The sequence below is a fragment of the Stenotrophomonas sp. Ker107b genome, from assembly GCF_053847245.1.
The window spans coordinates 57,003-169,748 of record NZ_JBSPHX010000003.1; the positions used below are offsets into that span (position 1 = coordinate 57,003).

General features: G+C 66.0%; 101 protein-coding genes, 1 pseudogene and 1 riboswitch (2 of these 103 running past the window's edge). Of the genes and pseudogenes, 53 read left to right on the forward strand and 49 right to left on the reverse strand.

Annotation, left to right across the window (positions count from 1 at the left end):
* Positions 1-129, reverse strand: partial view of an acetyl-CoA hydrolase/transferase family protein gene (locus tag ACWV8V_RS15565; protein WP_455900161.1) — the start only. 1,386 nt of this gene lie to the left of the window's left edge; the window shows 129 of its 1,515 coding nt (coding positions 1-129); the start codon lies at positions 127-129; its stop codon lies beyond the left edge, outside the window.
* A 380-nt stretch (positions 130-509) separates the two neighbouring features.
* Here ACWV8V_RS15565 and glnE point away from each other — a divergent pair, with 380 nt between their 5' ends.
* On the forward strand, positions 510-3,350 hold the full coding sequence (gene glnE, locus ACWV8V_RS15570) for a bifunctional [glutamate--ammonia ligase]-adenylyl-L-tyrosine phosphorylase/[glutamate--ammonia-ligase] adenylyltransferase (protein WP_455900162.1): 2,841 nt from the start codon (positions 510-512) through the stop codon (positions 3,348-3,350).
* A 151-nt stretch (positions 3,351-3,501) separates the two neighbouring features.
* Here the strand turns inward: glnE and ACWV8V_RS15575 are convergent, their stop codons facing one another.
* The 5 genes from ACWV8V_RS15575 to ACWV8V_RS15595 all read right to left on the reverse strand — a co-directional run bounded on the left by ACWV8V_RS15575 (position 3,502) and on the right by ACWV8V_RS15595 (position 7,176).
* Entirely contained in the window at positions 3,502-4,056 is a 555-nt protein-coding gene (locus ACWV8V_RS15575; RefSeq protein ID WP_259261656.1) for a queuosine precursor transporter, read from the reverse strand.
* A gap of 76 nt (positions 4,057-4,132) precedes the next feature.
* Complete coding sequence (locus ACWV8V_RS15580; RefSeq protein ID WP_121042318.1) at positions 4,133-4,660, reverse strand: hypothetical protein; 528 nt, start codon at positions 4,658-4,660, stop codon at positions 4,133-4,135.
* A gap of 34 nt (positions 4,661-4,694) precedes the next feature.
* A complete protein-coding gene (locus ACWV8V_RS15585) occupies positions 4,695-5,216 on the reverse strand; it encodes a hypothetical protein (RefSeq protein ID WP_346467199.1) in 522 nt (173 codons plus the stop codon).
* Between the two features lie 67 nt (positions 5,217-5,283).
* On the reverse strand, positions 5,284-6,147 hold the full coding sequence (locus tag ACWV8V_RS15590; protein ID WP_455900163.1) for a DUF2145 domain-containing protein: 864 nt from the start codon (positions 6,145-6,147) through the stop codon (positions 5,284-5,286).
* 57 nt (positions 6,148-6,204) lie between these two features.
* Positions 6,205-7,176: a mitochondrial fission ELM1 family protein gene (locus tag ACWV8V_RS15595; RefSeq protein WP_455900164.1), complete on the reverse strand. Its 972-nt coding sequence runs from the start codon at positions 7,174-7,176 to the stop codon at positions 6,205-6,207.
* Between the two features lie 129 nt (positions 7,177-7,305).
* On the opposite strand from ACWV8V_RS15595, the gene ACWV8V_RS15600 reads away from it, so the two are divergent.
* Together ACWV8V_RS15600 and ACWV8V_RS15605 are read left to right on the forward strand one after the other, a co-directional pair.
* The gene (locus ACWV8V_RS15600; protein ID WP_176990511.1) at positions 7,306-7,896 is read left to right on the forward strand and encodes a malonic semialdehyde reductase; all 591 of its coding nucleotides are present in this window, start codon (positions 7,306-7,308) and stop codon (positions 7,894-7,896) included.
* A gap of 85 nt (positions 7,897-7,981) precedes the next feature.
* Positions 7,982-8,683, forward strand: coding sequence for a YceI family protein (locus tag ACWV8V_RS15605; protein WP_455900165.1), 702 nt, complete (start codon positions 7,982-7,984; stop codon positions 8,681-8,683).
* 97 nt (positions 8,684-8,780) lie between these two features.
* On the opposite strand, the gene ACWV8V_RS15610 is transcribed toward ACWV8V_RS15605, so the two are convergent.
* From ACWV8V_RS15610 to ACWV8V_RS15620, 3 genes are all read right to left on the reverse strand, one after another.
* Complete coding sequence (locus ACWV8V_RS15610; protein WP_455900166.1) at positions 8,781-9,218, reverse strand: hypothetical protein; 438 nt, start codon at positions 9,216-9,218, stop codon at positions 8,781-8,783.
* 57 nt (positions 9,219-9,275) lie between these two features.
* Entirely contained in the window at positions 9,276-10,073 is a 798-nt protein-coding gene (locus ACWV8V_RS15615; protein ID WP_313211645.1) for a siderophore-interacting protein, read from the reverse strand.
* 91 nt (positions 10,074-10,164) lie between these two features.
* Entirely contained in the window at positions 10,165-10,668 is a 504-nt protein-coding gene (locus tag ACWV8V_RS15620) for a PadR family transcriptional regulator (protein ID WP_266085530.1), read from the reverse strand.
* Between the two features lie 469 nt (positions 10,669-11,137).
* Here ACWV8V_RS15620 and aceE point away from each other — a divergent pair, with 469 nt between their 5' ends.
* From aceE to ACWV8V_RS15645, 5 genes and pseudogenes are all read left to right on the forward strand, one after another.
* The gene (gene aceE / locus ACWV8V_RS15625) at positions 11,138-13,825 is read left to right on the forward strand and encodes a pyruvate dehydrogenase (acetyl-transferring), homodimeric type (RefSeq protein ID WP_123731337.1); all 2,688 of its coding nucleotides are present in this window, start codon (positions 11,138-11,140) and stop codon (positions 13,823-13,825) included.
* Positions 13,826-13,876: 51 nt separating this feature from the next.
* Positions 13,877-16,780, forward strand: coding sequence for a sulfite exporter TauE/SafE family protein (locus tag ACWV8V_RS15630; protein ID WP_455900167.1), 2,904 nt, complete (start codon positions 13,877-13,879; stop codon positions 16,778-16,780).
* A 281-nt stretch (positions 16,781-17,061) separates the two neighbouring features.
* Positions 17,062-17,322 (forward strand): hypothetical protein, encoded by a 261-nt coding sequence (locus ACWV8V_RS15635; protein WP_455900168.1) that lies wholly within the window; start codon positions 17,062-17,064, stop codon positions 17,320-17,322.
* A 47-nt stretch (positions 17,323-17,369) separates the two neighbouring features.
* Positions 17,370-18,480 (forward strand): annotated as a pseudogene (locus tag ACWV8V_RS15640) (IS3 family transposase).
* A 279-nt stretch (positions 18,481-18,759) separates the two neighbouring features.
* Positions 18,760-19,176, forward strand: coding sequence for a hypothetical protein (locus ACWV8V_RS15645; protein ID WP_455900169.1), 417 nt, complete (start codon positions 18,760-18,762; stop codon positions 19,174-19,176).
* A gap of 80 nt (positions 19,177-19,256) precedes the next feature.
* Here the strand turns inward: ACWV8V_RS15645 and ACWV8V_RS15650 are convergent, their stop codons facing one another.
* Entirely contained in the window at positions 19,257-20,795 is a 1,539-nt protein-coding gene (locus ACWV8V_RS15650) for a DUF2357 domain-containing protein (RefSeq protein WP_455900170.1), read from the reverse strand.
* A gap of 4 nt (positions 20,796-20,799) precedes the next feature.
* A complete protein-coding gene (locus tag ACWV8V_RS15655) occupies positions 20,800-23,073 on the reverse strand; it encodes an McrB family protein (RefSeq protein WP_455900171.1) in 2,274 nt (757 codons plus the stop codon).
* Between the two features lie 723 nt (positions 23,074-23,796).
* Between ACWV8V_RS15655 and ACWV8V_RS15660 the strand changes: the two genes are divergently transcribed.
* The 4 genes from ACWV8V_RS15660 to ACWV8V_RS15675 all read left to right on the forward strand — a co-directional run bounded on the left by ACWV8V_RS15660 (position 23,797) and on the right by ACWV8V_RS15675 (position 30,406).
* Positions 23,797-26,043 (forward strand): hypothetical protein, encoded by a 2,247-nt coding sequence (locus ACWV8V_RS15660; protein ID WP_455900172.1) that lies wholly within the window; start codon positions 23,797-23,799, stop codon positions 26,041-26,043.
* Between the two features lie 13 nt (positions 26,044-26,056).
* A complete protein-coding gene (locus ACWV8V_RS15665) occupies positions 26,057-27,760 on the forward strand; it encodes a LeoA/HP0731 family dynamin-like GTPase (RefSeq protein ID WP_455900173.1) in 1,704 nt (567 codons plus the stop codon).
* A 362-nt stretch (positions 27,761-28,122) separates the two neighbouring features.
* Complete coding sequence (locus tag ACWV8V_RS15670) at positions 28,123-28,977, forward strand: autotransporter outer membrane beta-barrel domain-containing protein (protein WP_455900174.1); 855 nt, start codon at positions 28,123-28,125, stop codon at positions 28,975-28,977.
* A 289-nt stretch (positions 28,978-29,266) separates the two neighbouring features.
* Positions 29,267-30,406: a YncE family protein gene (locus ACWV8V_RS15675; RefSeq protein ID WP_455900175.1), complete on the forward strand. Its 1,140-nt coding sequence runs from the start codon at positions 29,267-29,269 to the stop codon at positions 30,404-30,406.
* 83 nt (positions 30,407-30,489) lie between these two features.
* Here the strand turns inward: ACWV8V_RS15675 and ACWV8V_RS15680 are convergent, their stop codons facing one another.
* The 4 genes from ACWV8V_RS15680 to ACWV8V_RS15695 form a co-directional block, all read right to left on the reverse strand.
* Entirely contained in the window at positions 30,490-31,248 is a 759-nt protein-coding gene (locus ACWV8V_RS15680) for an HNH endonuclease (protein ID WP_455900176.1), read from the reverse strand.
* A 116-nt stretch (positions 31,249-31,364) separates the two neighbouring features.
* A complete protein-coding gene (locus ACWV8V_RS15685) occupies positions 31,365-32,945 on the reverse strand; it encodes a serine hydrolase domain-containing protein (RefSeq protein ID WP_455900177.1) in 1,581 nt (526 codons plus the stop codon).
* A gap of 157 nt (positions 32,946-33,102) precedes the next feature.
* Entirely contained in the window at positions 33,103-34,659 is a 1,557-nt protein-coding gene (locus tag ACWV8V_RS15690) for a M56 family metallopeptidase (RefSeq protein WP_455900178.1), read from the reverse strand.
* Positions 34,656-35,051: a BlaI/MecI/CopY family transcriptional regulator gene (locus ACWV8V_RS15695; protein WP_152152978.1), complete on the reverse strand. Its 396-nt coding sequence runs from the start codon at positions 35,049-35,051 to the stop codon at positions 34,656-34,658. The genes ACWV8V_RS15690 and ACWV8V_RS15695 overlap by 4 nt, the downstream gene beginning before the upstream one ends.
* 575 nt (positions 35,052-35,626) lie before the next feature.
* Here ACWV8V_RS15695 and ACWV8V_RS15700 point away from each other — a divergent pair.
* Together ACWV8V_RS15700 and ACWV8V_RS15705 are read left to right on the forward strand one after the other, a co-directional pair.
* Positions 35,627-36,439, forward strand: a complete 813-nt coding sequence (locus tag ACWV8V_RS15700; protein WP_346467227.1) for an alpha/beta fold hydrolase — start codon at positions 35,627-35,629, stop codon at positions 36,437-36,439.
* Between the two features lie 114 nt (positions 36,440-36,553).
* Positions 36,554-36,730, forward strand: a complete 177-nt coding sequence (locus ACWV8V_RS15705) for a hypothetical protein (protein WP_183073794.1) — start codon at positions 36,554-36,556, stop codon at positions 36,728-36,730.
* Between the two features lie 963 nt (positions 36,731-37,693).
* Here ACWV8V_RS15705 and ACWV8V_RS15710 read toward each other — a convergent pair.
* Entirely contained in the window at positions 37,694-38,536 is an 843-nt protein-coding gene (locus ACWV8V_RS15710; RefSeq protein WP_121042366.1) for a class I SAM-dependent methyltransferase, read from the reverse strand.
* A gap of 193 nt (positions 38,537-38,729) precedes the next feature.
* Between ACWV8V_RS15710 and ACWV8V_RS15715 the strand changes: the two genes are divergently transcribed.
* The gene (locus ACWV8V_RS15715; RefSeq protein ID WP_455900179.1) at positions 38,730-39,215 is read left to right on the forward strand and encodes an REP-associated tyrosine transposase; all 486 of its coding nucleotides are present in this window, start codon (positions 38,730-38,732) and stop codon (positions 39,213-39,215) included.
* Between the two features lie 146 nt (positions 39,216-39,361).
* Here the strand turns inward: ACWV8V_RS15715 and ACWV8V_RS15720 are convergent, their stop codons facing one another.
* Positions 39,362-39,793, reverse strand: a complete 432-nt coding sequence (locus ACWV8V_RS15720; protein WP_455900180.1) for a hypothetical protein — start codon at positions 39,791-39,793, stop codon at positions 39,362-39,364.
* 113 nt (positions 39,794-39,906) lie between these two features.
* On the opposite strand from ACWV8V_RS15720, the gene ACWV8V_RS15725 reads away from it, so the two are divergent.
* Complete coding sequence (locus ACWV8V_RS15725; protein ID WP_455900181.1) at positions 39,907-40,239, forward strand: hypothetical protein; 333 nt, start codon at positions 39,907-39,909, stop codon at positions 40,237-40,239.
* A 15-nt stretch (positions 40,240-40,254) separates the two neighbouring features.
* Here the strand turns inward: ACWV8V_RS15725 and ACWV8V_RS15730 are convergent, their stop codons facing one another.
* On the reverse strand, positions 40,255-40,626 hold the full coding sequence (locus ACWV8V_RS15730) for a MerC domain-containing protein (RefSeq protein ID WP_282260195.1): 372 nt from the start codon (positions 40,624-40,626) through the stop codon (positions 40,255-40,257).
* A gap of 69 nt (positions 40,627-40,695) precedes the next feature.
* Here ACWV8V_RS15730 and ACWV8V_RS15735 point away from each other — a divergent pair, with 69 nt between their 5' ends.
* A complete protein-coding gene (locus ACWV8V_RS15735; protein WP_455900182.1) occupies positions 40,696-42,027 on the forward strand; it encodes a GTP-binding protein in 1,332 nt (443 codons plus the stop codon).
* 18 nt (positions 42,028-42,045) lie between these two features.
* Here the strand turns inward: ACWV8V_RS15735 and ACWV8V_RS15740 are convergent, their stop codons facing one another.
* The 4 genes from ACWV8V_RS15740 to ACWV8V_RS15755 all read right to left on the reverse strand — a co-directional run bounded on the left by ACWV8V_RS15740 (position 42,046) and on the right by ACWV8V_RS15755 (position 46,498).
* On the reverse strand, positions 42,046-43,416 hold the full coding sequence (locus tag ACWV8V_RS15740) for a HipA domain-containing protein (protein WP_455900183.1): 1,371 nt from the start codon (positions 43,414-43,416) through the stop codon (positions 42,046-42,048).
* Positions 43,413-43,682: a helix-turn-helix domain-containing protein gene (locus ACWV8V_RS15745; RefSeq protein WP_123731323.1), complete on the reverse strand. Its 270-nt coding sequence runs from the start codon at positions 43,680-43,682 to the stop codon at positions 43,413-43,415. The genes ACWV8V_RS15740 and ACWV8V_RS15745 overlap by 4 nt, the downstream gene beginning before the upstream one ends.
* 115 nt (positions 43,683-43,797) lie before the next feature.
* Positions 43,798-45,420 carry an ABC-F family ATP-binding cassette domain-containing protein gene (locus ACWV8V_RS15750; RefSeq protein WP_455900184.1) on the reverse strand — a complete coding sequence of 541 codons (1,623 nt, stop codon included), beginning with the start codon at positions 45,418-45,420 and terminating at the stop codon, positions 43,798-43,800.
* A 175-nt stretch (positions 45,421-45,595) separates the two neighbouring features.
* Entirely contained in the window at positions 45,596-46,498 is a 903-nt protein-coding gene (locus ACWV8V_RS15755) for a LysR family transcriptional regulator (protein ID WP_455900185.1), read from the reverse strand.
* 309 nt (positions 46,499-46,807) lie between these two features.
* Here ACWV8V_RS15755 and ACWV8V_RS15760 point away from each other — a divergent pair, with 309 nt between their 5' ends.
* Together ACWV8V_RS15760 and ACWV8V_RS15765 are read left to right on the forward strand one after the other, a co-directional pair.
* Positions 46,808-48,010, forward strand: coding sequence for an MFS transporter (locus ACWV8V_RS15760; RefSeq protein WP_259261689.1), 1,203 nt, complete (start codon positions 46,808-46,810; stop codon positions 48,008-48,010).
* A gap of 79 nt (positions 48,011-48,089) precedes the next feature.
* A complete protein-coding gene (locus tag ACWV8V_RS15765) occupies positions 48,090-49,064 on the forward strand; it encodes a polysaccharide deacetylase family protein (RefSeq protein ID WP_455900186.1) in 975 nt (324 codons plus the stop codon).
* Between the two features lie 9 nt (positions 49,065-49,073).
* Here the strand turns inward: ACWV8V_RS15765 and ACWV8V_RS15770 are convergent, their stop codons facing one another.
* Positions 49,074-50,678, reverse strand: coding sequence for an EAL domain-containing protein (locus ACWV8V_RS15770; RefSeq protein WP_455900187.1), 1,605 nt, complete (start codon positions 50,676-50,678; stop codon positions 49,074-49,076).
* A gap of 298 nt (positions 50,679-50,976) precedes the next feature.
* On the opposite strand from ACWV8V_RS15770, the gene ACWV8V_RS15775 reads away from it, so the two are divergent.
* Positions 50,977-51,750: a lytic transglycosylase domain-containing protein gene (locus ACWV8V_RS15775; RefSeq protein WP_455900188.1), complete on the forward strand. Its 774-nt coding sequence runs from the start codon at positions 50,977-50,979 to the stop codon at positions 51,748-51,750.
* 155 nt (positions 51,751-51,905) lie between these two features.
* Entirely contained in the window at positions 51,906-53,990 is a 2,085-nt protein-coding gene (locus ACWV8V_RS15780; protein WP_455900189.1) for an SMP-30/gluconolactonase/LRE family protein, read from the forward strand.
* A 6-nt stretch (positions 53,991-53,996) separates the two neighbouring features.
* Here the strand turns inward: ACWV8V_RS15780 and ACWV8V_RS15785 are convergent, their stop codons facing one another.
* Positions 53,997-54,371: a YciI family protein gene (locus ACWV8V_RS15785; protein WP_455900190.1), complete on the reverse strand. Its 375-nt coding sequence runs from the start codon at positions 54,369-54,371 to the stop codon at positions 53,997-53,999.
* A 189-nt stretch (positions 54,372-54,560) separates the two neighbouring features.
* Here ACWV8V_RS15785 and ACWV8V_RS15790 point away from each other — a divergent pair, with 189 nt between their 5' ends.
* From ACWV8V_RS15790 to ACWV8V_RS15840, 11 genes are all read left to right on the forward strand, one after another.
* On the forward strand, positions 54,561-54,980 hold the full coding sequence (locus ACWV8V_RS15790) for a YciI family protein (protein ID WP_259261694.1): 420 nt from the start codon (positions 54,561-54,563) through the stop codon (positions 54,978-54,980).
* Between the two features lie 27 nt (positions 54,981-55,007).
* Positions 55,008-55,430 carry a VOC family protein gene (locus ACWV8V_RS15795; protein ID WP_455900191.1) on the forward strand — a complete coding sequence of 141 codons (423 nt, stop codon included), beginning with the start codon at positions 55,008-55,010 and terminating at the stop codon, positions 55,428-55,430.
* Between the two features lie 71 nt (positions 55,431-55,501).
* Entirely contained in the window at positions 55,502-56,764 is a 1,263-nt protein-coding gene (locus ACWV8V_RS15800; protein WP_346467240.1) for an RNA polymerase sigma factor, read from the forward strand.
* Between the two features lie 133 nt (positions 56,765-56,897).
* A complete protein-coding gene (locus tag ACWV8V_RS15805) occupies positions 56,898-58,055 on the forward strand; it encodes a hypothetical protein (RefSeq protein ID WP_455900305.1) in 1,158 nt (385 codons plus the stop codon).
* Entirely contained in the window at positions 58,046-59,146 is a 1,101-nt protein-coding gene (locus ACWV8V_RS15810; RefSeq protein ID WP_121042405.1) for a hypothetical protein, read from the forward strand. Before ACWV8V_RS15805 ends, ACWV8V_RS15810 begins: the two co-directional genes overlap by 10 nt.
* Before the next feature lie 103 nt (positions 59,147-59,249).
* Positions 59,250-59,918, forward strand: a complete 669-nt coding sequence (locus tag ACWV8V_RS15815; protein WP_259261699.1) for a hypothetical protein — start codon at positions 59,250-59,252, stop codon at positions 59,916-59,918.
* 16 nt (positions 59,919-59,934) lie between these two features.
* Positions 59,935-61,578, forward strand: a complete 1,644-nt coding sequence (locus ACWV8V_RS15820; RefSeq protein ID WP_455900192.1) for a CsgG/HfaB family protein — start codon at positions 59,935-59,937, stop codon at positions 61,576-61,578.
* Between the two features lie 90 nt (positions 61,579-61,668).
* Positions 61,669-63,318, forward strand: coding sequence for a M28 family metallopeptidase (locus ACWV8V_RS15825; protein WP_455900193.1), 1,650 nt, complete (start codon positions 61,669-61,671; stop codon positions 63,316-63,318).
* Positions 63,319-63,564: 246 nt separating this feature from the next.
* Positions 63,565-64,824 carry a histidine kinase gene (locus ACWV8V_RS15830; protein WP_259261701.1) on the forward strand — a complete coding sequence of 420 codons (1,260 nt, stop codon included), beginning with the start codon at positions 63,565-63,567 and terminating at the stop codon, positions 64,822-64,824.
* Positions 64,814-65,587 (forward strand): LytR/AlgR family response regulator transcription factor, encoded by a 774-nt coding sequence (locus tag ACWV8V_RS15835; RefSeq protein WP_121042416.1) that lies wholly within the window; start codon positions 64,814-64,816, stop codon positions 65,585-65,587. The genes ACWV8V_RS15830 and ACWV8V_RS15835 overlap by 11 nt, the downstream gene beginning before the upstream one ends.
* Before the next feature lie 29 nt (positions 65,588-65,616).
* A complete protein-coding gene (locus tag ACWV8V_RS15840) occupies positions 65,617-65,961 on the forward strand; it encodes a hypothetical protein (protein ID WP_259261702.1) in 345 nt (114 codons plus the stop codon).
* A 39-nt stretch (positions 65,962-66,000) separates the two neighbouring features.
* Here the strand turns inward: ACWV8V_RS15840 and ACWV8V_RS15845 are convergent, their stop codons facing one another.
* The gene (locus tag ACWV8V_RS15845) at positions 66,001-66,615 is read right to left on the reverse strand and encodes a hypothetical protein (RefSeq protein WP_026070179.1); all 615 of its coding nucleotides are present in this window, start codon (positions 66,613-66,615) and stop codon (positions 66,001-66,003) included.
* Positions 66,616-66,933: 318 nt separating this feature from the next.
* Here ACWV8V_RS15845 and ACWV8V_RS15850 point away from each other — a divergent pair, with 318 nt between their 5' ends.
* Positions 66,934-67,851 (forward strand): oxygenase MpaB family protein, encoded by a 918-nt coding sequence (locus ACWV8V_RS15850; protein WP_455900194.1) that lies wholly within the window; start codon positions 66,934-66,936, stop codon positions 67,849-67,851.
* Positions 67,852-68,834: 983 nt separating this feature from the next.
* Here the strand turns inward: ACWV8V_RS15850 and ACWV8V_RS15855 are convergent.
* Positions 68,835-70,952, reverse strand: a complete 2,118-nt coding sequence (locus ACWV8V_RS15855; RefSeq protein ID WP_455900195.1) for a M13 family metallopeptidase — start codon at positions 70,950-70,952, stop codon at positions 68,835-68,837.
* Between the two features lie 325 nt (positions 70,953-71,277).
* On the opposite strand from ACWV8V_RS15855, the gene ACWV8V_RS15860 reads away from it, so the two are divergent.
* Complete coding sequence (locus ACWV8V_RS15860) at positions 71,278-74,202, forward strand: bifunctional diguanylate cyclase/phosphodiesterase (RefSeq protein ID WP_455900196.1); 2,925 nt, start codon at positions 71,278-71,280, stop codon at positions 74,200-74,202.
* A 30-nt stretch (positions 74,203-74,232) separates the two neighbouring features.
* On the opposite strand, the gene ACWV8V_RS15865 is transcribed toward ACWV8V_RS15860, so the two are convergent.
* Positions 74,233-75,117 (reverse strand): LysR family transcriptional regulator, encoded by an 885-nt coding sequence (locus ACWV8V_RS15865; protein WP_455900197.1) that lies wholly within the window; start codon positions 75,115-75,117, stop codon positions 74,233-74,235.
* A gap of 99 nt (positions 75,118-75,216) precedes the next feature.
* On the opposite strand from ACWV8V_RS15865, the gene ACWV8V_RS15870 reads away from it, so the two are divergent.
* Entirely contained in the window at positions 75,217-76,026 is an 810-nt protein-coding gene (locus ACWV8V_RS15870) for a dioxygenase family protein (RefSeq protein WP_259261707.1), read from the forward strand.
* Between the two features lie 131 nt (positions 76,027-76,157).
* Entirely contained in the window at positions 76,158-77,801 is a 1,644-nt protein-coding gene (locus ACWV8V_RS15875; protein WP_259261708.1) for a Na+/H+ antiporter, read from the forward strand.
* A 144-nt stretch (positions 77,802-77,945) separates the two neighbouring features.
* Here the strand turns inward: ACWV8V_RS15875 and ACWV8V_RS15880 are convergent, their stop codons facing one another.
* Positions 77,946-78,197: a DUF3297 family protein gene (locus ACWV8V_RS15880; protein ID WP_259261709.1), complete on the reverse strand. Its 252-nt coding sequence runs from the start codon at positions 78,195-78,197 to the stop codon at positions 77,946-77,948.
* Between the two features lie 136 nt (positions 78,198-78,333).
* Here ACWV8V_RS15880 and ACWV8V_RS15885 point away from each other — a divergent pair, with 136 nt between their 5' ends.
* The gene (locus ACWV8V_RS15885; protein ID WP_455900198.1) at positions 78,334-78,876 is read left to right on the forward strand and encodes a DUF6630 family protein; all 543 of its coding nucleotides are present in this window, start codon (positions 78,334-78,336) and stop codon (positions 78,874-78,876) included.
* A gap of 48 nt (positions 78,877-78,924) precedes the next feature.
* On the opposite strand, the gene ACWV8V_RS15890 is transcribed toward ACWV8V_RS15885, so the two are convergent.
* From ACWV8V_RS15890 to msrB (ACWV8V_RS15910), 5 genes are all read right to left on the reverse strand, one after another.
* On the reverse strand, positions 78,925-79,200 hold the full coding sequence (locus tag ACWV8V_RS15890) for a DUF4031 domain-containing protein (protein WP_259261711.1): 276 nt from the start codon (positions 79,198-79,200) through the stop codon (positions 78,925-78,927).
* A gap of 14 nt (positions 79,201-79,214) precedes the next feature.
* Positions 79,215-79,712, reverse strand: coding sequence for a hypothetical protein (locus ACWV8V_RS15895; RefSeq protein ID WP_259261712.1), 498 nt, complete (start codon positions 79,710-79,712; stop codon positions 79,215-79,217).
* Between the two features lie 103 nt (positions 79,713-79,815).
* Positions 79,816-80,760, reverse strand: a complete 945-nt coding sequence (gene motB, locus ACWV8V_RS15900) for a flagellar motor protein MotB (RefSeq protein WP_123731296.1) — start codon at positions 80,758-80,760, stop codon at positions 79,816-79,818.
* Positions 80,761-80,769: 9 nt separating this feature from the next.
* Positions 80,770-81,624: a flagellar motor stator protein MotA gene (gene motA, locus ACWV8V_RS15905; RefSeq protein ID WP_123731295.1), complete on the reverse strand. Its 855-nt coding sequence runs from the start codon at positions 81,622-81,624 to the stop codon at positions 80,770-80,772.
* 91 nt (positions 81,625-81,715) lie between these two features.
* Complete coding sequence (gene msrB / locus ACWV8V_RS15910; protein WP_259261713.1) at positions 81,716-82,183, reverse strand: peptide-methionine (R)-S-oxide reductase MsrB; 468 nt, start codon at positions 82,181-82,183, stop codon at positions 81,716-81,718.
* Positions 82,184-82,311: 128 nt separating this feature from the next.
* Between msrB (ACWV8V_RS15910) and ACWV8V_RS15915 the strand changes: the two genes are divergently transcribed.
* Together ACWV8V_RS15915 and ACWV8V_RS15920 are read left to right on the forward strand one after the other, a co-directional pair.
* The gene (locus ACWV8V_RS15915) at positions 82,312-82,731 is read left to right on the forward strand and encodes a classical arabinogalactan protein 4 (protein ID WP_455900199.1); all 420 of its coding nucleotides are present in this window, start codon (positions 82,312-82,314) and stop codon (positions 82,729-82,731) included.
* A 171-nt stretch (positions 82,732-82,902) separates the two neighbouring features.
* On the forward strand, positions 82,903-83,073 hold the full coding sequence (locus ACWV8V_RS15920; RefSeq protein WP_123731292.1) for a lana protein: 171 nt from the start codon (positions 82,903-82,905) through the stop codon (positions 83,071-83,073).
* An 87-nt stretch (positions 83,074-83,160) separates the two neighbouring features.
* Here ACWV8V_RS15920 and ACWV8V_RS15925 read toward each other — a convergent pair whose 3' ends face one another.
* Positions 83,161-83,640 (reverse strand): Lrp/AsnC ligand binding domain-containing protein, encoded by a 480-nt coding sequence (locus tag ACWV8V_RS15925; protein ID WP_123731291.1) that lies wholly within the window; start codon positions 83,638-83,640, stop codon positions 83,161-83,163.
* A 149-nt stretch (positions 83,641-83,789) separates the two neighbouring features.
* On the opposite strand from ACWV8V_RS15925, the gene ACWV8V_RS15930 reads away from it, so the two are divergent.
* Both ACWV8V_RS15930 and alr read left to right on the forward strand, forming a co-directional pair.
* Positions 83,790-85,100 carry a D-amino acid dehydrogenase gene (locus ACWV8V_RS15930; RefSeq protein WP_455900200.1) on the forward strand — a complete coding sequence of 437 codons (1,311 nt, stop codon included), beginning with the start codon at positions 83,790-83,792 and terminating at the stop codon, positions 85,098-85,100.
* Positions 85,079-86,149 carry an alanine racemase gene (gene alr, locus ACWV8V_RS15935; RefSeq protein ID WP_455900201.1) on the forward strand — a complete coding sequence of 357 codons (1,071 nt, stop codon included), beginning with the start codon at positions 85,079-85,081 and terminating at the stop codon, positions 86,147-86,149. Before ACWV8V_RS15930 ends, alr begins: the two co-directional genes overlap by 22 nt.
* Positions 86,150-86,157: 8 nt before the next feature.
* On the opposite strand, the gene ACWV8V_RS15940 is transcribed toward alr, so the two are convergent.
* Positions 86,158-86,724, reverse strand: a complete 567-nt coding sequence (locus ACWV8V_RS15940) for a DUF3016 domain-containing protein (protein WP_455900202.1) — start codon at positions 86,722-86,724, stop codon at positions 86,158-86,160.
* 222 nt (positions 86,725-86,946) lie between these two features.
* On the opposite strand from ACWV8V_RS15940, the gene ACWV8V_RS15945 reads away from it, so the two are divergent.
* Together ACWV8V_RS15945 and ACWV8V_RS15950 are read left to right on the forward strand one after the other, a co-directional pair.
* Positions 86,947-88,950, forward strand: coding sequence for a PAS domain-containing hybrid sensor histidine kinase/response regulator (locus tag ACWV8V_RS15945; protein ID WP_455900306.1), 2,004 nt, complete (start codon positions 86,947-86,949; stop codon positions 88,948-88,950).
* A gap of 66 nt (positions 88,951-89,016) precedes the next feature.
* Positions 89,017-89,307: a DUF3247 family protein gene (locus tag ACWV8V_RS15950; protein WP_259261719.1), complete on the forward strand. Its 291-nt coding sequence runs from the start codon at positions 89,017-89,019 to the stop codon at positions 89,305-89,307.
* A gap of 30 nt (positions 89,308-89,337) precedes the next feature.
* Here ACWV8V_RS15950 and ACWV8V_RS15955 read toward each other — a convergent pair whose 3' ends face one another.
* The gene (locus ACWV8V_RS15955) at positions 89,338-89,601 is read right to left on the reverse strand and encodes a hypothetical protein (RefSeq protein WP_259261720.1); all 264 of its coding nucleotides are present in this window, start codon (positions 89,599-89,601) and stop codon (positions 89,338-89,340) included.
* 143 nt (positions 89,602-89,744) lie between these two features.
* Here ACWV8V_RS15955 and ACWV8V_RS15960 point away from each other — a divergent pair, with 143 nt between their 5' ends.
* From ACWV8V_RS15960 to ACWV8V_RS15970, 3 genes are read left to right on the forward strand one after another with little or no spacing between them, the layout of a single operon-like run.
* Positions 89,745-90,866 (forward strand): class I SAM-dependent methyltransferase, encoded by a 1,122-nt coding sequence (locus ACWV8V_RS15960; RefSeq protein ID WP_455900203.1) that lies wholly within the window; start codon positions 89,745-89,747, stop codon positions 90,864-90,866.
* A complete protein-coding gene (locus ACWV8V_RS15965) occupies positions 90,863-91,567 on the forward strand; it encodes a pseudouridine synthase (protein WP_123731283.1) in 705 nt (234 codons plus the stop codon). The genes ACWV8V_RS15960 and ACWV8V_RS15965 overlap by 4 nt, the downstream gene beginning before the upstream one ends.
* The gene (locus tag ACWV8V_RS15970) at positions 91,564-92,256 is read left to right on the forward strand and encodes an HAD family hydrolase (protein WP_455900204.1); all 693 of its coding nucleotides are present in this window, start codon (positions 91,564-91,566) and stop codon (positions 92,254-92,256) included. The genes ACWV8V_RS15965 and ACWV8V_RS15970 overlap by 4 nt, the downstream gene beginning before the upstream one ends.
* Positions 92,257-92,354: 98 nt before the next feature.
* Here ACWV8V_RS15970 and fabB read toward each other — a convergent pair whose 3' ends face one another.
* Both fabB and fabA read right to left on the reverse strand, forming a co-directional pair.
* Positions 92,355-93,563, reverse strand: a complete 1,209-nt coding sequence (gene fabB, locus ACWV8V_RS15975; protein ID WP_259261723.1) for a beta-ketoacyl-ACP synthase I — start codon at positions 93,561-93,563, stop codon at positions 92,355-92,357.
* Positions 93,563-94,078, reverse strand: coding sequence for a 3-hydroxyacyl-[acyl-carrier-protein] dehydratase FabA (gene fabA / locus ACWV8V_RS15980; protein ID WP_070471641.1), 516 nt, complete (start codon positions 94,076-94,078; stop codon positions 93,563-93,565). The genes fabB and fabA overlap by 1 nt, the downstream gene beginning before the upstream one ends.
* A gap of 231 nt (positions 94,079-94,309) precedes the next feature.
* Here fabA and dinB point away from each other — a divergent pair, with 231 nt between their 5' ends.
* Complete coding sequence (gene dinB, locus ACWV8V_RS15985) at positions 94,310-95,392, forward strand: DNA polymerase IV (protein ID WP_123731280.1); 1,083 nt, start codon at positions 94,310-94,312, stop codon at positions 95,390-95,392.
* 331 nt (positions 95,393-95,723) lie between these two features.
* On the opposite strand, the gene ACWV8V_RS15990 is transcribed toward dinB, so the two are convergent.
* Positions 95,724-96,647: an MBL fold metallo-hydrolase gene (locus ACWV8V_RS15990; protein ID WP_455900205.1), complete on the reverse strand. Its 924-nt coding sequence runs from the start codon at positions 96,645-96,647 to the stop codon at positions 95,724-95,726.
* A 51-nt stretch (positions 96,648-96,698) separates the two neighbouring features.
* Positions 96,699-97,337: an NAD(P)-dependent oxidoreductase gene (locus ACWV8V_RS15995; RefSeq protein WP_455900206.1), complete on the reverse strand. Its 639-nt coding sequence runs from the start codon at positions 97,335-97,337 to the stop codon at positions 96,699-96,701.
* A 96-nt stretch (positions 97,338-97,433) separates the two neighbouring features.
* Here ACWV8V_RS15995 and ACWV8V_RS16000 point away from each other — a divergent pair, with 96 nt between their 5' ends.
* Positions 97,434-98,336 carry a LysR family transcriptional regulator gene (locus ACWV8V_RS16000; RefSeq protein ID WP_121042474.1) on the forward strand — a complete coding sequence of 301 codons (903 nt, stop codon included), beginning with the start codon at positions 97,434-97,436 and terminating at the stop codon, positions 98,334-98,336.
* An 85-nt stretch (positions 98,337-98,421) separates the two neighbouring features.
* The gene (gene gph, locus ACWV8V_RS16005) at positions 98,422-99,072 is read left to right on the forward strand and encodes a phosphoglycolate phosphatase (protein WP_455900207.1); all 651 of its coding nucleotides are present in this window, start codon (positions 98,422-98,424) and stop codon (positions 99,070-99,072) included.
* A 76-nt stretch (positions 99,073-99,148) separates the two neighbouring features.
* Here gph and btuB read toward each other — a convergent pair whose 3' ends face one another.
* Positions 99,149-100,990 carry a TonB-dependent vitamin B12 receptor gene (gene btuB / locus ACWV8V_RS16010; RefSeq protein ID WP_455900208.1) on the reverse strand — a complete coding sequence of 614 codons (1,842 nt, stop codon included), beginning with the start codon at positions 100,988-100,990 and terminating at the stop codon, positions 99,149-99,151.
* 124 nt (positions 100,991-101,114) lie between these two features.
* A riboswitch (cobalamin riboswitch) is annotated at positions 101,115-101,346 on the reverse strand.
* Positions 101,347-101,498: 152 nt separating this feature from the next.
* Between btuB and ACWV8V_RS16015 the strand changes: the two genes are divergently transcribed.
* Positions 101,499-102,077: a histidine phosphatase family protein gene (locus tag ACWV8V_RS16015; RefSeq protein ID WP_455900209.1), complete on the forward strand. Its 579-nt coding sequence runs from the start codon at positions 101,499-101,501 to the stop codon at positions 102,075-102,077.
* Between the two features lie 37 nt (positions 102,078-102,114).
* On the opposite strand, the gene ACWV8V_RS16020 is transcribed toward ACWV8V_RS16015, so the two are convergent.
* Both ACWV8V_RS16020 and ACWV8V_RS16025 read right to left on the reverse strand, forming a co-directional pair.
* On the reverse strand, positions 102,115-102,486 hold the full coding sequence (locus ACWV8V_RS16020) for a TfoX/Sxy family protein (protein ID WP_259261730.1): 372 nt from the start codon (positions 102,484-102,486) through the stop codon (positions 102,115-102,117).
* Entirely contained in the window at positions 102,483-102,965 is a 483-nt protein-coding gene (locus ACWV8V_RS16025; RefSeq protein ID WP_455900210.1) for a GAF domain-containing protein, read from the reverse strand. The genes ACWV8V_RS16020 and ACWV8V_RS16025 overlap by 4 nt, the downstream gene beginning before the upstream one ends.
* Before the next feature lie 119 nt (positions 102,966-103,084).
* On the opposite strand from ACWV8V_RS16025, the gene bioD reads away from it, so the two are divergent.
* Complete coding sequence (bioD, locus tag ACWV8V_RS16030) at positions 103,085-103,768, forward strand: dethiobiotin synthase (protein ID WP_259261732.1); 684 nt, start codon at positions 103,085-103,087, stop codon at positions 103,766-103,768.
* 3 nt (positions 103,769-103,771) lie between these two features.
* Here bioD and ACWV8V_RS16035 read toward each other — a convergent pair whose 3' ends face one another.
* The 4 genes from ACWV8V_RS16035 to msrB (ACWV8V_RS16050) all read right to left on the reverse strand — a co-directional run bounded on the left by ACWV8V_RS16035 (position 103,772) and on the right by msrB (ACWV8V_RS16050) (position 108,414).
* A complete protein-coding gene (locus tag ACWV8V_RS16035; RefSeq protein ID WP_455900211.1) occupies positions 103,772-105,202 on the reverse strand; it encodes an aminotransferase-like domain-containing protein in 1,431 nt (476 codons plus the stop codon).
* 156 nt (positions 105,203-105,358) lie between these two features.
* A complete protein-coding gene (gene msrA, locus ACWV8V_RS16040) occupies positions 105,359-106,102 on the reverse strand; it encodes a peptide-methionine (S)-S-oxide reductase MsrA (RefSeq protein WP_455900212.1) in 744 nt (247 codons plus the stop codon).
* Positions 106,103-106,113: 11 nt separating this feature from the next.
* The gene (locus ACWV8V_RS16045; RefSeq protein ID WP_455900213.1) at positions 106,114-107,871 is read right to left on the reverse strand and encodes a cytochrome c biogenesis protein DipZ; all 1,758 of its coding nucleotides are present in this window, start codon (positions 107,869-107,871) and stop codon (positions 106,114-106,116) included.
* 36 nt (positions 107,872-107,907) lie between these two features.
* Positions 107,908-108,414: a peptide-methionine (R)-S-oxide reductase MsrB gene (gene msrB / locus ACWV8V_RS16050; protein WP_259261736.1), complete on the reverse strand. Its 507-nt coding sequence runs from the start codon at positions 108,412-108,414 to the stop codon at positions 107,908-107,910.
* Between the two features lie 146 nt (positions 108,415-108,560).
* Here msrB (ACWV8V_RS16050) and ACWV8V_RS16055 point away from each other — a divergent pair, with 146 nt between their 5' ends.
* Positions 108,561-109,283 carry a response regulator transcription factor gene (locus tag ACWV8V_RS16055; RefSeq protein ID WP_346467266.1) on the forward strand — a complete coding sequence of 241 codons (723 nt, stop codon included), beginning with the start codon at positions 108,561-108,563 and terminating at the stop codon, positions 109,281-109,283.
* Entirely contained in the window at positions 109,280-110,746 is a 1,467-nt protein-coding gene (locus ACWV8V_RS16060; protein ID WP_346467267.1) for a sensor histidine kinase, read from the forward strand. The genes ACWV8V_RS16055 and ACWV8V_RS16060 overlap by 4 nt, the downstream gene beginning before the upstream one ends.
* Before the next feature lie 17 nt (positions 110,747-110,763).
* Here ACWV8V_RS16060 and ACWV8V_RS16065 read toward each other — a convergent pair whose 3' ends face one another.
* Positions 110,764-112,209, reverse strand: a complete 1,446-nt coding sequence (locus tag ACWV8V_RS16065) for an ATP-binding protein (RefSeq protein ID WP_121042500.1) — start codon at positions 112,207-112,209, stop codon at positions 110,764-110,766.
* Positions 112,097-112,746, reverse strand: the 3' portion of a protein-coding gene (locus tag ACWV8V_RS16070; RefSeq protein ID WP_455900214.1) for a winged helix-turn-helix domain-containing protein. Its footprint extends 40 nt past the window's final position; the window shows 650 of its 690 coding nt (coding positions 41-690); the start codon falls outside the window, past its right edge — the gene reads right to left on this strand; the stop codon is at positions 112,097-112,099. The genes ACWV8V_RS16065 and ACWV8V_RS16070 overlap by 113 nt, the downstream gene beginning before the upstream one ends.

Genomic DNA, 112,746 nt, shown 5'->3' on the forward strand with positions numbered 1-112,746 from the left:
CTTGGGATAACCTGAACCGGTAAAGCCGCTCATGGCGACGGTTTCACCCGGCTGGATCAGGGCGGCGGCGGCTTCAGCGGAGACAACGCGGTCACGCAGACGCGCGTTTGCAATGCGATCGACAGACATGACGACAACGTTTTTGGGGGGATCGCCATTATCGGCGATCCATGCAGCGGGAGGGGTTCTACCTTGGTGGGATGGCGTTTTCACATCGGCGCCTCCCTGTTCAGGTTTGCCGCCTACTTCTGTACCCGCAAGTATTGTTTTGCAGTGCAGCGTGCAAGTTCGTCGCCGACCCTAGAAGATCGACCTGCATCCCGACGTGGGGGAGGGAGCAGAGCCCGCTGGCAGTTCGCTGCAAGCGGGCTTTTTTATGCTCGCCGTTCGGGCAAAGGCGCGCCGCTCCGCTCCGCCTGATGCCTCGCTACGCGTCCGTGGGTTCCCGCGCGTCACCGGCATGGCGCCTGGCCGGGAAACACCACGCCGCGATGCCACATAATCCCCTCATGCCGATTTCCGACCTCGCCGCGCCCGCGCGCGTCCCCGACGCCCTTGTTCCCCTGGTTGATCGCGCCCTGGCGCGCCTGGCCCTGTCGCTGACCGATGGCGGCCACTGGCCGCCTCCGGCACCCGTACTGGCGACCCTGCGCGCGCTGGCCGTCACCAGCGATTTCGCCATCGACACCCTGTGCCGCCAGCCGGCGCTGTTGTCCCATCTCACCCAGGAGGGCTGCCCACCGCTGCCCCTGCCGGAACTGGATCCACTCCAGCCCAGCGAATGGCAGCAGCGCCTGCGCCGCTACCGCACCGCCGCCTCCACGCGCCTGATCTGGCGCGACCTGACCGGGCAGGATGACGTGCCTGCCACGCTTGCCGGTGCTACCTGCTTGGCGGAGGAGTGCCTGCAGCTCGCGCTCTCCGCGCTGGAGCAGGAGTTCACCGGCCGCCATGGCGTGGTCCGTGCGGCGGACGGCAGCGCGCAGCAGCTGGTCGTGTTCGGGCTGGGCAAGTTGGGCGGTGGTGAACTCAATTTCAGCTCGGACGTGGACCTGGTCTACGCCTACCCGCAGGGCGGCGAATCCGATGGCGCGCGCCCGCTCGCCGCCGAGGAATACTTCGCACGCCTTGGCCAGCGCCTCGCGCGGTTGCTCGATGACACCACCGTGGATGGCTTCAGCCACCGCGTCGATCTGCGCCTGCGCCCGTTCGGCAATGCCGGGCGCGTGGCGCTGTCGTTCGCCGGCATGGACCAGTACTTCCAGCGCGAAGGCCGTGACTGGGAGCGCTATGCCTGGCTGAAGGCGCGCGCCGTCGCCGGTGATATCGCGGCAGGCGAAGCGTGGCTGCAGACCCTGCGCCCGTTCGTCTACCGCCGCTATCTGGATTTCACCGCGCTCGATGGCCTGCGCGAAATGAAGGCCGCGATCACCGCCGAGGTCTCGCGCCGCGAGATGCACGATGACATCAAGCGCGGCCCCGGCGGCATCCGTGAGATCGAGTTCCTCGCGCAGGCCCTGCAGTTGATCCGCGGGGGCCGCGAAGCGCCACTGCGCGAGCGTCGTCTGCTGCACGCGCTGCCGGCGCTGGTCGCCTCCGGCCAGATGGCCGAGCAGGACGGCGCCGACCTGCTGCATGCCTACGGTTTCCTGCGTCGCCTGGAAAACCGCCTGCAGATGCTGCGCGATGCACAGACGCATGCGCTGCCCACCGACACCACCGACCGCCTGCGCATCGCCAGCGGACTCGGTTACGACGACTGGGACGCGCTGGTTGCCGCGCTGGATGTGCAGCGCGAGCGCGTCAGCACCGAGTTCGCCGCGCTGCTCGCACCGCGCCGTGGCCAGGCCGCGCCGGATGCACTGGCCAGCTACTGGCGCGGCCTGCCCGACAACGGCAGCGCCGAGGTGCTGGCCGAAGCCGGCTTCTTCGATGCCGGCAGCGCCGATCAATCGCTGCGCGACTTCGCGCAGAGCTCCGGGGTGAAGTCGTTGTCCGATGCCGCGCGTGCGCGCCTGGACCGCGTGCTGCCGGCGCTGCTGCACGCCGCCACGCGCTCACCGCAGCCGGATGCCGCGCTCAAGCGCGTACTCGGCCTGCTGCAGGCGATCCTGCGCCGGACCAGCTATCTCGCCCTGCTCGACGAACAGCCCAGCGCATTGGCGCGCCTGGTCGACGTGCTTGCACGCAGCGCACTGCTGGCCGAGCGCCTGGCGGCGTATCCGCTGCTGCTCGATGAACTGCTGGACGTGCGCGTCTCCGGCCCGATGCCGGACGCCGCGGGCATGCAGGCCGAGTGCGCTGTCGCGCTGACCATCGATGATCCCGAAGCCGCGCTGCGCCTGCTCAACGAGACCCGGCTGGCGCTGAGCTTCCGCATGGCGATGGCCACGCTGGATGGCCGTCAGCGCGCCGTCGACACCACCCGGCAACTGGCCGAACTCGCGCAGGCGGTGGTCGTCACGGTGCTCGCGCTGGTGCAGGCCGACATGCAGCGCCAGCACGGCGGCATTCCCGGCGGGCGTTTCGCGATCATCGGCTACGGCAGCCTGGGCGGACTGGAGCTGGGCTTCGGCTCGGACCTGGATCTGGTCTTCCTGCACGATCACCCGGCCGATCAGGACAGCAGCGACGGCCCACGCCCGCTGGATCCCGGCCGCTGGTACGCGCGCCTGGCGCAGAAGGTGATGGCGATGCTCGGCGCGGTCACCGCCGCCGGCCGCCTGTACGACATCGACGTGCGGCTGCGCCCGGATGGCGGCAAAGGTGCGCTGGTGTCCTCACTGGCCAGTTACACCGAATACCAGCGCGAACGCGCCTGGACCTGGGAGCACCAGGCACTGGTGCGTGCCCGCGCCATCGCCGGCGATGACTCGCTGTTGGCCGACTTCGAACGGGTGCGCGCGCAGACGCTGGCGCGCCCGCGCGACAACGCCGTGCTCTACACCGACGTGTTGAAGATGCGGGCGCGCATGCGTGCCGAACTGGACCGCAGCGATGCCGCGCGGCTCGATCTCAAGCAGGGCGCAGGTGGCATTGTCGATCTCGAATTCCTGCTGCAGACCGGCGTGCTCGACAGCGCCGTTACGCACCCGCAGGTGGTGCAACCGCGCGATACCCCCAGCCTGATCGACGCGCTGGCCGACATCGCCTGGCTGCCCGGCGGCACCCGCGATGGTCTGCACGAGGCGCACGCAGCGCTGCTGGATGTGGGCCTGGCCTGCACGCTGGACCGCCGCCCGCGCCTGGCGCCACCGACACCTGCATTGGAAGCGGCACGCGCGATGATCACCGCGGCAAGCGATGCGGCGGGGTTGCCGTTCCAACAACGGATCGATGTCGTCAGCTGACGGCGGTTTGCACCGTCATCGACCTCGCACCGCTCTGGCACCGGTAGTGCCGGGCGCTGGCCGGCTCCCATGAACTCTGCGGAGCCGGCCAGCGGCCGGCACTACCGATTACCCGACCGCCAGCGCTACACCGGGCAATCGGCGCCCAATGTCACACCGCGCGCGGTGCCATCTTCCACAGCAACGCGCGGAACGGCGCCAGCAGGAACACGCCGATCGTCAGCTTCACCGCCAGATCGCCCAGCGCCCAGCTCACCCACGGCAGGCTGGAACCGGCGAAGGCGATGCTCCAGAAAATCGTCGTATCCAGCGTCGCGCTGCAGGTCGTTGCCACCATCGGCGCGCGCCACCAGTGCCCGCGGCGCAGCCGGTCGAATACGGTGATGTCCAGCAGCTGCGCAGCGATGAAGGCCAGGCACGAGGCCACCGCGATCCGCGGGGTGGCGATCCAGATCGACAGCAGCACCGCCAACGCGAACCCGGCCCAGGCCACCCGCCGTGCCGCCTCCGGCCCAAAGCGGCGGTTGATCAGGTTGCTGACCAGGAACGCCACCGGGTAGCTGAAGGCACCCCAGGTCAGCCAGTCGTTGATCGGGTACTGCACCAGCACGTTCGAGCCCAGCACCACTGCGCCCATGGCCAGCACCGCCAGCAGCAGCGAGCGCGGGGTCAACGGGGCAAAGGCAATGGCAGGACGCGCGGACATGGCGAGCCGGGGAAGTCGGGGGAAGCGGCGGATTATCCGGGCTTGGCCGGCCCAGGGCCAGCCCGGACCGGTTCAGTCAGAAGCGTTCGCTCATGCTGGTGGCCGCCGCATCCTGGGTCGGCAGGAACGCCAGCGCGGCGCCTTTGGCATCGGCCACCATCCAGCCCGCGCCGGCCGGGGTCGGCGTGAACGCCAGCACATCGCCCACCTTCACCCCTGCCGCCGGGTTGTCGGCACGCGCCGGCCAGGCCACCACGGCCGGTGCATCCGGGGCCTGCGGGTTCTTCAGCGCCACCTGGTAGCTGCCGTCGGGCTGGTGCGCCACGCGCTCCACGGTGAGCGGCGGTAGCGGGCCGGCCTTCTGCCGCTTCGCGGCCCGGGCGGTCAGGTTGTGCGGCATGGAGGCGTCATGCAGTTCGCTGACCCCCAACGCACTGAGCCAGACCGGTGCGGTGATCACCGCCAGGCTCACCACCGAGGTGGTGAGCACGCTGCTGGTGACCGGCGAGGCATTGCTGAGGTTCTGGGCGCTGACCGGCAGGCTGGTCGCGAGCAAGGCCAGCGCCAGCAGTGGCGCAACGGCAGGACGGGATATCCGGTTCATTCAATAGCTCCGCGGGACGGTGGACAGCAAGGGGTTACCAACGTGCACTCGGCTGCGCCGCCGCCGCATCGATGGGCAGGAAGGCCAAGGCCGTGCCCTCGGCGGTGGTCACGGTCCAGCCGGCGCCGCCCTGGGTGGGCGTCAGCGCCAGTACGTCGCCCACCGCCACCGCGGCTGCCGGGTTGTCCTCGCGCGCAGGCCAGGCAATCACGGCCGGCTCGTCCGGTGCCTGCGGGTTCTGCAGGGCCATTTCGATGCCGCCTTCGGGCGTGCGTTCCACCTTCTCCACGGTGAGCGGCGGCAGCGGACCGGCTTTGCCACGTGCGTCCTTGGCCGCGCGGCTGCGTCGGGCCGAAGCATCGCTGGCCTTGCTCAGGCCGGCCGAAACCAGCCACACCGGTGCGGTCACCACCACCACGCTCACCACCGAGGTGACGATGACGCTGCTGGTCACCGGGTGATTGATGCCCACCACCTGCGCGGGCGCGGGCAGGCTGGCCGCGCATACGGCAATGGCCAGCAGCGGTGAAACGACGCTGCGCGAAACTCGTGTCATCGAAGATCCTTCTGATGGCTCAACATAGGTCCGCAGTATGCGCGCTGGCGTGCTGCCCGCCGCTGACTCACGGTTTGGGGGCGGTAATGCCTTTCACCGGTACATGCGGCACGGCCAGCTCCTGCTGCAGGCTGCTGCGCAGTTGCAGGAAATCAAAGATCGACTCCACCGTCACCACCGAGTAATTGCCGGAAATGCGCTCGCTGGCCGGGTGGTCGGTAACGGCGGCATTGGGCACGAAGAAGCGCGCGCCGAGCCGCTTGGCCACGCCGATGTGCAGCGTGCTGGGCGTATACATGTGTCGCTGCAGCCATTGCTGTGCCTGGGTACGGTTGACGATCAGGGTGCGCTCTTCCACCTGCGCCATCGCCGCGCCCAGTACTTCCAGGATCCACTGGTTGGAATTCTGGTACTCGGTGCGGAACGGATACGCCACCACGCTGTAGCGCGCTTCATGCAGCGCCTTGGCCTGGATCGCCGGCTGGGTGAGCATCGCCTTGAGTGCATCGCGCAGCGCAGGCGTCGGCACGCCGATGCGCAGGTCGGTATGGCTGGAGGTCTCGCCGATGAAGGTGGCCACGCCCTCGCGGAACAGGTGCGACTCGGCGGTCTTGCACGGATTGAGCAGGTGCACCGCGCGCCACTGGCCATCGTCTTCGCGCAGCAGGAAGGCCAGATGACTGTGGCGCAGGCCGTACTTGCTCAGGTCCTGACCACCGCGGGCGATCAGCACCACGTCCACGCCATCGAGTGCGTCCAACGCGTCGGTGGTGGCCAGGGCCACATCGAACATGGAAGCCAACGCAGCCGGCGTGGGATAGCGTTCGGTGCACTGCGGTTCGGCCTGCGCGGTCAGCGCGGCGCCCAGCAATACGCCACACAGCAGAACGGGGGGCAGGCGCTTGATCAGTGCAGCGAAGGATACGTCCATGTCACACAGTCTCCGGCGGCACCGGCCGCGGTCGCATCATAACGCTGTGCGATGCCGTCAGGCCTGAATCCCCAACCGCGCGCGTACTTCATCAGCAACGCGCGTGGTCTCGCGCAGCGGCTCGATGCGGCCCTGCGTCTGCCAGTCCAGCCAGCGCGCCTGCAAGCGGCCACGTTCGCGCAGCGCGTGCTGGAAGTGCGCGAGTCGCCCTTGCGCCTGGTCGGCCAGGGCCACGGCGACCGGCATGCGTGTGGCGCACGCTTCAGAGAGCAGGTTCACCGAATCCGGCGAGACCACCACGCGGTTGGCCCACCCGAGCAGCCCGGCATACGGGTTCACGCCGTCGCCGCCATCGCCCCAGATCACATTTGGCACATCGGCAAACGCACTGCGCAGCGCCCCGACCAGGGCCGGCGGGGTACGCCGCGAGGTCGTGGCCAGCAGGCTGCCGCCTTCCTCGCGCAGCTGGGAAGCGAGCTGCTGGAACACCTGCACCATGTCCGGCTCATGCCACGGCGCATGCGGGGTCGGCCCGCCGACCAGCAGCGCGGTGCGTGGGCCGGGCAGGGCGCTGAACGCGGCGAACGCGGCACGGCCGCAGGCCAGCCAGTCATCGTTGACCGGGTTGAGGCTGCCGAGCAGGGTGAGCACGTTGCTGCCGCGCAGCCGGTCGTGTTCGGGCACGACCAGCAGGTCCCAATGGCGCGGGCTGAGGCGAGGGTCGAGGATCTGGACGACCTTGGTGCCACGGCGGCGCAGTTCGCGCAGCGCGCCGGCCGCCTGGCGGCCACAGCCGACGGCCAGCTCAGGGGCGTCGGCGGCCAGGGCTGCGAAGGCGTCACCGTAGCCCTTGGCGGCACCGGGCAACCAGCGCGGGGCCAGCCAACGCCAGGGCGCGCGCGGGGTGAGTACCAGCGGACGATGCGCCCCCAGCTTCAATGCCGTGGCCAGGGCCACCGCCTGCCGCACATTGCCGGCACGGCCGTCAGTGATCGTCCAGGGCGGACTCCATCGTTTCACGTATGGCATTAATTCGTTTCAGTCAGGCTGGGTGTTGCAACTGTCGCGACACTCTACACTGCCAGCCTTCGCCGATCGCGCTGTCGCCCTGCCACGGTAGCCGATGCGCGAACGATTCCCCTTATTTCTGGAGGCTTCATGTCCCACGTCCTTGACGATGCTGCGCTCGATCAGTTGTTCCGTACCGCCCGCACCCAGAACGCCTTCCTTGATAAGCCGGTCGAGGACAGCCAGCTCAAGGCGCTGTACGAGCTGCTGAAGTGGGGCCCGACTGCCGCCAACGGCAGCCCGGCGCGCTTCGTGTTCGTGAAATCCCCGGAAGCCAAGGCCAAGCTCGCCCCGGCCCTGTCCGAAGGCAACCACGACAAGACCCTGGCCGCCCCGGTCACGGTGATCGTCGCCTTCGACGAAGACTTCCACGAGAAGCTGCCGTTCCTGTTCCCGCACACCGATGCCAAGGCGTGGTTCGATGGCCCGCGTGAAGGCCGTACCGAGGGCGCGTTCCGCAATGGCAGCCTGCAGGGCGCCTACCTGATCCTGGCCGCGCGCGCGCTGGGTCTGGATGCCGGCCCGATGTCCGGCTTCGACAACGCCAAGGTCGACGAAGCCTTCTTCAAGGGCACCGCGATCAAGTCGAATTTCCTCGTCAACCTGGGGTACGGTGACGCCTCGGGCCTGTTCCCGCGGCTGCCTCGCCTGTCCTTCGACGAAGCCGCCCGCATCGCATAAGCGTTACCGCCGGATCGTGGCCCGTCCGTGCGGATGGGCTGCGTGACCTTTGCTTTTTTTCCCTTCGATTCGAGAGAGACCTGCCATGACCATGACCCGCAAACTGCTGCTGCCGCTCGCCCTGACCCTGGCCATCGCCGCCTGCTCCAAGCCGGCCGACGAAGCCGCTGCTCCGGCCGCTGACGCGCCGGCCGCCACCGAAACCGCCGCCCCGGCTGCGGACGCCGCCGCTGCCGCCCCGGCCGCCGAGGCCATCCAGATCGCCTCGGGCACCTACAAGCTCGACCCGACCCACACCGACGTGCTGGTCCAGTGGAGCCACTTCGGCTTCTCGCACCCGACCGCGCATTTCGGCAGCGCCGAAGGCACCCTGGTGTATGACGCCGCTGACGTGACCAAGTCCACCGTGGAAGTGAAGCTGCCGCTGACCGGCCTGAACAGCTTCACCGCCAAGTTCGACGAGCACCTGAAGAGCGCCGATTTCTTCGACGCCGCCAAGTTCCCGGCCGCCACCTTCAAGAGCACCAAGGTGGAAGCCAACGGCACCAACAAGCTGACCGTGACCGGCGATCTGACCATCAAGGACATCACCAAGCCGGTGACCCTGGATGTCACCATCAACGGCGGCGGCGAGCACCCGATGGCCAAGGTGCCGGCGGCGGGCTTCGATGCCACCACCACCATCAAGCGCAGCGATTTCGGCGTCGGCGCGTACGCCCCGAACGTCAGCGATGAAGTGAACATCCGCATCACCACCGAGGCTACTGGCGAAAAGCCGGCTGCCTGAGTTTCTCCTCACTCGTCGTGAGAAGGCAGAAAGCCCGCCAATTGGCGGGCTTTCTTTATGGGGCGAGCCGGCCAGCGGCCGGCACTACCGTTCCTGATCAACCCGCAGTCACCTGCGCGCTCACCTTGCCCAGCCACAGCGTGGTGAAATCGGTCGGCGTGCGCCGTGCGGGCGCGGTCAAGCCGCTTTCACGCAGGAACGCATGGGTGGCCTGCGCAAACGCCTGGCGGGCCAGCAGCGCGGCCTGCTTCACCGAGGCCTGCTGCTTGCGCAGCTGCACGATCTGCAGGCTCGGCTTACCGGGCATCGCGTACTTCTGGTAACGGCGCAGCTCATCGGCGACCAGGTCGATATCGATGTTCGCCTGCACCAGCGCGGCCTGCGCACGGGCCAATGGCACCAGGGCGGTGCGCAGCGGAGCGATGTTCCCGCCCACGGAAGGCGCCAGCGCCGCCAGGGCGGCATCCAGCGCGGGATCGGCCCGCTCGGCGCGGTCGATCAGATCGGTCAGTGCCGAAAGAGGAGAGGCTTGCATGAAAGGCACCGGCACAAAACGCGATTGTCGCATTCGCGGCCGGTGCCCGTCGCGGGCTCAGTCGTCGTGGTGCTCGCTGCCGTGCGCCTTCCAGTAGCCGGTGGAGCGGATCCAGTCCTTCGGCACACCCAGATGACCCTCGATGTACTTGCGCATCATCCGGGCCCGGCGCGATTCGGCGGCGATCCAGTAGAAGGTATCGCCGTCCGGTTCCTCGAAATCGGTCAGCACGTCTTCCAGCAGGGTGCTGCTGGCCGCGTCGAAGCCGTTGCGCTCCAGCCACGAGATGCGGATGCGGTCGTCCTCCGGCAGTTCCTGGCGGTCGCCGGATTCGGGGATCTCGATGTAGACATCGGCATTCGCGCCGTCCGGCAGCGTCTCCAGCCAGCGGCCGATCGCCGGCAGCGCGGTTTCATCGCCGATCAGCACGTAGGTATCGAAGTCATCGGCGGTCATGTGCGAGCCACGCGGGCCGCCCACGGCGATCGCATCGCCCGGCTGCGCGTTGGCGGCCCAGGTCGAGGCCAGGCCATCGCCGTGCATGACGAAATCCAGCGCCAGCTCGTGGGTCTCCAGATCCCACCAGCGCGGGGTGTAATCGCGCGAGGGGGAAGGCGTCTGCCCGTCCGGGTAGCGCGGGCCTTCCGGGGTCATCGTCGGGACCACGAACTGGCCCTCGGCGTTGGGGAAGAACAGCTTGACGTGGTCATCCGGCGAGGGCGAATCGAAGCCTTCCAGCGCCTCGCCCCCGACGATCACCCGGCGCATGCACGGGCTGATCTCTTCGGTGCGCAGCACCTGCAGCGGGCGGAACTTCACGGTATGACGAAGCAGTCGGTTTTCATGCAGAGCCATGGGGAATACCTGGATCAGTGCCGCAGCGCGGCGTTGAGAAAGAAGGACCTGGCGGGCGGTGGCTGGCTGGGTCTGAAACGAATAAGGGAGGTCAGCGGCCCTGCGCACGGATCCGCGCGGCGGCCTCGCGCAGCGCCTCGGCGACGGCCGCGGCGTTGTCGTCCTGCCAGCGGCCGTGGCACAGGCCCAGCGCGTGCTTGAGCTCGCGCAGCGCATCGCGCACGGACGGCGGCAGGTTGGCCTTGGTGATCGTGCGCGCGCTGTCGCGTACCCGGTGCACCGCGGCATCGACCTCGTCGCGCTGTGCCTCCAGCTCGGCCTGGCCCAGCGCGCTGAGCGCGTACCGCTTGCGCCCACCGTCCTCGACCGCGCCAACCCAGCCGGCGGCCTCGAACTGCGCCAGCACCGGGTAGATCGAGCCCGCGCTGGGCGTGTAGACCCGCACGAACATGTCACTGATCAGCTGGATCAACTCGTAGCCATGGCGCGGCTGGTCGGCGAGCAGGGACAGCACCAGCAGGCGCAGGTCGCCACGGCTGAGGGGCCGGGCGGTCAGCGGGCGGGCAGGGCGGTCGAGGTCGCGCGGAGAGGTCATTTCGATATATCGAATGCAGTGGCGGAACGATATATCGAAAACTCTGTTTCGACCAGCGCTGGCGCACATATGGCAGGGATGTGTTCAGGTCAATTCCTCCTGTGACGGTGCGTGCTTGTGGTGGAACACTGCACCCGGTTGTCACCTCCCAACGGCACCGATGATCCACGCCGAAGCGCGCTCGAGCGCCGTCGCTTCGCGCACGATCCGCGCCAATCGCCTGCGCCGCAGCGGCTGCGCTGTCCATCGGTGTCCTGCTGACGCGCCGGTGTCATCGCCAGCGGGCAGGCTGAAATGCAGCGTGGAACCTTCCGGCGCGGCCCTCGCGCTGTCGCCTGCTGTCCTTCCGGACACGCCGGGATGGTTCCATACGCAACCGTAGCGAAGTAAGCAAACCCCTTGGTGCGCTACACTTTGCGGCTAGAAATCTAAAACAGTCGCGCGCGTGCGTGCGGTCATGGGAGCGCAAATGAACTGGTTGAACGAGGTGCTGAACAACGACCCGAATCCTGTGGAAACCCAGGAATGGATCGAGTCGCTGAAGGCCGTAATTGATGTCGAGGGCCCCGAGCGCGCGCATCAGCTGTTGGAAGGCATGGTGGAACTGACCCGTCGTTCGGGGGCTTACCTGCCGTTCTCTCCCACCACCGAGTACGTGAACACCATCGCGCCGACCCTGGAGGCCAAGAGCCCGGGCAACGCCGAACTGGAATGGCGCATTCGTTCCATCATCCGCTGGAACGCGATGGCGACCGTCGTGCGCGCCAACCGCAAGCCGGGCGACCTGGGCGGCCACATCGCCTCCTTCGCCTCCGGCGCCACGCTGTATGACGTGGGCTTCAACCACTTCTGGCGCGCCCCGAGCGAAGACCACCCGGGCGACCTGCTCTTCATCCAGGGCCACAGCGCCCCGGGCATCTATGCGCGTTCCTTCCTGGAAGGCCGCATCGACGAAGCCCAGCTGGACAAGTTCCGCATGGAAGTCGATGGCGGTGGCCTCTCCAGCTACCCGCATCCGTGGCTGATGCCCGACTACTGGCAGACCCCGACCGTGTCGATGGGCCTGGGCCCGCTCGCCGCGATCTACCAGGCACAGTTCCTGCGTTACCTGGAAAACCGTGGCCTGATCGAGAAGTCCGACCGCAAGGTGTGGTGCTTCATCGGCGACGGCGAGAGCGATGAGCCGGAAACCCTCGGCGCGATCGCGCTGGCCGGCCGCGAAGGCCTGGACAACCTGATCTTCGTGGTCAACTGCAACCTGCAGCGCCTCGACGGCCCGGTGCGTGGCAACGGCAAGATCATCCAGGAACTGGAAGGCGTCTTCCGTGGCGGCGGCTGGAATGTCATCAAGCTGCTGTGGGGCGGTTACTGGGATGCCCTGCTGGCCAAGGACACCAATGGCGTCCTGCGCAAGCTGATGATGGAAACCGTCGACGGCGAATACCAGAACTGCAAGGCCTTCGGTGGCGCGTACACCCGTGAGCATTTCTTCGGCAAGTACCCGGAAACCGCTGCGATGGTCGCCGGCCTGTCCGACGACGATATCTGGCGCCTCAACCGTGGTGGCCACGATCCGCACAAGGTCTACGCTGCCTACCACCAGGCCGTGAACACCAAGGGCATGCCGACCGTGATCCTGGCCAAGACGGTCAAGGGCTACGGCATGGGCAGCGCGGGTGAAGCACTGAACCCGACGCACCAGACCAAGAAGCTGGACGACGATGCCGTTCGCCACTTCCGCGACCGCTTCAACATCCCGGTGACCGATGCGCAGCTGGCCGATGGCCAGGTGCCGTTCTACCACCCGGGTCCGGATTCGCCGGAAGTGAAGTACCTGCAGGAACGCCGTGCCGCCCTGGGTGGCTACCTGCCGCAGCGCCGCCGCAAGGCGACCAAGAGCTTCAACGCACCGAAGCTGGAAAGCTACGAGCGCCTGCTCAAGAGCAGCGGCGAGCGCAGCTACTCCACCACCATGGCCTTCGTGCAGAGCCTCAACATCACCCTGCGCGACAAGGAACTGGGCCCGCACATCGTGCCGATCGTGGCCGACGAAGCCCGTACCTTCGGTATGGAAGGCCTGTTCCGCCAGATCGGCATCTACGCCCCGTTCGGCCAGAAGTACAAGCCGGTCGATGCGGACCAGCTGATGTTCTACCGCGAAGACCAGAGCGGCCAGGTGCTGCAGCAGGGCATCAGCGAGCCGGGCGCGATCAGCTCCTGGATGGCCGCCGGTACCAGCTACTCGGTCAGCAACGTGCCGATGCTGCCGTTCTACATCTACTACTCGATGTTCGGCTTCCAGCGCGTGGGCGACATCGCCTGGCAGGCCGCGGACATGCGTACCCGTGGCTTCCTGCTCGGTGGCACCGCCGGCCGCACCACGCTGAACGGTGAAGGCCTGCAGCACGAAGATGGCTTCAGCCATATCGTCGCCGGTGGCATTCCGAACGTGCGCAGCTATGACCCGACCTTCGGCTTCGAAGTGACGGTGATCCTGCAGCACGGCACCAAGGCCATGATGGAAGATCAGATTGATGAGTACTACTACATCACCCTGATGAACGAAAACTACACCCACCCGGAAATGCCGGAAGGCGCGGCCGAAGGCATCGTCAAGGGCATGTACCTGCTGACCGACGCCGGCAAGCCGAAGAAGGGTGAGCTGCGCGTGCAGCTGCTGGGTTCGGGCACCATCCTGCGTGAAGCCATTGCTGCGGCCGAGCTGCTGGACAAGGACTTCGGCGTCACCGCCGATATCTGGAGCTGCCCGAGCATCAACGAACTCCGCCGCGATGGTTTCGATGCTGAGCGCTACAACCGCTTCCACCCGGAAGCCGAACCGCGCAAGGCCTACGTGACCGAGCTGCTGGAAGGCCGCCAGGGCCCGGCGATTGCGGCGACCGACTATGTGCGTGCGTACGCGGACCAGATCCGCGCGTTCGTGCCGATGTCGTACACGGTGCTGGGTACGGATGGCTTTGGTCGCTCGGATACCCGTGCGAACCTGCGTCGCTTCTTCGAGGTTGACCGGTACTACATCGCGCATGCCGCGATTGCGGCGCTGGCTAAGGAAGGGAAGATGACCGGGAAGGATGTGGCCAGGGCGATCAAGCAGTACAAGATTGATCCTGAGAAGGCTAATCCTGTCGGGGTTTGATTTAAACAAAGGCCCCGCTCTTGCGGGGCCTTTTTTCTAAGGACGGAAGAGATGAAAGACGCGTTGCCGGAGCAAGCGAAGGTGTACGGCCGCAAGGTCATCGCCGTCGCTACCCAATTCAAGCATCTGGTGCTGACTTTCGCAATTTTCCTTGTCTTGACCAATCTCGGTTTGGCGTTTCAGAGCGAAATCTCGATATTCGTGCAGGGAGCGATTCCGCGCTACTCCGCATTGCTCACGGACCAGCAGATAATCTATTCGCTGTGGATTGCACTCTTGGGAGTGCATGCGGCTGTCGGTGCGGTCGCGCCCCTTCTAGGTTACACATTGTTGGCAACGACGATCACCAGCGCGTCTAGGGTGGCTCCTTCAGGTGCTGTCATCGCCACCGAGATCGGATGGTCGAGGTACCTTCAGCTGTCGCTGACGCTGCTGGCTGGCTCAATCGTGGGCGTCCTGTCAGCGCCTTCGGCCATTGGCCTCGCCCTTGCGGGAATAGCAACTGTTTTCGTTATTGTCCGAACTCTGTGGGTATTCAAAAAGGGTTTTGACCTGATTGCTCGACCAGAGCTTTTCGATAGGGGCGCTAGAAAATACTTGGGGATAGCGATTGGTGGTCTTTCCGGCTCACCTCTGGACGATAGGCTAAAAGGCGACCTCGCAGAATTGAATGCCAATTTGGCTGCCATCACGCGAAACTCAAGGGTGAGCAGACAGGCTGCATCGCTATTGATGGGTGATCCTTTTCAAGCAACACAGCTTCTGCATATCCAAAAGAACTCTGTAGCGATACTAGCCTCGGAGGCAAAGAAGCTTCGACTGGATATTCACTTCGATCGCAATTCTTGTCCGGAGTATCTGTCTCGCGGCGAAAGTGGCTTCTTCCGTGTCTCAGCGCTGGGCCCGGATGTTAGCGTCGGAACTGGCCAAGCGCCCAGCATTTCAGTGGATGGCGATGTTGACAAGGCAAAGGTCGCGCAGCTGCAGAAGCTGGCGAGGCATTTGGTAAAGTATGGATCTGGGGAGTGGATTGAGAACTTCGTACGTGCCCCAATGGTAGTGCACCGCCATGTCGCCACGGTAATTTATGAGGCGATCCCAAATCAGCGGCCGCATGACCTCGAATATGGTCTCGACGTGCTTGGCGACATCATCGATGCAGCGGGGTTGGGTCGCGTTGATCCGTCGCAATCAATCGAAGTAAGCAATTATCAGTGGATATTTGATATCCCTCATTTTGTGCTGGGTCAAATTGAACGATCCCCGGAAGATGGGTTGGGCTATGCGCGAGACCTGGCAGCATTCATCCGTGGCAGGCTGGCAAAGTGGTTTGAACATGCTCAGCTCGATGGTTTTTCGCAGGTGTACGTGGGTATTCTTGTTCGAATTCTAGGCCTAATGGTTCGCAGGAGCCACAAAAGTGGTCAGGTGTTCGCCGGATCCTTAAGAAGTCTCCCTTACCTTGATCGGTCTGAAAGAAGTCAGGTTACGCAGCTAATACTGAGAGAGTTGATTCTTCTATTGGTCGGTAGCCCTGCTGGAAAGCCGTTGTTGCGTGCGGAGAGTCGAATTGTAATAAAGACCGTCACAGATGTTCTTAGATCTTCGCGAGCTCCCGAGGGCGCTGAACTTTACATAGAAAGCTTTATGGGCGCGATAGCGTTGTCGCTCTACTTGGCACGGGGCGATGAGGATGAGGAGGAGGATGAGGTAGAGGTCCAGTTGGTCTCTGATCTGATTGATGCCTTGGCAGACGCGCGAGATTCCGACATATCGATAGTTATGTTGTTGTTATCCGCAACCAATGCGGATGATGTTAGCCAGCGCTGGAAGTGGAGTTGGTGGGAAATCGATCAGCAGGAAAGTGGTGGCGTGCATCTTGTTGAGATTGACGGATTTCTTGCGAGAGCCGCAATTGTAATGATGGCGCCCCGCGCGTGGGAATTCGCGCAAATTCGGGACGAGCAGTTGCCTCCTCAGTATTCGATTGACAACTTGGTACGGCTCATCGATGACGGTGATTGGCTTTCACTACTTCCGATTGAGACCGCTCGCTCAATCAATTCGCTCAAGGATACCCTGGCCAGACTATCAGATAGGCGCGGCATGCTAGTTGCGCAGAAAGTGGCAGCGGCGGATGTTGATGTCGAAAAGGTAAGTGCGTATGTCAACAGTGAACTTGCTTCAGCGAGCGCAGATCTTCGGGGATACTCGGATTGGGTCGTGTCTTCGTGCAGTGTTATAGTTAGTGACGAAATTAATGCGGAAATCCAGTTTGGGATTGCAAGCCTCCTCCCGAAGGATTGCTTTGTCGCAGATGAGATTCTGGACACTTCCGTTATGATTGGGAGCTCAGGGCTCGGTCAGTCAGTCGAGGACTTTGAGCTTCGAGCGCTCGTTGATGCAGTCCGCCTTTCGGGCCTCGAAGACCAGCCGTTCGGTTCGGAAGATGAATCGGGATTTTGGAGTCATGTTGAGAATCTCATTCGTTCCGGAACATCTCATATATGGTTGGTTGGATGGGGTGTAAGTGAGTATGACCTAGGTGACAGACTGGAATCCGCCAAGGCGTCTGCGCGCGATGAGGGTGTTTGTATTCGATTTGACAACGTTGGTGGCATTGAAAAAAGCGAGTCCGGGATCTTCGTCATTGACCCTTCCGATAATATTCAGTTCGTGAGATACGCCGCCGAGCGGCAGGGTGGCTCAATTGCTGAGGGCACGCTCGATCCGTTGATGGGCGGGTTCTACATCTGTATCGCGAAGATATCGGAAGAGATGCAGCACTCTTGGCTTCGCGGCGAAAATGAGGACAGAGCGGAGAGCCTAAGGGAGAAGTACCATCAGAGCGTCCTGCTGCGTGCGGCGTGGAGTTTTACTGTTTCATCTGGTAAAGCTGACGGGCAAAAGTTCTTTGCATGGAGTAGGTCGGTTGAATCTCGGGAGGTTTTATGAGGAAGTCCACCTGCGCAGAGCGCGATATAGCTGAATTTGGGCCGCGATCTGCGCGGTTGAGCTTAGGTCCGCGACGCTCATCGCTAGACTCCGCGTGCCATTGGTATAGAAGCAGATAAAGGGCGCCGGCAAAGGAACGGCACCGGCAACTTTCGGGTGAAATTTATTCTGTGCCACGCGATAAGCGGCGTGGCTCGCGCCATTTTATCCTCGGGTCTTGCATTCCGTGCGCAGGTGCTGCTGAGAAGTAATGCCTATGTTGGGAGGGAACAGGGGGAAGCATGGCTGCTTGGCAGTTTAGGACGCCCAGTCCGAACGAGAACTCGGGTTCGAGTATTTCAGACGACAACTTCTCGATTGAAGAGCGCACCAACGTCGAGATCTTGGTGCGTGAAACGCTACGGAACCCGCTGGATGCGCGAGCATCCTTTGACGAGCAGGTCAAGGTCAACTATCGGATCGTTGAAATGTATTTGGCCCACAGCAACGTCGCGAACGCATTGTTTCCCGGAGCGTGGGTGGGTAATCCCCCCGCAGGTTAGCCGCAGCCAGAAGTGGAATTTCTCGTAATCTAACCCGAGGAGATCCCATGAAGAAATCACGATTCACAGACAGCCAGATCATCGCCGTACTCAAGCAGGCCGAGGCCGGTACGCCTGTCCCGGACCTTTGCCGACAGCATGGCATCAGCTCAGCGACGTTCTACAAGTGGCGCAGCAAGTTCGGCGGCATGGATGCGTCCATGGTGTCCCAGCTAAAAGAACTGCAGGACGAGAACCGGCGGCTGAAGAAGATGTACGCCGATGCGCGGCTCAGTGCCGAGCTGCTGAAGGAAGCGCTCTCAAAAAAATGGTGAGGCCATCTCAGCGTCGCGAGATGGCCAGACGGGCGGTCCAGGCAGGCATCACCAGCATCGTTCATGCGTGCAGGACGTTCGAGGTGAGTCAGACCTGCTACCGCTATCAGGCCAAGGCCCGCCAAGAAAATGCGATCATCGCCGACTGGTTGCTCAGGCTGACCAGCGCCTACCGCGATTGGGGCTTTGGACTGTGCTTCCTGCACCTGCGCAACGTGAAGGGCTTCGCTTGGAACCACAAGCGCGTGTATCGGATCTATCGCGATTTTGAGCTGAATCTGCGCATCAAGCCGCGCAAGCGCATCGTCCGGGAAGTGCCGGAGCCTTTGGCGGTGCCTGAGGCGGTCAACCAGACATGGTCGATGGATTTCATGCACGACCAGCTGGCTGATGGACGCAGCTTCCGGATGCTCAACGTACTGGATGACTTCAACCGCCAGGGACTGGCGATGGAGGTCGACATCTCCTTGCCTGCGGCGCGCGTCATCCGCAGCTTGGAACAGGTCATTCAATGGCGCGGAAAGCCCCGCGCCATACGCTGCGACAACGGGCCCGAGTACATCAGCGGAGCGCTGAAGCATGGGCCGAGCGGCAAGACATTGCGCTGCTCTACATTCAGCCAGGCAATCCTCAGCAGAACGCCTACATCGAGCGCTACAACCGGACCGTGCGTTACGCTTGGCTTGCCAGCAATCTGTTCAATGACATCGAACAGGTCCAGGACATCGCCGCTCGTTGGCTATGGACTTACAACCACGAGCGCCCAGACATGGCGCTCGGCGGCATCACGCCAATGCAGGCTCTCAACAGACGAACGTCTGGTCAGCTTGCACTGGCAGCGTAGTTTCACTTTTGGCGACCGCTAAAAGCGGTGGGATTACCCTTGACCGGCAGGCTCCAACGCCAACGAACGATCGACACCGGCGTAGCGCATCGCCTTGGACGAGATGTTCGACCCCTTCCACCGCACGCCGCACAGATGCCGCCCCTTTGGCGTGCCTCTTTACTGATCTGCTGCCTATCCTGGGAATCGCACCGTCGCTTTTGGGTAAGCTTGCAGGGAAGGTGTGCGTGATAGCACCCGTCAGTGATCTTCGCGACTAAGAGCGGTCTACAGGGGCTTATGAAGAAGAATCGGGTTGTCTCGCAACTGGATAAGTGTGGCTGTGGCGTCGCGTGTGTGGCCTCAGTAGCTGGCCTGTCCTACATACAAGCAAAGCTGCGGCTTGAAGCGCACGGCGCGTCGCAAGACTGGGAAAAGGAGGGTGTGGAGCCGCGCCCCATGATCCTGGCGCTTGCAGATGCAGATATCACGGTGAAGAAGCGTGCCGGACTTCGCCGGTGGCCGTCTGGAACCATTGTATTTCTTTCCCACGAGCGAGGGATCTACAAGGGAATTGGTCACTACATGGTAAAAACTGACGAAGGGTGGATGGATCCTTGGTTCAATGATCCAGACTGGAAAGCGCGCGGGGAGATACGCGAGCGCCTGCCGTACGGCACGGGCGTGCTTTTCGGCTTGGTACCCACGGGCGTCTGAGTGTCACCTGGCGCAACGCAGCACTGATGGTGCCCTACTGCCCCGGCCGAAAATTTGGCCGGGCAGTGAGTTTCACAATGTCAGTCCCTGAGCCAGCCCGCCAGCATATTTTCAATGGCGCCAGCAGGCTGTTCGAATCCAAGAACATGCACCCCGGTGCGGTTCTGCTGATGAAACGCGGGGCTCTCCAGCCAGCAGGCGTCACCGCCCTGGGGTACCAGCAGCAGCGTGCAGTCCGGGCGGTGCCCCTTCCAGCGAAGTGCGTCTTGGTAGATGTGCGCCGTACGCATGGCATCCAGCACATTAGCCCGGCCTGTACGATACTTTGCATCCAGTACCAGCAGTCTGCGAAGACCGTTCGCTTCCACCATGACTACGATGTCCGGCTTAAGCCGCAGGGAGACGCTGCGCAGCCCGGATGACCGCTCGGGCGACCCAGCAATGCGTTGCAGGCATGCTTCTACCCGGACGCCTGCCCCAGTGCCCACCCACCGGATCACATCTACGGTGGGGCGCCGGAGGCACTTCCACTGCAGCGAAGGAAATACAGTGCGCAGGCTCTCCACAATACGCACAAAGCACCAGCGCTCGTAGATCTCCCACGTCGGGCTGAGCCATAGGCTCTCTTCCCTGTCCAGGCCAGTGATGCCCGGTCTAAGCGTGGACCAGCCCAGGCGGTAAGCGCGGGAGTACCCGGGGTGGGCAGAGATGGCCGTCAACCCAGCAGCAACCACTTCACGCCGAGACACATTGGCGTATGGGGAGCGCTTGGAAAGGACGCACAGCCTTTCAGACTGTGCCTGCAGGAACTCCAGCTTGCGCTGAAGCCGGTTGGACAAGGGTGTGCGGGTGGCCTCATCCCTCTGGGAAGCAGTCAACTTCGCCAGCCCTTCGGCCACGCTGTCGCACCTGGCGCGTACGGATGCCAGTGTTGCGGACAGTGCCCGATTTGCTGGGTTGTCCAGGTTTTCTCCGGACTGCACCACATTGAACAGCGGAGCGCTGGCGCCTACGTGGGGCTGTCCGCGCAGTACCGCAGCGGTATCAGGCCGGGACATGAGCTGGCGTGCCGACCTAGCGTCTATCCGCCTTACCTGGTGGAACGGAACATGCTTCCGTTCATGCTGAAGACGACTCAGGGGCCGCGCCGAGACGGCTTCAAGGGCCTTGATCAGCGCGTCGGAGTGCCGGCGCAGGCGTGCGTACTGCAGTAAGACCGAGTTGAGCTCCCCTGCTACTCCAATATTGAACTGGGCAGCTTCCGTTCCTGGCAGCAGCGCTGGGTCGAACGCATGGATATCATCCAGCATCTGCTGGAAAAGGTCGGCGCCGAGCTTCCTGGCATCCGGTGCCACGTCCAGGCGGTAGAGCGCCAGCAAGGCCCCGCTGCTGGCCACCAGCTCGGCGGAGACCTCACCTGCGTAGAAGCCGGGCTTCCAGCGCAGGACCGGGCCAGCGGGAGTGACAACAGGCTCTACCAGTTCCTCGTCAATAAAGAGCGTTGCATGGTCCGGAAGCGGGTCAAAGTCGTACACCCCCAGCTCTTGGAAGCCGCCGCAGCGACTTCCAGGCGCAATTTCCATGCGGGTGCTTGATTGGTCGTAACAGACGAGGATCATGTGCCTACCGCCAGAACCGGGCGCTGCCTTGCTCCCGCAGATCTACCGAGAGCTCCTTCGTTTTCGCAGCCGACCTGGTCAGCTGGTATTGAGTGAGAAGTGCGGTGACCGCATCGAATGCGTCACACAGGCGCTTGGAGTTCTCGCCCCGAAGCTTTGGAAGAACCTTCGCATACACGGAGAGGTCAAGTGCCTCCCGTGCGGTGAGCTCACCGTCCTTGACCGCCGCTTCAACGTAACCGAGGACATCGCCAATGGTGCGCCAGCCAAAGTGCAGCCTCACGGCCCTCAACGGAACCATCAGCTGGCCGAGCACGTCCTTCACCAGCGTCAGGTCAGCGAGGGGAAGCTGCTCTGACGCCCAGCCGGGGTAGCTGTTGACATCGATGTCCCAGAATTCGATGACCGTGCTGCGGTCTAGCACTTTGTCACTCAGCCCGTGTGTGGTCTCGTCCATGTTGACGGTGCCAATGATGACCAGGTTGGACGGGTAGGGCAGGCGGCCCGGAACATCGCCCACTTCGTCGCCCAGTGCATGCAGTTCAATGTCATCGCCAGTCTCCATGGCCGACAGCAGCGGGGCAAGATACTGCTCCGCGTGGGACAGGTTCATTTCGTCCAACAGCACGATGTAGGGACGGTCTGGGTCGGCGCTGGCACGCAACAGAAAATCCAGGAACCCGGTGCGCATGTACACATCGTTGTCGATGGGATTCACGTAGCCCAGCAGGCTGCTGGGATCGTGCCAACCGGGCTGCACCGCAACAACATGCCAGCCCTTTACTTCCCCTTGATCCTCAACGTTGTTGGCCCAGAGCGCTTTGGCATACCCCATGGCCAACAATGTCTTTCCTGCTCCGCTCAGGCCCGTGAGCACCGCAAAGTGCCGGCGCGGCTGACGGCGATTCCACAAGCCAGCGTGGAGCTGGGCAATCAGGGTGCGGTCAAAAACCACGTCATTGGGGAAGGAATTCTTGATGGATTGAATAGAGGGAAGCTGTGACCAGAGGTCGTCCACTTCGGACGAGTTGGCTTTACTGGCCGGATCCGGAGTATCGACAGCTACGGGGGGAAGCTCCCCAGGCGTCCAGTAAATACGTGAAGCCCACTCGCTGCCCCGGGCAGTCAGGCGAAGTACTTTGGCGGCATCCATCTCTGCCAGCTTCATGCCCTTCAGCCAGTTGATCAGGACCGTCGGGGCGAAGTTGCTGGTCCAGCCAGGGTTGACGCGTTTCAGCCGGATGATGGCCTGCTTATGCTGCAGGGGCGCTTCCTGAAGCATGTAAAGCAGATTGTCGAAGCCGAGAATCTGGGTGAGCAGCCAATCCGACACCTCCTCCACTTCGCCAGTTTCCAGAAGTGCATCGCCCCGTAGCGTCAGGAAAATATCGTCACCGTCAGAGCGCAAGGCGCCCCACTCGGCAATCAGCGCATTGAGGTTGGTGCCCAGTGAGGCCGTTGCCAGCTTTGGATTCACAGAGCGGATATGCTCCAGCAGGTCCGCGCGCTTGCAGCCGTCTTTAGCGAAGGCGAGCATGGCAATAACGCTGGGTACCGAGCCACTGATGCCCAACATGCCACGGCGCCGCCGCTCCGCTGGCAGTGGATTCAGCCTAAGCTCGTTTGGCGAATCGCCCGGGAGCTCGGTGGGTTCCGCTCCACGCTCTTGGCCAGACTGCATGATCAGTGCCCACGCCAAGGTCATGCGCTCCTCGCGGCTAGATGTCTCGACACCAGCCTCGTCGAGACGCTTCAGTACGCGATCGTGAAGCTCTGTGGGGTAATTTGTGGCCGTTTTCAGTCCCATCGCTCTGGCCAGATTTCTCAGGCGCGTGTAGTGGGCCACGGTGGTGAACTGCTCGGGCCAGAGGGAGGCAAAGACTCGATAGATTTTGAGCAAGGGTGTACGCGACACATGCGGAGCAACCATGTTGGTGATCTGCTCCCATGCCTCTCCAATCCAGACAGTTCGCGCTTCTTGGGATGGTGGGAGGGGAGTCTGCTTCAGCTCCCACAGTTCTTGGGCAATATCTGCACTTGCGATCACAGAGGAGACATCAATGTTGCCTTGGCCAGTCGCCGCTATGGTTTGGCCCTCCCATAGCGTGTGCTGGAATTGGGGACTGACGAAGGTGTCGTGATCTACCGCCTCCACTTCTTTGAGCCAAGCTTCGACCCGGGTGATCCAGCCATCCGGCTGATGCCAGTTGGGGTGCTGCTGAAGCGCGAGCGAGCAGGCTTCCTTCAAGCCGTTGATTTCCTTGAGGTCAATCGCCATTCGTACAGATCCTTTGTTGGAGTCGCATTCGATTGCAGAGCGAGGGTGCGCCGCAGAGAATCAGCCAAGGCGTTGCATACTGCCTAGTGACTAGACTCTACAAGAGAACCAAAAACGTGGTGACGGGTTGCACAGATTGCCTGAGATATGACGTGGGCGTGCGAATCCTCGTCAGAATATTGACGCGACACCTATTGTCGCAATCCCGTCGATCATGGGCGTCATTCCAACGGCGGACAGTTCCATGTTCAAAATCATTGGCGGCGCAGTAGTGTATGAGTTCGCATTGTTCGGTCTGTGCACATATTGCAGTGCTGCACCAACAGGAATAGTTCGGCATGGCCGGTAGTAGCGCGGCCATGGCTGCGCATATAATCGCGCTGAGTTGGTAGTAAGCGGCAACGCACGGCGTTGCTTCCCGCTGCCAGTACATGGAAGTTTCACCAGATAACGAGGACGTAGTGCCCATCAAGCCGGAACCCCGTATAAACGCGTGCCCGGCCTGCGGCTGGAGCGAACTGGTTGCGCCCCTAAGCGATGTGATGCTGCAAGGGCAGTACCCACGGCAGTGCCCACGCCGTCGCCACCACCCCCTCCATTCCCGGCCTGCCGGTTGGCTGCGCACGTCGCTGGCCAGCCTTGCGGCCGCCGCAACGCGGCATATGCGAGGGCGTAACTGCAGTTAACGGCTGTCATCTGCCAGATCAAGGAACAGGGGAAAACATGAAGAACACAGGAAGCGGCACTGACGTGCTGGGCGTGCCGTCGCCCGAGCATATCTATACCTACATCACCGAAGGCGTGCGCGAGGCCATGCAGGCCCTGGATGCCAAGGCCGATGAGGTGGAAGACGAGGACATGCGCAGCAAGGTGGTCGCTGGGCTGGGCCTGATGCAGGCCCACATGGTGGCTCGGCAACAGGAGCTCAAGGCGAACGCGGAGTGGGACACGTTCACCGTCGCCGTGTACGGCGAAACAAACGCGGGCAAGTCCACCATCATCGAAACGCTGCGCATTCTTCTGAATGAGCCTGGCAAAGCCGAACAGCGCCGCGCGTTCCAGGACCTGCAGGCAACGCATGGATTGAACGACACCCAGTTGCAGGAAACGCACGTTGCATTGGAGACCGCAGACGGCGTCGTGGCGCAGAACACCGCGCGGCTGAAGGCACTGGACGCGCAGGCGCAGGTAGCGTTGGAGGCCCTGCAGCATGAAAAGCGCGTGGCCGAACAGGCTGCTGCCGACGCCCACGCGGCCCGTCCGTTCTGGAAGAAGCTGTTGTGGTTTATGGACAGCGCGCCGGATGACACGGCCAGCCGCGAAGTGCAAGGCCGCATTGAGGCGCTGCATGCCAACGAGAATGCGCAGCGCCAGGCCATCGCGCAGCTGAAAAGCGACGCCGAGGCCAATGCTGAGCGCGCGAAGAGCGCACTGGACCGGTATGTAACGGCGTTGCCACAGCTAATGCAGCATGCCGACGGCTGCATCATTGGTGATGGCCGTCCTGACTTTACCCAGAACACCCAGCACTACACGTTCAACAGCGGCGGCACACCATTCGTGCTGCTCGACGTACCGGGTATTGAAGGTGGCGAAGCGGGGGTGAAGGTCCACATCGACAACGCGGTGCAGATTGCGCACGCGGTGCTGTATGTGACCGGCAAAGCGGCGCGGCCGCAGCACGGCGACAAGAACGAGGGCACGCTGGAGAAGATCAAGCGACACCTGGGCGCGCAGACCGAGGTGTGGGCAGTGTTCAACAAGCGGGTCAGCTCACCGATGCCTCTCCGCGATGGCGCCAACCTGTTCAAACAGGATGCCGACGGCATGGCGGACCTGGATGCCGGCTTGCGCGCCGAGCTGCCCGAACGTTACATGGGGCTGCTGCCAATCAGCGCATACCCGGCCTTCCTGGCCGTGGCCGACTGCTTGCCACCAATCGCGTCGCTGGAGAACCCGCAGTCCATCGGTCCGGACCGACACTCCGCGCGCGGCAAGCTCCTTACCGAGTTCGACACCGCCGAGCTGCTGCAAAAGACCGGTATGGATGCGTTGGCAAACCACCTGAATACGATGGCCGCTGATGCCCCGCGCAAGATCCGGCAGGCGAACGTGCACAAGGCCACGCAGGTGCTGACCGGCGTGCTGGGGCAGATGGAAGAACACGCCAAGGAGATGGACGCCCACTTCAAGCGGGTGAAGAAGCAGACGACGGTGGCGCAAGGCCAGGTGGACCTGGCCTACGAACAGCTGTCGTCCAGCCTCGACGCGGATGCCCACAACGCGCTGCGCGCCTTTGAGCTGGGCGTGCGGGGGGAGACTTACCGACGCATTGCGAGCGACATTAGCAACAGCGATCTGGAGAGTCTGCTGAAGGCAACCATGGAATCAGAGGCAGAGGTGTTAAAGAAAGACGTTGGCATAGCGTTCGGCAACTCAGTGGAGACTTTCAAAGAATCCCTGCGTAGCGCCGCTGAGCGGTTCCAGAAGCACCTTGCGGACTTGGATCAGGTGGTGGCGTCGCAGGAGCACGGCGTGACTGGCCATGCCGTTACATTCCAGCTTCAGGTCAGCAACGGGGTCAGCGTGCCTGGCCTTTTGGCCACGGCGGCGGGCGCTGCCGGATTGCTTGCACTGGGCCCCGGCGGCTGGATCGTGATCACGTTCAGCGTTGCAGGCGTGTTGCTCAGCGCGTTCAAGGCGCTTCGCGGCTTCTTCGATTCGGACGTTAAGAAGGCACAGCAGCGCAAGGCAGTGGACGAAAGCTTGGCCACGCAGGTGGTTGGCATACGCGAAAGCCTGAAGAGCAGCGAAGAGACCGTGCTGGCCGCAGTTTCCGAAGCCTGCACCCAGGCCAAGACGCAACTTAGCGGCCCGCAGCGCAATCTGAAGGCCCAGTCCGACGTACTTCTTACTGCCACAGCACGCCTGCGTGCCTTGGCCACCCGCATTCAAACCACGATTGCCTGACCGGAATACCACCATGGATATGACGCTGGAAGCCTTCAAGGCACAACAGGAACGCGCCGCTGGCATGTTGCGTGATCTGCTCGCGTTCCTGCAGGAAGGCGAAGACTTTGGCATTGCAATGGACGATGCCTTTGCGCAGAAGCTGAAGACAGCCATTGGCACCGTGGTCGGCGAACGCCTGAAGGTGGCGCTGGTCGGGGGCTTCTCGGAAGGGAAAACGTCCATTGCCGCTGCCTGGATGAACCGGCTGGACCGGCATGGCATGAACATTTCGCAAACGGAATCCACCGACCACGTGTTGGAGTACCCGGTGGGTGACGACCTGCTGCTGGTGGATACGCCGGGGTTGTTCGGTTCCCGTGAGGTTGATGGTGCCACCTACAAGGACCTGACGCGCAAGTACGTGAGCGAGGCCAACCTGGTGCTCTACGTAATGGACCCGACCAACCCCATCAAGGAAAGCCACCAGGCCGAACTGGAGTGGTTGTTCCGCGAGCTGGGGCTGCTGTCGCGCACGGTGTTCGTGCTGAGCCGGTTTGATGCCGTGGCTGACCTGGAGGATGAGACTGCCTACCAGGCCGCGCTGGAGGTGAAGCGCAGAGGCGTGCGCCAGCGCCTCACCGACCTGCTTGGGCTGACCGCATCGGAGGTGCATGACCTGAGCATTGTGGCGGTGTCGGCCAATCCGTTCGAGCAGGGCATTGAGTACTGGCTGGCCAACCCAGACCAGCACCGCCAGTTGTCACGCATCCAGACGCTGCAGGTGGCAACCGAAAGCAAGGTGCACGCCAGCGGTGGCATGCAGCAGTTGGTGGCTGACACCAAAACGGCAATCATTGCCGATGTTCTAGGAAAGCAGCTTCCGTTGGTCAGTGAGCGCGCTCGGGTTATCAAAGACGAAGTGGGACGCCTGAAGGACACGGTGGAGGAACTTGAAGGCAAGCTGCAACTGGCTTCCCAACAGGCCAACAATGCCGGAAACCAGATACGCCGCTTCCTCACGGGGTACTTCTCGGACCTGATCCTGCAGGCGCGAGGCGCGGACATGCAGACGTGGTCGGCGTTCTTCGAGCGCGAAGTGGGCGCCGAAGGCATTGTGATCAACATGCGCCTGCAGCAGGAGTACGCAAAGTGCCTGCAGAGCGTCCAGCTGAACCTACAGGCCGTGCAAGGCAACTTCGTGGACGAGATCAACCACTTCAACACGGTTGTTTCTTCGATGGGCCAGCAGGGCGTGAAGTACCTGCTGGACGGCAAGCTGGTGAACAACAAGTCCATCCTTATGCTGCGTGACGGGGTAGTGTCGGCAGGGAAGATGGTGGGCTTTGACTTGGGGAAGAACCTCAAGTTTGCACCGTGGGGCGCGCACAAGCTTGCCGGCGGAGTGAACGGTGCGCTGGCAGGTGTGGGCTTTATGATGGAAGTGTGGGATTCGTATAAGGAGTACGAGCGTGAGCAAAAGTTCCGCCAGGGCGTGGAAGACTTTGTGAGAACTATGGAAGCCCAGCGCGCATCGCTGGTTGCCGAGTTGGACGCTCAGGCCGGCGGTAGTGTTTTCACCCAGACTTACTTCCCGGCGTTGCTGGAGATGCGGGAGTTGCAGGCCGCATTGAAGGCCAACCTGGACGGTGCGTCTGAGAAGCAGGATCGTTTCGCAGCATGGCACCAGCGTGCCGGCGCACTGGAAGGCGAGTATCAGCGACTACGCGCAGGATGAGCAGAGTTACCCATGACGCGCTGGCGAGCCCAGGCACGCACCGCAGGTGACCACGGTGCGTGAGTCGCAGTAGCGGTTGGCGCTGCGGGGGTTCGCCACCACCCGCCGCACCATCGAAAGCGATCTGAAGGAGCTTTCATATCGCTTTCCTCTGGTGGCTCACGAGACCAGCTGCCTATATGGCTGGCGCTGGGCCAAGGGCGCCAGTTTCGAGTTCAGCCCGCGCCTGACCACCTCGCAGGCGGTCGCGTTGCTGTCGGCCAGGGTGCACCTGCTGGGCCTGCGCCCCGGCTGGCCCTGGCCGAACTCCGGCCACTGTTCGACATGGCCGAGCGCGAGCTGGCGTCCACCGGTCGGCGAGATTGGCACCCGCGCAGGTGGGTGTGGACCACGCCTTAGGCGACTCCCTGTTGCTGGGTGTGGCCGGCAGCATGGGCCGCAACCGCAGCGAGCTGGATGACAACCAGACGCGGCTGCACGCCGACCAGTGCTCGCTGGCGATGTATGGCCTGTGGCGCATCGGCGAGGGACTCTTTGTAGACGCGCTGGTCGCCAATGGCCGTCTGGACTTCAACCTGCGCCGCTGGAGCCGCGACGCGCAGCGCTTGGCGCAGGCCGAGCGCGACGGTGACCAGTGGTTCGGTTCGCTGGCCTTCGGCTATGACCACCGCGGCGACGCGCTCACGCTGACCGGCTACGGCCGCGTGGACGGCAGCCGCACAACGCTGGATGCCTACAGCGAGCAGGGCGCTGGTATTTACGACCTGGCTTACCGCGCGCAGCGGGTGCGCAACACGGCCGTGGCGCTGGGGCTGGAACGCAGCTTCCAGACGCCGGAAAGCCGCCTGCGCCCGTTCTGGAGCGTGGAGTACCGGCAGGCCCTGCACGACAAGGGCGACGCCGACCTCAACTACGTCCAGTGGGGTGCGCCGCAGGACTATCGCGTGCGCATGCAGAGCTACAATGACAACGCGCTGAGCCTGGCGGCGGGCCTAGACATCGAGGTGAGCCGCAGCTGGATGCTCTCGCTCCTGTTCGGTCACGAGCAGGCTCGCGGCGCCGACAGCAGCCGAACGGTGGGTCTGCGCCTTTCCACGGGCAAGGCCAGCACCGGCGCAGCGAGCGCAACGGCATCGGAGGCCGGCACCGACGCAGCCACCGGTACCACCGGCATGCGCAAATGCCCGCCACGCGGGTGCCAGGCGCCGGGCCACTGAGTAAGTGCCGACCGTTGGTCGGCACGCTCCACTCTAAGCGCAACATCGTCCCGACAAGCGTCCGCAGGGCGCTGCACCCGCGATGCGCATGCATCGCAGACCATCCTCATCGTGCAGGGCGACCGCAAGGCCCCTGCGCACTGCCGCGCCAGCACCGCCACCCACCACCTGCTACCATTCCCCCGCAAACCCAGCCAGCCCACCCAGCGCAGACAGATGCGGGGCCGGCCGTCACACGTACGGCCCAGCGAGCCAGGACACCCTCCCGTGCCCCTTCAAGGAAGCTCGCATGTACCGCAATTCCGTAATCCGCTCGGCCGCTCTGGCCTTCGCCATCTCCCTGAGCTTTGGCGCCCCGTCCGCGTTCGCCGCTGACCAGGCCACCGCATCCGCCAGCACTACCGCCGTCCAGCGTAAAGCCGTCGCCCAGGGCCTTTATGAGCTGGCCTTCAGCCCCAAGCAGAACGCCGTGTTCGTCGCCTCCTCGGGCGGCTTCGGTGATGCCGCTGGTCCGTCCCAGGTCCTGCGTCTGAACCCGGATACCCTGGCCGTCGAAACCGCCATCCCGCTGGAGCGCAAGGCGTTCGGCGTGGTGCTGGATGACGCCAACAACCGCCTGTACGTCGGCAATACCGTCGATACGTCGGTCACCGTGGTCGACACTGCCACCAACAAATCGGTCGGCATCGTGCAGTTGATGGAAAAGAAGGTCGGCAAGGACGGCAAGGCCGCCTACACCCACGATCTGCGCGAGCTGGTCGTCGATGGCGCCAACAACCGCCTGTACGTCACCGGCCACTCCGGCGAGGGCAGCGTGCTGTTCGTAGTGGATACGCAGTCCCTGAAGGTCATCAACACCATTCCGGGCCTGGGCAATGCCAAGGCACCGGGTCTCGCGTTGGATGCCAAGGCCAAGCGCGTCTACACCTCCAACCTCCTGGCCGAGGTCGTCACCGTCGGTACCGACAGCGGCAAGGTCGAGCAGCGCTTCAAGGTCAGTGCGGAGCAGCCGATGAACATCGCGCTGGATCCGGCCGGCGAGCGCCTGTTCGTGACCGACCAGGGCTCGGAGATGATCCGCAAGTACCAGGCCAGCAGCTCGGGCTTCGAATCGAAGCATGCGGGCCAGCGCGTGCTGGTGCTGGACCGCACCACCGGCAAGGAACTGGCCAGCATCCCGACCGACGCCGGCCCGCTGGGCATCCTCCTGGACGCACCGCGCAAGCGCCTGTACGTGACCAACCGCGATGGCGGCACCGTGACGGCGTACAACAGCGATACCTACAAGCAGGTTGCGACCTACGCGGTGCCGACGCATCCGAACAGCCTGGCGCTGGATGCCAAGAAGAACGTGCTGTACGTGACCGTCAAGAACGGTGACAGCGAGCCGAAGGGCAGTGAAGAGTCTGTTGCTCGGATTGCGCTGTAACCAATGATCGCGAGACGCCGCCCGGTGAGGATTTCACCGAGCGGCGTCTGCATTGCTTTGCCTTCGGACCATTGGTTGGTGGATTACCAATCGCACTTCGCTCGGTGGTAAACCAGCGCGTGCAGGCTAGCACCGTCAGCGGCTGCTGCTGTCGTCGACAAGGGAGTGCCTTCCAGCGATGCATAGGCTGAGCCGCGCAAGCTGGGAGCGATAAGGACCGTCCTAGCATCTGGGTCAACGGCAATCAGACGCAGGTCGAACAATGTATGGATGTCAGCCCTGAGCAGTAGCCCATTGCTTACAGCGTTTGTCTCGCCATCCAAGTACGGAAAGATGTGCGCGGCTTCGAGTGCATCCAATACGTCACACCCGGTGACGGCACAGCGTCCGGCATATGCCTTGATCAAGGCCGCACGAAATGCGGGCTGACCGCGTCGGCGAACAATGCTCGCAAGCACCCGTGCTCGCTGGTCGGAAGCGGTCCCTGGATTGAATGCGCCTTCCGTTTCAGCGTCCTGAGTCACCTGATCCAGAGTGGGCGGGCGGCTCTGCTGTGGGAATGGCCGCCCCTCGATCAGCTTGACCAAGCGTGCCGCAACGTCCTGGCCCACGTTCTTGGCTGGCTTAAGACCGTCGATCCATTGCAAGCCGAGCCCATCTAGAACATAGGAAATGTTCTGCATGCGGAACTCCCACGCCTTGGCATTCCTCCCGACCTTCTCAGACAGCTCGCGATAGGTGTGTGCCTTGACGACGCGGCGGCCATTCAACTCATCAGTCAACATATTGAGGTAAGCATCTACTGCTGCTTCTAGCTCACTGTCTGTCCAGTGCTCCACCATGGCGAAAGCAACTCTAATGCGAATCTTGGATTCGATAGAGCCAGCGTATCGCAATACACGGGGTCAATGAAGAGAGTGGTTGCGATTGTCCAAACAGATAGGGATCGATCCGGCGGCTACTGCGTTGCTAGCTTCCGACGCACGTAATACCCCCGCCCCTCCCCAAACACCACACTCAACGCCTCCACCTTCCCGAACGCATCTCGATGGAAGTCGATCTCCAGCCCATCGATATCCGGTGACACAAAACGATTCGGCGACACCGCCAACACCCGCCCATCGCGTTTCGTCCCAGCCACACCCACGCGCATCTCCCCAACAGCCACCTTCACCTCTAACGCCGGGATGTCGAAGATGTCGGCCAACGCACGGCGCTGCGCCATCGGCACGCTCTCATCCTGCTCGAACACCCCGGGATAGTCCGCATACCGCGGCTCGCGCAGGTCCAGCGCAACCGTGCGCACGGCGGGATTCACCCCACGCGCGATCGCATCCGACAGTGCATTGCGGATCTCCGTCGCCAACGCAGCACCGTTCTCACCGTTGGTAAGAATGACGAAGCCGTCACCCGTCTCCAGATACCCCTCGATCCACGCCCGGTAACTGTCGTTGGAGCCGCCGTGGTGGAAGATCCGGGTCTGCCCGGCACCGTCCAGGCGCGGGCCAAGGCCGTGCCAGCTAGGCGAGACCTCGGTCATCATGTCGGTCGCGATGGGGTGCGGCAGGAAGTTGCCTTGGCCGCGGTAGCTGGCGGTCAGGGCGGCGACGAACGCGACCAGGTCGTTGGCGCTGGTCCACAGGCCTGAGGCGCCCTGTTCGGGGAAGGACTGCCAGCCGCGCGGCAGTGCGGTGGGCTTGCCGTCGCCGTCATGCGCTTTGGCGATGTTGTCGGTGGCGGCGGGCGGATCGGTGAACCGGCTACGCTGCATGCCCAGTGGCTCGAACACCTGCTTGCGCGCGAGGGTGTCCAGCGGCTGGCCGGTCACATCTTCGAGCACGAGCTGTTCCACCATCACGCCACCACCGGAGTAATCGCCCCGTTCGCCGGGTGTATGGATCAGACGTACGGGTTTGTTCTTGGCCGGGGCGATGCCGTCCAATGTCTGCAGCAGCGTGGGCAGCGGCTCGCCGGGCGGGTAGTCGGCGAAGCCATGCACGCCCAGTCCGGCGGTGTGCGACATCAACATGCGCAGGGTCAGCTGCGGTGCCGGCACCGACGGGGTAGCCGGGACTTTCCAGCTGCGCAGGTAGGTCGCGATGTCCTGGTCCAGTGCGAGGGTGCCATCGGCCACCAAGCGCAGTGAGGTGGCGGCCGTAACCACCTTGCTGACCGAGCCGACCGAGAACAACGTGTCGGCATTCACGGCAGCCTGCGTGCCCATCTCGCGCGTCCCGTAGCCGGCGCTGTGCACGAGCTTGCCATCCCTTAGAACGGCGATGGCCACACCGGGCACATGGTGCTGGGCCATGCGTTGCTGCAGCGACCAGTGCGGCAGCGCGGTATCGGCTGGCACCACGGTGGGGCGCAGGCCGGAGGCGAGCGCCGTGCGGATCGCCGCGTCTTCGCGGTCCGCTGCCCCCGTGGGGTCGACAAGCAGCAGTACCAGCGCGGCACACAGCGACGCGCGCAGCAGGCCGATCTGAACGCTGCGGATTCGCGAATGTAGGGGCGCCTGCGGAGTGGATGCGTAAGCCATGCGATACCTCACGAGGGAGCGATGCGCGAAAGACAGGCGTGCCCGTGCACTCCGCAGAGAGGAGCGATACGGTGCAGCTAAAGAGGTAACTGCGTGGCGGGCGATGGCGACGGGGGCAATCGCACCGATCAGCGTCACCGGTGGGGAGTGCGGCCGGTCAGCGTTGGCCGGCGATCGCACCACGCTGGGTGAGGTAGTCACGGACGCGATCGTTCCGTGCCTGGTTCAGCGGCGAGCGCCACTGCCCGAAATCGGCCACCACGCCCAGGTTGACGTCGGCACCGTGCTCGACCAGATAGGCCACGGTCTCTACATCGCCGGAGCGTGCAGCGTTGATCAGCGGGGTTTCGTCCAAGGCGACGATGCGGTTGACGTCAGCCCCGGCGCCGACCAGGCGCTCGACGACCGGCAGATGACCGCGACGTGCCGCAGCGATCAGCGGATTGCCATCGCCGCGCGAGGCCAGGTCGGGCTGCGCGCCTAGGACGAGGAGGGCGTCGACCATCGCCAGTTCGCCGTGCTTGGCGGCGATGATCAGCGCGGTGCCGTCGCCACCGACCTGCGTGTCCACGGCAATACCCATCTTGACCAGCTGCTGCACGCGGGAGATGTCGCCGTTGCCGGCCGCGCTGAGCAGCTGCTCGGCGTGCGGCGAAACGGTACGCGACGTAGTGGCGGTTTCGTTCTCTGCAACGATGATCGCGTTGCCCAACCGCGGCGTAGCGGCCACGGTGACACCAACATGCGCGACCAGCGCAGCCGCACACAGTGCGCCCCAGCCGAAGCGCGTTGTCCAGCGGGTCGAGCGCGTGTCCAGGCGCAGCAGCCCATCGATGCGCTGGCTCAAGCCACTGCGGGTGGCGGACATGCCGACGGCCAGAGGCGCGCTGCGCCCGCGCTGTGTCATCAGTCCGGCGATACCGGTCAGCAGGGAATCGGCATAGCCGCGGCCACTGCCGGTGCGCAGGGCCGCCTGCTCATCGCAAGCCATCTCGCGTGCGAGATCCAGCCGACGGCCCAGCAGGTGCAGGAACGGGCTCCACCAGTACACGGCGAGCAGTGCACGCTGTGCAGCCGTGATCCACAGATCATGCCGACGAATATGCGCGGCTTCATGCAGCAGCAGATCACGCAGCGCGGCCGGGGGCAGGGTGGATGCCATCGTGGTCGGCACCAGAATGCGCGGCGACCACAGGCCAACCACCATCGGGCCCGGGGCGATATCGGATAGTGCAACGCTGGCACCCGCAGGCAGTTCTTCACCCAGCAGTGCTTCGTGCTGGGGCGACTGCCGCGCGCAGCGATGCAGGCGACGCGCTTGCCATGCGCCTTGGCCCAAGCGGGTCAGGCCCCATAGCGTGCCGAGCAACCAGATCAGCACGGCGCCGTGCAGCAGGGTAGGCGTGGTGGAGGCGGGGATCGTGTTGGTGATGCCGTCCAACTTCTGCGCGAGAACCTGCACTGGAGCTCCAGTCGCTGACGGCAGTACGGCCTGCTGCGCGATCTCACCAGCCGTCGGCACGGTGCGAGGCAGCAGGACCAACAGCGGTGACGCCGCGGCCAGCACAAAGGCCACGCAGAGCGCCCAGGAGCGCGCTTCTGCATTGAGCCGGCTGCGCCCCACTACAAGGACAGCCAGCGCGAACAACAAGGCGCTCTGCCAGAGATGTTGCACGGCCATCGTTGCCAGGGCCTGGGTCCAATGCACGGTCATTTGGGCGTCCTCGAAGGAGATGCGTCGTCCACGCGCTGCTGCAGCGCTTTAAGCTCGTCAGCGTCCATGTCGTGCTCATCGATCAGGTGCTGGGCCAGCACGGTAGGCGAATCGTTGAAGAAGGACTTGAGCAGATTCTCCAGCGCCTGCTTGCGCGCGTCGCTGCGGGTGATCGCGGCGCTGTAGATGAAGGCGCGACCCTCACTGCGATGGTGGACCAAGCCCTTCTTGTCCAGCACCTTGAACATGGTCAGCACGGTCGTATAGGCGACCGGCTTCTTCTTGGACAGCTCGTCGGCGACCTCGCGCACGGACGCCTCCTTCTTCTTCCAGAGCACCTCCAGAATGCGGCGTTCGGCGTCGGTCAGGGCAGGCGATACGGGGCGGGCCATGGCTATCTACTGGTTCGTTAGTTGATGGCCGCATCGTGCGCCCGACGGATCGGCCGTGTCAACTATGTAATTAGTAATGACCGGCCTGCATGGCAGACAATGGCGCCGCGCAGGCTACGTCGCTGGCGGGTATCTATGGATCGTCATGGCCACGCAACAGCGCGCAGCTGGCACAGCACTCGCTCAGCGGCCTCTGCCGCAGGGCAGCGCGCAATGCCGCACGGGCTGCAGGATGCGCGCCGAGGCCATGCAACAACAACGTAAGTGCCAGCCCACAGCAGACGCTTCCGGACGCGCTTGGCTTCCCACGTTGCGCAGCTTCCGGTGTGATCTCATGACAGTCCATGTACCGGTTCCCAGCGTCGACGATGCCCCATGGCAACTATCGTCCGGCGCCGTCTCAGATGCTGAGATCGTGGCCGAGTGATGCCAGTGTCAGCACCGCTGGACGCACCGGTGGGTATCAGTCAGCCCCGTGCACGCCACGTCAGCAACACCGCGCTTTCTTTCACGGCTCACCCAACCCCCTCTCCCTAGGATCGAACATTCCTTCCCCATCGCTTCAAGGAGTTCCCATGGCTGCTTCCCGCGTTCGTCTGCACGTTGAAGATTCCGGTGGTACCGGCCGCCCGGTGGTGCTGATCCATGGCTGGCCGCTGTCGGCCGAATCGTGGAAGGCCCAGGTCCCCGCGCTGCGCGAGGCGGGGTACCGCGTGGTGGCTTACGACCGCCGTGGTTTCGGGCGCTCGGACAAGCCGGCCGATGGCTACGAGTACGACACGCTCGCCGATGATCTGGCCGGTGTGCTTGAGGATCTGGACCTGAAGGACGCCACCTTGGTTGGCTTCTCCATGGGCGGTGGCGAAGTGGCGCGCTATGTCGCCAAGCACGGCGAATCGCGCCTTCACAGCGTGGTGTTCGCCTCGGCGGTGCCGCCGTACATGCTCAATACCAGCGACAACCCCGAGGGCCCGCTGACGCAGGAAAAGGCCGATGAAATGCGCGAAGGCCTGGAAAAGGACCGCGACTCCTTCTTCGATGGCTTTACCAAGGATTTCTTCAGTGCCAACGGCGAGCTCAAGGTCAGCGAAGAAGAACGCCAGGCCGCGATCAAGCTGTGCCAGCAGTCCGACCAGACCGCCGCGCTGGGCTGCATGAAGGCGTTCGGCACGACCGACTTCCGCGGCGACCTCAAGAAGGTCACGGTGCCGACCCTGGTGCTGCACGGCGACAGCGATGGCACGGTCCCGTTCGAGGGCTCGGGCAAGCGCACCCATGCGGCCATCGCGGGCAGTGAAGTGGTGGTCCTGAAGGACGCGCCGCACGGCTGCAATGCCAGCCATGCCGATGCGTTCAACAAGGCACTGTTGGACTTCCTGAAGAAGTAAGTCGCAGGTCGCTCTCCGCCATGCGCGCCCGGCACGTTGAGATCACGTGTCGGGCGTTCTTGTACGCTGTACCCGCTGAGCTGGAATCCAGCGCCCGCCCATACGAGATCGTCCATGCGCCAGTCCCAGACACCGCCCTGGAAGAAGCCCAGTCCCAATGGGAAGAAGAAGTCGCAGCCGCTCTCCGAGGCGCAGAAGAGCGCGGCCCGTCAGCGCGCCGAGGAAAACGGGCGGCGCTATCCTAATCTGGTCGACAACATGTGGGCGGCTAAACTGCCACGCGGCAGTTGATCGCTCGCGCTTCTATGCTTTCTCGTTGTGGCACAGCTGACTAATAGGCGACAACCCCTCCACGGTCGGTGGCGCATCCCCAAGGTATACATCCAACTGTCTCTGTGGGGACAGTAGTGGGTACATGTACGATGCAATTCACCCAAGGTGCGAAGCTTCCGGTTGTACCTGCCGAGTAGTATCGAGATACTCTGTAGACACAACGCCTGTTGTCGACGCCAATCAGGGCCTCCGCGTTGCCGGCGCGGGTTGTGCGAAAACGAACGCTACCGTGAGCGCGGAAGTTCTCACTCACTCCCACGTTGCCAGACGGCGCGTAGGCGAACACGTAGTCCGCTGAGCGGTCGTCATGCAAAAGCGTTCCTTCTGACGATGATGTCGACTCTGGATCCTGCTCCAGTCGGGGCACGGGGAGATCTTCGTCGTCGTCTTGTTCGCATGACCAACCTCCGATTGCATCGGGGCCGCTTAAAATGCCTTCGCCTTGGCCCGCTGTCATTCCATCCTGCTCACATAGTGCGTGGTGGTACAACTGGGTCGCGATTGATTGCTCTGAGAAAAAATAGGAAAAGGAGCCATCTGGATTGGGTCGAAGCTTCTGCTCCACAGGGAGTAAACCGCCGTCCAGATCAGACCATTGTGCGGTGCGCACGATGCGCTTGGTGCCGTCGCGCTCTTGGGTGTGTTCATCACGATAGGCAGCGGGCGGGGGCGTGACCGGCATGGTGACTGCTGCGGAAAGTAGAAGAATAAACATGGGCATCGGCGTTCTCTGGTGAACGAGCTCAGCTCGGTCAGATCATGCTGCCCACTATCATTTTCTTGAACTGTGCGCTGCTCTACGCATTAGACAGACGTAACGCACTAAGACCTATCTATTGTTTCTGTTGTAAAGATAATCCCAATCTGCTCGACAACATGTGGGCGGCCAAACTGCCACGCGGCAGTTAATCAGCACCCTGCTCAGCGCTTGACCGCGAGCACGCCATCCATCGCCAGCTCGGCCTTGAAGCCCGCCTTTTCCAGACGCTTGGCGACCTCGCGCGGTACATCGCGGCCGCTGGTCAGCTTGTTCGGCGCACCGGTGTAGTGGAACATCCGGCCGCCCTTGCGGATGACGCGTGCGAGCTCGTCATAGAACACCTGTGAATACAGCTCACCGGCGATGCCGAAGCGCGGCGGATCGTGCAGGATCGCATCGACCGAGGCAGTCTCCAGCCCTTCAATCTCCTGCGACACGTCCCCCTGGCTCAGCGCCAGCCGACCCCCGCTGCTTTCCGCGTCCGGATCCGGCGACCACGGATTGAGCGTGCGCAGCCACAGCACATCCGGATTCTTCTCGAACGAACGGATACGGGTGACGCCGCCTTCCAGGCAGCACGCGGCGAAGTAGCCCAGGCCGCCGCAGGTATCCAGCACGGTCTTGCCGGCCGGCGCGATCAACGCGACCTTGCGGCGGGCATCCTCGAACGGGGAGACCTGCGCGCTGGGCAGCATCTTGATGCCGTCGATCTCGAAGGTCGGCGCGTCCCAGTCGGTCGGCACCAGCTTGATCAACGCCGAGCCGAAGCGTGAGATCGCCAGGAACTCCTCGCCGTCCCAGTAGTACAGGGTCCGGTCCTTGGTCTTGCCGGGATAGGCATAGGTCTCGCCCTTCCACTGCCAGTGGTCGGCCGCCAGCGTGGCGGTGCCGGTGGAGCGGCCGAGGTCGAGCGAACCGGTCCATTCCCCGGTGCCGGCATCGCGGGCGCGGGTCAGGCTCTCGGCGAGCGGGCGGGTCAGCAGGGGGCCGGTGTAGTGGGGCACGGGATCTAAGTCCGCGGCGCGAGCGCCAGACGGTATGGCAGTCAGGGGTGGGCATCGTACCTGAGAAGCCGCTGGCCGGCCGTCATGGGGCCCCGAGCTGCGGGGATTCCGACCCACGTGTGGGCGGGTATCCGAGGCGCCGGCGGGGAGTGCGCTGATCGAACTGCGCAGGGACGCTTCGGATACTTGGGTCATGTCCTACGACCACATTCTCTGGCCGACCGGTACCACCTACTTCTTCAGTGCGCACCTGCGCGATCGCAGCAGCAGCCTGCTGGTGGAACAGGCGCAGATCCTGCGGCTGGCGTTCCGGGTGGCGCAGCAGGCGCGGCCGTTCCGGATCAATGCGATCGTGGTGCTGCCGGACCATCTGCATGGGGTGTGGACGCTACCGGAGGGCGATGAGGAGGGGCATCGCCGCTGGGCGCAGATCCAGGCGATCTTCGACCGCCAGCTGCCGATGACGGATCCACGGCTGCAGCTCCGGCGTGATCGCAGCCTGCGGCCGCTTTGGCACAACGGCTTTCGCGAGCATCGGATCGTCGATGCCGAGGACCTGCAGCGGCATGTGGCCTACGTGCACCACAACCCGGTCAAGCACGGGCATGTGCGTGACGCGACGCAATGGCCGTACAGCTCGATCCACCGCGGCCGTCGCGAACCGGGGGAGGGCAGCTGACGTATGAGGATGGGGGCTTGCCCGCGGAGGCGTGCGGCAGGCGGTATCGGGGGATGGGTGTTGCGGACCGGGCTACTGGTGCGGGCGTGCGGTGGGCCGCAGCCAGCACCAGTGGCCCGGGAGGCGGGCACGACGCACCTTGCCGATCAGGGGCACTTCACCGGGAACACCGGCCCGGCGCCGATCAGGACCAGCGCCATGTAGTCGCTGTCCTTTGCTTTGCCTTTGAGTGTGGCACCGGGGTTGAACTTGAAGATGCCGAAGCCGCCACCGGGGCGCACCAGGGCCTTGTTGATCTGGTCGGCATCGTCGCGGAAGAACTGGGCGATCTCTGCGCGGCTGGATTCCTGCAGCGGCGTGGCATCGCGCTGCCATTGCTCATCGCGGTTGAAGGACACGTAGTACTGCCCCTGCTGCTGATCGATACGGAACTCGGCCGGCTTGCGCGCGTGGGTGGAGAAGCAGCCGAGCATCGGATCGGAAGAGAACACGCCGGCGCTGTTGTCCTTGCCGCAGCCGGTCAGCAGGAGGGGGGACAGGAGGAGCAGGCTGGAGAACAAGCTGGGCAACAAGCGCATGGCGGTTCCTGTCGGCGGATGTTGAGGGCATTGTCCAACACGGCATGAAAAGATCCCGTCTGTGTGCACCGCGGGCGATGGTGTACGGTGACGCGATCCTCAGGAGACACCCCGTGCCGTCAGACTCTCCGCAAGCGCCGCGCTCACCGTCGACGGTGCCGATCTCGGTTCAGCGACTCCCGCTGCTCGGTCTGGTCAGCTTCCTCGGCCTCCCCGTCGGTGCCGCCGCTGCGCACATCGCCACCGCCGCCAATCACGGGGTCACCGCAGGCGCCAGCACCACCGGCGTCTCCATCGGCGTACTCGCTTCAGCGGCCGTGGGTTTGATTGCCACGGTCGGCTCGCGCGTGCGTCAGGAACGCTGGCCGTGGCTGGGCATCATCGGCGCGGTACTCAGTGCCGCGCCGATGGTGCTGTTCCTGGTCGGGATGATGTTCAAGCACTGAGCCGGAGCCGCACGCTCAGTGCCGGTGCCGCCGCCAGGCGTTCCACACATGCGTGCTGGCCAACAGCAGGCTGCCGACTACCGTCATCGGGGTCTCGGCCTCGTGGCTCGGCCAGCCCATCGCACCGGCCAGCAGCAACAGCAGCCCGACCAACGCGGTGGCCATCGCCAGCACGGGCAGACGGTGCTGACGGTGCGCGCGCCACAGCGCGAAGCCGGTCACCGGCGCGGCAATCGCCACAAACAGGGCATGCACCCACTCGGCTTCGGCCCACACCCCCATCAGCGGGAGCATCGCCGCAAGCAGCGGCAGGGCCAGGCAGTGCAGCAGGCATAGGCCGGACAGCGCGATGGCGCCGGCATCCAACAGGGCAGAGGATCGCTTCATGGGTCGTGGAGTCTTGGTCTGTGAATGTTATATAGTAACATTTCAACTCCACTCCAGACCTGCTCCGCCATGACTGCCTCTGCTGCCCTTCATGATTCCCGTCTTCCGGTGACGGTGCTGTCCGGCTTCCTCGGTGCCGGCAAGACCACCCTGCTCAATCAGCTGCTGCGCAACCGCGAGGGCCGCCGGGTGGCGGTGATCGTCAATGACATGAGCGAGATCAACGTCGATGCGCAGCTGGTCCGCGAGGGCGGCGCGGCGCTGAGCCGCACCGACGAGACGCTGGTGGAGTTCAGCAACGGCTGCATCTGCTGCACGCTGCGCGATGACCTGCTGCACGAGGTGCGCCGGCTTGCGGCGGAGGGGCGCTATGACTATCTCTTGATCGAATCGACCGGGATCGCCGAGCCGATGCCGGTCGCGGCGACCTTCTCGGTGCGCGATGAGGCCGGCTTCAGCCTCAGCGACATCGCACGGCTGGATACGCTGGTGACGGTGGTGGATGGCGCGCAGTTCCTGCACGACTTCGGCTCCAGCGATCGGCTGATCGACCGCGGCCAGCAGGCCGGTGAGGACGACGACCGCGGCGTGGTGAATCTCCTCGCCGAGCAGATCGAGTTCGCCAACGTGATCGTGGTGAGCAAGTGCGATCTGATCGATGACGACACGCTGCAGTCCACGCTGGCCGTGCTGCGCGCGATGAACGGCGATGCGCGGCTGGTGCTGTCCGAACACGGCAACGTGCCGCTGCACGAGGTGCTCGATACCGGCCGTTACGACTTCGTCAAAGCCCAGCTGGCACCAGGCTGGATGCAGGCGCTGCGCGGGCAGCACACGCCGGAGACCGAGGAATACGGCATCACCAGTTTCGTCTACCGCTCGCGCCGGCCGTTCCATCCGCAGCGCTTCGCGCGCTTGCTCGAAACCGGGTTGGGCAGCGTGATCCGCAGCAAAGGCTTCTTCTGGCTGGCCAACCGCATGGACTCGGTGGGCGAGCTCTCCAGCGTCGGTGCGGCCACGCAGACCTCGGTCGCGGGCGTCTGGTACGCCTCGCGCGAGCGCATGGAGGCGGGCCTGGAGAACACCGTGCCCGAGCTGCCGCCCACGCGCGTGCCCTACACGGATATCGGCTGGGCACGCCAGCAGGCGTCGTGCTGGACCGCGCCGCTGCCCACCGTGGACCAGGTCGGCGATGCCGGTGAGTACCAGGCGATGCGCAGGCTGTGGCATCCCTGGTGGGGCGATCGCCGCCAGGAGCTGGCGGTGATCGGCGTGGCGATGGACGAGCACGCGGTGCGTGCCGAGCTGGATGCCTGCCTGCTCAACGATGAGGAACTGCGCGCCGGACCACTGTTGTGGCAGCTGCTGCCGGATGCGTTCCCGGCGTGGGCGCGCGCATGAGCAAACGGATGCAGGGGTTCAGGTAGCCAGTTGCCTTGCCATCTCCTTGATGACCACTTCGATGATCGTTCGCACCATGCGCATCTCGCCGTACAGGGTCACTCCGGCGACATCAGCCCAGTACGAATTTTCTGTTTCGATCGCCGCCTTTACCGATTCAGCCAACGGAACGACACTGGATGTCATCTCGGCAAGGCGCCGCTGCGCCAAGCGCGACGGCAGGCCCAGCTGTACCCCGGCATCGACCAGCAAGGCTGGCGTGATATCGGCGAAACGCTGTACGCCGAGCAGATCCCAAGCAAGCGTAGATGCTTGCGGCCAGCTCGGACTGTCCTCTTTGTAGGCGCGGCTGCGGCCCGCGACGGTGCTGAGCAGATCGTAGTGTGGGGCAAGGTCGGTGCCACCTCTGCCGACGAGAAAGCTCAGGTTCTTCAGATGGGCATCGTCGTTGCCAGTCAGCACATTGAACACCAACCAGTCAAACAGTCGCCTGCGCGTGTTAAGTCTCTCGCGGCAGTAGTGGATCGCCGCATCCAACGTCCGAAGGCTTCCCGCACTGTATTTGTCTCCGCGCTGGAGGTTCAACAGTTGGCAGGCGTCGATGGCATGCATGCGGCGTGTGCTGCCGCCGTCCGTTACACGGTCAAACCGTTCGATCAGAAAGACCGGCTCGGGCACATAGCGTCGCTGCACCTCGGGCACCATCAGCCCCATCGCGCGAGCCAGGCGCATGACAAAATACTCGTTGATCACCGTGTGCGGATAATCAGGGTCGGTACTGTCCGGCTTCAGAACATGGGTGGACGTTTCCGTGCCGACAGGCTGGTACAGCAAGCCTTGGTCTTCGATGACGGCCAATTTGTGTTGTGCGCCGGCCAGCGACATTCGCTTTTCCGCGCCGCCGGCCAGTGAGTGGCGCGGCAGGTTCTGGATGCGCTGGGAGAGTTCGGCATCCGGCAATCGCGCCCGGCTCCCTGGCGCCAGTGTTACATGCGGGGGCAGCAGGGTCAGCGAACCCGCGGATTCAGCACCGTAGTGGGTCAGCAGGGCGAAGTCATCGCTGCCGCGGAGTCCAGCGTCCTGCGCCATGCGTGTGCGCTGCTGATCTTCTGGGAGCAGATTGTCGAAGTACCATTGCACGGGGCGCGAAGTACTGCCGTCCAGAAGGGGGCTGTGGCTGCGCGGCAGCCAAGGCGAGAGGTCGAAGCTTTCTGGATGATCACGCCAGGTGGGCGCGTACTCGAACCGCCATAGGTTTCGATGCTCGTGCAAGGTACCGACGGGCTGGCCATCCAGGGTGGCCAACAACGAGCGCTCTGGATAGTGCAGCCCTTCCAGGAACACGTCACCCAACGCAGGTTGGGCAGCGTTGATGGATGACGGATTCATCGTTTCGCTCCGCGCATTCTGTCCTGCTCCTGCAGCAGTGCTACGGCCGCGTCGGGCACATCGATCTCCACGCGCAGGCCGAGTTCCGTTAGAACCTGGAACAGCTTCTGCCACTGCACAGTGCCGCCGCCGCGCTCGACCTTGGCAAGGAAGTTCTCGCTGACCCCGATGCCTTCGGCGGTGTCGTCCTGACGCATTCCCTGGCACTTGCGCGTGGCTCGGACCAAGGGACCGAGTTCTTCATGGTGCTTGAGCGTGACCTTCATGCATTATCCTTACGAACGTGTGGATTCTGCGGTAGTGGCGCGAGAATACGCCAAAATCCTTTTTAACGTAAGGATTTCTATTGAACGCGTGTCGACACGAGAATAATCCTCTCGATCATGAGGATTCAAGCCGGCCCGTCAGTTGCCACCCGACGCTAGTCGCGGTCAGAACGTCGGTCAAGCCGACCGCCTCCAGCAGCGCGTCATCGTGCGACACGATCATCAACGTGCCGCTGTACTGGCTGAGCATCTGCTCCAGCGCGGTCAGCGAGGGCAGGTCGAGGTGATTGCCGGGTTCGTCGAGCAGCAGCAATTGCGGCGGCGTCTGCGCGTACAGCACGGACGCCAGCGCCGCCTTCAAGCGTTCGCCACCGCTGAGCGTGGCCAACGGCCGCAGGCTGCGCTCGGCATCCAGGCCGAGCAGGGCCAACTGCGTGCGCAGCGTGCCTTCGTCGGCCACCGGATGCGCGCGCTGCAGCAGTGACAGGGCCGAGGCCTCATCGGGCAGCATCGTGAGCGACTGATCGAGCAGGGCCACGCTCGCCGCCATATCGACGTGCCCCGACACCGGCGGCAATTTGCCCGCCAACACCTTCAGGAGCGTGGATTTGCCACTGCCATTGCGGCCCTGCACGCCGATCCGCTGGCCGCGCTGCACGGTGAGATCCAGCGTCTTCCAAGGCGCCTGCACCCACGGCAGTTCGGCGGCGATGAGCTCGGCCACGCGCTGGGGCCCGGGCTGATGGATCACCGGGGCGAGCAGGGCGATTTCGGTGTCCTGCTCCACCTCGCCGGCAGCCTCGCGCACGCGCGCATCCAGTTCGGTACGTCGCTCGCTCTGCTGTGTTTGCCAGCGGCCGGCGCTGTGCTCGCTGCGGTTCTTCATGCCACCGAGCAGGATCGGTGCCTGGTTGGCGGTGCGTGCATCGCGTGTAGCGCGCGCTTGCCGATGCGCCATCTTCTCGCGCTGATCGCGCAGCTCGGTCTGCTGCTGGCGGCGCTCGCGCTTGCGCAGCGCCAGCTGGGCCTGGGCACTGCGCCGCTCGCCGTGTTTCTGATCGGCGTAGAGATCGTAGTTGCCGCCGTACTGGCGCAGCCCGCTTGGCGACAGTTCGACGATGCGCGTCATGTGCCGCAGCAGCGTGCGGTCGTGGCTGATCACGATCAGGCCGCCGCGCCAGCGCTGCAGCGCCTCGATCAGGCGCGTGCGGTGGGCGGCGTCGAGGTGGTTGCTGGGTTCATCCAGGATCAGCCCCTCGGCACCGCACAGGAACGCACCGGCCAGCGCGACCTGCATCGCCTGGCCACCACTGAGCGTGGCCGCCGGCCGTAGCGGATCCAGCGCGGGCAGCCCTAGCAGCTGCCATTGGGCCTGCAGCTGCTCGCGGAGGTCCCAGCGCTCACCCACGCGGGTGAAGTCGTCCGGATCCACGCTGCCGGCTTCGATACGGTGCAGGGCGTCGAGCACCGCGCCGACGCCGGCCAGATCGGCGATACGGCCGGCGGGCACGCCGCTGTGCTGCGTGAGCAGGTGCACCGGCCCGCTGCGCAGGATGCGGCCGGCGGTGGGCGTGAGATCGCCACTGAGCAGGTGCGCGAGCAGGCTTTTGCCCACGCCGTTGCGCCCGACCAGGCCGGTCGGGGTGCCGTCGAACGCGGCGGACAGTTCGGAAAACAGGACCCGGCCGTCGGGCAGGGTATGCGTCACGCGATCGAGCGTGAGAGCGAATGCGGTCATGCGACCTCCATTGGATGCCAAAGACTCCCCTCCTGCGGAACAGGTGGGTGGAGACGGGCCGTCAGACGACGGCGGCATCAATGGCGCATGTAGGCCTACCTCGGCAACAAAGGCGGCTGGCTGCCGCGCGGCCAGTATAAAACCGCCCGGCGGCAGGGCGATGAACGCCGCCTGCTCAGCAGCTGACCCCGGTCAGCCGGGCGCTGATGAAATCGATGAAGACCCGCAGCTTGGGCAGCACATGGCGGCCGGAGGGCCACAGCAGGTAGAAGGTGCCGCAGGCATGGATGCGCTCGGCCATCACCCGCTGCAGGCGGCCGTCGGTCAGCGCCTCGCGCACCGAGTGCTCGGGGATATAGGCGATGCCGCGCCCGGCGAGCGCGAAGGCCAGCCGCGCTTCGATCGTATTGCTGACCATCGAGACCGGCAGTGCCAGCGGGGCGGCGCCCGGCGTCTGCGGCAGCGGCCAGGGTTCCAGCTTGCCGCTGCTGGGGAAGCGGTAGTGCAGGCAGTCGTGCTGCAACAGGTCCTCGGGCACGCGCGGCGTACCGCGGCGGGCCAGGTAGTCCGGGGACGCGACCAGATAGCGCGGAAACACGCCGAGCTGCCGCGCGCTCAGGCGTGAGTCCGTTGGCGCGCTGACCCGCAGCACGGCATCGAAGCCTTCCTCGATCACATCCACCAAGCGGTCATCGAAGTCCAGCTCCAGGCGGATGCCGGGATACGCCGCCATGAACTCGGTGAGCAGCGGCAGCGAGATGTCGCCGACCAGCGGCAGACTGACCCGCAGCACCCCCGTGGGCGCCTCGGTCTGCTGGACGAGCTCATCGCGGGCGGCGTCACGCTCATCAAGGATGCGCCGGCACCGGACCAGGAAGCGCTCGCCCTCGGCGGTGAGGGTGACGCTGCGGGTGCTGCGATGAAACAGCCGCACGCCCAGCGCCTGCTCCAGCCGCGATACCGTCTTGCCGGCCGCCGAGGCAGAGATGCCGAGCATGCGGCCGGTCTCGACGAAGCTGCGGGTGTCGGCGACCTGCACGAAAGTCTGCAGGTTGCCGAGGTTGTCCAAGGCTGACATGAGGGGTTGCACGGGGGGGAGAAGGGGGGAACTGTAGCGGTCGGCAGCGCTGGCGGGGCAGGAGGCGGCGGCATCGGCCCGCAACACTGTGGTGCGCGGGGGCGGTGGGGGCCGAAGACCTTGCAGGGAGCGCGCCTTGCCGATTGCGGCCTCGCGGCTCCGGAATGTGCGGAGCGCCAACCGGCTGTTTCGCTGAACACTCACGGCCTACCGTGGCGCTCCCTCACTTCTCGGCGCCGCCATGTCCTCCTTCCCTTACCTCCGCGACCCCACGCGCCCGCTGGATGTGGCCCCCACCCAGGCGCGCCCATGAGCGGGCACGCGGTCGATTCCAACGCCGTCCCCCTGCCCAACGCCGCCAGCCGGTTGCCCTTCGGCGGGCTGCTCGCCCTGGCCTGCGCAGGCTTCATCACCATCCTCACCGAGGCGCTTCCGGCCGGCCTGCTCTCGCCGATGAGCGCCGATCTCGGCGTCAGCCGCGCGCTGGTCGGCCAGCTGGTCACCATCTACGCCTTGGGCTCGCTGGTCGCCGCACTGCCGATGACCGCGCTGACGCGGCGCTGGCCGCGCCGCCCGTTGATGCTCACCGCGATCGCCGGCTTCGTGGTGGTCAACACCATCACCGCGATGACGCACCACTATGGGCTGATGCTGGTCGCGCGCTTCTGCGCGGGCATCAGCGCTGGCCTGCTGTGGTCGCTGGTGGCCGGGTATGCCAGCCGCATGGTGGTCCCGCAGCTGCAGGGCCGCGCGATCGCCGTGGCGATGGTGGGCACGCCGCTGGCACTGTCGTTGGGCATTCCGGCCGGTACGCTGCTGGGCCAGACCATCGGTTGGCGCTGGGCGTTCGGGTTGATGTCGCTGCTCAGTGTTGGCCTGCTGGTGTGGGCGCGGCTGGTGCTGCCGCCCTTGCCAGCCCCGGGCGCGGCGGCCCAGCAGCCGCTGGGCAACGTACTGCGGCTGCGCGGCATGCGCACCGCGTTGCTGACGATGTTCCTGTACGTGCTGGCGCACAACGTGCTCTACACCTACATCGAACCGTTTGCGGCGCTGTCCGGCGCGGCGGTGTGGCTGGATCGTCTGCTGCTGGTGTTCGGCGTGGCCGCGCTGGTCGGCATCTGGATCACCGGCCTGCTGGTGGACCGCTGGCTGCGCGCGCTGGTGATCGCCAGCACGGTGGCCTTCGCACTCTCGGCGGTGGCGTTCGGGCTGTGGCCGGGCTCGCCGTGGGTGCTGGTGATCGGCACGGTGGTCTGGGGAATCTCCTTCGGTGGCGTTCCCACGCTGTTCCAGACCGCCGTGGCGCGCCGGGCGGACGAGGCCGGGGACATCGCGCAGTCCTTCGTGGTGACCGGCTGGAATCTGGCCATCGCACTGGCGGGCATCGTCGGCGGCGTGATGCTGGAAACCGTCGGTGAACGCTGGCTGCCCGTGGTCCTGCTGGTGCTGCTGCTGGCCACGTTGATGGTGGTGCTGCGCCAGCCGCGCGCCTGGGCGCCGATCACGCACTGAGCCCAGCCGCCGCACCCGGCAAGGTGGAGCGCGATACCCGGCGCTATGCTGGGGCCGGGTATCGCGATGGGAGCAGCGGGTGCGCAAGGGATTCTTTCGATGGGGTGTACTGGCACTGCTGTGCCTGGCCGGTATCGCACACGCGGCGGAGCCGGAGCGGCGCATCGCGCTGACCATCGACGATCTGCCCTGGCAGCGTCTGGACGAACGCGCAGAGCCCGCGCTTGCCGCGCGCCATGCGCAGTTGATCGCGGCCCTGAAGCAGGCCGACGTGCCGGTGGTGGGCTTCGTCAATGAGGTCAAACTCGAGGTGGATGGACGGGTGCAACCTGCGCGCGTGCAGATGCTGCGCGACTGGCGCGATGCCGGGTTCGAGCTGGGCAACCACACGTTCGGCCATGTCGATCTGCATGCGATCGGGCTGGCCGCGTATGAGCAGGACATCCTGCGCGGTGAGGTGACGCTGCGCCCGTTGCTGGCCGAGACCGGGCAGGCACCGCGCTGGTTCCGGCACCCGTATCTGCGTGCCGGGCAGTCCCCGGAAGAACGTGCTGCGCTGGGCGTATTCCTGCAGCAGCATGGCTACCGGATCGCGCCGGTAACGGTCGACAACAGCGAGTGGATCTGGGCGTTCGCGTACGACCGGGTGCGTGATACCGAGACCGATCCGGTCGCGCGTGAGGCCCGCCTGCGCCAGCTGCGCCGCGGCTACGTGCCGTACATGCTCAACAAGCTGGACTACTACGAGCAGCAGGGGCAGCAGCTGCTGGGCCGGCTGCCTGCACAGGTGTGGTTGATCCACGCCAATGCGCTCAGCGCGGACTGCGTGGAAGAACTGGTCGCAGCCACGCGCCGGCGCGGCTATCGCTTCATCACGCTGGAGGACGCATTGCAGGATCCGGCCTACCAGCATGCCGATGGCTACAACAGCGCCGGGGGCATCAGCTGGATCCAGCGCTGGGCCATGGCCGAGAACAAGCCGAAGGCGTTCTATGCTGGCGAGCCGCAGGTACCGGCGTGGGTGATGACGCTGGCGGGGCTGGAGGCCGAATAGACAGTCGGCTCAGCCGGGTTCGTCGTTGCCGGGCTTCTGCATGTCTTCCGGCGCCTGTCCGTACTGCTGCTTGCGCTGCTGGTGGAAGGCCACGAACTCGTCCGGCGGCAGTGCCTTGGAGAACAGCCAGCCCTGCCCGAACTCGACCTGGCGCGCCTGCAGGTAGGCCAGCTGCGCGGGCGTTTCCACGCCTTCGGCCACGGTGAACAGCCCCAGCGTCTTGGCCATGTCGATGATGTGCGAGGTGACCGGACTGGTGGCGCTGTCGGTCCCGATCGCATCGATGAACGACTTGTCGATCTTCAGCGCATCCAGTGGCAGTTGCTGCAGGTACTGCAGGCTGGAATAGCCGACACCGAAATCATCGATTGCCACGCAATGACCGATGCGGCGCGCGTTGGCCAGGCTGGTACGCGCACGGCGGATGTCGATGAAACCGCGCTCGGTCGCCTCCAGCCAGATCTGCTGGGGATGGATGCCGGTGCCCTGCAGTTTGGCGCTCAGTACCTTCAGCGCCCGTCCGCTGCTGACATCCTCGGCGGCCAGATTGATCGCGATGTGTGCGGTGCGGTCCTGTATCAACAGCTCGCGCATGTCGGCGATCACGTGATCGATCACCTGGTCGGTCAATGCCTCGATCAATCCCGCCTCTTCGGCCAGAGGAATGAACAGGTCCGGCCGCACCAGGCTGCCGTCGGGACGGCGCCAGCGCACCAGCGATTCAGCGCCCACGCAGATGCCGGTGTCCAGCTCGATGATCGGCTGGTAGTGCATGAAGAACTCGCGCCTGCGCACGGCGGTGGCCAGCTCACCGCGCAGCGAGAGCCGCCGCCGCGACAGCCAGATCACGCCGCCGATCACCGCCAGCGCACCGAGCACACCCAGCGGAATGAACTGCCAGATCTGGTGGCGGAAGGCCGCCACCAGGTCGGTGCGCGGCGCCGTCGCGACGGCCAGCCATTCCTGGTCCTGCGCGGTGGCATACAGCGTCTGCCCTTCGATACCGCTGGCCGGGTCGCGCAGCAGCCGCTGCAGCAGCGCCTGGTCCTGGATGTCCTGCTGCGCGATCAGGCGCCCGTCGGGGCTGGCGACGGCCAACCGCACATTGGGGTCGGCGATCACGTCGACCAGCCGCGCCGGGTCGATCAGGATGTCGTAGCGCCCGTAGCTCAGGGCCATCAGCGGCTGCTGGTTGCTGCCGGCCAGCGGCTGCACGCCCAGCGTGATGCCGGCACCTTCGGCGGTCACGTACGTCGGCGTGGGCTGCACGATCTCGGCGTCCATCGGTCCCCAGGAGGTGCAGATCAGCCGGCCGTTCTCGAAGTAGCTCACCTGCTCGGCCGAATGGGTGCTCATCACCAGACGGCGCATCAGCCGCAGGTGCTCGGGTGAGCAGGCCTGCAGCGGGCTCTGCTCAAGCTCGCGCAGGGTGTCCAGCGCACCTTCGTATGACCGGTGTGCCCGCTGCAGCGTGCGCTCGGCAGTGGTCTGCAGGCGCACCTGCTCGGACTCGCTGACCCGGCTCCAGGTGAAGTACAGCACGGTGGCGATCGGCACCAGGGCACCGAGCAGGGCCAGCAGGATGGTGACGGCGATGATCCGGGCGCGGTTCAAGCAGATCTCGATGCCTCGTCGAAAGGGGGTTCCATGGCAGCCCGGCGGGCCAGGGCGGTCGCGGCCCCGAGCCGCTATATGACCATCAGTGCGCGGGGATTGAAACCAGGGCGGTGGGATGCCGCCCGGCGAGGTGGCTTGGCCGACGACGGAGCGCGGACGAAACCGGCCGTTTCCGTCACCCTTCCCTGCCGCCGGACACTCTGGTCGCGCGGGTGATCAGCCCGGTATTCACCTTCGGTTCGCGCCCCCGGCCGGATGATCGCGCCGCACCCTTCCGTGCCCCGCTCCGAGCCTGATGAATCCGACCCTGCCTGCCGCGTTGGCCCTGGTGTCGTTGCTGCTGCCTGGCCTGGCATCGGCGCGCACGGTCTATCGCTGCGTGCAGAGCAACACGGTCAGCCTGGCCACCGCCCCCGAGCCGGGCTCCAAGTGCACCCCGCAGCAGATCGACGACAACGCGGTGCAGACCCCCAACCTGTGGGGCAACATGGGCATCTTCAGCGGCACCCTGTACGAACGTGAGCAGGACGGTGCACTGGTCTACTCCACCCGCAACCTGCCGGGCTCGCGGGTGTTCCTGAAGTTCACCGTCGCCACGCCACCCGGCGAGCCGGCGCACGAAGGCCTCGGCAAGGTCGGCGCGCCGCAGTTGAACCGGCACGCCAAGCAGTTCAGGGCGGCAGCCAAAGCCACCGGGGTGGATGATGCCTGGCTGCGCGCGATCGCCCATGCCGAGAGCAATTTCGATGCCGGTGCGATCTCGCCCAAGGGCGCGCAGGGCGTGATGCAGCTGATGCCCGATACCGCGACCGAATACGGCGTGGCCGATCCGCTCTCGGCCGAGCAGTCGATCAGTGGCGGCGCGCGTTACATGAAGGCCTTGCTGCGCCGCTACAAGGGCGACCGTGTGCTGGCCGCCGCGGCCTACAACGCCGGGATCGGTGCGGTGACGCGCTACAAGGGCGTGCCGCCGTATGCCGAGACGCTGGCCTATGTGGAAAAGGTCAGCGCGTTGTACGTGCGCTACCGCGAAGCGATGGGGTTCAAGGTGGAGACGCCGGCGAAGTAGGGGCGGTGCTTCAGGGCGGTTCGTCCTTCCTTGGCGACAGTCCCGATTGAAACCGGAACGTGGCATCCACACACATCGCTGTCGCCGTGCAGGGTTTGCAGGCACGCTGCGAGCGGCTAAGGTCGTGTCCCGAACAGCAGCAGGCAAGGACAGCGATGACGCGCGGACGATGGACGATGGTGGTGCTGATCGCCGCCCTGATGGCGGCAGCGTTGGCCTGGACCTTCCTGCGCGAACCGGCGCCGCCGGCACCGCCACCGGGACCGGTGGCGACGGCTCTGGGCTGGACGCCGCAGATCAGCGTGCTGGCCGGCGACGGCGTCGGCGGCAGCACGGAAGGCCCTGCCGCCCAGGCGCGCTTCGCCGATCCGTACGGCCTGGCCGTGGACGCGCACGGCGTGGTGTACATCGCCGATGCCGGCGACAACAACCGCATCCGCCGCCTGCATCCCGATGGCCGCGTGGACACCCTGGCCGGGCAGGGCGAGGGCTGGCGCGATGGCGCTGCCCTGCAGGCGCAGTTCAACACGCCCTCCGCGATCGCGCTGGATGCGGCCGGCAACGTCTTCGTCGCCGATACCGGGAATCACGTGATCCGCCGCATCGCGGTGGACGGCACCGTGAGCACGCTGGCCGGTGATGGCCAGCGGGGCTTCGTCGATGGGCCGGCCGCGCAGGCGCGTTTCGATGGGCCGATGGGCGTGGCGGTGGACGCCAACGGCCGCGTGTACGTGGCCGATACCTACAACGACCGCATCCGCGTCATCGAACCCGATGGACGGGTGCATACCGTCGCCGGTGGTGAGCGCCCGGGGCTGGTGGAGGGCATCGGCGCGGCCACCCGCCTGGATACGCCGGTGGCGCTGGCGTTGGATCCGCAGGGCAATCTGCTGATCGCCGACCTGTTCAACAACGCGATCCGCCAGCTCGCGCCGGACGGCACGCTGAGCACCCGCGTGGCCGATGGCGGCCTGCTCAGTGGTCCGCTGTCGTTGGCGGTGACCCACGACGGGGTGATCTACGCCAGCGACATCAACGGCAAGGTGGTGCAGATCTCGGCGCAGGGTCATCAGCTGGCCTTGGCCGGCGTACCGCCGCAGCCGCGCTTCGCCCGGCCGACCGCGCTCGCGCTGGATGCCGACGGTGGGTTGTACCTGGCCGATGCCGCGTCCTACCGTGTGCACCGGCTGCATGCGCTGGCGGCAGGAGCGACCGCACCGCCTGCGCTGATCGGCCCGGCGCCGGACGCACCGTTGCCCAACACCGCTGGCCGCTGGCCGTTGGCTCCGCAGGATGGCTGGCATGAGGTGGTCGGCACGCTGGGTGAAGTGCGTGGCGACTTCAAGGGCGAGAGCCGCCACCACCTGCATGGCGGCTTCGATATCCGCGGTGATGTCGGCCAGCCGGTGCTGGCGATTGCCGATGGCAAGGTGGATACGCCGTTCGCGGCGTGGTCGGTCGGTGGCCAGGCCGAGGGGCTGTCACTGGGCCGGCTCAAGTACATCCACATGAAGGTCGGCCGCGATCCGCGCGACCAGCCGTTCGATGCGCGCTGGCAGCAGCTGTTCGGTGAGGACGGCAAGCTCGAGCGCGTCCGCGTGCGTCGCGGCACCCGTTTCGCTGCCGGTGAGGCGCTGGGCAGCATCAACCGGATGGCGCATGTGCACCTGAGCGTGGGCGCCAGCGGGTTCGAACGCAATGCGGTGGCGCTGGGCTTCACCGGCTATGCCGACACCTTCGCGCCGCGCATCACCGACGTGGCGGTGCTGGACGATCTGGATCAGCCGATCAAGACCGGTGCCGATGGCCGCGTTGCGATCCCCCGCCAGGGTCCTGGCGTGCAGATCGTGGTGGAGGCGTGGGACCAGGTGGACCGCAATCTGCCACGGCGCCGGCTGGGGCTTTACCAGGTCGGCTATCAGGTGCTGGATGCCCAAGGCCAGCCGTTGGCTGGCTACGAGCAGCCGCGCTTCAACATCGTGTTCAACCGGATGCCGCGCGAGGACAGCGCCACCCGGGTGGCCTACGCGCCGGACAGTGGCATCACCGTGCATGGCAGTGCGGTCACACGGTTCCGCTACCTGGTCACCAACACCGTGCGCGATGGGCTGGTCGAGACCGGGCGCTGGCAGCCCGATGCATTGCCCGCCGGCGACTACATCCTGCGTGGCAGTGCGCGTGACTACAGCGGCAATGAGGCGATCGGGCCGCGTGATCTGAAGGTCACGCTGCTGCCCTGAGCGGGATCAGGCGCCGACGCGCACGCGCTCAGCGTCCATGTTGGCCAGCGGCCGCACCTCGATGCTGCCGAAACGCGACCACGGGAACTGCTGGGCGATGCGCATCGCCTCGGCGTGGTCCGGCGCGTTGATGAGATTGAAGCCGGCCAGCAGCTCGTGGGTCTCGGCGAACGGGCCATCGGTGATCCGGGTCTGGCCCTGGCGCACGCGCACCGTGCGCGCGCTGTCCACCGGTTCCAGCTTCTGCGCCAGCACGAGGGTGCCCTCGGCCTGCAGCCTGTCCGCGTGCTGCAGGCAGTCGTGCATCAGGTGGTCGTATTCGTCGCTTGGCAGGGCCTGCAGCAGACCCTCGTCGATGTAGATCAGCAACAGGAATTGCATGGCCGGACCAGGAGGAGCGGGGGATACCGCATGATGCCTCAGCCCGCGCCCGTGACGTGTTGCAGCGCCGCAGCGGCGCCCCGTCCAGGGGCGGAAAAATAAATTCCTGCGGCGTGTCGATTTGCGCCCTCCTGGCACGTTGTATCCAGTGAACGGCCCGGGTTACGGGCTGGCACACAGGAGAACCCCGTGAAAGTCATGGTACTGGTCAAGGCAACTGCGGCTACCGAGGCCGGTCAACTGCCCACCGAGCAGGAGATCCGCGCCATGGGCGCCTACAACGAGCAGCTGGTCCAGGCCGGGATCATGCTGGCCGGCGAGGGCCTGCACCCGACCTCGCGTGCCCGCCGGGTGGCGTTCGGCAGCGAATCGCCGCGGGTCATCGACGGCCCGTTCGCTGACACCGGCGAGCTGGTCTGCGGGTTCTGGCTCTGGCAGGTGCGCTCGCTGGACGAGGCCACTGAATGGCTCAAACGCGCCCCGTTCGCGCCGGGCGATGTGGTCGAGCTCCGCCCGATTCTCAGTGCCGAGGATTTCGGCGCGGCCTTCACTCCTGAATTACAGGCGCAGGAACAGCGTCTGCGCGACCAGATCGGCACCGACGATTGACCCATCCCACATCCCTGGAGCATTCCCATGAAACTGATTCCGTTCCTTGGCTTCAACGGCAAGACCCATGAGGCGATGGCCTTTTATGCGCAGGTGCTGGGCGGCAAGGTCACCTCGGAAATGAAGTACCGCGATATGCCACCGATGGAAAGCCAGGAGGGCTGTGGCGAGATGCCGCCGGAAACGCTGGACCACGTCGCGCACAGCCAGCTGGAGGTGGGGTCGGCGATCCTGATGGCGGCCGATGGGCCATCTTCCGAGGGGCAGGGCAGCACTACGATCAACATCGAGGTCGACTCGATCGAAGAGGCCGAGCGCGTGTTCAATGCACTGGCTGAGGGAGGCGAGATCAAGATGCCGATCACCGAAACCTTCTGGGCCCATCGCTGGGGCTTTCTGATCGACCGCTACGGCAAGCCGTGGATGGTCAACTGCATGAAGCAGCCCTGAGCCCGGACGGGCGCGATGGCACCCCGCCGCGCAGCTTGTACCCGCCTCGCACCGGTGGTCTGATCAGCCGCATGGACACGGCACTGACGCAACGACTGGAGACGATCTGGCGCATGGAGTCGCCAGTGCTGACCGCCCGCCTGACCCGCCTGCTTGGCGGCGATGTCGGCCGTGCCGAAGAGCTGGTCCAGGACACCTGGCTGGCCGCGCTGGAGCGCTGGCCCAGCCAGGGCGTGCCGGACAATCCCGGAGCGTGGCTGATGACCACCGCGCGCAACCGCGCCATCGATGTGCTGCGCCAGCACCAGCGGGTCGCCGGCCAGCATGCGCAGTACGGCAGTGCGCTGGAGCCGCTGCCGTTGCCGGCGCCCGACGACAGCGGTGCGCTGGAAGACGATATCGGCGATGACCTGCTGCGGTTGATGTTCGTCGCCTGCCATCCAGTGCTGGCCGCCGATGCGCGCGTGGCATTGACGCTGCGGCTGCTCGGCGGGCTGACCACCGAGGAGATCGCGCGCGCCTTCCTGGCCCCGGAGCCGACCATCGCCCAGCGCATCGTGCGCGCCAAACGCATGCTGGCGCAGAAGCAGGTGCCGTTCGACGTGCCACGCCAGGCGGCGCTGCCGGAGCGGTTGGCCTCGGTGCTGGAGGTGGTCTACCTGATCTTCAACGAAGGCTATGCTGCCAGTGCCGGCGATGACTGGATGCGCCCGGCGTTGTGCGACGAAGCGCTTCGGCTGGGCCGCGTGCTGGCCAGCCGCCTGCCGGCCTGGCCGCAGGTGCAGGGTCTGCTCGCGTTGATGGAGCTGCAGGCATCGCGCACCGCTGCCCGCACCGATGCGACGGGTCACCCGATCCTGCTGCCCGAGCAGGACCGCACGCGCTGGGACTGGCTGCAGATCGCCCGTGGCCAGGCGGCCCTGCAGCAGGCGGTGGCGCTGGGCGGCAGCGAGGATCCCTATGTGCTGCAGGCCGCCATCGCCGAGTGCCACGCGCGGGCGCGCCGCGCCGAAGACACCGATTGGGCAAGGATGGCGGCGCTTTACGCGCGGCTTGCGCAGGTGCAGCCTTCGCCGGTGGTGGACCTCAATCGGGCCGTTGCCGTGTCGCGTGCGCAGGGAGCGGCGGCGGCCTGGCCGCTGGTCGAGCAGCTCAGCGCTGATGCGCGCCTTCGCGACTATGCGCCGCTGGCCGTAGTGCAGGGCGACCTGCTGGCCCAGCTGGGCCGTGCGGCCGACGCACGGGCGGCGTTCGAGCGGGCAGCAGCGCTGACCGCCAACGGCCGCGAACGCGCGCTGTTGCAGGCGCGCGCGGAGGCTCTGGCACAAGGCTGACGCAATCTCATCTTGTCGGTCTGCATGGTTGCGGCTATCGTTGCGCCCTTCACAAGCATGACTGGGGCTGACCCCCGGTCAGCAACCACAGGGACAAAGGCTGATGCCGTCAGGGAAGAAACCGCTACGCGCGATGCGCGCGTGGATGCTGCTGTGCGTGTTCCTCATCACCCCGTTCGCGCATGCGGCCGACAAGGTACAGCAGGCGTACTGGGCTGGCTTCGCCTATACCGGCGAGCAGGCTGCCCGCAGCGAGGTTGCGCCGCATAGCAGCCGGGTCATCGACCGGCGCGGTGCGGAGGCCTTGAACCACCAGCTCGCCAGTGCCCTGCGCCGCCAGCCGCCCGCCCACCTGCAGCTGATCAGCGACCAGCTTGCCAAGCTGGATGGCACCACCAGCGCCACCGTGCTCGCCGCGGCGCTGGACCGTGAACTGGTCTCGGTCGAGCCGATCGGCGACCAGTACAAGGTGCTGGTGGAGGTGGCACTGCAGGCGCTGTTCTTCGATTTCCGCGAGCGCCAGGTCATCGCCTCCTACCCGGTGACGCTGCAGCGTATCGACCTGCAGGACGACCGCCCGTCCGAAGGGGATATCGACGCGATCATCGCCGATCTGCTCTATGGCACTGCTGCCACCGCACTGCCGCAGGTACTCGCAGAGACCCTGGCCAACGCGCAGCTTCCCAACGCCTCGATGCGGCGGCTGCAGGTGGGTGGGGTGACGTTGTCCGAGGCGGCCCGGGTCAAGCTGCCCGACCCTGCGATGGAAGGCACGCTGCGCGCCACGCTGGCCCATGAGCTGTCCAAGACGCTGTCGTCCAACACCGGCATCGGCCTGTTGCCACCGGCCACCGGGGAAGCGATCGGCGGTGCGATGGCCGCGCGCTTTGCCGACGGCAAGGTGTACCAGCTCAAGATTCCCGAACCCGATTACGTGGTCACGCTGACGCTCGACGCAATGAAGAGCGGCGTCGTCAATGAAACCGCGGCCATGAAGACGATGCTGTTCGGCGCGTTCTTCCAGGTAAAGGTGACCGAGCCCTTCTCCGGCAAGGTGTATTTCGACCAGCCCCTGCGCAAGGGTGCCACCAAGGTGGTGCCGGTCACGCAGTGGCGGGTGGACCAGTGGTCGGCCAACTACGAAACCGTGTTGGCCGGCTTTGATGCGTTCGCTGGCGCTGCTGCCAAACGGGCGGATTCGCGCGCCTGGCTGGATGAGCAGAAGCCGGGCGGACGCCCCCTGCAACAACAGATCCAGGCCCTCCAGGAGTTGATCAAGTCATGTCGTTGATTCGTGCTGTACTGCTGATTCTCATTGCATTGATGGTCACCGCGCCGGTCGCGGCGCAGACCGCCAGTTCCCGCGGCATGGGCTCGGCCAGCTATGGTCTGCGCCTGAGCGCCGATACCCGTGCCCAGGCCCTGAACAAAGCCAAGGTCAACGCACTGGAAGCCTATATCGCCGAATCGGGCGCGGCCAAGCTGCGCCTGTTCGAGTCGCGCCGTCCGGAGTTCATCGGCGAGATCGACCGCTTCGTGCTCTCCACCGTGACCCTGTCGGAGAACGAGGACAAGAAGGCCAAGACCTACACGATCAGCGTTCGCGCCGAGATCAACACCACGCTGCTGCAGACCAAGCTGGATGCCGGCTCGGCCGTGGCCGGCGCACGCAGCAACGAACGCTCGCTGCTGACCTTCCTGTTCATGGCGCGCTCGCAGGACACCGTGCAGTCGTTCCAGGACAAGGAATACCGCCGCGTTGACGCCAGCCGCAGCTATGACGAAAACACCCGCGAAGGCGACTCCTTCCGTGGCAACTCGGTCAGCACCAACGGCAGCGTCAACCAGAACGCCTCGGTGTCGGTGACCAGCGGCGGCAGCACCACTGCGCGCAGCGACACCATCAGCTGGAAGGTGGCCAACGCCGCCGAGGTCAACACCGCGATGACCGGTGCCTTCAGCAGCGCCGGCTACGAAGTGGTTGAAGCGGAGTACGTCGAAGGCGAAAGCGGCGGCCTGCTCAGCATCGATCGCATCCGCAAGGATTTCAGCACCGGCAACGACCTGTCTGCCGCCACCCTGCGTGATACCGCCAACGGCATCCGCGCCGCGAACATTCCGTACATCGCGGTCGGCACCCTGGATATCGGCATGCGTGACCGCGATCCGGCCTCGGGCAATACCCGCGTGTACGTCACGGTGACCGGCAAAGTGCTGGACGTGACCGGCCGCTTCCCGCGCACCGTCTCTTCGGTGGGCCCGGTGCAGTACGCCGGCCTGGGCCCGAACGAAACCGTCGCCCGTACCAATGCGTTGCGCGAGGCTGCCGAACAGGCCGCCCAGCAGATGATCAACGAGCTGAACGTCAAAGCCGTTCGTTGACGCCGTGCGGCGAACATCGGTGCGCCGCCCGCCCCATTGCCTCCAGATCGTTTTTTTCGCCCGTGCCTGCACGGGCGTTCTTCCCTCACACAGGACCCATCCCATGATCCGTACTACCGTCATCGCACTCGCCATCGCTGCCTCCTTCGCCGCGCCCGCGCATGCTCAGTTGAGCAAGCTCAAGGGTCTGGTCGGCGGCGCGACCGCCACCGAAGCCAGCGCCGCCGGCGCCCCGGACGAAGCCGCGCAGGACGCACTGGTGCGCCGTTTTGTCGCGTCGCAGTCGCATTCGCTGGCCGCGCAGACCTCCTTCGCCAAGGCCTTCGGTCTGGCCGAGCAGGTGCAACTGCTGGAAGCCGAGCGTCAGGCGCTGTCGTCCGGTGCGGTGGACGTGAGCAAAATGAAGAAGTCCGTGTCGGTCAGCGAAGCCGCCCAAGCGGCGATCGATGAGCGCGTTGCCGCGCAGCCGGAACTCAGCGCCGAATCCAAGCAGTACTACACCGAAGGCCTGGTCTCGCTGATCGCCTCGGCGGCTGAAGGCCAGAAGCTGAGTGGCGAAGCCAGCAACTTCGCCGGTGGCATGAAGAACCTCGGCGCGGCACAGATGGCCACGCTGGGCCGCAAGCTGGTCGCCGGTGCGTGGGTCGCCAAGGAATCCCCGGGCTACCTCAAGGGCCTGTACGACACCTCCAAGTCGGCGATGACGTTCGCCCGCGCCAGCAAGATCAAGGTGCCGGGCAATGCAGATGCGATGCTCGACGGCCTGAACTGATCCGGGACGGCCACGCATGCAGATGTCTACCCGACTGCTGAGCCTGGCCATCGCCGCTACCCTGCTTGCCGCGTGCGGCAAGCAGGAGGCGCCGGTGGACGAGGTTGCCAGCAAGACTGAATCCAAGGTGCTTTCGGCTGCGAATGCCGACACCGAGCCGTTGCGCGGTACGCCTGATTTCGGCGGCACCACCCAGGTCGCGCGGGAAGCCGACGGTATCGGCAGCACGCCGGAACTGGCTGTACTGGCTGCGCTGCAGTCGGCCGTGGCGCAGGTCAACGGCGTCCGTGTCGCCAGCCAGATGCAGACGCTCCGCGCCGGTCTGGATGTCGATGTCGACGGTCACCACGTCGGCAACCTCCAGGCCAATGCCTTCGCCCAGCAGGCGATCGCGGCGTCGCAGGGAGCCGTGCTGGGCTACGAAATCCTCTCGCAGGAGGAAATCCGTCAGATTGATGAGGAAGTGATTGAACGCGTGCGGGCCAGCGATGCCGGCTTCACGTACGCCGCCTCGGCGTCGGCCAGTGGCTCGGCACAGGCGCAGGCCGACGCGAGCGGACAAGGCGGTTCGGCTTCGGCCAGCGTCAAGCAAAGCTACAAGGAAAGCGCGAAGGTCGATGCCAAGCGGGGGGCGAGTTCGTACGAGTCCGACGTCAGCCATCGCACCATGCGCAGTTACTGGAAGGTCCGCATCCGTGCCGACATCGCCAAGTACCGCGCACCGGACGAGCAGGGCCGGCCGAAGATCGTCGTCGCCCTGCCGCACGTCCGGTCGGGTAGCTATGCCGTCGGCGATGGCCGGGTAAGCAGCGAAGAGGTGGCGCGTGCCATCCGTGCACGCCTGTCCGACACGCTGACCCAGACCAAGCGTTTCATCGTGCTCGATCGTGAGTTCGGCGATGAAATGCAGGCCGAGATCGATCACATCAACAGCGGCAACGTGCGCCTGCAGGACACCGCACGCCTGGGCCAGCAGCTGGCGACGGATCTGATCCTGATTCCGAGCATCGAGCGTTTCGAGTACCCGCGCAGCGTGCGTCAGCTGCGCATGTCCGATCGCCAGGTGAGCTCGTACTCCGGCGGCGGTCGCATCACGTTGCGGCTGATAAACGCGGCCACCGGTGAAGTGGTGATGTCCGACAGTTTCGACCACCAGTTGGCCTCGACCGGGCCGAGCACGCTGCCGCGTGTGGTGGACGGCAAAGGCATGGCCGCGACGATGATGGATTCGCTGTCCGGCCAGATCGGGACCGCGATCATCACCGAGATCTTCCCGGTCTCGGTCGTATCGTTGAGCGGTGACCAGGTGGTGCTGAGCCAGGGCGGCGACGCGCTGCAGGTCGGCCAGCGCTGGCAGGCGGTGATGCTGGGCGAGGCCCTGAAGGACCCGCAGACCGGCCGCTCGCTGGGGCGCAATGAGACCCCGTGCTGCACGATCCGCATTGATCGCGTTGCCGCGCAGACCTCGTACGGGACGCTGGAAGAAGGTGCGGATCTCGGCGGCGCAGGCTTCCGCCCGGGTGCCATTGAACTGCGCAAGCAATTGGGTGCGGTGAAGCCAGCCACGACCGCTGCGGCGCCGTCGGGTAGCGGCAAGGCACCGGTCCGTGCCGCCAAGCCTGCCGCGGCGGCCAAGCCGGCAGAAGATCCGAACTGGTAAACGATGGCGCCGGGCCTTGGCCCGGCGCCTGTCCAGCCGCGGCATCGCCTACACTCGGGGTCCAGGTTTGGTCCCGTTGTGGAGAGAGCGATGAAGCGAGTAGTACTGAGCGTGCTGGCCCTGTCGGTGTCTGGCGCCCTGATGGCGGCGACGCCCAAATTCGACGGCGCGCGGATCTCCGCCGACGTCAAGGAGCTGGCCTCCGATGCCTACGAAGGCCGCTCGCCGGCCACGGCCGGTGAAGAAAAGACCATCGCCTTCCTGAGCAAGCAGTTCGCCGCGGCCGGCCTGCAGCCGGGCGGCGACCTCAAGGACGGCAAGCGCCTGTGGACACAGGCCGTGCCGCTGCTCAAGGGCGATATCGTCGGCACCCCGAGCCTGTCGCTGAGCAGCAAGGGCACGCCGCAGACGCTGAGCCAGGGCAAGGAAATCGCCGTGCGTGCCGCCATGAACGGTGCCAGCGAGGTGGACATCAAGAACGCGCCGCTGGTCTTCCTGGGCTACGGCGTCAAAGCCGGCGAGCGCAACTGGGACGACTTCAAGGGCGTGGACCTGAAGGGCAAGATCGCGGTCGTGCTGATCAACGACCCGGACTTCGAAACCGGCCAGGGCGATTTCGACGGCAAGGGCATGACCTACTACGGCCGTTGGACCTACAAGTACGAAGAAGGCGCGCGCCAGGGCGCCCTGGGTGTGCTGATCGTGCACGAGACCGCACCGGCCTCGTATGGCTGGGCCACCGTGGCCGGCTCCAACACCAACACCATGTTCGACGTGGTCCGCGACAACCCGGCCGAAGCGCATCCGCTGCTGGAAGGCTGGATCCAGCGCGATCTGGCGGTGGAACTCTTCAAGCGCTCGGGCCTGGATTTCGAGGCGCTGAAGAAGCAGGCGCAGACCCGCGACTTCAAGCCGGTCGAGCTGAAGGGCGAGACCTTCTCGGCCAAGTACGCGGTCAAGACCGAGGTGATCACCTCGCACAACGTGGCCGCGCGCCTGGAAGGCAGCAAGCATCCCGACGAGACCGTGATCTACAGCGCGCACTGGGATCACATCGGCGTGGGCAAGCCCGACGCCAACGGCGACACCATCTTCAACGGTGCGCTGGACAACGCCAGCGGCACCGCCTCGCTGGTCGAGCTGGCGCGCGGCTTCGCCAAGGCCAAGCGTCCGGAGCGTTCGGTGCTGTTCCTGGCCGTCACCGCCGAGGAAAAGGGCCTGCTCGGCTCGGAGTACTACGCCAGCCACCCGCTGTATCCGCTCGGCAAGACCGTGGCGCTGATCAACATGGATGGCATGGCGCCCTTCAGCCCGTCGCGTGATTTCGGCATCTACGGCTCGGCCAAGCTGGAACTGCTGGACCAGCTCAAGGACGTCGCCAAGGACTGGGACATCCGCTACACCCCCGATCCGAAGCCGGAAGCCGGCCTGTTCTTCCGCTCCGATCACTTCCCGTTCGCCAAGCGCGGCGTGCCGGCGGTGTCGTACTCGGCGGGCCAGGATTGGGTGGAAGGCGGCGTCGCCGCTGGCAAGGCGGCGTCGGATGACTACACCGCCAAGCGCTATCACCAGCAGGGTGACGAGTGGCAGCCGGACTGGACCTTCGCCGGTGCCTCGCGCGATCTGGAAGTGCTGTACACGCTGGGCAACCAGCTGGCCAACTCGCGCGCCTGGCCGAACTGGAGCGAAGACTCCCAGTTCCGCGCCCCGCGTGACGCCAGCGCCGCCGAGCGGAAGTAAGAGCGGGTCCGGCCGGTATCGCCGGCCGGACCCCCAACCCGGCGCCATGCCAAGCGTGGCTGGCAGTCCCGGATCCCGATGTAGAGCCACGCCATGCGTGGCTTCGCGATCCCGGAACGACCGCCAGCCACCCATGGGGTGGCGCTACGCGGCTTCGTCCCCCCAAACGCCGCCTTCGTCGCATGCCGCTTGTTCCCCGTGGCGGCAGGGCTATGCTCGCCTCACTCCCTATGTGATGACGCCGCCGTGTTCGCCAGCCTCTCCCTGATCTTCCGCATTCTGTTGGCCTGGGCCGCCGCCATCGTGGTGGCGGGGTTCGTCTGGAGTGGCTTCTTCCATGGCATGGACGAAGGCCCCGGCTGGGTGTTCGGCTTGCTGGCGCTGTTCGTGATGGTGACGGCCCTGGGCAGCTGCATCGCCCATATTCGCCGGGTCCAGCATGCGGCCGGGCGCCTGGACGCGGCCACCCTGTCCAGCCGCCAGCGGCGCCAGATCGAGGTCCCAATGGATGCGGGCCCCGCCTTCGCCTTGGTCGAAGCCGCCATCGCCGAGCTGCCGCGGGTGGAAGACATCGAAAGCGCTCCGGGCAGCCTGCAGGTCCGTGCCTACGTACGCCGCGTGGATCCCTACAACGGCCGCCCACCGTCCCGCTGGAACCTGCCTGCGCGGCTGGCGATCAAGCGCAACAGCGTGCTCGCCACGGTCACGCCGGGGCAGGGCACCTGCAGCGTGACGCTGCTGTTCGAGCCCGATGCCGGCGTATGGGCCGATCTGCTCGCCGTCGACGAAGGCAGCAACCATGAGAACGCCGAAGCCGTCGGCCGTGCGATCACCCGCCGCGTGGCCGAGCAGCGCCGCGACGAGCAGGCCGCCGCCGAGCAGACCGCGACCGAGAAGGAACTGTCGGTGGCCAAGCTCAACCTGCTGCATGCCCAGGTCGAGCCGCACTTCCTCTACAACACCCTGGCCAACGCGCAGGTGCTGACCCGCACCGACCCGCCGCGCGCCGACCAGATGCTGGGACACCTGATCCAGTACCTGCGCAGCTCGCTGCCCAGCGTGGACGAATCGATGTCCACCCTGGGGGTGGAGCTGGAGCGCACCCAGGCCTACCTGGAAATCCTCAAGATCCGCATGGGCGCGCGCCTGGCCCTGCAGGTGGATGTGCCGCCGGCACTGACCAGCGTGCCGCTGCCCTCGATGGCCCTGCAGACCCTGGTCGAGAATGCGATCAAGCACGGGCTGGAACCCAAGCCGGGCGGTGGCACGGTATGGATCATCGCGCGCGCTTTCGAGGACCATGTCACCCTCACCGTGGCCGACGATGGCCTCGGCTTCGGGCAGGGCACCAGCGGTACCGGGATCGGCCTGAAGAACCTGCGCGAGCGCCTGCGCCTGACCTGCGGTGAGCGCGCCGGCGTGGCCATCGTGTCCAATTTCCCCAGCGGCGTGGCAGCGACCATTACCCTGCCGCGCGATGCCCGAGAGGCGATCCATGCAGCTTGATGCCCTTATTGCCGAAGACGAAGACCTGCTGCGCCAGTCGCTGGTAGCCCAGCTGCAGCGGTTGTGGCCCGAGCTGCGGCTGGTGGCCGAATGCGAAGACGGCGCGAGCGCGCTGGAGCGCCTGGCCGAGCTGAAGCCGGACCTGGCCCTGCTCGACATCCGCATGCCGGGCATCACCGGCATCGAGGTGGCCCGCGCGCTTCCCGAGATCAGCCCGCGCACCCAGGTGGTGTTCGTCACCGCCTACGACCAGTATGCGATCGATGCCTTCGAACAGGGCGCGATCGACTACCTGCTCAAGCCGGTCAGCGATGAGCGTCTGCTCGCCACGCGCGAGCGGATCCTGGCCCGCATGCAGCTGGGCCGACCGGACAGCGGGATGCTCGAGCAGCTGCTGCAGCGCCTCGGCAATCAGCCCGCCGCCGCCTCAAGCGCGCCGCCACTGGCCTGGATCACGGCCAGCAACGGACGCGACACGCAGCTGATCATGCTCGAAGACGTGATCTACTTCCGTGCCGACAGCAAATACACCACGGTGGTCACCGAGCAGGGTGAAAGCCTGCTGCGCACCTCGCTGCGCGAACTGCTCGACGCACTCGATCCACAACGGTTCCGCCAGATCCACCGCTCCACCATCGTGAACATGAAGGCGGTCGCCGCGGTCACCCGCGATGACACCGGCCGCGGCCAGCTGCGATTGAAGCATCGCGCCGAAGTGCTCAACGTCAGCCAGCCCTTCATGAGTCTGTTCCGCGGGATGTAACGCGCCTTCTCTTTCGTCTGGAGCCTGCCATGCGTATCGCCGTTGTCGCCAGTCTCTGCGTGTTGATGCTGGCTGCCTGCCAGCAATCGAGCAACACCTCCGTCACCCGCATCCGCGCCAACGGCGTGGATACGCTGTACAGCAAAACCACGGTCGACAACGGCGTAGCCAACTTCGACTGCATCGCCAGCAGCAGCGGCCGCTGCCATTACCTGGTGCTGGATGCGCGCTGCGCAAAGGACACCGACTGCCCCTATCCGCCGTTGCACCGGTTGGCGGTGGCGGTGGGCAAGACCGAGCAGATGGCCGGGCTGCCGGCGGGGTTCCAGCACTGCGTCAGCGCCGTCCAGAAAGAACAATGCCACCGTGAGTGATCACGGTGGCATCGTGGCTCCCCCCTCATTTCGATAGGGTCAGAACGCGGGCTGCAGATGCAGGTTGGTGCCGTTGGGCTGCTCGCCGACATGGTTGAGCTGACCCACCAGTTCGGTGTGCTGCTTCATCCGGCCGATCTCGCGCATGATGCGGATGTCCTCGTGGCGCAGCTCGCGCTTGGCGCTCACGGCCTGCTTGTAGTCCAGCACTTCCGGGTAATGCTGGGCCATGTCCAGCGCCTCGGCTACACACTCCACGGTGTCCGCATCGGACGTGATCCGGGCGCGGCTGTTGAAGGCCTTCATCCAGCGCTCGAAGCCGGCGGTGTGATCGAACATGTTGGCCATGAACCAGATCACGAACAGGATCGACACCCATGAGCCGAACACGATCACCACGCGGGTGAAGGTGATATGGAAGTCATCCTTCCACAGGTAATTGCTGATCAGGCCGAGGATGAGCAGCGATGACGCCTGCCAGCCAACGATGGAGGCCATCAACCACTGGCCCTTGGCCTTGGCGAGCACCGCGACTTCCTCGCGGATCTGCTGTTCACTCTTGTTACGCCAATGCGCGACCTGTTTTTCAAACGGGCTGCTGTACAGCTCGTTGTCCTGCAACAGCAGACCCAAACCTTTGAACAAAGCGATCATGACGAGCTCCTTCTGGAACGTGCGGCAGCGCATTGGACGACGTTGTGGCACGTCCAGTTCTAGCACTTTCACCGCGCTTGGCAATGGGCAAAGCGCAAAGATCCGGCGTCATTCCTGCCTGAATGGGCAACCTCGCAGCGGATTTGCGCACTGCGACACGTAAATCGCCGGGTAAATAGGCGTCGGACGTGTGTTCCCATGCTGCATCTGCACAATGTACAGCGCGGCGGCGACAGCGTCCTCGCCAGCCCCGGCGGTATCACGCAGAATTGACGCATCCGCGCGAAATGCCGGTCCGCACCGCCTTTGGTACTGCTGATGTCCTCCCTGTTGCGTTCGCTTGCCCGCCCCGCCACCGCCCCGATCCGCCGCTGGGTGCTGGGTGCCTTCCCCCGCGGCCAGAGCGGGATCGACTACGACCACCCGCTGGGCGACCCCGGCTGGTTCGGCCCGGACAGCATCACCTGGCGCGTGCACGCTGAATTTCCAGGGATGCTTGCCGGTGGCCTGTGCGCGTTGATGCTGCAGACCCTGCACCCGCTGGCCCTGGCCGGCGTGTACGACCACTCCAATTTCCGCGATGACCTGGTCGGCCGCCTGCGCCGCACCACCGCATTTGTCGCGGGCACCACCTACGCACCGACGGCGGAAGTCGAGGCGCTGATCGACAAGGTGACCCGCATCCACGCACAGGTGCGCGGACACACGGCGGACGGTCGTGCCTATTCCGCCGACGATCCGGCGCTGCTGACCTGGGTGCACGTCACTGAGGCCTACGGCTTCCTGCAAGGCTGCCGGCGGTATTGCCGCGATGTGCCCACGGCGGTCGCCGATCAGTATTACCGCGAGTACAAGCGTGTGGCCGAGGCGCTCGGCGCCACCGATGTGCCCGCCTCGGAAGCGGAGGTCGACGCGTACTTCGCGCGCCAGCAAGGCGAGCTGGTGTTCGATGCCCGTTCGCAAGAGGTACTGGCGGTGTTGTCCGGCATCCGCTTGCCGGTACCGATGGCGGGGTTGTCGCGCGAGCTGTTCCTGGGTGCGGGCGCGGCGCTGTTGCCGGACTGGGCGACGACGATGCTGGCGCGCACGCCGATGCAGCGTGCGCAGTCGCGGGCGTCTGCCGTGATGCTGAGGGGCATGGCGCCGCTGTTCCGGCGTGCACTGCAGGATGGCCTGGCGACGCGCGCATGCACCCGGATGGGTCTTCCTGCCAGCGTGCTTGCTGACTGGCCCTGAAGCGGTAGGTACCGACCGTTGGTCGGTAATCGCGAGTGCCTGTGTCTGATGGTTGGGTCGGGCACGTGCAGGCTTCCGGGACCCGCTGCAAGTACGTCCCTGTAAGCTCGTATGCCGCCATCCATGGCGGCAGACGGTCCCTCCAGCCTGCACGTGCCCGCCCCCCGACACTTGGCTGGTGGCCATGCTGAGATCAAAAGCCGGCAAGCGGAGCTGAGCGGCATCGCGGAATAGCAGCGCTGCAGAAGCGCGGAGCAGTAGGGCTAAGCAGCAGACTGAGTAGCAGTGCCAACCAGTGGATCAGAGTGGCGATGCTGGGCAGCTAAAGAGCTAAAGAGCTAAAGAGCTAAAGAGCTACACGGCTAACAGCTGAACAGCTAAACAGTGAAGCAGCACAGAAGTGCGGAGGAGCAAAGCGGAGCAGCAAAGCAGAGCGGCAAAGCAGAGCGGCAAAGCAGAGCGGCAAAGCAGCAGAGCACAGCAGCAGAGCACAGCAGCAGAGCACAGCAGCAGAGCACAGCAGCAAAGCGGCGCTGTGTTGCTCGACGAAGCCGAGCAGCAAAACTACAGAACGAATCTGGGTAGCAAAACAAACGTACTCACTGTCGCAGCTGCGGAGCCAGCGCCAGCTTTTCCCCATGCGCACCAGCCCACTGTCAGAGGGTGGGCATGGGTGGGGTGGCGGGACCGTATGCCGCCATGGATGGCGGCATACGAGCTTATTTGGGTGAAGGCGCATTGCTTGCGAGGCACTGCCTCGCATGCGACTGAACGCACAGCCGCCAGCGGCTGGGCCGGGCCGCGGAGCGGGACTTGCAGCGGGTCCCGACACCCCACCCATGCCCGCCCAGTTCAGAGAAGCCGCAAACCCCAGCCGTTGCTCTGCTCCAGCTCTGCAGCTCTGCAGCTCTGTAGCTCTGTAGCAAAAAAAACGGGCGCCGAAGCGCCCGTTCTTTCATCTCAGCAAAGCGCGATGAAAAACCTCACCACACCTTGACCCGCTTCTCCGGCGCCAGATACAGCTTCTGGCCCTCCTTCACCTCGAAGGCCGGATACCACGCATCCAGATTGCGCACCGTCAACGCACGGAACTGCCCCGGCGCATGCACATTCGTCAACAGCGAATTACGCAACGCCTGCTCACGCGCCTTGCTCCGCCACGCCTGCGCAAAGCCCAGGAAGAACCGCTGATCCGGCGTAAAGCCCTCCAGCGTCTGCCCCGGCTTGCCCTGCAACGACAACTGATATGCATCGTACGCCGTCGACAGACCCGCCACGTCCGCAATGTTCTCGCCCAGCGTCAAACGACCATTCACCGACACCCCCGGGAACGGACTGTAGCTGCTGAACTGCGCCGCCAGCGCATCACCGGCCGCATCGAACTTCTTCAGATCTTCCGCCGTCCACCAGTTCTGCAGCTTGCCCGTCTCATCGAACAACGCACCGGCATTATCGAAACCGTGGCTGATCTCATGGCCAATGACCGCACCGATCGCACCGTAGTTCACCGCATCATCGGCCGCACCGTCGAAGAACGGCGGCTGCAGGATCGCAGCCGGGAACACCAGACGGTTTTCCAGCGGCACGTTCATCGCATTGATGGTCTGCGGCAGCATCGCCCACTCGCTGTGGTCCACCGGCTTGCCCAGCTTGGCGATGTTGCGGCGGTACTCGAACAGCTCCGCACGCTCGGCATTGCCCAGCGCGTCATCGCGCTTGATCTCCAGGCCCGTGTAGTCACGCCATTTGTCCGGGTAACCCATGCCCACGGTCAGGCCATCGACCTTGGCCTTGGCGCGCGCCTTGGTCTGCGGCGACATCCACTCGAGTGCATCGATGCGCTTGGCGAAGGCCGCGATGATGTTCTTGGCCATCTCGTCGGCACGGGCCTTGGTGGCCGGGTCGAAATGACGCTCGACGTACACCTTGCCGATGGCTTCGCCGACGGCATGGTTGCTGTCATCCACCGCACGCTTCCACCGCTCGCTTTGCTGCGGCGTGCCGTTGAGGGTGGTGCCGTGGAAAGCGAAGCGCGCATCGGCGAACGACTTGGGCAGGTACGGGGCGGCGCGGTCCAGGGCATGGAAGGCGAGGTAGTCCTTCCAGACTTCCAGCGGCTCGGTCGCGACCAGGCGCGAAATGCCGGCCACGGCCTTGGGCTGCCACACGATGAAGTCCTGCTGGGCATCCAGGCCGGCCGAGGCCAGGAAGGCGCTCCAGTCCATACCCGGCGCCTTGGCGCTCAGGTCGGCCTGCTTCCAGGCGTTGGCGCCCTTGGCGACGTCGTTGGTGTCTTCCTGGGTGGCGTGCGCCTGGGCGATCTTGGTCTCCAGCGCGAGGATGCGCTGGGCCTTGGCCGCCGGATCGGCGACGCCGGCCAGCTGCAGCACTTTGGCGATATACGCCTGGTACTGCTTGCGGATCTCGGCCATGCGGCCGCCCTGCAGGTAGAAGTCGCGGTCCGGCAGGCCCAGGCCACCCTGCACCAGGTACGGCGCGGTGCGGTCCGGCTGCAGCAGATCCACCGAGACCCACACGCCGAACAGGCGGTCGGTGTAGAAGTTGGTGGCGTTGAGCAGGTCCACATCGGCGCGCAGGGTGCCGCCCAGGGCGGTGGCCAGCGCGGCCTTGTCGCCGATGCCCGCGATGGCGTCCAGTGCCGGCTTGACCGGGGCGGCGCCGCGCGATTCGATGCCGGTCTCATCCATGAAGGCAGCGTAGTAGTCGCCGATCAGCTTGGTCTCGCCCTCGGCCTTGGTATCGGCTGCGGCGCCTTCGAGGATCGCGCGGGTGTCGGCCAGGGTCTTTTCGGAAATGACGTTGAAGCTGCCGTAGCTGGAGCGGTCGGCCGGAATCTCGGTGTTCTTGACCCAGGTGCCGTTGGCGAACCCGAAGAAGTCATCGCCTGCGGCAACGCTGCGGTCCATGCCGGCGGCATCGAAGCCGAAGCTGCCCAGCTGCGGCGTGGGCGCGGCCGGTTCAGCCGGCGCCGTCTCGGGGGCAGCGGCCGGTGCGGTGGGTTCGCGGTCGCAGGCCGCCAGGCCCAGCGACAGGCTGGCGGCAATGGCGAGCATCAGGGTGGGGCGACGCAGCTTGGACATGGACCTTCTCGGCAACGGAAACGTCCAAGTCTAATCCCGTCCCGGGCGCGTGGTTATGCCGGCTCCGGCGGCTTCGCCTGCCGGTTGTGGCAGCCCTCGGGTTTGTCAACGCGGCCGGGCATGTCGTCCTCTTCCCGTGCCGCGCGCGCTGGTGCATGCTGGGCCGGCCGGGGTTCGCACGGGGGTCACTGGCACCCGTGTGAAGATCCAAGCGTCAAGAATCCCGGGTGTCGGCCGCTCAGGTTTGGGGAAGCCAGGAAGCGCTACAGATGAAATCAGCCCGTCGGTGTACGAGAGCGTTGCGGTGCCCGCGTTGAGCCGTGCCATGGCACGGCCATTGCGGACGATCGTGTGGCTGGGGGTTTCCCTGGGCGTGCTGCTGGCGATCGGGCTGGTGGCGATGCTGACCAACGACTATCAGCGTCGACAGGAGGCTGCGCAGCGGCAGAGCTCGGCGCTGGCGACCGGGGCCCAGCGCCTGCTGCGGCTGGAGCTGCGCAATCTGGAGCGGGCCATGCAGGGCATTGCCGAGGATGGCGCGCTGCTGTTCCGGCGGGTACCGTCCCAGGCGCCGGATCTGCTCGACGACGCCATCAGTGGCGTGCTGCAGCGGCATGCCGAGCTGCACAGCATCGTGGTGGCCGACCAGCACGGGCGCGCGCTGACCAGTGGCAGCGGCGATCTGCAGCTGCCGTTGTGGGCGGTGGAGGACAATCGTGGCAGCAGCAGCCAGCTGTACATCGGCCCGCCACAGGCACAGGACGCTTCACGCTGGGTGCTCCCGCTGGCGCTGCGCATGGGCGAGGACCGCTGGCTGCTGGCGCGCCTGCGCACCGATGAGCTGCACTCGATCATCAGCGGCATGGACACCGGCGAAAGCGGGGTGGTCTCGATCACCGACCGCTACGGGTATGTCCTGGCGCGCAGTCCCGATCCCGCTGGCGTGGTGGGGCATCGCTTCGGCCTGAGCAAGCGCGAGCTGCTGCGCCGTGACGCGCTGACGCCGCTCGGCACCGAGACCAGCGGGGTCGATGGCATCGAGCGGATTTCCAGCCTGAGTACGCTGGCGCAGTACCCGCTTGCGGTCTATACGGGGTTGGGGCGCCGCGATGTGCTGGCGGCCTGGTGGCCCTATGTACAGGCCTCGATCGGGGTGTACCTGCTGTACTGGATGCTGTTCGGGGCGGTCTATGTCAGCCTGCGCCGGGCCACCCGCGATCAGGACAGCCTGACCGAGGAACTGCGCACCGGCCACGCCGAGCTGCGCATGGCCCACCAGGTGGGCAAGGTCTGCACCTGGTACGTGGACGAGGATGCCTGCCTGCTGCGCTGGTCGCCGCTGGCGCGGGAGATCTTCGATGTGGAGATCGACAGCCTGCCGGTCGCCGACTTCTTCGCCCGCATCCACCATGAAGACACCGCCCGCATGCAGGTGGCCTTCGATGCCGCGTTTGCCGGCAACGGCGTCCTGGATGAAATGTTCCGTCTGGTGCTGGCGGGCGGTGCGATCCGCTGGGTCTCCGCGCGTGGCCAGCGCGTGGCCGTGGTCGATCGCGAGCGGCGCATGATGGGGGCACTGACCGACGTCAGCGAACGGGTGGACGCGCTGGCCCGTGCGCAGCAGGCCGAGCGCCAGTTCCGCCTGCTGTTCGACCGCAACCCGGCACCGTTCTGGGTGTTCGATCCGGACACGCTGCGCTTCCTGGAGGTCAACGAAGCGGCCGTGCGGCAGTACGGCTACAGCCGCGATGAATTCCTGTCGATGAGCATCCTGGACATCCGCCCGCGCGAAGGCTGGGAGGAAATCCGCGGCGCCATCGCGCTGGCACGGATCGGCGATGTGGATGCGCAGGTGCGCCTGCACCAGCGTAAGGACGGCACGATCTTCGAGGTCCGCGCGCATCTGGCGCGGCTGGATTTCGACGGCCGCCAGGCGTGCCTGGTGCTGGCCGAGGACGTCAGCGAGCGGCTGGCCTACGAGCGCGATCTGGCGTACCACGCCACCCACAACCCGGCCACCGGCCTGCTCAACACGCGTGCACTGGCCGAGCAGCTGGACGAAGAGGGCGGCGCGTACACCATTGCCTACGTGCAGTTCCGTGGCCTGCAGCTGGTCTCCGATACGCTCGGCCGCGAGGTGGGCGATGTGGTGCTGCAGGCGATGGCCAAGCGTTTGGGCGGACTCGGTGTGCGCTATGGGCTGCTGGCGTTCCAGCCGGCAGAGGATTTCATCTTCGCCATCCGCGACGACCATCAGCGCCAGACCGCGCTGGATACGCTGGTGCAGACCGTGTCCGAGCCGGTCCGCGGGCAGGATTGGCTGCATCAGTTCGAGCCCCGTATCGGCGTGGCCGTGAAGTTCGACGGCGATGCCAACACGGCCGAACAGGTGATCGGCATGGCCGCGCAGGCCGCCCACGCCGCGCGCGACGAGGGCAACGTGATCGCGTGGTACGACAACACGGTAAGTTCGCGTCTTGCCGAACGGCTGCGCCTGGCCGGGCGCATCCACAGTGCCATCGACACCGAATTCGAGCTGTACTACCAGCCGATCTGCCATGCGGCCGACAGCACCCCGGCGGCGCTGGAGGCCTTGCTGCGCTGGCCGCAGGCCGATGGCAGCTTCATTCCGCCGGGCGAGTTCATCCAGCTGTGCGAAGACACCGGTCTGATCCTCGCGCTGGGCCGCTGGGTGATCCGCTCCGCTGCGCAGGCACAGCGCCAGCTGGTCGATGCGGGCTGGGACCTGCCGATCGCGGTGAATGTCTCGGCGGTGCAGTTCTTCAACAGCGACCTGGTGGCCGAGTTCACCCGCGCCAGCCAGGAGTTCGGATTGGCCCGAGGTGCGCTGCAGGTCGAGCTGACCGAGAGCAGCCTGATGCGTAAGCCCGGTCAGGCCAAGCAGACCATGCAGCGCCTGCATGAGCAGGGCATCTGCATCTCGCTGGACGATTTCGGTACCGGCTATTCGAACATGTCCTACCTGCAGCATCTGCCGCTGGACATCCTGAAGATCGACCGCAGCTTCGTGGCGGATGTGGAAACCAATCCGCGCAACGCCTCGATCTGCCGCGCGCTGCTGTCGCTGGGTCACAGCATGGGGCTGACCATCATCGCCGAAGGCGTGGAGACCCCCGGCCAGCATCAGTGGCTGGCCGCGCATGGCTGTGACCAGGTGCAGGGCTATCTGCTGGGTCGGCCGATGCCGTTGGCCAAGGTGATCGCGCAGTTGGAGTCGGTGGAGGCGTAGCGCCGGGCGCTGCCCGGGCGCCGCCACGCGTCATCCGCCCAGCGCGACCACCAGGTAATCGATGAAGCTGCGCACCTTCGGCGCCAGATGGCTGCGGCTGGTGTACACCGCATGGATGCCGATGCCCGGCACCGCCCACTCGGGCAGTACCCGCTCCAATCGACCATCGGCGATGGCCTGGGCCACCAGGAAGTCCGGCTGCACGATGATGCCCATGCCGGCAATCGCGGCCTCGCGCAGCACGTCGCCGTTGTTGGCGCGTACGCCGCCACTGATCGGCACTGATACCTCCCCGCGTGGCCCCTGCAGCTGCCACGCGTCCCCGCCGCCCCAGTAGCTGTACTGCAGGCATTCGTGCGCGGCGAGATCTTCGGGCTGCTGCGGGCGACCATGCGCATCCAGATACGCCGGCGCGGCGCACAGGCTGATCTGGGCGTCGGCCAGCTTGCGCGCGATCAGTGCCGGGCTGGGCTGGCGGGTGATGCGGATCGCCAGGTCGTAGCCTTCTTCGACCATGTCCACCAGGCGGTCGGACAGCGACAGGTCCAGTTCCACCTGCGGATACCGCGCGCGATAGCCGGCCAGCAGTGGGCCCAGCCGGGCGATGCCATAGCTGACCGGCGCGTTGATGCGCAGCCGCCCCGAAGGCTCCAGGGCCTGCGCGTTGATGCCGGCCTCCAGCGCATCGAACTCGGCCAGCAACCGCACGCACTCGGCGTAATAGGCCGCGCCCGTGCTGGTCGGGCTCACGCGGCGGGTCGTACGGTTGAGCAGCCGGGTCGAGAGGCGCTTTTCCAGTGCGGCGATCTGCCGGGTCACCCCTGCGGTGGACAGGTCCAGGGCCTGCGCGGCGGCACTGAAGCCGTTGCGCTCGACCACGGCGACAAACACACGCATGGCGTCCAGAGTGTCCATTGTTTCTCTTTCCGAAATAAACAGCGTCGATGCATCGTATTTATTGGCAAGGCTGCGCGCAATAAGCTCAGGGCCGTCGTAGCGCTACTGGAGTCCGTGATGTCCCGCTTGCCCTCCCTGTACATCTCCCACGGCTCGCCGATGACCGCGCTCAACCCCGGTCTGGTCGGTGAGCGCCTGGCGGCCCTGGCGGCGCGGTTGCCGCGACCGCGCGCGATCGTCATGGCCTCGGCGCACTGGCTGACCCATCAACCTGTGGTCGGCGGGCATGCCCAGCCGCCGACCATCCACGATTTCGGTGGTTTTCCGCAGGCGCTGTTCGACCTGCAGTACCCGGCGCCGGGCGACCCCGCGCTGGCGCAGGAGATCGCGCAGCGGCTGACCGCGGCCGGCCTGCCGACGGCAATCGACCCGCAGCGCGGTCTCGACCACGGTGCCTGGGTGCCGCTGCGCTTTCTGTACCCGCAGGCGGAGATCCCGGTCGTGCCGCTGGCGATCCAGCCGCTGCTTGGGCCGGCCCATCAGTTCGCGCTGGGGCGCGCGCTGGCGCCGCTGCGCGAGCAGGGCGTGCTCTTGATCGGCTCGGGCAGCATCACCCACAACCTGCACGACTGGCGCAGCTACCAGGACGGCAAGGAAGCGCCGTACGTGCGGCCCTTCATCGAGTGGGTGGAGCAGCGCCTGCAGGCCGACGACAGTGCCGCCGTGCTGGACTACCGCCGTCAGGCCCCGCACGCCGCGCAGGCACACCCCAGCGACGAGCACCTGCAGCCGCTGCACGTCGCGATGGGCGCAGCCGGTGGCGATGCGCTCGGCGCGCAGCGTATCGATGCCGGCATCGATGCCGGTTTCCTGGCGATGGACATCTATCGCTTCGACGGCGCCGACGCGCAGCAGCGCGCCGCGTGAGCGCAGTGCTGTCCGCGGACTGAGCCTGGTGTGCGCGGTGCGTTCGCGTGGTGGCGCACGTGTGGTACGTTTTTTCCTGTTTCCGGCGCCGGCTGCCTGCAGCCTCCCCCGCGCTGCTTACTGGAAAATGCATGCATACCATTGAAGTCGTCCTGGCGATGCTGGTGGCGGTGGTCGCCAGCGGCTACCTGGTCCGCGTTCTGCCGTTGTCGCTGCCGCTGCCGTTGGTGCAGATCGGGCTGGGCGCGGTCATTGCCGGGGTGTTCAACCGCGGCCACGCGCTCGAGCCGGAGATGTTCTTCCTGCTGTTCCTGCCGCCGCTGCTGTTCCTGGATGGGTGGCGCATCCCCAAGCAGGGCCTGTTCCGCGATAAAGGCGTGATCCTGGAGCTGGCCTTCGGGCTGGTGGTGTTCACCGTGATCGGGGCCGGGTTCCTGATCCACTGGATGATCCCGGTAATGCCGCTGGCGGTGGCCTTCGCCCTGGCCGCGATCATCTCGCCGACGGACCCGGTGGCGGTGAGTTCGATCGCCTCGCGTGCGCCGATTCCCAAGCGGCTGATGCACATCCTGGAAGGCGAGTCACTGCTCAACGATGCCTCCGGCCTGGTCTGCTTCCGCTTTGCGGTGGCGGCGGTGATGACCGGCTCGTTCTCGCTGGCGACCGCCTCGCTGACGTTCCTGTGGGTGGCGGTGGCCGGGCTGGCGATCGGTGTCGCGGTGACGCTGGGCGTCTCCACCTTCCAGCGCTGGCTGTGGCGGCGCTTCGGCGAGGAGCCGGGCGCGGCGCTGCTGGTCAACCTGCTGATTCCGTTCGCGGCCTACCTGCTGGCCGAAGAGTTCAACGCCTCGGGCATCCTCTCGGCGGTCGCTGCGGGCATCACGATGAGCTATGTGGAACTGAGCGGCCGCGTGTCCGGCAGCATGCGCGTGCAGCGCACCGCCGTGTGGAACATGCTGCAGTTCAGCTTCAACGGCATCATGTTCGTGCTGCTCGGCGAGCAGCTGCCGGGCATCGTGGAGCGCGCGATCAAGACGGTCAGCGAGAGCGGGCACCACAGCGCGTGGTGGCTGCTGGTGTACGTGGTGGTGATCAATCTGGCGCTGGTGCTGCTGCGCCTGGCCTGGGTGTGGCTGTCGCTGCGCTGGAGCCTGCTGCGCGCACGTCATCGTGGCGAGGCCCGGCAGGGCACCTCCTGGCGGATCGTGGTGGCAACCTCGGTGGCGGGGGTGCGCGGGGCGATCACCCTGGCCGGCGTGCTGACCCTGCCGCTGTTCCTGCCCGACGGCAGCGCCTTCCCGGCGCGTGATCTGGTGATCTTCCTGGCCGCGGCGGTGATCCTGTTCTCGCTGGTCGGCGCCAGCATCGCGTTGCCGCGCCTGCTCAAGGGCCTGGAACTGCCGGCCGATTCGGGCGAGCGCAAAGAGGAGGACCTGGCCCGCAAGCTGGCCGCCAAGGCCGCGCTGGCCGGCGTGGAGCGCACGCGCCAGCAGCTGGTGCAGAACCAGACCACCGAGAACGTGCAGCTCTACAACGACGCCGCCTCCCGGGTGAGCCTGCTGTACCAGCGCAATCTGGAGAAGGACGCCGGGCCGGATGCCGATCCGGACAAGGTCAAGCGGATGGAGCAGGGCTATCGCCAACTGCGCACCGCCGGGCTCACCGCCGAGCGCGAAGAGCTGTTCCGCCTGACCCGGCGCGGCAAGATCTCCGATGAGATCTCACGCAGGTTGATCCGCAATCTGGACCTGCTGGAGACGCGGCAACGCGATTGAGGCCGCACCGTGTCACGGGTAGAGCCACCCCATGGGTGGCTGCGCGGACCCACTGGAACCCACGCGTCCGGGACGAAGGGCAGCCACCCATGGGGTGGCTCTACCCCGGCACACGTGGATCAGGCGTCGCCGGCAACCGTGGGATCAGGCGTCCGGCTTCTGATCCAGGAAGTAGGCCACCACGGTGCCCTTGATCTTGATCGTCATCGGGTTGCCGCGGCGGTCGCGGGCCTTGCCGGCCTGCACGCGGATCCAGCCTTCGCTGACCGAATACTCTTCAACGTTGTCGCGTTCGACATCGTTGAAACGGATGCCCACGCCGCGCTCCAGCGCAGCGGCATCGTGGAAGGGACTGGTCGGGTTGATCGCCAGGTGATCGGGAGGGGTATCGCTCATGGTCACAGGATGCTGACGACCACCAAGGCCGCCTTCTGCCGTACAGGATAAACCGCAGCGGGCCCCGCGCCGAATTTCGCTTCCTGCCAACGCCCTTGCACGGCAGAATGCGCCCCTGTCTCCAGGAATACCGGCCATGCCCGACAACAGCGATTATTTCGACTTCGAAGAAGAGGAACGCGATTTCGACGAAGACGATTTCGAGGCACGGATCTGGAATCTGTTCGTGCTGATCAACCCGGGCGATGAGGAACTGGCCCTGCAGCAGTTCAATCGCTGGCGCGAGGCGCTGCTGGAGAGCGGCGAAGGCATTGATGAGGACGCCGACTGGCTGCCGCCGATGATGGCGGCGATCGCCTGGCAATCCGGGTTCGAGGTGGAGCGCAGCGATGCCGATGCGCTGATGTCGGCGGTGAACGAGCTGTCCGCGCGCTGGAACCTGCAGATCGACTGGGGCGGCGACCTGGACGATGAGGATTTCGCCGCCGAGGTGGATGCCCCGATGCTGATGGCCACCGCCCATGACCGCCTGCGCGAGCACAACTACGCGCTGTGGAGCGTGGATACGGGCAATGACACCCTGGCCGGGTGGATGGCGCTCAACCGCGATGACGATGCGATGCTGGCGCTGTGCTCGCTGCTGGGCGTGGAAGTGCGGCCGGGCAGCGATCCGTTCTGAGGGCGTGACCGCGGTCGGCGTGTGCCGACCAACGGTCGGCACCGACGCCTAGGGCAGGTACTGCCCACGCGCGTTGGCGATGACCGCTTTGACCAGCGCGCGGTCGGTATGCCGTGAGATGGCCTGTGCGCCCAGGGCGATCGCCTGCAGGCGCAGCGGGGCGGGCACGTCGTAATGCGCGCCGCTGCGGCGGTTCTGGAACGCCCGCCGCGGAATCCCGAGCTGCGCCGCCATGGCGTGCAGCTCGGGCAGGGTGTCGGCCATCAGATGCGCCCAGCGTTCACCACGCCAGGGATGTACCGCATCGTCGATATAGACCGTCACCGGGTGGCCGTGGCTCAGGCCTGCGGCTTGTCGTCGCTGGCGGCCGGGGCCGGCTCGGCATCGGCTGCGACTTCGACGGCAGCATCGGTCACGATCTCGGCGTCTTCGGCCTCGTCGTCACCTTCGCCTTCCACGCCTTCGAATTCGGAGACCAGCTGCGACAGGTACTCGTCGGCGGTCTTGCCTTCGTCAGCGGCCAGGTCGTCGATCAGCTGCTGCAGCTGGGTCGAGTACTCCAGGTTGACCTTGCGGCCTTCCTTTTCCTGGACGTTGGACAGGTGCTTGAGCATGGCCAGCATCGGGACCGGGTTGTCGGCGTTGCCCATGGTCTGGCCGCCGATGGCCAGCAGCCACTCGGTGCCCTGCAGGCCGATCGCCGCGACGACCTGGCCTTCTTCGTTGGTCAGCACGGCATGGTTCTGCACCGGCTGCTGGGCGTTGAGGCGGTTGATCGGACGCTTGGGCTGCTGCTTCTTGCGCTTGTCGCGCTTGGCCTTGGACTGCTTGGACATGAGTGCCGTCTATCTACAAAAGGGAAGACCCATTGTAGTGCCGGCCGCCGGCCGGCTCCACGGATTCCCTGAATTCCCCCTGCAGCCCCCGCCGCCGCGCCCCTTAAGGCGCGACAGCCGGCGCCAGGGCCGCCTGGATATCGGCGTCGGCGGCGGTGGGCGAGAGCGCCACTTCCTGGCCTGCCCCCGCCAGCGCGGCGATCTCGGCGGCCTTGGTCATCACCACGATGCTGATTCGCCGGTTGATCGGGTTGTCCGGCTGCGCCTTGTCGAACAGCACCGAGGACGACAGGCCGACCACGCGGGTCACCTTGTCTTCGGTCATGCCACCGTCGAGCAGGGCGCGGCGGGCGGCGTTGGCGCGGTCGGCGCTGAGCTCCCAGTTGCTGTAGCCATGCACGGCGTTGTACGCGGTGGTATCGGTGTGGCCGGTGATGCTGATCCGGTTCGGCACGTGGTTGATGAACTGCGACAGCTCGCGCAGGATCTCGCGCGTGTAGGGCTTGAGCGTGGCACTGCCCATGTCGAACATCGGGCGGTTCTGCTTGTCCACGATCTGGATGCGCAGGCCTTCCGGGGTCAGGTCGAGCAGCAGCTGGTCCTTGAACGGCTCCAGTGCCTGGCTCTTGCTGATGGCTTCTTCCAGTTCCTGCTTGAGGGCTTCGAGCTGCTGTTTCTCACGCTCGCGGTCGGTCTGCGGCACCGGCTTGGCGGCCTGCTGGTTCTGGAAGGGGTCGTTGCTGTTGCCGCGTGAGATATCGGTGGCGCCGCCCAGCTTGATCATCGAGGTGCTGGCACCGCCCGGGCCGGCCATGCCCGGGGCCGGGGTCGAGCTCTGTCCGACCAGCGGGCTGGGGTTGCGGAAGTACTCGGAAATGGCCGCCCGCTCGGGCTTGGTGGTGGCCGCCATCAGCCACAGCACCAGGAAGAAGGCCATCATCGCGGTGACGAAGTCGGCGTAGGCGACCTTCCAGGCACCGCCATGGTGGGCGGCATGGCCGCCTTTCTTGACCCGGCGGACGATGACGGTGGGTTTGTTCTCGGCCATGGCGGTGCCTTACTTGACCGTCTTGAGGTGCGCTTCGAATTCGCTGAAGCCCGGGCGCACGTTCGACGGCAGGGTCTTGCGGGCGAATTCCAGCGCGATCTTCGGGTTGTAGCCCCGCAGGCAGGCCAGCAAGGCGGTCTTGACCGACTCGTAAATGCGGCTGTCCTGCTCGGCGCGGGCTTCCACCGCGGCCGCCAGCGGGCTGACGAAGCCATAGGCCAGCAGGATGCCGAGGAAGGTACCGACCAGTGCGCCGGCAACGTGCGCGCCGACTTCTTCAATGGCGCCGCCGATGGAGCCCATGGTGATCACGATGCCCAGCACCGCGGCCACGATGCCGAAGCCGGGCAGGCCGTCGGAGACCTTGTTGAGCACCGCCGAGGGCTGCATGGCTTCGGCGTGGTGCTTCTCCAGCTCCATCTCCAGCAGCGGTTCCAGCTCGTGCGGCTCGATGTTGCTGCCGATCATCAGGCGCAGGCAGTCGGTGATGAAGTCGACCAGATGGTGGTCGGCCTGCACCTTGGGGTAATTGGCGAAGATGCTGCTTTCGGCCGGGCGCTCGACGTGGTCTTCCAGCGCCATGAAGCCTTCGCGGCGGGCCTTGTTGAGCAGTTCGTACAGCAGACTCAGGACATCGATGTAGTCCTGCTGCTTGTAGGCCGGGCCTTTGAATACACCCACCGTGGCCTGCAGGGTCTGCTTCACGGTTTTGATCGGGGTGCCCACCAGGAAGGCGCCCAGCGCCGCGCCGCCGATGATGACCAGCTCATACGGCTGCCACAGCGCGCCGAGTTTGCCGTGCGCGCCCACGTAACCACCGAGCACGCTGAGGATGACGACGAGGAATCCAACGATGATGAGCATGGGGCCGACGCGGGGAGGGGATACCTCCATGTCGGCCCGTTCACCCTTTTTCTGAAGGGGGGCGTTCGCTCAATGTCACACTTTTGCGAATTCAGGCAGCGGGCTCAGCCTCGGCGCCCCCGCGCTGCAGCGGGTCCGGGTAGGGCTGGCCGTTCGGCGTGAACGCGAGCGAGACCGAGTTCAGGCAGTGGCGTTCATGGGTCGGCGGCGGGCCGTCCGGGAACACATGGCCGAGATGGCTGTCACAGCGGGCGCAGACGATCTCGGTGCGGATCATGCCGTGGCTGGCGTCCCGGATCTCGCGCACATGGGCCGGATCGAACGGGGCGAAGAAGCTCGGCCAGCCAGTGCCGGAGTCGAATTTGGTGCTGGAACGGAACAGCGGCAGGCCGCACAGCCGACAGCCGTAGACCCCGTCCTGCTTGTTGTCCAGGAACACCCCGCAGAACGGCGCTTCGGTGCCGTGGTGCAGCAGCACGCGCTGCTCATCGGCGTTGAGGCCGGCAATCAAGGTCTGGCGCTGGGCGTCACTGGGCGGGGAGAGGTCGAAAGCAGTCATGGGCAGTCCTCACGTGGAGACCCTCTACATAGGGCCGGGCGGAGCGTGTTCCAACCCGGCGTCGTTCATCGTGCTGATACCCGTGCCGGTGCATGGTGAAGGTCTGAACCGCTGCCCGGGAGATCGCCATGTACCGCTCACGCTGCCTCGCCGCCCTGCTGGTGGTGCTGCCCTTGGCGGCAGGTGCGCAGATCGGTCCGCCGCCCAAGCCCACCGCGACGCGTCCGGTCGTCACCCCGCAGCCGACGCCCGTGCCGCTGCCTACGCCGGTGCAGCCGGCACCGGCCGACAGCCTCTCTGGCCAGATGGCCCCGGTGAAGTCGTCCGCGCAGACCCAGCAGCAGCTCCGCACGCACCCCATCCAGAGCAAGGGGCCTTCGCAGCCTGCGCCGATGCAGGGGCCCGCAGTGCAGAGCAAGGTGTATGACCGCCATGGCCGGATCATTCCGGGGGCCAGGCAGGTCGGGCCGAACCGGGTGCTCGATACCCGCACGGGCCGTTACTACGACTCGCTTCCCAGCGGCGATGGACACCAGATCAAGCCGTGATCGCCGCCACGGCGGCGTCGGTCATCTGAACGGTTTACATCGAGGACCCGCAGTCATCCCCGTCAACGTTTCGCCTCACCGTTTTTTCGCCTGTGATTAACCGGATCAGCGGGACCCTGTGCGTGCGCCGAAACACAGCGCATCCCCGAGGTTTTCAAGAAGAGTGCAATCATGGCTAACCAGCAGAACCGCAGTCCCGGCAAGATGCCGCAGGAGCAGCAGGGCAGTCAGCAGCAGAACCAGAAGCCCGGCCAGCAGAACCAGCAGCAGTGGGACCAGCAGAATCAAAAGGGCGGCAAGCAGCAGGACCAGAAGCATCAGGACCAGAAACAGCAGCGCTGATGCGCTTGACGCAATGAACGAAGGCGGTGCGCACAGGCGCGCCGCCTTTTTTGCGTTTCAGCCCTGCAGCTCAGCCAAGCAACGGGATCAATCCGGAATCGGCAGGGTCAGGGTCTCCTTGACCTCTTCCATCACGATGTAACTCTTGGATTCGCGCACGTGCGGCAAGGTCAGCAGGGTGCTGCCGAGCAGCTTGCGGTACGAGGCCATCTCGCTGATGCGCGCCTTGAGCAGGTAATCGAAATCGCCCGAGACCAGATGACACTCCAGCACGTTGGGCAGCTTCAGCGCCGCACGCCGGAACTCCTCGAAGATGTCGCCGGATTTGTAGGCCAGGCTGATCTCCACGAACACCAGCAGGCTGGCCTTAAGGTAGTGCGGATCGAGCTTGGCGTAGTACCCGGTGATGGCCCCGTCGCGCTCCAGCCGGCGCACGCGCTCGGTACAGGGGGTGGTCGACAGCCCGACCCGCTCGCCCAGTTCGGTGAAGGAAATCCGACCCTCCACCTGCAGGATGCGCAGGATTTTCCGGTCGATCTTGTCCAGTTCGCGGGCACGCACGGCCATCGGCGTCAGCCTCTCAAGGGGGTTTGCAGGACAATACCCTGCCTGTAGGCCAAAAAACAGGCGAATTGATTGGTTTAGGCTGACTATACTTCCTCAATTATGGTCCCGGCGTGCTCCTGCGCAGGGAATGATCGGGTTGGAGAGGTGTCATGCGCGTTCTAGTCCTTGGCAGCGGTGTGATCGGCACGACCAGTGCCTGGTACCTGCGGCAGGCCGGGTTTGAAGTCACGGTCGTCGACCGTCAGCCCGGTCCGGCGCTGGAAACCAGTTTCGCCAACGCTGGCCAGCTGTCGTTCGGCTACACCTCCCCGTGGGCCGCCCCGGGCGTGCCGCTCAAAGCGGTCAAGTGGCTGTTCTCCGAACACGCGCCGTTGGCAATCCGCCCGGGCCTGGATTGGCACCAGTACCGCTGGCTGGCGCAGATGCTGCGCAACTGCACCCATGAGCGCTATGCGATCAACAAGGCGCGCATGGTGCGCATGTCCGAGTACAGCCGCGACTGCCTCAACGAGCTGCGCCGCGAGACCGGCATCGAATTCGAAGGCCGCGACCTGGGTACTACCCAGCTGTTCCGTACCCAGCAGCAGCTGGATGCCTCCGCGCAGGACATCGAAGTGCTGGCCCAGTACGGCGTGCCGTATGAGGTGCTCGACCGCGACGGCATCATCGCCCACGAACCGGCGCTGGCCGGCGTGGCGGACATGCTGGTCGGTGCGCTGCGCCTGCCGCGCGACCAGACCGGTGACTGCCAGTTGTTCACCCGTCGCCTGGCGCAGATGTGCGTCGATGCCGGGGTCGAATTCCGTTTCGATCAGGACATCGCCGGCCTGCAGAGCGAGGGCGACCGCATCACCGGCGTGCGCATCGACGGCAAGCTGGAAACCGCCGATCACTACGTGGTCGCGCTGGGCAGCTACTCGCCGTCGCTGGTCGCCCCGCTGGGCATGCAGCTGCCGGTGTACCCGCTCAAGGGCTACTCGCTGACGCTGCCGATCACCAACCCGGCGATGGCCCCGACCTCGACCATCCTGGATGAAAGCTACAAGGTGGCCGTGACCCGTTTCGACGACCGCATCCGCGTGGGTGGCATGGCTGAAGTGGGCGGGTTCGACCTGTCCCTCTCACCGCGCCGCCGTGCCACGCTGGAGAAGGTGGTACGCGATCTGTACCCGGAGGGCGGCGATCTGTCGCGCGCCGAGTTCTGGACCGGCCTGCGCCCGGCCACGCCGGACGGCACCCCGGTGGTCGGCGCCACGCCGTACCGCAACCTGTTCCTCAATACCGGCCACGGCACCCTGGGCTGGACCATGGCCTGCGGCTCCGGCCGCTACCTGGCCGACCTGATGGATGCCCGCCAGCCGCAGATCAGCACCGAAGGCCTGGATATCTTCCGCTACAGCCACCACGCCGCATCCGTCCGTCACCGTGAGCCGAGTTCATGCGCCCAGCCCGTGCGTTGATTGATCTGGACGCGCTGCGCAGCAACTACCGGCTGGCACGCGAACTGGGGGGCGGCAAGGCCGTTGCAGTGATCAAGGCCGATGCCTACGGCCACGGTGCGGTGCGCTGCGCGCGCGCGCTGCAGGCCGAGGCCGATGCCTTCGGCGTGGCCTGCATCGAGGAAGCGCTGGAACTGCGCCAGGCCGGCATCACCGGCCCGATCCTGCTGCTGGAGGGCTTCTTCGATGCCGACGAACTGCCGCTGATCGTCGAGCACGACCTGTGGTTCGCCGTTGGCGCACCGTGGCAGGTCGAGGCGGTGGCCGCGTTCCAGACCACCGCCACGCTCACCGTGTGGTTGAAGCTGGACAGCGGCATGCACCGGCTGGGCCTGTGGCCGGACGAGTTCCGCGCCGCGCATGCCACGCTGAGTGCGCTGACGCATGTCGGGCCGATGGTGCTGATGACCCACATGGCGCGTGCCGACGAACTGGACAGCCCGCGTACCCGCGAGCAGGCCGATGTGTTCGCCGCGGCCATCGAGGGCCTGGCCGGGCAGACCAGCCTGTGCAATTCCCCGGCACTGCTGGGCTGGCCGGACGTGCGCAGCGACTGGGTGCGCCCGGGCCTGATGCTGTACGGGATCAACCCGATGCCGGCGCACACGGCGCTGACCGAGCGTCTGCGCCCGGTCATGACGATGCGCTCGAAGATCTTCGCTGTCCGCGATATCGCCGTGGGCGAACCGGTCGGCTATGGCGCGCGCTTCGTCGCGCAGCGACCGACCCGGGTCGGCGTCGTGGCACTCGGCTATGCCGATGGCTACCCGCAGTTCGCGCCCAACGGCACCCCGGTGCGCATCGACGGCCAGTCCGGCATCGTGATCGGTCGGGTCTCGATGGACATGCTCACCGTGGATCTCACCCACCTGCCGCAGGCCGGGATCGGCAGCACGGTGACGCTGTGGGGCGATGCGCCGCGCATCGAGGCCCTGGCGCCGCTGTGCGGGGTCAGTGCCTACCAGCTGCCGTGCGGCGTGAAGCGGGTGGTGCGCGAGTACACCGGCTGAGGGATGGCTCAGGTACTCGCCGTGGCCTCATTGCGCAGATCGCGCCGGATCCAATCATCCAGCAGGCGCTTCTCGTAGCGCAGCGGGTCGGTATCGCTCTGCCGGCCGATGTTGTGCAGGTAGCCGGTGTCCTGCAGCTTGCGCTCGCCTTCGCCGAGCACCTGGCCCTGGGCATTCTTGAGTGTGTAAGTGAGCGTCACGCGCGGCGGGTAGATATCGCGCATGACCCGGATGTCGTCGGCTCGTGGGCCATGCCACGGCTCGTAGTCGCCGGCGCGCTTGATGTCGGTGAAGGTCACCTCCAGCGTCTGGCCCGGCTGCAACTCCTTGCTGGCCGTAGTCCGCACATACTTGGCGAGCTGCTGTACCCAGTCACCACGCTCGGCCTCGAAACGGTTGCTGCTCTGGCGGATCTCGGTGAACTGGGCCGGGTCGGTCCAGGCGACCTGCACCGGGCCGTCAGTCTCAAGCGCCCGGGGCGCTTGGGGATCGGTCACGGTCCGCGGGGCTGCCGCCGCACTGCCCATCAGCAGCAGCCCGGCCAATGCCCCGGCCCACAGAGAAGTACGGTTCATGACAACTCCTGCATCGCGATCACGAGTGGGATCAGGCCCTCAGTGTGATCCCGATCCGGGTGGCCGACAATCCACGCGTGTATGCTCCGCTGCTGCGGTTGGCGCCAATTCATCCAGGCCGCACCGTCCGGGGCTGGCCGCGCTTGACACTGCGAATACGCGCATTGGCCGATCCTGTGTCCCTCTGTCTCGCCAGTTGCCCCATTGACGCCCTTGTCCAGCCTGCCCACTTCGACGTTGGAACGCTCCTCTTTCCTGGCCGCATCGCCGGATCCGGCCCTCTATCGCACGGTCCTTGAGCGGCTGAATGCGGGCTTCTGCATCATCGAGGTGATTTTCGATGAGGCGCAGGTCGGGGTCGACTACCGCTTTGTCGAGGTCAACGAGGCGTTTTCGCGCAATACGGGGCTGAGTAATGTCTGCGGGCAGCGGATGAGCAGCCTGCAGCCGGGGCATGAGTCGGACTGGTACCGCACCTACGGCGAGGTGGCGCTCAGCGGGCAGGCAAGACAGTTCGAGATGGAAGCGCGCGCGCTGGGTCGCTGGTATTCGGTGGAAGCGGTCAGCGTGGGCGAGCCGGACGAGCATCTGGTGGCGGTGGTGTTCTTCGACATTACCCACCGCAAGCACATCGAAGTGGAGCTGGCCGAAAGCGAAGCGCGTTTCAGTGCGCTGGCTGATGGCCTGCCCATGCCGGTCTGGGTGCTGGACGAGCGCGGCCATTCGCGCTTCGTGAACAGTGCTTTCAGTGAGTTCTTCGGCGGTGATGAGCAGCGCGTGCCCGACGATGTCTGGCGCGGCCTGGTGCACCCGGATGACGCCTCCGTGTTCGATTACGAGTTGCAGGAATCCTTGAAATCGCAGCGGTCCATGCACGCCCTGGTCCGCGGCCGTCGCGCCGATGGCCAGTGGCGCTGGTTGGAAATGAATGCCCGCCCGCGGTTCTCGCGGATGGGGCGGTTCATCGGTCTGGCCGGCAGCAGCCCGGACGTGACCGAGCGCCGCGAGATCGAAATGGCGCGCGAAGAACTGCTGCAGTCCGAACGCGCCGCGCGCAGTGCGGCCGAGAACATGGCGCGCCTGAAAGACGAATTCCTGGCCACGCTCTCGCATGAGCTGCGCACGCCATTGACCACCATCCTGGGCTGGAGCGAACTGCTGCTCCAGCGCATCGACAACACCAGCCCGATGTACAAGGGCCTGGGCGTGATCGCCAGCAGTGCGATGGCGCAGAAGCGGCTGATCTCGGACATGCTGGACCTGAGCAGCATGCTGCTCGGCAAGGTGCAGCTGGAAGTGGAAATGCTGGACCTGCGCACGCAGCTGGACGAAGCGATGCGCGCGCAGGAGCTGGTCGCCGAGGGCAAGGCGTTGTCGATGGAGCTGGTGATGCCCGACGAGCCGTGTCTGGTTCTCGGCGATGCCACGCGCCTGCAGCAGGTGCTGTGGAACCTGCTCTCCAACGCCATCAAGTTCACCCCGGCCGAGGGCCGGGTGGTGCTGACCCTGGCCGAAGACGGTGGGCACTGGTCGATCAACGTCAGCGATTCCGGCGACGGCATCGCGCCGGAGTTCCTGCGGCATCTGTTCAGTCGCTTCCGCCAGGCTGATGGAACCACCACCCGCCGACATGGTGGGCTGGGGCTGGGCCTGGCGATCGTGCAGCAGCTGGTGGAGCTGCATGGAGGCGCGGTGGCGGCCAGCAGCGAGGGCCACGGTCACGGCTCCACGTTCACCGTGCGCTTGCCGCGCTACCAGCCGCAGGCCGATGGCCGGCCGCTGCGCGAAGTGTTCAGTGGTCCGATTCCCGAGCAGATCATCGAGCCGTATCCGCTCAAGGGCCTGCACCTGCTGGCCGTGGAAGATCAGCCCGAAGTGCTGGAATACCTGCGCCGCCTGCTGGAAGAGCAGGGTGCCTCGGTCACCACCGCCGCCTCGGCCGGTGAAGCACTGGCCCTGCTCAACGAACAAGGGCATGACGGCATCGATGCGCTGCTGACGGATATCGGCATGCCGGGCATGGATGGCTATGGCCTGGTCCGCACCCTGCGCGACAACATGGGGGTCGAGCCAGCGGCGCTCCCGGCCGTGGCGGTGACCGCGCTGGCGCGGGCGGATGATCGCAAGCGCGCGCTGGCCTCCGGCTTCCAGGAGCATGTCGCCAAGCCGTATTCCGTCGCCCAGCTGGTGGCGGCCGTGCGCGGTGTGTTGAGCGGTACGCGCTGAGTCCTGCGTTGGCGGCGTGTTGACGTCGCCGCGGGCACACTGGGGGCGTACGCCACAGGAGTTGCCATGTCCCGTTACGCCCCCCGCATCCATACCGACCCGACCGCCATCGCGGCGCTGGAGGCGTTGCTGCCTCAGCTGCACGGCCAGACCCAGGTCGAACTCACGCTTGAGGATGGCAGCCGCCTGCTCGGCACCGTGGCGGTGCAGCCGACGCTTCAGCAATACCGCGACGCCGACGAAAACGAAGGCAGCAATGGCCAGCTGCGGCTGGACGATCTGGATACGCCGGTCCAGCAGCACGTGGTGTGGCTGGATCAGATCACGGCCATCCGGCAACTGCCCTACCGCGAGTGATCGCGGCGGGCAGGCGCGGTGGGGTTGGGCTCAGTGGGTGAATTCGCTGGGTTCGGCCTCGAAACGGCGCGCGTAGGCCCGTTCATCGGCAATCCGGGCCACCTCTTCATCGGCGAGGTCCGGGGCGCCATACACGGCATACGCCACGTTGCCATCCGAGGTTTTGCCGATCTGATGCAGGCGGTAGCGCGAATGGCCGCCGCCGGTATCTTCGGGGTAGTGCACCGGTGGCTGGCTGCCCTCCATGTCCATCTCGCTGTTGTCGACTACGCCACCGACAAACAATGCACGCATGTGCCATCTCCACGGGAAGTGAGGCTCCACCCTGCCGGTTGGGATGTTGTCAGGGCATCAACAGGACGTTGAATAAACGCAAATCCGGGGCTGGCGGGGCGAACCGGTAGAATGGCGGCCTCTTTTCAAGATGTGCCCTCCGCATGGCTGCCCAGCACGACGCTCCCCTGGAAACCCTGTTCCTGCCGTTCGCCAGTGGCGTGCTGTCCTGGCCGGCCGGCCCCGTGCTGTTCCTGCGCGCCCGCGATGGCGCGCCGCTGCGCGAGCACGCCCAGCCGGCGCAGCTGGTCTGCGAGCAGAGCTTCCGCCCGTTTGCCGATGCCCTGGAAGCCAGCGGCTGGACCGTCCGTGACGAGCAGCAGCTGGCCGGTGATGCCACCCGCTACGCCGTGGTGCTGGTGCTGCCGCCGCGCCAGCGCGAGGAAGCCAAGGCCCTGTTCGCCCGTGCGCTGGCCCTGACCGCCCCGGGCGGGATCGTGGTGGCCTGCCAGCACAACAACGAAGGCGCCCGCTCCGGCGAAGGCGACCTGCAGCAGCTGGCCGGCCTCGGCGGCAAGCTGACCAAGAACCACTGCCGTGCCTACTGGACTGCGCCGCTCAACGGCCAGCACGACGCCGCGCTCGCGCAGCGCTGGGCAACCCTGGACGCGCCGCGCGCGATCCTTGGCGGCCGCTTCCAGAGCCGCCCGGGCATCTTCGCCTGGGACCGCATCGATCCCGCCTCGGCGCTGCTGGTCGAACAGCTGCCGGCCGATCTGGCCGGGCGTGGTGCCGATCTCGGCGCCGGCTTTGGCTATCTGTCCGCCGAAGTGCTGGCGCGCTGCCCGAACGTGAGCGCGCTGGACCTGTACGAGGCCGAAGGCCGCGCGCTGGCGCTGGCCCGCGAGAACCTCGCCGCGCTCGGCAAGCCCGCCGCGCTGGCCTATCACTGGCAGGACGTCACCGCCGGGATCGAGGGCGAGTACGACTTCATTGTGACCAACCCGCCGTTCCACACCCCGTCGCGCGCGGATCGCCCCGATATCGGCCAGCGCTTCATCGCCGTGGCCGCGCAGGCGCTGCGCCCGGGCGGTCGCATGTGGCTGGTGGCCAACCGTCACCTGCCGTACGAGCACATTCTCAACGAGAGCTTCGGCCAGGTGCGTGTGGCGGCCGAGCGCGATGGCTTCAAGCTGATCGAAGCGACCAAGGCCAGCAAGAGCGCCACGCCGGTCCGCACGCCGCGCAGCACCGAGCCGAAGTGGGGCCGCGGAGGCCGCGCATGAAGCTGGTCAAGCTGTTGGCCAACCTGGGCTATGGCAGCCGCAAGCAGGTGCAGGGGATGTTCCGCGCCGGCCTGATCACCGATGCCGAGGGCGAGGTGCTGTACGCCGATGACGCGGTCGCGCACGAGGCGATCCGGGTCGAGGGCGAGCCGCTGGACCCGCCGCAGGGGCTGACCCTGCTGCTGCACAAGCCGCGTGGCTACACCTGTTCGACCAAGGACAAAGGCCGGCTGATCTACGACCTGCTGCCGCCGCGTTACCGCGACCGTGCGCCGGTGTTGTCCTCGGTGGGCCGCCTGGACCGTGACACCAGCGGCATGCTGCTGATGACCGACGACGGTGCGCTGCTGCACCGGATCGTGTCGCCGAAGTCGCGCTTGGACAAGGCGTACGAGGTCACCCTGGCCGAAGACCTGCGCGGCGATGAAACCGCGCGTTTCGCCAGCGGCGGCCTGCTGCTGGAATCGGACGACAAGCCCCTGCTGCCGGCCGAGCTGCACGTGAACGGCCCGCGCCAGGCGCAGCTGGTCCTGCATGAAGGCCGCTACCACCAGGCCCGCCGGATGTTCGCGGCCGTCGGCAACCACGTCGAGGCGCTGCACCGCAGCCGTATCGGCGGGCTGTCGCTGGGCGAGCTGCCTGAAGGTGAGTGGCGCATGCTCGATGCGGCCGATCTCGAGACGCTGTTCAACGTTCCATGACCGCCTTCGCCGCGCTGCCGTTCCTGCCCGACGCCGTCATCTTCGACATGGACGGCCTGATGATCGACAGCGAGCGCGTCTCGATCGCGTGCTGGTCGCAGGCGGCGCAGGAGCTGGCGCTGCCGTTCCCGGCACGGTTCTGGCTGCGCATGGTGGGCCTGGGCGACCGCGACTGCGAGCGCCTGCTGCTGCAGACGGTCACTGCCGAGCAGGTCGCTGCGCTGTTCGCGCGTTGCCACGAACTGTACGAAGCGCGCACGCAGCAGGGTCTGCCGCTGCGCCCCGGCATCCTGGAGGTCCTGCAGCTGCTGCACGAGCATGGCGTTCCACGTGCGGTGGCGACCTCCACCCGCCAGCCGCGTGCCTCGCGCAAGCTGGCGGCGGCCGGGCTGCTGCCGTTCTTCGAGGTGGTGGTGACCAGCAGCGATGTGTCGCATCCGAAGCCCGCCCCGGACATCTACCTGCTGGCGGCGCAGAAGCTGGGCAAGGACCCGGCGCGCTGCCTGGCGCTGGAAGATTCCCCGGCCGGCATCCGCGCGGCCGTGGGTGCGGGCATGACCGCCATCCAGGTGCCGGACCTGGTGCATCCGGATGAGGAACTGCGCGCGCTGGGGCATCGCATCGTGGATTCGCTGCTGGATGCACGGGCGTTGTTGATGCCGCTGCTGCCGGTGACCGGCGCGCGGTGATATCCCGCCCGGCTCGCCGATACACCGGGCATTGATCGCGTGCACCACGAAAAAGCCCGGCACATGGCCGGGCTTTTTCGTATATACCGCAGCTGCACTCAGAGGCGGCTGAACACCAACGCCGCATTCGTGCCGCCAAAGCCGAAGCTGTTGGACATCACGGTGTTTAGCTGTGCCGGCTGGGTCTGCTGCACGATCGGGAAGCCTTCCACCAGCGGGTCCAGCTCGCCGATGTTGGCCGAGCCGGCGATGAAGCCATCGCGCATCATCAGCAGGCAGTAGATCGCTTCGTGCACGCTTGCCGCGCCCAGCGAGTGGCCGGACAGCGCCTTGGTCGAGGACAGCGGCGGAATGCTCTCGCCGAACACTTCACGCACCGCCTTCAGCTCGGTGACGTCGCCCAGCGGGGTCGAGGTGCCGTGCGTGTTGAGGTAGTCGATCGGGGCGGTGATGTGCTCCATCGCCATGTTCATGCAGCGCACCGCGCCTTCACCGGACGGGGCGACCATGTCGGCGCCATCGGAGGTGACGCCGTAACCGACCAGCTCGGCATAGATGCGCGCGCCACGGGCCACGGCGTGATCGTAGTCTTCCAGCACCAGCATGCCGCCGCCACCGGCGATGACGAAGCCGTCGCGGTCCTTGTCGTACGGGCGCGAGGCCGAGGCGGGCGTGTCGTTGAAGCGGGTCGACAGGGCGCCCATCGCATCGAACATCACGCTCATCGACCAATGCAGGTCTTCACCGCCACCGGCGAACATCACGTCCTGCGCGCCATGACGGATCAGATCCGCGGCGGCACCGATGCAATGCGCGGAGGTGGCGCAGGCGGCCGACAGCGAGTAGCTCAGGCCCTTGATCTGGAACGCCGTGGCCAGGCACGCCGACACGGTGGAGCACATCGTGCGCGGCACCATGTACGGGCCCACCTTGCGCACGCCACGGGCGCGCAGGATGTCGGCCGATTCCACCTGCCACTGGCTGGAGCCGCCGCCGGAGCCGGCGATCAGGCCGGTCCGCGGGTTGGCGACCTGCGCCTCGTCCAGGCCGGCATCGGCGATCGCATCGCGCATGGCGATGTACGCGTACGCCGAGGCATCGCTCATGAAGCGCTTCACCTTGCGGTCGATCTGCGCATCCAGGTCCAGCTCGATGTTGCCGCCGACATGGCTGCGCAGGCCGGCTTCGGCATGATCGGGCAGGTGGCGGATGCCGGCGCGGCCTTCACGCAGTGCAGTGGACACGGTGTCCAGATCGTTGCCCAGGCACGAGGTGATGCCCATTCCGGTAATGACGACGCGACGCATCAGAAGTTCTCAGTGGAAGTGAACAGACCTACACGCAGGTCTTTGGCAGAGTAGATTTCGCGACCGTCCACCAGCATGCGGGCGTCGGACTGTGCCATCACCAGCTTGCGGTTGATGACGCGCGAGATGTCGATTTCGTAGGTGACGCGCTTGGCGCTCGGCAGCACCTGGCCGGTGAATTTCACCTCACCGCAGCCCAGGGCGCGGCCACGGCCGGGCGCACCGATCCAGGTCAGGAAGAAGCCGGTCAGCTGCCACATGGCATCCAGGCCGAGGCAGCCGGGCATGACCGGGTCGCCGAGGAAGTGGCAGTCGAAGAACCACAGGTCAGGGCGGATATCCAGTTCCGCGCGTACCATGCCTTTGCCGTGTGGGCCGCCGTCCTCGCGGATATCGGTGATGCGATCGAACATCAGCATCGGATCATTGGGCAGGCGGCCGCTGCCCGGGCCGAACAGTTCACCGCGGGCGCTGGCCAGCAGCTGGTCGCGCGAGAACGCGTTGAGACGAGTCATGGAAAACGCAATCCTGAGGAAGTTGTCATCGGGGTGAGCCGACCACAGGTCGACTGCTCTTGCATGAAGCAAGTACTCAAGAGTGCATGAGAAAAAGTGATTCAATCAAACGTTTTAACCGTACGCCGCCGTAGTGTTTTCAGGTTCAAAAACGCATGTTGTTGTTATCCAACAACCATACTGCGGCGTGTGGCTGTAATCTTGTTCATCTGAATTCGAGTGCCAACGCCCGTGTCCCGCCCCCGCAAGATCATTCACGTCGACATGGATGCGTTTTACGCGTCCGTGGAGCAGCGTGACGACCCTTCGTTGCGGGGTAAACCGGTGGTGGTGGCGTGGCGTGGGATGCGCTCGGTGGTCTGCGCGGCCTCGTACGAGGCGCGGGTGTTCGGGGTGCGTTCGGCGATGCCGGCGCTGCGCGCGGAGCGGTTGTGTCCGGATGCGGTATTCGTGCCGCCGGATTTCGCCCGCTACAAGGCGGTGTCACGCCAGGTGCGCGAGATTTTCCTGCGGCATACGGATCTGGTGGAACCGTTGTCGTTGGACGAGGCGTATCTGGATGTGACCGAGCACAAGGGCGGGATGACGGTGGCGACGGAGATCGCGCAGATCATCCGCGCGCAGATCCGCGAAGAGACGCAGTTGACCGCCTCGGCCGGGATCGCACCGAACAAATTCCTGGCGAAGATCGCCTCGGATTGGCGCAAGCCGGATGGGCAGTTCGTGGTTCCGCCGCATCGTATCGAGCAGTTCCTGACGCCGTTGCCGGTGAACCGTGTGCCGGGCGTGGGCAAGGTGATGGCGGCGAAGCTGGCCGAGCTGGGCGTGGCGACGGTGGGTGATCTGCGTGCGCTGCCGCTGGAGGAACTGGAGGCGCGGTTCGGGACGTTTGGTGGGCGGTTGTTCAATCGTGCGCGCGGTGTGGATGAGCGGCCGGTGGAGCCGGATCAGCCGGTGCAGTCGATCTCGTCGGAGGATACGTTCGCCGAGGATCTGTTGTTGGAGGATCTGGCGCCGGCGATCGTGCAGTTGGCGGAGAAGACGTGGCTGGCGACGCGCAAGACGGACCGGGTGGGGCATACGGTGGTGTTGAAGTTGAAGACGTCGCAGTTCCGGATCATTACGCGCAGTTTTACGCCGGAGTCGCCGCCGGATTCGGTGGAGGAACTGCGCGATATTGCGTTGGGGTTGCGGGCGCGGGTGGAGTTGCCGTTGGAGACGCGGTATCGGTTGGTGGGGGTGGGGTTGGGGGGATTCCGGGAGCGGGAGGTGGTTCGCCAGCCGGGGTTGTTTGATCATCTTGGTGATGTGTAGCTGGGCGGTATTCGTCCGCGTTTCTTGCCGTTTTCTTGATCTGTTCAAGTGTTGACGGCAACGGCAACGGCAACGGCAACGGCAACGGCAACGGCAACGGCAACGGCGGATGCGCTGGTGTTCGGGTGATGAGGGTTTGGGACGACGCGGGTGGGGTACCGGGACCCGCTGCAAGTACGTCCCTGTAAGCTCGTGTGTTGCCATCCATGGCAACACACGGTCCCGATACCCCACCCGCGCCGTCCCTCCGACACTGGGTCGGTGCGCAGAGGGGAAACGCGTCGTGCGTTTCGAGATTCGCGAATGACGTTTGGTTTCTACGGATGCGTCATTACGGCCACTGCATTTCACCCTTGGCGACCTTCGCGCTCAGTTCCAGTGAACTCTCGCCCGCCAGATTCGGATAGCGTTTTTTCATCGCGGCGATGAGTGCGTTGGCATCTTTTCTGCGTGCGGTTTCTTCGTCGAACGCGCGGATGTAGTCGGCGGTGAAATCCACGGCGCTGATGTCCAGGGCGGCATCGGCTGCGTAGTGGCCGGGGATGACGCGGGTGGGGTTCAGGGCTTTGATCGTGGCCAGTGTCTGTAGCCAGTGCGCGTGCGATTGGGCGCTTTGGGTGTCGGCCATCCAGACGTGTTCGCCGGCGACGATGGGGATGCCGCCGAGGAGGGTGCGCAGGGCGGGGATCCACAGGACGGTGCGGTCCGGGGTGGGGCCGGTGAGGCCGATGATCTTGATCGGTTGGCCTTCGAGGGTGAGGGTGTCGCCGTCCAGTGGGGCGGGGATGACGATGCGGCTCGGCTTGCCTGCGCCCATCTGGGGACCCCAGTAGGCGAGTTTGGCGGCCTGGGTGGCGTTGATGTGGGCGACGGTGGCGGGGGTGGCGAGGATGCGGGCGTCGGGGAAGGCGTCCTGCAGGGTGGCCAGGCCGAAGTAGTAGTCGGGGTCGCCGTGGCTGATGTAGATCGTGGTCAGGCGTTTGCCCGAGTCACGGATGCGCTGGACCAGCTGCGCGGCATCGGTGGCGGCGAACTGGGCATCCACGAGGATGGCGTCGTGGCGGCCGGTGATCAGGGTGGAGGAGACCGCGAACAGGGCGTCGTCGCCGGGGTGGTACGGCTGCACCGCGAGGGGAGCGGCCTGCGCGGGTGCGTTCGCGGCGGGGCGGGCGTGGCTGGTGGCCGGGATGAGGGCAGTGAGGCCGGTGATCAGGGCGAGGCTGAGGGCCAGGGTGGTGCGGGAGAGCGTGGGCATGGAGGCGGTTCCATCCAGGGCCCCGGCGGGGATCGCCGGGGCGGGCAGGGCTCAGTACGCGACGGTGGCGATCTGGCGCAGGTATTGCGGGGTTTCGATTTCGCTGACGAAGGCGTCGGCGTAGTCGGCGTAGCTGATCCGGCTGTGGCCGTCATCGCCGACCAGGAAGTTCTTCGCCTGGGTGCGGAAGCCGCCGCGCTGCGGGCCGGGGCCGATTTCGGCGGCCGGGGAGTAGAACGTCCAGTCGAGGTCGTCGACGGCGCGCAGCTGCTTCAGCGTCTCGCGGGCGGCCAGGGCGACCGGCTTGTAGGCGTCGGGGAAGCCCTCGGTGTCCACCAGTTGCACGCCCGGGGCAACTTCCAGGCTGCCGGCGCCACCGACCATGATGAAGCGGGGCACGCCGGCCTGGCGCGCCGCGGCGACCAGGGCGGCACTGGTGGTGGTCACCGTGGTCGGGGCATCGCCCGGGCGCGGGCCGAAGGCGCTGGCCAGGACGTCATGGCCGGCGATCACGGCGGCCAGCGCGTCGGTGTCATCCAGCGCGGCCACGGCCAGCTGGGCGCCGTCCAGTTCCGCCGGGAGGTCGGTCTCACGGCGCACGATGGCGGTGACCTGGTGGCCGCGGGCGAGGGCCTGACGGGTGATTTCACGGCCGATGTTGCCGGTGGCACCAACGAGAGCAATTTTCATGGGGGAGGTCCGTTGAGGAAGGAAGCCCAGCGTATGTCTCTGGAATCGAACGAAAAACCGCGTATAACGGCCTAATTTGTTGCACGGATCGATCAAATGGACCGGATGACGGCCATGAACGTGTTCGTCGAGGTGGCCGAGCGTGGCAGCCTGACCGCTGCGGCCGAGGCGCTGGAGATGTCGCGGGCGATGGTGACGCGCTATCTGGCCGAGGTGGAGCGGTGGCTGGGCGCGCGTCTGCTGCACCGGACCACGCGCCGGATCAGCCTGACGGGGCCGGGAGAAGCGGCGCTGCTTCGCTTCCGGCAGATGCTGGCGATCGGCGATGAACTGCACGCTGAGCTGGCCACTGACAACCCCGAGCCACACGGGCTGATCCGGGTGACTGCGAGTGTTTCTTTCGGGCAGCTCCACCTGGCCGCGGCGGTGGCCGAGTTCGTCAAACGCCATCCGCTGACGCGGGTGGAACTGCTACTCGTCGATCGGGTGGTGAATCTGGTGGAAGAGCGGGTGGACATCGCCGTACGCATCTCGCGCGCGATCGACCCGAGTCTGATCGCGCGCCATCTTGGGCCGTGCCGGTCGGTGTTGTGTGCGGCGCCGTCATACGTGGCCGAGCGCGGTGCGCCGGGCACGGCCGATGCACTGGCCGCGCATAACTGCCTGACCCACCACTACGTCGGCAAGAGTGTGTGGCACCTGCAGCGCGACGGACGGCAGATCGCGGTGGCGGTGGGTGGCAACATCAGCGCCAACGAAGCATCGTTGCTGCTGGAAGCCGTACGCGCCGGGGCGGGTATCGCCATGTTGCCGATGTACCAGATCGCGCCGCTGCTGCGTTCGGGCGAGCTGGTGGCCGTGCTGCCCGACTACACGGTGGAGACGCTGGGGCTGCACGCCGTGTACGCCTCGCGCCGGCAGCTGCCGACAATCATGCGCAGCTTCCTGGATTTCCTGGTGGAGCGTTTCAGCAGCCCGCAGTTCCTGGCGCTGCTCTGAGTGCCTGGGGTCAACGGCGCATGAGCAGAGCCGTGGCGGTGCCGCCGTACAATGGGGCTCCCACGTCGTTGAAGTGAGTGTCGTCTTGTCGTATCCGTATCCGTTGGTGGTGTTCGATCTGGATGGCACGCTGGTGGACAGCGCGGCCGATATCGCCGAAGCGCTGAACCGCACGCTGCAGGACTGGCAGTTGCCGCGCGTGCCGGAGGCGACGGTGTTGACGTGGATCGGTGATGGCGTGCGGCGGCTCGTCGAGCAGGCGTTTACCGCGGCTGGCAGCGATATCGATCTGGACGAGGTGATGCCCGGTTTCATGCGGCACTACGAAGCGTGCCTGTTGCGCAGCCCGCGCTTGTTCGATGGCGTGAGCGAGACGTTGGCCGCCTTGCACGAACGTTCGGTGACGCTGGCGATCTGCACCAACAAGCCGTCCGCGCTGGTGGCGCCGTTGCTGCAGCATTTTGGTCTGCAGGACGTGTTCGCACTGGTGCTGGGTGGGGATTCCCTGCCGGAGCGCAAGCCGAGTGGTGCGCCGTTGCGGCACATCGCGGCGCACTTCGACGTGGCCGTCGAGTCCGCATTGATGGTGGGCGATTCGATCACCGATTACCGCGCTGCGGTGGACGCAGGCATGCCGGTGGCGCTGGTGCGCTATGGGTATCCGCGTGGGCTGGATCTGGACCACGTCGAGGCGGTTGCCGTGGTGGATGATCTGCGGGAATTGCTGGTGTTGTAAGGCGTTCGAGCGTGTGCCGACCAACGGTCGGCACACGCCGAGGGTGGGACGGCGGCAGTGCCGCCGTCCAGATCCCTTATTTCGGCTGGTAACGCACGCTCAGGCGGTACTCGCGGCCGGGCTGGTTGTACCAGGCGACGGTTTCGTAGTCGCGGTCGAACACGTTGCTGACCCGGCCCAGTACGGACCAATCACGGGTCAGCGCGTATTCCAGGCGCAGATCCACGGTGCCATAGCCGCCCAGGCGCACGGTGTTGGCCGCATTGTCGTACCGCTTGCCGGCGCCGTTGGCGGTGAGGCCGGCGCGGAAGTCGCCGAAGCGGCGATCGACGTCCAGACGCGCGGTGTTCTGTGCGCGGCGCGCCAGCCAGTTGTCGAACTGTGCGCTGCCGTCGGTGCGGTTGCGCGGGTCGGTGTGGCTGAGCTGTGCGTTGAGGTCGAACCCGGCGACGGTGATCGCACCGGTCAGCTCGGCGCCGCGGATGCGGGCTTTCTCGACCTGCGACATCATGAAGGTGGTTGCGTCGTAGGTGATCAGGTCATCGATGCGCGTTTCGTATACGTCCAGGCCCCAGCGCCAGCCGTCACCCTGCTGGGCGATGCCGATGTTCGCGCTCTTGGATTTTTCCGGGTCCAGGGTCGGCACGCCGCTCCACGGATCGTAGAGGTCGCTGAAGGTAGGGGCCTTGAACGCGGTGCCGTAGCTGGCGTTGAGGCGGAACCCGCTGCCCAGCTCCAGGCCCCAGCCGAGGCTGCCGGTGGTGTGGTTGCCGAACTGCTCGTTGTCGTCGTTGCGCACGCTGGCCTGCAGGTGGTGCGCGCCGAAGCGGCCCTGATACTGCGCGAACACGCCGGTGTTGTCGCGGCTGTCCACCAGATAGCCGGCACTGCTGCCATCGAGGTTGTCCTGGCTCCAGTCCACGCCGGCGCTCAGCAGCTGGCCATCGGCGATGCCGATGTCGGCCTGCACCGAGGCACTGTCGCGGTGGGTCTGTGCATTGCCCAGCCAGGTATCACCGTTGTAGTTGTCCGATTCGTTGTCGGCGCGGCCGACGTTCACGGTCAGGTTGAAGCGCTCGCTCGGCGTGTAGCGCACCTTGCCGCCGAGCACCTGCTGCAGGGTCTCGGAGTAGTTGTAGTAGCCGTCGTAGTGGTTCTCGCCTTCGGCACGCAGCGCGGTGCCTTCCAGGCTCAGCGTGTCGGTCAGCGCATAGCCGCCGCGCAGGCCCATCGACAGGTTGCGGTAGCCGTCGCGGTCGGGCTCATCGGCACCGCAGCCAGCGAAGGTAGCGGCGTCGCCGCGGCAGGCGTTGATGCCATCGGTGTGCTGGTAGGCGATGTCGGTGCCGAACCAGCCACGCTCCCCGCTGCCGCCGAAGCCACCGCTGGCCTCGCGCAGGCCGTTGCTGCCGCCACCAAGCTGCAGGTGCGGCGCGAACTGGCCGGCGTTGCGGCGGGTGAAGATCTGGATCACGCCACCGATCGCATCGGCGCCGTACAGGCTGGACTGCGGGCCACGCACGATTTCGATGCGTTCGATCTGCGCCAGCGGCAGGTCCTGGATCATCGCCAGGCCGAGGTCGCCGGTGTTGATGCGCACGCCATCGACCAGCACCAGGGTGTGGGCCGAGTTGGTGCCGCGCAGGAACAGCGAGCTCTGCTTGCCCAGGCCGCCGCTGTTGTTGAGGTTGATGCCGGCCCGGCCGCGCAGCAGATCCTGCAGCGACGGTGCCTGGCTGCGCTCGATCTCGGCGCGGTCGATCACCTGCGCCGGTGAGATGCTGTCCTGCAGGGCGATCGGGGTGCGCGTGGCGGTGACCAGCACCTGGTCCAGCGCGGTGGCGTCGTCCTGTGCGGAGGCCAGCAGGGGCAGGGCCGACAGAACGGCCAGGGAAAGAACGCGGGTTTGCAGCTTCATCGATGACTCCATGCACCGCGCACGCCCGCGCGGCAAGGGGTGGGGATGATCACGCTGCAGGGAGGTTCGACGGTGGGCGGGCGCACGCAGGCGCCTGCTTGCCGCCGCCATGCCCGCCGCATCGCAACCAGTCGTCTTCCAGGCCGGTCTCCGGGCTCGCGGGTCGATGGCCGTGCCATCGTGCCAGGCGCCTTCCCATGCCGGAGCACAGTGGCGTATTGCCTGGTGTTTCCACGCTTACCGTTGCGGGGGCAGCGCCGGAGTGGCGGCGTGGCACAGGGCCCGACGCGTCACCGGCTTCCCGTTTCAACCTGGCGGCATTGCAGCCCCAGGTCACCTGAAAGTGGGCGCAGTCTAAGCCATCGGCCGGGCCCATGGAGCGCACCGGTTAGAATGCGCCTCGCTTTTTCGATGTGATCTCCATGACCCCAACGTGGTTGCAGCACCCCGGCACCGACGCCCGTGACCCGCACCGGCCGGCCGCAGCGGGCAGCAGACGGGGCGCGGCATGATTCTCGATCTGATCCGCCACGCCAGCACCAGCCGCGACGACCATCTTGATGGCCGCACCGATCCGCCGCTGCACGAGGGTGCGACCGAGGCCCTGTGCGCGCGCTACGCCGGGCTGTCCTGGCAGCGTGTGCTGTCCTCGCCACGGCAGCGAGCGCTGTTGACCGCCGAGGCATTGGCCTTGCCCCACGCGGTGGACGTGGAGGCCGATGAGGAATGGGAAGAACTGGATTTCGGCGACTGGGACGGGCTCGCGCTGGAGGCGCTACCGATGGATGCGCTGTCAGCCTTCCATCTGGACCCGCACGCCAATCCACCGCCGCATGGCGAAAGCTGGGGCCATTTCGAGCGGCGCATCGCGCGCGGCCTGCATCGGTTGCTGGATGACCCTGAGCCGGTCCCGACCCTGATCGTCAGCCATGGCGGACCGCTGCGGATGGTGCTGTCGCAGGTATGCGGCCTGCCGATGGCGATGTGCTGGGCGCTGCGCATCGATCACGGCACGCGGCTGCGCCTGCGCGTGGAGCGCGAGGATGAGCGGCTGTGGGGCGAGCTGCTGGAGCTGCAGCAGCTATGAAGCGCGCGGGTACCGACGGTGTGTCGGTACCTGCGGGTCAACGGTTGTCGTCGTCGCTCTCGAACGGCGGTGCTTCGTCGCCGTCATCGTCGCGATGCTCCACGGTGCGGTCGTAGACCGGGCCGGAGGCGGGGGGCGCCTTCTTCAGCGGCTGGTCGGCGATGATCGCTTCGTACTCGGCCACCAGCACGGTGCGGCGCGCCTCCGGCAGTTCCTGCCAGTGGCAGTCCTGCAGCGCACCTTCCAGCGAGTAGAGCAGGTTCAAGCTGGGCTTGAAGCCGGCGCGGCGCACTTTGACGAAGGCACCGACCGCGCCGACCGCCACCAGATCTTCCGGCGTACGCAGACCGACCTGGCGCAGCCATGCTGCGCTCTTCGGGCCGATGTTGCGCAGCTTGACGCCACTCATCCCAATGCCTCGACGAACACCGCGGCGATGGCTTCCAGCCCGGCCTGGTCCTCGGCATCGAAGCGCGCCAGCGAGGGGCTGTCCAGATCGAACACGCCGACCAGCTCGCCGTTGTGGACCAGCGGCACGACCAGTTCCGAGCGCGAGGCCGAGTCGCACGCGATGTGACCCGGGAACGCATCGACGTCTTCAATGCGCTGGGTCACCCGCTGCGAAGCCGCGGCGCCACACACGCCCTTGCCGAGCGGGATGCGCACGCAGGCGGGCAGACCCTGGAACGGGCCGACGACCAGCTCCTTGCCGTCGAAGAAGTAGAAGCCGACCCAGTTCAGGTGCGGCAGGGCGTGGTAGACCAGCGCCGACAGGTTGGCCGCATTGGCGATGCGGTCGCGCTCGCCATGCACCAGGGCGCGGGCTTGGGCCAGCAGCTGGCCGTACTGTTCCGGCTTGCTGCCGGTGAGCGTGGAGGTATCGAACATGGCCGCAGTCTACCAAGCGCGGCGGTTGCTTGCCCCCGGGGCCGACGGAACGCAGCGGCCCGCGCCGCAGCGCTGCCGGGAGGGCGGATAATGGCGCGATTCCGCTCCCGGTCGTCCCTATGTCCCTGCCTGCACCGCGCCCTGCCGCCCTGTTCGTCACCGGCACCGATACCGGCATCGGCAAGACCTTCAGCAGCTGCGTGCTGTTGCATGCCCTGCGCCGCCACGGCGGCACCGCGGTGGGCATGAAGCCGGTCGCCAGTGGCTGCGAGCGCACACCCGAGGGCCTGCGCAACGAGGATGCCACCGCGCTGCTGGCCGCCAGCGTGCCGGCACCGGCGTATGACGACCTCAACCCGTTCGCGCTCGAGCAGCCGTTGGCGCCGGAGATCGCTGCCGCCCAGGCTGGCGTGCAACTGTCGCTGGCGCCGATCGAGGCCGCCTTCGAGCGCCTGCGCGCCAGCGCGGACACGGTGGTGGTCGAGGGCGTCGGCGGCTGGCTGGCGCCGCTGTCGGCCACGCTGGACCAGAGTGATCTGGTGCACGCGCTGGCGCTGCCGGTGGTGATGGTGGTCGGGCTGCGGCTGGGCTGCCTCAACCATGCGCGGCTGACCGCCGAGGCGATCGCAGCCCGTGGCGCGCGCTGCATCGGCTGGATCGCCAACGAAGTGGATCCGACCATGGCACGCCGCGACGAGAACGTCGCACTGCTCACCGCGCGGCTGCCGATGCCGTGCTGGGGGCGCCTGCCGTTTGCGCCCGGCGCGGACCCGGCCCGCTTGGCGGACCGGCTGGTGTTCTGAGCGTCAGCCGCCTGCGCGCACCTGCAGCGCGCTGGCCAGCCGGCCGACCGTGGCAATCGCGCCGGCGAAGCGCTCGTCCAGTTCCTGGCAGCACGACAGGCGCAGGCAATGCCGGTAGCGTGCACCGCGCGAATACACCTGGCCGGGCATGAACACCACGCCCTCGGCCAAGGCCTGCTCGAACAGCTCTCCGACATCGATCGCGGGAGGCAGTTCCACCCACAGCAGGAACCCGCCGGTCGGCTGGGTGGCCGACGTGCCGGTCGGGAAGTGCTGCGCGATCAGGCCACGCACATGACTGACCTGATCGCTGTAGAGCCGACGCAACCCCCGCAGATGATGCTCGTAGTTGCCGGCTTCCAGGAACGCGGCAACCGCGTCGCCGAGCAGGCGTGATTCGGCACCGGAGGAGTGGAACTTCAGCAGCTGGATATCGGCGGCGAAGCGGCCACCGTCGAGCCAGCCGATGCGGTAGTCCGGTGCCAGCGTCTTGGAGAAGCCGCTGCAGACCATGATCCAGCCATCGCGGTCAAAGCTCTTGGCCAACGGCTCCAGCGGTTCCTTGAACTGCAGTTCGGCGTAGACCGCGTCTTCGATCAACGGCACCTGGTAGTGGTTCACCAGCGCGGCCAGGCGCTGCTTGTTCGGCACCGGCATGCTGCCGCCGAGTGGATTGTGCACGGTCGGCATCGCCATGATCGCGGCGATGCCGCCGGCGGCGAGCAGCGCTTCCAGTGCGTCCAGATCGAGTCCGTCGCGCGGATGGGTGGGTAGCTCGATCGCGCGCAGGCCCAGGCTGCGCAGCAGCGGGTAGATGTTGAAATACGAGGGCGCTTCGATCGCCACCGCATCGCCGGGTTGGGTCACCACGCGCAACGCCAGCTGCAGGGCTTCCATCGCGCCATGCGTGAGCACCAGCCGGTCCGTGGTGGTGTGCAGCCCCAGCCGTGGCCCACGCTGCACGATCTGGGTCAGCAGCCGTGCCGCACCGTTGGGACGTGCGTAGGTCTCCACCGTGGTGGCGGCCCGGCGCAGTACCTGCGCGGTGGTGCGTGCCAGCTGCGCACCGGGATAGAAACGCTTGCCACGCGGGCCGGCGAACGCCAGATCGACGATGTCCGCTTGCTGCTGTGCGGCCAGCACGCGCGCCATCATCGCGTGCTGCGCGGGTGCGGTCGGTGGTGAGGGTGCCTGCCGCAGCGACTGTGTCGGTTCGGGCAGGCGTGGGCTGACCACGAAGCCGGCCTTCGGCCGCGGCAGCACCAGCCCGGCATCCTCCAGCTGCCGATAGGCGGCGATCACCGTGTTGAGGCTGAGGCTGCGCTGCGTCGCCAGGCCGCGCAGCGAGGGCAGGCGGGTGCCCACCGGCAGCCGTCCGCTGCGGATCGCATCGGCCATTTCATCGGCCAGGGATTGATAGAGGTTGCTCGCCATCGGTCTGTGCATCCACGGGCATCTGTAACCGTGCGGATGCCAGTCATCTGCATCTGTACCCGCCTCAGGACGCAGCCTACCATGGCCGTGATGACTTCCCTCGCGCACGGCAGAGCGATGTGTGCCGTGCGTCTTTTCTTTTTGTTCCCCGCGTGATCAGCGCGCCGAAATGGAGGTACTCACCAGGCGCGGCTGCTCGCGGTACAGGGCCGGATACTGCTGCTTCAGTGCGGCCACCTTGGGCAGGTCGTTGATCCGGATGTACAGCGATTCCGGATGCAGCGTGAGGTAGTTCTGGTGATACCCCTCGGCGGCGAAGAACGGCTTGCCACCATCGACCTGGGTCACCACCGGCGCGGCGTAGGTCCTGGCCTGCTGCAGCTGGGCGATATAGGCGCGGGTGGCATCGCGCTGCGCCGCGTCGTCGGCATAGACCGCCGAGCGGTACTGCGTGCCACGGTCCGGGCCTTGCCGGTTGAGCTGGGTCGGATCATGCGCCACCGAGAAGAACACCTGCATCAGCTGGCCATAGCTGACCTGCGCCGGATCGTAGGTGACCTGCACCGCCTCGGCATGGCCGGTACCACCGCCGCCGACGCGCGGGTAAGTGGCATTCGCCGCACTGCCGCCGATGTAGCCGGAGAGCGCGTTGTCCACGCCCTTGATGTGCTGGAACACGCCCTGCACGCCCCAGAAGCAGCCACCGGCGAACACCACCTGGGCGCGCTTCACGCCGGGTTGGCGCAGGTCTGCCTTGCCGGTAGGCGCAGGCACGACCATGGTCGTGGCGGCGGCAGCATGTGCCGGCCGATCAAGGCCGACCACCACCACGCTGGCGGTGAGTGCGGCGATGGCGACAGCGATGCCGCCTGCAACGAGTTTGTCGACTGCGATCTTCATGCGATAGCTCCTCACCCAAACGTAAAGGCGTAGGCGTGCACGCCGGGATCGAGGAACTCGATCTCGAAGGTGCGCTCCTGCACGGCGCCGGACTGGCGGATCAGCTGATACAGACGGTTTTCATCCACGCGGCCCTCGCCGTCGGCGGAGATGTCTCCACCAGCCGCAGCGCCGGGTGCCTGCCCGTCGATGCGCACGCGGAACCGGACCGGCTTGCCGTCCTCGCCCGGTGCCAGCACCAGGTGCAGGTCACGTGCATGGAAGCGGAAGGCGATACGGCCGCCGCGTGTCTCCAGCCGGGCGTCTTCGTTGCCCACGGTCCAGCGTCCGGCCAAGGCCCACTGGTTGTGTAGAAGCGTGGCAGGCACGGTGTAGTCGGCAGGCTGGTCCTGGCGTTGGCCACCGGGCGAGGCGAAGTTCTCGGCACGCGCATGGCCGAGGTAGGTCTCCGGTGATTTGAGGTTGCTCATGTCGGCCTGGCGCGCCACGCCGTCCAGCGTCATCGCGACCGGTGCATCGTCACCGGGCAGGGTGTTGCCGGCCTCGCGCAGCAGCTGGCGGATGATCTGCTCGGACTGCGCGTAGTTGCCCTCGCCGAAGTGATGCGCGCGGATCCGGCCCTGCGCATCGATGAAGTAATGCGCCGGCCAGTACTTGTTGTTGAAGCCGCGCCAGATGGCGAAGTCGTTGTCGATCGCGACCGGGTAGGTGACCTTCAGGTCCTTCACCGCCCGCTGCACGTTGGTCAGATTGCGCTCGAAGGCGAACTCCGGCGCGTGCACGCCGATCACCACCAGCCCGTGGTCGCGATAGCGCTCGGCCCACTCACGCACGTAGGGCATCGCGCGCAGGCAGTTGATGCAGGAGTAGGTCCAGAAATCGACCAGCACCACCTTGCCGCGCAGCGCCGGTGCATCCAATGGCGGGCTGTTGAGCCAGCCGGTCGCACCGGCCAGCGAGGGCAGGGTACCCTCCACCGGCAGCGGTTGCCCGGGGGCACCGGCGGTGCTCATCATCGCCGCGCCGGCAACGGGCTGCTGCCCTGGCAGCACGTCGAGCAGGCCCTGCTCCAGCTTGGCGGTGCTGACCGTGGACAGCCGGGTCAGCACGCCGGTATCCCAGCCCATCGCGATGGCGACCACCGCCAGCAACGCGGCGATGCCGAGCCCGCGGCGCACCCACTCGCCCACGCCAAGGCGGCGCTTGAGCGCGGCGAACACACGCCCGCCGATCCAGATCGCCAGGGCCAGCGAGGTGGCCGCGCCCAGTGCATAGGCCAGCAGCAGCCCGCTGGTGCCGACGCTGGCGCCCTGCAGCGCCGCGCCGGTGAGGATCAGGCCGAGGATCGGCCCCGCGCACGGCGCCCACAGCAGGCCGGTGGCGATGCCGATCAGCAGCGAGGTGCCCACCCCCCCGCGCCCCGCGTCACTGGCCGCATCGGCCGTGGCGCTCAGCCGCGCGCCCAGCCGCTGGAACGGCGACAGCAGGCGGTCGGCCAGCGCCGGCCACAGCAGTGCGAGTGCGAACACCGCCATCACCACCAGCGCGATCCAGCGCCCGATCTGGTTGGCCTGCGCCACCCATTGGCTGCTCACCGCCGCCAGGCTGGCGACCACGGCGAACATCAAGGCCATGCCGATCAGCAGCGGCAGGCCACTGCGCAGGAACGGGCGGTCCGAGCGGGCGAACACGAACGGCAGCACCGGCAGGATGCAGGGGCTGAGGATGGTGAGCACGCCACCGAGGTAGGCCAGCACGAGCAGAAGCATGGAGAGGTCCTTCTATGACGCAGGGGAGTGCGGCGCTCAGGCCGCGACGAAAGTCATGGCCACGCCGTTCATGCAGTAGCGCAGGCCGGTGGGGCGCGGGCCGTCATCGAACACGTGGCCGAGATGGCCGCCGCAGCGCCGGCAGTGCGCTTCGACACGGACCATGCCCAGGGTGGTATCGCGGTCTTCGCCGACGGCATCGTGCAGCGGCGCCCAGAAGCTGGGCCAACCGGTGCCGCTGTCGAACTTGGTGGAGGAGGAGAACAACGGCAGCGCGCAGCCGGCACAGCTGAAGGTGCCACGCCGATGCTCTTTGTTGAGGGGGCTGCTGAACGGACGCTCCGTGCTCTGCCGACGCAGCACGCTGTACTGGGCAGGCGTGAGCTGTTCGCGCCACTGCGCATCGCTGCGCATGACCTCGAACGAGCGTGCGGGGGCGGCGGGCGCCGCCGGGGCAGGGTTGCTGCAGGCAGTCAGGCCAAACAGACCGGCGGCGGCCGTCATGCCACCCATTCCAAGCACTTTGCGACGTGTGAAGCGCATGACCGATCTCCGGGCACGGGGACGATGCGGCCATGCTGCGCCCGGCCCGGTCAACGAATCCTCACGCAGGGTTAAATTTTCCGTGACACATTCAGGTCGCGATCCGTCGACAATGCCGCCATGCCCTCCTGCCGCCCCCTGAGCCGATGAGCAGTGCCAAGCGTGTCCTGATCGTCGAAGACGATGTCCACATCGCCAATCTGCTGCGCATGCACCTGCGCGATGAAGGCTATGAGGTCACCCACGCCGCCACCGGCGACGAGGGCCTGGCCCTGCTGGAGGCGCAACCGTGGAGCGCACTGGTGCTGGACCTGATGCTGCCCGGCGTGGACGGCCTGGAGATCTGCAAGCGTGCCCGCGCGATGACGCGCTACACCCCGATCATCATCACCAGTGCGCGCGCCAGTGAAGTGCACCGCATTCTCGGTCTGGAACTGGGTGCGGACGATTACCTGGCCAAGCCCTTCTCGATGCTGGAGCTGGTGGCACGCGTGAAGGCGCTGCTGCGCCGTGTCGAGGCCATGGCCCAGAACGCACGCATCGATGCCGGCGAGATCGAGGTGGCCGGGCTGCGCATCGACCCGGTCGCCCGCACGGCGATGGTGGAGGGACGACCGCTGGAACTGACCCCACGCGAGTTCGACCTGCTGTACTTCTTCGCCCGTCATCCGGACCAGGTCTATTCGCGGATGGACCTGCTCAACCAGGTCTGGGGTTACCAGCACGACGGCTACGAGCACACCGTCAACACCCACATCAACCGGCTGCGCAACAAGATCGAGCGCGATGCGGCCAACCCGCAGCGTATCCAGACAGTATGGGGGCGCGGCTACAAACTGGTCGATGGCAACGAAGGGGCAGGCGCATGATCCGGCTCACGTTGTCCCAGCGCTTGTCGGCCGTCTTCTTCGCATTGCTGTTGCTGTGCGGCGGTGCGCTGCTGTGGATCCAGATGCGCAGCACCACCGTGCATGAGCAGGAAACCGTGCAGCGTCTCTCGCGCGGGCTGGCCGAGCACATCGCGCGTAGTGGCGAGCTGATGGATGGCCGCGGCATGCGCAATGGCGAAGTGCGTGCGCTGTTCGGCAAGCTGATGGCGGTCAACCCGAGCGTGGAGGTGTACCTGCTCGACGACCAGGGCCGCATCCTTGGGCACGACGCGCCGGAGGGGCATCTCAAACGGGCCCAGGTCGATCTGGCCCCGGTGCAGGCGCTGCTGCGCGATGAGCCACTGCCGATCCTCGGCGACGACCCGCGTAGTGCGACCGGCCGCAAGGTGTTCAACGCGGCGCCGCTGTGGGTGCAAGGCCGGCAGGCCGGGTACATCTACGTGGTGCTGGTCGGCGAGCAGCGCGAAGCGCTCGCCGCCAATATCGCGGCCAACAGTACGCTGCGCACCACGTTGTGGTCGCTGGCGATCGTCGCCATGGTGGGGCTGCTGGCTGGTCTGGTCGCGTTCCGCTGGGTGACCCGCCCGTTGCGCCAGCTGACCCGGCGCATCCAGTCCTTCGATGTGGATAGCGCTACCCCGGACGCCGCGCCGCCACCGGCACCGGTGCGTCCCGGCGAGCGCGACGAACTGGCGATCCTGCAGCACAGCTTCGGGCACATGGCCCAGCGCCTGGGCGAGCAGTGGCAACAGTTGCGCCAGCAGGATCTGCAACGGCGCGAACTGGTCGCCAACATCTCGCACGATCTGCGCACGCCGCTGTCGTCGCTGCACGGCTACCTGGAAACCCTGGCGCTCAAGGACGCCACGCTCAGCGCCGACGAGCGCCAGCGCTATCTGTCCATTGCCCTGTCGCAGAGCCACAAGGTTGGCCGGCTTGCCCAGGCACTGTTCGAGCTGGCTCGCCTTGAACACGGCGGCGTGGTGCTGGACCGCCAGACCTTCTCGCTGCCCGATCTCGTGCAGGACGTGTTCCAGAAGTTCGAGCTGGCCGCGCAGTCGCGCCGGCAGACGTTGAGTGCCGACATTCCGCCTGGGTTGCCGCCGGTGGTTGCGGATCTGGCGTTGATCGAGCGGGTGCTGACCAACCTGCTCGACAACGCCATCCGCCACACGCCCGAAGGTGGCCGTATCGCGGTGACGCTGCACGCGGCCAGTGGCGAGGTGCAGATCGGCATCGCCGACAGTGGGCCGGGCATCGCCCCGGAGCGGCGCGACACATTGTTCACCGCCATGCCGGCGCTGGGTAGCCAGCGGCCGGACAGCGGCGGGCTGGGCCTGCTGATCGTGCATCGCATCCTGCAGCTGCACGCCCGTGACATCCGTCTGCTGGAGAGCCGGGAAGGGGCGTTGTTCGTGTTCTCGCTGCCGGCCACGCGCTGAGCGCCGGCGGAAGCGCGTCAGGCATCTGGCAGCAACAGCCGGAACCTTGCACCGCCGAGAACCGAGTCGCAGACGTCCGCGCGGCCACCGTGTTTGATGGCGATGATATGGACCAGGGCCAGCCCCAGTCCGAAGCCATCGGGGTGCCGCTGCAGCTGCACGTACGGCTGGAAAATGCGTTCGCGGTCTGCCGGGGCGACGCCAGGTCCGTCATCGTCCACGGCGATGACCACCCATTGCTCGACCGTGGATGCGCTTACCACCACCTCGCTGGCCGCATGGCGGCACGCGTTGCCGATCAGGTTGCCCAGTGCCAGCAGCAGCGCATCGCGGTTGGCGACGAGGGTGCGTTGATGCGAGGGCAGGAAGCGCAGACGCCGCACCCTGCCGCCGGGCGGAAGACGCTGGTCGAGCGCGTCGAACACCTCGGCAACCTCCAACCGTTGGGTGCTGATCCGCAGGCTGCGCCCGAACTGCGCATAGGTCACGCCAGCCGAGGCAAGTTGTTCCAACCGGGTGACATCGGCTTTCAGACCTTCGAGCAGCTCAGTGCCTTCCGGGTCCTCGTCACCTACCTGCATCATGGCCAGTGCGAAACGCATCCGCGCCAGCGGGGTGCGGGTTTCGTGCGCAACCGCCTGGGACAGGATCCGCTGCCCTTCCATGACGTCCTGCAGTTGGGTGGCCATCCTGGACAACGCTTCGCGCAGGGGTCGCACCAGGTGCGTGCCGACCGCCGGTGCACCGACGGCGAGGTCGCCCTGCTGTATCGCCAGCGCCATGTGGCCCAGCGCATAGACATCACGCCAGAGCCGATACACCAGAAAATAGAGCGGCAGTGCGATGGCGATGACGAAAATGCCGACCATGACCAGCGTGTCCACGCTCGGGCTGTCGTACCAGGCGACATCGGCCTTGTCGGGTTTGGAGAAATCGCCCAGCACCAGCACCTCGCTCGAGCCAGGCAGCCGCTGATAGCTGAAATGGGCATCGTCGGTCACCACGAGTCCCCCCTGTTCGAGATGTTGCAGCGATTGGGGATAGAGCGTGTGCGGTGCCTCGGCCATTGGTATCACCCGCACTGGGTAGGCGAACTGCGTCTGCAGCAGCCGGGTCAGTTGCGGCCACTGCGCCTGCGGGGTATCGGCATAGCGAGCCTGCAGGAGATGATGGATGCCTTGCAGCTGTGTGCGGATCTGCTGGTCTTCGCCCTGCTCGGTGAGCGCGGCCCATAGGTACAGTCCGGAGCCGATAAGGATGAGGTAGGCCAGTACGAAGCCCAGGCAATAGCGCAGGAAGAGGCGGAAATGCCCGGCGTGGTGAATGGCCGTACCAGAGGACGCCATCGGGTCAGTCCCACCCGGCCCGGTTGAACAGATAGCCCTTGCTGCGGATCGTTTTGATGCGATCCGGCACCTCGCCAAGGTCGCCGAGCTTGCGGCGCAACCGTGAGATGCGGGCATCGATCGAGCGATCCAGTCCGTCGAATCCGATGCCGCGCAGGTCGCGCAACAGATCGTCCCGGCTGAGTATCGTTCCGGCGCTCTCGGCCAGGCACAGCAGCAGATCGAATTCGGCCGTCGTCAATTCGATGCGTTTGGACTGCAGGGTCACCTCGCGGATATCGCGCTCGATGCGCAGCTGCCCGAAGCACAGCGTCGGCCGGGTCTGTCGTTGGCCGCTGTCGCGACGCAGATGCGCGCGGATACGTGCCAGCAGCACGCGCGGCTCGATCGGCTTGCCGATGTAATCGTCGGCACCCAGCTCAAGCCCCAGGACCTGATCGATATCATCGGTACGGGCGCTCAGCATGCATATCACGCCGGGATAGCGGGGACGCAGCGCTGCGCACACCGCAAAGCAATCGATGCCCGGCAGGGTCACGTCGAGCAGCACCACGGCCGGATCCAGCGCAGGAATCCGCTCCACGGCACGCTCGCCAGTGAGTTCATGCAGTACGTCATAGCCGTGTCTGGCCAGATAGCCGCTCACCAGCCTGC

Coding starts and splice junctions, on each gene's coding strand:
- ACWV8V_RS15990 (WP_455900205.1), bottom strand. CDS start 96,647: ATGCCCACGCTCTCCCGCACCACCCTGGCCCTCAGCCTCGCCCTGATC.
- ACWV8V_RS15760 (WP_259261689.1), top strand. CDS start 46,808: ATGAGCGGGCACGCGGTCGATTCCAACGCCGTCCCCCTGCCCAACGCC.
- ACWV8V_RS15685 (WP_455900177.1), bottom strand. CDS start 32,945: ATGGCTTACGCATCCACTCCGCAGGCGCCCCTACATTCGCGAATCCGC.
- motB (WP_123731296.1), bottom strand. CDS start 80,760: ATGGCCGAGAACAAACCCACCGTCATCGTCCGCCGGGTCAAGAAAGGC.
- ACWV8V_RS15705 (WP_183073794.1), top strand. CDS start 36,554: ATGCGCCAGTCCCAGACACCGCCCTGGAAGAAGCCCAGTCCCAATGGG.
- ACWV8V_RS15820 (WP_455900192.1), top strand. CDS start 59,935: ATGCAGATGTCTACCCGACTGCTGAGCCTGGCCATCGCCGCTACCCTG.
- ACWV8V_RS15665 (WP_455900173.1), top strand. CDS start 26,057: ATGGATATGACGCTGGAAGCCTTCAAGGCACAACAGGAACGCGCCGCT.
- ACWV8V_RS15735 (WP_455900182.1), top strand. CDS start 40,696: ATGACTGCCTCTGCTGCCCTTCATGATTCCCGTCTTCCGGTGACGGTG.
- ACWV8V_RS15860 (WP_455900196.1), top strand. CDS start 71,278: ATGGCACGGCCATTGCGGACGATCGTGTGGCTGGGGGTTTCCCTGGGC.
- ACWV8V_RS15585 (WP_346467199.1), bottom strand. CDS start 5,216: ATGACACGAGTTTCGCGCAGCGTCGTTTCACCGCTGCTGGCCATTGCC.
- ACWV8V_RS15930 (WP_455900200.1), top strand. CDS start 83,790: ATGCGCGTTCTAGTCCTTGGCAGCGGTGTGATCGGCACGACCAGTGCC.
- ACWV8V_RS15675 (WP_455900175.1), top strand. CDS start 29,267: ATGTACCGCAATTCCGTAATCCGCTCGGCCGCTCTGGCCTTCGCCATC.
- bioD (WP_259261732.1), top strand. CDS start 103,085: ATGTCCCTGCCTGCACCGCGCCCTGCCGCCCTGTTCGTCACCGGCACC.
- ACWV8V_RS15840 (WP_259261702.1), top strand. CDS start 65,617: ATGCGTATCGCCGTTGTCGCCAGTCTCTGCGTGTTGATGCTGGCTGCC.
- ACWV8V_RS15680 (WP_455900176.1), bottom strand. CDS start 31,248: ATGGTGGAGCACTGGACAGACAGTGAGCTAGAAGCAGCAGTAGATGCT.
- ACWV8V_RS15920 (WP_123731292.1), top strand. CDS start 82,903: ATGGCTAACCAGCAGAACCGCAGTCCCGGCAAGATGCCGCAGGAGCAG.
- ACWV8V_RS16000 (WP_121042474.1), top strand. CDS start 97,434: ATGGACCGGATGACGGCCATGAACGTGTTCGTCGAGGTGGCCGAGCGT.
- ACWV8V_RS15875 (WP_259261708.1), top strand. CDS start 76,158: ATGCATACCATTGAAGTCGTCCTGGCGATGCTGGTGGCGGTGGTCGCC.
- ACWV8V_RS15605 (WP_455900165.1), top strand. CDS start 7,982: ATGACCATGACCCGCAAACTGCTGCTGCCGCTCGCCCTGACCCTGGCC.
- ACWV8V_RS15915 (WP_455900199.1), top strand. CDS start 82,312: ATGTACCGCTCACGCTGCCTCGCCGCCCTGCTGGTGGTGCTGCCCTTG.
- ACWV8V_RS15745 (WP_123731323.1), bottom strand. CDS start 43,682: ATGAAGGTCACGCTCAAGCACCATGAAGAACTCGGTCCCTTGGTCCGA.
- ACWV8V_RS16060 (WP_346467267.1), top strand. CDS start 109,280: ATGATCCGGCTCACGTTGTCCCAGCGCTTGTCGGCCGTCTTCTTCGCA.
- motA (WP_123731295.1), bottom strand. CDS start 81,624: ATGCTCATCATCGTTGGATTCCTCGTCGTCATCCTCAGCGTGCTCGGT.
- ACWV8V_RS16025 (WP_455900210.1), bottom strand. CDS start 102,965: ATGTTCGATACCTCCACGCTCACCGGCAGCAAGCCGGAACAGTACGGC.
- ACWV8V_RS15795 (WP_455900191.1), top strand. CDS start 55,008: ATGAAACTGATTCCGTTCCTTGGCTTCAACGGCAAGACCCATGAGGCG.
- ACWV8V_RS15635 (WP_455900168.1), top strand. CDS start 17,062: ATGGCTGCTTGGCAGTTTAGGACGCCCAGTCCGAACGAGAACTCGGGT.
- ACWV8V_RS15810 (WP_121042405.1), top strand. CDS start 58,046: ATGTCGTTGATTCGTGCTGTACTGCTGATTCTCATTGCATTGATGGTC.
- ACWV8V_RS15995 (WP_455900206.1), bottom strand. CDS start 97,337: ATGAAAATTGCTCTCGTTGGTGCCACCGGCAACATCGGCCGTGAAATC.
- ACWV8V_RS15645 (WP_455900169.1), top strand. CDS start 18,760: ATGAAGAAGAATCGGGTTGTCTCGCAACTGGATAAGTGTGGCTGTGGC.
- aceE (WP_123731337.1), top strand. CDS start 11,138: ATGAACTGGTTGAACGAGGTGCTGAACAACGACCCGAATCCTGTGGAA.
- ACWV8V_RS15755 (WP_455900185.1), bottom strand. CDS start 46,498: ATGTCAGCCTTGGACAACCTCGGCAACCTGCAGACTTTCGTGCAGGTC.
- ACWV8V_RS15580 (WP_121042318.1), bottom strand. CDS start 4,660: ATGAACCGGATATCCCGTCCTGCCGTTGCGCCACTGCTGGCGCTGGCC.
- ACWV8V_RS15955 (WP_259261720.1), bottom strand. CDS start 89,601: ATGCGTGCATTGTTTGTCGGTGGCGTAGTCGACAACAGCGAGATGGAC.
- ACWV8V_RS15655 (WP_455900171.1), bottom strand. CDS start 23,073: ATGGCGATTGACCTCAAGGAAATCAACGGCTTGAAGGAAGCCTGCTCG.
- ACWV8V_RS15720 (WP_455900180.1), bottom strand. CDS start 39,793: ATGCGCTTGTTGCCCAGCTTGTTCTCCAGCCTGCTCCTCCTGTCCCCC.
- ACWV8V_RS15690 (WP_455900178.1), bottom strand. CDS start 34,659: ATGACCGTGCATTGGACCCAGGCCCTGGCAACGATGGCCGTGCAACAT.
- ACWV8V_RS15700 (WP_346467227.1), top strand. CDS start 35,627: ATGGCTGCTTCCCGCGTTCGTCTGCACGTTGAAGATTCCGGTGGTACC.
- ACWV8V_RS15925 (WP_123731291.1), bottom strand. CDS start 83,640: ATGGCCGTGCGTGCCCGCGAACTGGACAAGATCGACCGGAAAATCCTG.
- ACWV8V_RS15780 (WP_455900189.1), top strand. CDS start 51,906: ATGACGCGCGGACGATGGACGATGGTGGTGCTGATCGCCGCCCTGATG.
- alr (WP_455900201.1), top strand. CDS start 85,079: ATGCGCCCAGCCCGTGCGTTGATTGATCTGGACGCGCTGCGCAGCAAC.
- ACWV8V_RS15620 (WP_266085530.1), bottom strand. CDS start 10,668: ATGACCTCTCCGCGCGACCTCGACCGCCCTGCCCGCCCGCTGACCGCC.
- btuB (WP_455900208.1), bottom strand. CDS start 100,990: ATGAAGCTGCAAACCCGCGTTCTTTCCCTGGCCGTTCTGTCGGCCCTG.
- ACWV8V_RS15785 (WP_455900190.1), bottom strand. CDS start 54,371: ATGCAATTCCTGTTGCTGATCTACATCGACGAGGGTCTGCTGCAGGCC.
- ACWV8V_RS15970 (WP_455900204.1), top strand. CDS start 91,564: ATGACCGCCTTCGCCGCGCTGCCGTTCCTGCCCGACGCCGTCATCTTC.
- ACWV8V_RS15950 (WP_259261719.1), top strand. CDS start 89,017: ATGTCCCGTTACGCCCCCCGCATCCATACCGACCCGACCGCCATCGCG.
- ACWV8V_RS15730 (WP_282260195.1), bottom strand. CDS start 40,626: ATGAAGCGATCCTCTGCCCTGTTGGATGCCGGCGCCATCGCGCTGTCC.
- ACWV8V_RS16020 (WP_259261730.1), bottom strand. CDS start 102,486: ATGAGTGGCGTCAAGCTGCGCAACATCGGCCCGAAGAGCGCAGCATGG.
- ACWV8V_RS15845 (WP_026070179.1), bottom strand. CDS start 66,615: ATGATCGCTTTGTTCAAAGGTTTGGGTCTGCTGTTGCAGGACAACGAG.
- ACWV8V_RS16035 (WP_455900211.1), bottom strand. CDS start 105,202: ATGGCGAGCAACCTCTATCAATCCCTGGCCGATGAAATGGCCGATGCG.
- ACWV8V_RS15630 (WP_455900167.1), top strand. CDS start 13,877: ATGAAAGACGCGTTGCCGGAGCAAGCGAAGGTGTACGGCCGCAAGGTC.
- ACWV8V_RS15615 (WP_313211645.1), bottom strand. CDS start 10,073: ATGGCTCTGCATGAAAACCGACTGCTTCGTCATACCGTGAAGTTCCGC.
- ACWV8V_RS15695 (WP_152152978.1), bottom strand. CDS start 35,051: ATGGCCCGCCCCGTATCGCCTGCCCTGACCGACGCCGAACGCCGCATT.
- ACWV8V_RS15835 (WP_121042416.1), top strand. CDS start 64,814: ATGCAGCTTGATGCCCTTATTGCCGAAGACGAAGACCTGCTGCGCCAG.
- ACWV8V_RS15870 (WP_259261707.1), top strand. CDS start 75,217: ATGTCCCGCTTGCCCTCCCTGTACATCTCCCACGGCTCGCCGATGACC.
- ACWV8V_RS15880 (WP_259261709.1), bottom strand. CDS start 78,197: ATGAGCGATACCCCTCCCGATCACCTGGCGATCAACCCGACCAGTCCC.
- ACWV8V_RS15850 (WP_455900194.1), top strand. CDS start 66,934: ATGTCCTCCCTGTTGCGTTCGCTTGCCCGCCCCGCCACCGCCCCGATC.
- ACWV8V_RS15740 (WP_455900183.1), bottom strand. CDS start 43,416: ATGAATCCGTCATCCATCAACGCTGCCCAACCTGCGTTGGGTGACGTG.
- fabB (WP_259261723.1), bottom strand. CDS start 93,563: ATGCGTCGCGTCGTCATTACCGGAATGGGCATCACCTCGTGCCTGGGC.
- ACWV8V_RS15805 (WP_455900305.1), top strand. CDS start 56,898: ATGCGCGCGTGGATGCTGCTGTGCGTGTTCCTCATCACCCCGTTCGCG.
- msrB (WP_259261736.1), bottom strand. CDS start 108,414: ATGCGCTTCACACGTCGCAAAGTGCTTGGAATGGGTGGCATGACGGCC.
- ACWV8V_RS15775 (WP_455900188.1), top strand. CDS start 50,977: ATGAATCCGACCCTGCCTGCCGCGTTGGCCCTGGTGTCGTTGCTGCTG.
- ACWV8V_RS15965 (WP_123731283.1), top strand. CDS start 90,863: ATGAAGCTGGTCAAGCTGTTGGCCAACCTGGGCTATGGCAGCCGCAAG.
- ACWV8V_RS15590 (WP_455900163.1), bottom strand. CDS start 6,147: ATGGACGTATCCTTCGCTGCACTGATCAAGCGCCTGCCCCCCGTTCTG.
- ACWV8V_RS15885 (WP_455900198.1), top strand. CDS start 78,334: ATGCCCGACAACAGCGATTATTTCGACTTCGAAGAAGAGGAACGCGAT.
- msrB (WP_259261713.1), bottom strand. CDS start 82,183: ATGACTGCTTTCGACCTCTCCCCGCCCAGTGACGCCCAGCGCCAGACC.
- ACWV8V_RS15855 (WP_455900195.1), bottom strand. CDS start 70,952: ATGTCCAAGCTGCGTCGCCCCACCCTGATGCTCGCCATTGCCGCCAGC.
- glnE (WP_455900162.1), top strand. CDS start 510: ATGCCGATTTCCGACCTCGCCGCGCCCGCGCGCGTCCCCGACGCCCTT.
- ACWV8V_RS15595 (WP_455900164.1), bottom strand. CDS start 7,176: ATGCCATACGTGAAACGATGGAGTCCGCCCTGGACGATCACTGACGGC.
- ACWV8V_RS15825 (WP_455900193.1), top strand. CDS start 61,669: ATGAAGCGAGTAGTACTGAGCGTGCTGGCCCTGTCGGTGTCTGGCGCC.
- ACWV8V_RS16055 (WP_346467266.1), top strand. CDS start 108,561: ATGAGCAGTGCCAAGCGTGTCCTGATCGTCGAAGACGATGTCCACATC.
- ACWV8V_RS16015 (WP_455900209.1), top strand. CDS start 101,499: ATGATTCTCGATCTGATCCGCCACGCCAGCACCAGCCGCGACGACCAT.
- ACWV8V_RS15960 (WP_455900203.1), top strand. CDS start 89,745: ATGGCTGCCCAGCACGACGCTCCCCTGGAAACCCTGTTCCTGCCGTTC.
- ACWV8V_RS15610 (WP_455900166.1), bottom strand. CDS start 9,218: ATGCAAGCCTCTCCTCTTTCGGCACTGACCGATCTGATCGACCGCGCC.
- ACWV8V_RS15800 (WP_346467240.1), top strand. CDS start 55,502: ATGGACACGGCACTGACGCAACGACTGGAGACGATCTGGCGCATGGAG.
- ACWV8V_RS15660 (WP_455900172.1), top strand. CDS start 23,797: ATGAAGAACACAGGAAGCGGCACTGACGTGCTGGGCGTGCCGTCGCCC.
- ACWV8V_RS15600 (WP_176990511.1), top strand. CDS start 7,306: ATGTCCCACGTCCTTGACGATGCTGCGCTCGATCAGTTGTTCCGTACC.
- ACWV8V_RS15750 (WP_455900184.1), bottom strand. CDS start 45,420: ATGACCGCATTCGCTCTCACGCTCGATCGCGTGACGCATACCCTGCCC.
- ACWV8V_RS15895 (WP_259261712.1), bottom strand. CDS start 79,712: ATGTCCAAGCAGTCCAAGGCCAAGCGCGACAAGCGCAAGAAGCAGCAG.
- ACWV8V_RS16045 (WP_455900213.1), bottom strand. CDS start 107,871: ATGCTTCTGCTCGTGCTGGCCTACCTCGGTGGCGTGCTCACCATCCTC.
- ACWV8V_RS15940 (WP_455900202.1), bottom strand. CDS start 86,724: ATGAACCGTACTTCTCTGTGGGCCGGGGCATTGGCCGGGCTGCTGCTG.
- msrA (WP_455900212.1), bottom strand. CDS start 106,102: ATGAAGATCGCAGTCGACAAACTCGTTGCAGGCGGCATCGCTGTCGCC.
- ACWV8V_RS15715 (WP_455900179.1), top strand. CDS start 38,730: ATGTCCTACGACCACATTCTCTGGCCGACCGGTACCACCTACTTCTTC.
- ACWV8V_RS15815 (WP_259261699.1), top strand. CDS start 59,250: ATGATCCGTACTACCGTCATCGCACTCGCCATCGCTGCCTCCTTCGCC.
- ACWV8V_RS15575 (WP_259261656.1), bottom strand. CDS start 4,056: ATGTCCGCGCGTCCTGCCATTGCCTTTGCCCCGTTGACCCCGCGCTCG.
- fabA (WP_070471641.1), bottom strand. CDS start 94,078: ATGACTCGTCTCAACGCGTTCTCGCGCGACCAGCTGCTGGCCAGCGCC.
- ACWV8V_RS15865 (WP_455900197.1), bottom strand. CDS start 75,117: ATGGACACTCTGGACGCCATGCGTGTGTTTGTCGCCGTGGTCGAGCGC.
- ACWV8V_RS16065 (WP_121042500.1), bottom strand. CDS start 112,209: ATGCCCGCATCTCACGGTTGCGCCGCAAGCTCGGCGACCTTGGCGAGG.
- ACWV8V_RS15650 (WP_455900170.1), bottom strand. CDS start 20,795: ATGATCCTCGTCTGTTACGACCAATCAAGCACCCGCATGGAAATTGCG.